The sequence below is a fragment of the Brevundimonas sp. AVps4 genome, from assembly GCF_058681525.1.
In genome coordinates this window covers 781,594-895,614 of the sequence record NZ_CM178741.1, presented here as the reverse complement: position 1 = coordinate 895,614, position 114,021 = coordinate 781,594, and the positions used below count along the sequence as shown (strand labels likewise).

The 114,021-nt window shown below is 67.7% G+C and carries 104 protein-coding genes, 1 tRNA gene and 1 pseudogene (2 of these 106 cut by a window edge); 53 read left to right on the top strand and 53 right to left on the bottom strand.

Annotated elements, in window-relative coordinates; translation table 11 throughout:
* The 5 genes from ACW178_RS04345 to ACW178_RS04325 form a co-directional block, all read right to left on the bottom strand.
* A protein-coding gene (locus tag ACW178_RS04345; RefSeq protein WP_081836174.1) for a toprim domain-containing protein crosses the window boundary here: on the bottom strand, window positions 1-637 show its 5' portion. Its footprint begins 323 nt before the window's first position; the window shows 637 of its 960 coding nt (coding positions 1-637); it begins with the start codon at window positions 635-637; its stop codon lies off the left edge, out of view.
* A gap of 7 nt (window positions 638-644) precedes the next feature.
* Window positions 645-1,250 carry a RadC family protein gene (radC, locus tag ACW178_RS04340; RefSeq protein WP_052004993.1) on the bottom strand — a complete coding sequence of 202 codons (606 nt, stop codon included), beginning with the start codon at window positions 1,248-1,250 and terminating at the stop codon, window positions 645-647.
* A gap of 807 nt (window positions 1,251-2,057) precedes the next feature.
* The gene (locus ACW178_RS04335) at window positions 2,058-2,225 is read right to left on the bottom strand and encodes a DUF1289 domain-containing protein (protein WP_081836171.1); all 168 of its coding nucleotides are present in this window, start codon (window positions 2,223-2,225) and stop codon (window positions 2,058-2,060) included.
* Window positions 2,226-2,234: 9 nt separating this feature from the next.
* Window positions 2,235-3,353, bottom strand: coding sequence for a nickel/cobalt efflux transporter (locus ACW178_RS04330; RefSeq protein ID WP_271145752.1), 1,119 nt, complete (start codon window positions 3,351-3,353; stop codon window positions 2,235-2,237).
* 7 nt (window positions 3,354-3,360) lie between these two features.
* Complete coding sequence (locus tag ACW178_RS04325) at window positions 3,361-3,636, bottom strand: metal-sensing transcriptional repressor (protein WP_287104118.1); 276 nt, start codon at window positions 3,634-3,636, stop codon at window positions 3,361-3,363.
* 70 nt (window positions 3,637-3,706) lie between these two features.
* Between ACW178_RS04325 and ACW178_RS04320 the strand changes: the two genes are divergently transcribed.
* Window positions 3,707-5,026, top strand: a complete 1,320-nt coding sequence (locus ACW178_RS04320; RefSeq protein WP_035308117.1) for an MFS transporter — start codon at window positions 3,707-3,709, stop codon at window positions 5,024-5,026.
* A 31-nt stretch (window positions 5,027-5,057) separates the two neighbouring features.
* On the opposite strand, the gene ACW178_RS04315 is transcribed toward ACW178_RS04320, so the two are convergent.
* From ACW178_RS04315 to ACW178_RS04280, 8 genes are all read right to left on the bottom strand, one after another.
* A complete protein-coding gene (locus ACW178_RS04315; protein WP_035308115.1) occupies window positions 5,058-5,774 on the bottom strand; it encodes a hypothetical protein in 717 nt (238 codons plus the stop codon).
* 13 nt (window positions 5,775-5,787) lie between these two features.
* Window positions 5,788-6,516 carry a HupE/UreJ family protein gene (locus ACW178_RS04310; RefSeq protein WP_035308114.1) on the bottom strand — a complete coding sequence of 243 codons (729 nt, stop codon included), beginning with the start codon at window positions 6,514-6,516 and terminating at the stop codon, window positions 5,788-5,790.
* On the bottom strand, window positions 6,513-9,701 hold the full coding sequence (locus ACW178_RS04305) for an efflux RND transporter permease subunit (protein WP_035308111.1): 3,189 nt from the start codon (window positions 9,699-9,701) through the stop codon (window positions 6,513-6,515). Before ACW178_RS04305 ends, ACW178_RS04310 begins: the two co-directional genes overlap by 4 nt.
* A gap of 14 nt (window positions 9,702-9,715) precedes the next feature.
* A complete protein-coding gene (locus ACW178_RS04300) occupies window positions 9,716-10,978 on the bottom strand; it encodes an efflux RND transporter periplasmic adaptor subunit (protein ID WP_492024898.1) in 1,263 nt (420 codons plus the stop codon).
* On the bottom strand, window positions 10,975-12,291 hold the full coding sequence (locus ACW178_RS04295; protein ID WP_052004992.1) for a TolC family protein: 1,317 nt from the start codon (window positions 12,289-12,291) through the stop codon (window positions 10,975-10,977). The genes ACW178_RS04300 and ACW178_RS04295 overlap by 4 nt, the downstream gene beginning before the upstream one ends.
* A 53-nt stretch (window positions 12,292-12,344) precedes the next feature.
* Window positions 12,345-12,791, bottom strand: coding sequence for a hypothetical protein (locus tag ACW178_RS04290; protein ID WP_088582500.1), 447 nt, complete (start codon window positions 12,789-12,791; stop codon window positions 12,345-12,347).
* A gap of 385 nt (window positions 12,792-13,176) precedes the next feature.
* Complete coding sequence (locus ACW178_RS04285; RefSeq protein WP_492024897.1) at window positions 13,177-14,232, bottom strand: acyltransferase family protein; 1,056 nt, start codon at window positions 14,230-14,232, stop codon at window positions 13,177-13,179.
* An 879-nt stretch (window positions 14,233-15,111) separates the two neighbouring features.
* The gene (locus tag ACW178_RS04280; RefSeq protein WP_088582502.1) at window positions 15,112-15,387 is read right to left on the bottom strand and encodes a metal-sensitive transcriptional regulator; all 276 of its coding nucleotides are present in this window, start codon (window positions 15,385-15,387) and stop codon (window positions 15,112-15,114) included.
* 107 nt (window positions 15,388-15,494) lie between these two features.
* Between ACW178_RS04280 and ACW178_RS04275 the strand changes: the two genes are divergently transcribed.
* From ACW178_RS04275 to ACW178_RS04255, 5 genes are all read left to right on the top strand, one after another.
* Window positions 15,495-17,843 carry a heavy metal translocating P-type ATPase gene (locus tag ACW178_RS04275; RefSeq protein WP_088582918.1) on the top strand — a complete coding sequence of 783 codons (2,349 nt, stop codon included), beginning with the start codon at window positions 15,495-15,497 and terminating at the stop codon, window positions 17,841-17,843.
* 282 nt (window positions 17,844-18,125) lie between these two features.
* A complete protein-coding gene (locus ACW178_RS04270) occupies window positions 18,126-18,806 on the top strand; it encodes a DUF305 domain-containing protein (protein WP_052004990.1) in 681 nt (226 codons plus the stop codon).
* A 55-nt stretch (window positions 18,807-18,861) separates the two neighbouring features.
* Window positions 18,862-19,332, top strand: a complete 471-nt coding sequence (locus ACW178_RS04265; protein WP_035308099.1) for a DUF305 domain-containing protein — start codon at window positions 18,862-18,864, stop codon at window positions 19,330-19,332.
* Between the two features lie 137 nt (window positions 19,333-19,469).
* Entirely contained in the window at window positions 19,470-21,332 is a 1,863-nt protein-coding gene (locus ACW178_RS04260; protein WP_035308097.1) for a copper resistance system multicopper oxidase, read from the top strand.
* 377 nt (window positions 21,333-21,709) lie between these two features.
* Window positions 21,710-22,948 (top strand): copper resistance protein B, encoded by a 1,239-nt coding sequence (locus ACW178_RS04255; protein WP_492024896.1) that lies wholly within the window; start codon window positions 21,710-21,712, stop codon window positions 22,946-22,948.
* Between the two features lie 327 nt (window positions 22,949-23,275).
* Here ACW178_RS04255 and ACW178_RS04250 read toward each other — a convergent pair whose 3' ends face one another.
* The 5 genes from ACW178_RS04250 to ACW178_RS04230 all read right to left on the bottom strand — a co-directional run bounded on the left by ACW178_RS04250 (window position 23,276) and on the right by ACW178_RS04230 (window position 25,518).
* The gene (locus ACW178_RS04250) at window positions 23,276-23,683 is read right to left on the bottom strand and encodes a copper resistance CopC family protein (RefSeq protein WP_052004988.1); all 408 of its coding nucleotides are present in this window, start codon (window positions 23,681-23,683) and stop codon (window positions 23,276-23,278) included.
* 26 nt (window positions 23,684-23,709) lie between these two features.
* Entirely contained in the window at window positions 23,710-24,036 is a 327-nt protein-coding gene (locus ACW178_RS04245; protein WP_164952665.1) for a hypothetical protein, read from the bottom strand.
* Between the two features lie 176 nt (window positions 24,037-24,212).
* Window positions 24,213-24,791: an RNA polymerase sigma factor gene (locus tag ACW178_RS04240; protein ID WP_230307708.1), complete on the bottom strand. Its 579-nt coding sequence runs from the start codon at window positions 24,789-24,791 to the stop codon at window positions 24,213-24,215.
* 8 nt (window positions 24,792-24,799) lie between these two features.
* A complete protein-coding gene (locus tag ACW178_RS04235; protein WP_088582505.1) occupies window positions 24,800-25,240 on the bottom strand; it encodes a Spy/CpxP family protein refolding chaperone in 441 nt (146 codons plus the stop codon).
* On the bottom strand, window positions 25,237-25,518 hold the full coding sequence (locus ACW178_RS04230) for a hypothetical protein (protein WP_088582506.1): 282 nt from the start codon (window positions 25,516-25,518) through the stop codon (window positions 25,237-25,239). Before ACW178_RS04230 ends, ACW178_RS04235 begins: the two co-directional genes overlap by 4 nt.
* A 116-nt stretch (window positions 25,519-25,634) precedes the next feature.
* On the opposite strand from ACW178_RS04230, the gene ACW178_RS04225 reads away from it, so the two are divergent.
* From ACW178_RS04225 to ACW178_RS04200, 6 genes are all read left to right on the top strand, one after another.
* Entirely contained in the window at window positions 25,635-26,288 is a 654-nt protein-coding gene (locus ACW178_RS04225) for a DUF2231 domain-containing protein (RefSeq protein ID WP_088582507.1), read from the top strand.
* Window positions 26,289-26,384: 96 nt separating this feature from the next.
* Window positions 26,385-26,939: a YybH family protein gene (locus ACW178_RS04220; protein WP_088582508.1), complete on the top strand. Its 555-nt coding sequence runs from the start codon at window positions 26,385-26,387 to the stop codon at window positions 26,937-26,939.
* Window positions 26,940-26,993: 54 nt separating this feature from the next.
* Complete coding sequence (locus tag ACW178_RS04215) at window positions 26,994-27,464, top strand: DUF411 domain-containing protein (RefSeq protein WP_306418727.1); 471 nt, start codon at window positions 26,994-26,996, stop codon at window positions 27,462-27,464.
* 13 nt (window positions 27,465-27,477) lie between these two features.
* Window positions 27,478-28,200 carry a PepSY domain-containing protein gene (locus ACW178_RS04210; protein WP_088582510.1) on the top strand — a complete coding sequence of 241 codons (723 nt, stop codon included), beginning with the start codon at window positions 27,478-27,480 and terminating at the stop codon, window positions 28,198-28,200.
* Window positions 28,197-28,538 carry a hypothetical protein gene (locus ACW178_RS04205; protein WP_088582511.1) on the top strand — a complete coding sequence of 114 codons (342 nt, stop codon included), beginning with the start codon at window positions 28,197-28,199 and terminating at the stop codon, window positions 28,536-28,538. The genes ACW178_RS04210 and ACW178_RS04205 overlap by 4 nt, the downstream gene beginning before the upstream one ends.
* A 122-nt stretch (window positions 28,539-28,660) precedes the next feature.
* A complete protein-coding gene (locus ACW178_RS04200; protein WP_353738806.1) occupies window positions 28,661-28,858 on the top strand; it encodes a hypothetical protein in 198 nt (65 codons plus the stop codon).
* Here the strand turns inward: ACW178_RS04200 and ACW178_RS04195 are convergent.
* The 3 genes from ACW178_RS04195 to copC all read right to left on the bottom strand — a co-directional run bounded on the left by ACW178_RS04195 (window position 28,821) and on the right by copC (window position 31,523).
* On the bottom strand, window positions 28,821-30,092 hold the full coding sequence (locus tag ACW178_RS04195) for a type II restriction enzyme NmeDI-related protein (RefSeq protein ID WP_287106110.1): 1,272 nt from the start codon (window positions 30,090-30,092) through the stop codon (window positions 28,821-28,823). The two genes, ACW178_RS04200 and ACW178_RS04195, sit on opposite strands and share 38 nt — an antisense overlap.
* Before the next feature lie 126 nt (window positions 30,093-30,218).
* Window positions 30,219-31,154 carry a copper homeostasis membrane protein CopD gene (gene copD / locus ACW178_RS04190; protein WP_287106111.1) on the bottom strand — a complete coding sequence of 312 codons (936 nt, stop codon included), beginning with the start codon at window positions 31,152-31,154 and terminating at the stop codon, window positions 30,219-30,221.
* A gap of 6 nt (window positions 31,155-31,160) precedes the next feature.
* Window positions 31,161-31,523, bottom strand: a complete 363-nt coding sequence (gene copC / locus ACW178_RS04185; protein WP_088582513.1) for a copper homeostasis periplasmic binding protein CopC — start codon at window positions 31,521-31,523, stop codon at window positions 31,161-31,163.
* Between the two features lie 172 nt (window positions 31,524-31,695).
* Here copC and ACW178_RS04180 point away from each other — a divergent pair, with 172 nt between their 5' ends.
* From ACW178_RS04180 to ACW178_RS04150, 7 genes and pseudogenes are all read left to right on the top strand, one after another.
* The gene (locus ACW178_RS04180) at window positions 31,696-32,058 is read left to right on the top strand and encodes a hypothetical protein (protein WP_088582514.1); all 363 of its coding nucleotides are present in this window, start codon (window positions 31,696-31,698) and stop codon (window positions 32,056-32,058) included.
* A gap of 115 nt (window positions 32,059-32,173) precedes the next feature.
* Window positions 32,174-33,532 (top strand): TolC family protein, encoded by a 1,359-nt coding sequence (locus ACW178_RS04175; RefSeq protein WP_135194144.1) that lies wholly within the window; start codon window positions 32,174-32,176, stop codon window positions 33,530-33,532.
* Window positions 33,529-34,830, top strand: coding sequence for an efflux RND transporter periplasmic adaptor subunit (locus ACW178_RS04170; protein WP_112863185.1), 1,302 nt, complete (start codon window positions 33,529-33,531; stop codon window positions 34,828-34,830). Before ACW178_RS04175 ends, ACW178_RS04170 begins: the two co-directional genes overlap by 4 nt.
* Window positions 34,827-37,979 carry an efflux RND transporter permease subunit gene (locus ACW178_RS04165; RefSeq protein ID WP_112863184.1) on the top strand — a complete coding sequence of 1,051 codons (3,153 nt, stop codon included), beginning with the start codon at window positions 34,827-34,829 and terminating at the stop codon, window positions 37,977-37,979. The genes ACW178_RS04170 and ACW178_RS04165 overlap by 4 nt, the downstream gene beginning before the upstream one ends.
* A complete protein-coding gene (locus ACW178_RS04160; RefSeq protein WP_035307582.1) occupies window positions 37,976-38,386 on the top strand; it encodes a copper-binding protein in 411 nt (136 codons plus the stop codon). The genes ACW178_RS04165 and ACW178_RS04160 overlap by 4 nt, the downstream gene beginning before the upstream one ends.
* Window positions 38,387-38,562: 176 nt before the next feature.
* Window positions 38,563-38,838 (top strand): annotated as a pseudogene (gene nadE, locus ACW178_RS04155) (NAD(+) synthase); the annotation flags it as partial.
* A gap of 153 nt (window positions 38,839-38,991) precedes the next feature.
* The gene (locus tag ACW178_RS04150) at window positions 38,992-39,459 is read left to right on the top strand and encodes a DUF411 domain-containing protein (protein WP_035307575.1); all 468 of its coding nucleotides are present in this window, start codon (window positions 38,992-38,994) and stop codon (window positions 39,457-39,459) included.
* 446 nt (window positions 39,460-39,905) lie between these two features.
* On the opposite strand, the gene ACW178_RS04145 is transcribed toward ACW178_RS04150, so the two are convergent.
* Window positions 39,906-42,062, bottom strand: a complete 2,157-nt coding sequence (locus ACW178_RS04145; protein WP_287106114.1) for a heavy metal translocating P-type ATPase — start codon at window positions 42,060-42,062, stop codon at window positions 39,906-39,908.
* 66 nt (window positions 42,063-42,128) lie between these two features.
* Between ACW178_RS04145 and ACW178_RS04140 the strand changes: the two genes are divergently transcribed.
* On the top strand, window positions 42,129-42,767 hold the full coding sequence (locus ACW178_RS04140) for a Fur family transcriptional regulator (RefSeq protein WP_231492484.1): 639 nt from the start codon (window positions 42,129-42,131) through the stop codon (window positions 42,765-42,767).
* On the opposite strand, the gene ACW178_RS04135 is transcribed toward ACW178_RS04140, so the two are convergent.
* From ACW178_RS04135 to ACW178_RS04085, 11 genes are all read right to left on the bottom strand, one after another.
* Window positions 42,768-43,949: an acyltransferase family protein gene (locus ACW178_RS04135; protein ID WP_492024895.1), complete on the bottom strand. Its 1,182-nt coding sequence runs from the start codon at window positions 43,947-43,949 to the stop codon at window positions 42,768-42,770.
* Window positions 43,950-44,008: 59 nt separating this feature from the next.
* Complete coding sequence (locus tag ACW178_RS04130) at window positions 44,009-44,377, bottom strand: hypothetical protein (protein ID WP_035307568.1); 369 nt, start codon at window positions 44,375-44,377, stop codon at window positions 44,009-44,011.
* A gap of 30 nt (window positions 44,378-44,407) precedes the next feature.
* Window positions 44,408-45,319 carry a cation diffusion facilitator family transporter gene (locus ACW178_RS04125; protein WP_035307566.1) on the bottom strand — a complete coding sequence of 304 codons (912 nt, stop codon included), beginning with the start codon at window positions 45,317-45,319 and terminating at the stop codon, window positions 44,408-44,410.
* Entirely contained in the window at window positions 45,319-45,912 is a 594-nt protein-coding gene (locus tag ACW178_RS04120) for a cation efflux transmembrane domain-containing protein (protein ID WP_035307564.1), read from the bottom strand. The genes ACW178_RS04125 and ACW178_RS04120 overlap by 1 nt, the downstream gene beginning before the upstream one ends.
* 33 nt (window positions 45,913-45,945) lie before the next feature.
* Complete coding sequence (locus tag ACW178_RS04115; RefSeq protein WP_035307562.1) at window positions 45,946-46,281, bottom strand: DUF190 domain-containing protein; 336 nt, start codon at window positions 46,279-46,281, stop codon at window positions 45,946-45,948.
* A gap of 49 nt (window positions 46,282-46,330) precedes the next feature.
* On the bottom strand, window positions 46,331-49,576 hold the full coding sequence (locus ACW178_RS04110) for an efflux RND transporter permease subunit (protein ID WP_155988116.1): 3,246 nt from the start codon (window positions 49,574-49,576) through the stop codon (window positions 46,331-46,333).
* Window positions 49,577-49,579: 3 nt separating this feature from the next.
* The gene (locus ACW178_RS04105; RefSeq protein WP_035307560.1) at window positions 49,580-50,743 is read right to left on the bottom strand and encodes an efflux RND transporter periplasmic adaptor subunit; all 1,164 of its coding nucleotides are present in this window, start codon (window positions 50,741-50,743) and stop codon (window positions 49,580-49,582) included.
* The gene (locus ACW178_RS04100) at window positions 50,740-51,999 is read right to left on the bottom strand and encodes a TolC family protein (protein ID WP_035307558.1); all 1,260 of its coding nucleotides are present in this window, start codon (window positions 51,997-51,999) and stop codon (window positions 50,740-50,742) included. Before ACW178_RS04100 ends, ACW178_RS04105 begins: the two co-directional genes overlap by 4 nt.
* A gap of 54 nt (window positions 52,000-52,053) precedes the next feature.
* Entirely contained in the window at window positions 52,054-52,437 is a 384-nt protein-coding gene (locus ACW178_RS04095) for a hypothetical protein (RefSeq protein ID WP_287105359.1), read from the bottom strand.
* Between the two features lie 8 nt (window positions 52,438-52,445).
* The gene (locus ACW178_RS04090) at window positions 52,446-52,955 is read right to left on the bottom strand and encodes a class I SAM-dependent methyltransferase (protein ID WP_492024894.1); all 510 of its coding nucleotides are present in this window, start codon (window positions 52,953-52,955) and stop codon (window positions 52,446-52,448) included.
* 170 nt (window positions 52,956-53,125) lie between these two features.
* Window positions 53,126-53,776 carry a cation efflux transmembrane domain-containing protein gene (locus tag ACW178_RS04085; protein ID WP_035307553.1) on the bottom strand — a complete coding sequence of 217 codons (651 nt, stop codon included), beginning with the start codon at window positions 53,774-53,776 and terminating at the stop codon, window positions 53,126-53,128.
* Window positions 53,777-53,929: 153 nt separating this feature from the next.
* Between ACW178_RS04085 and lspA the strand changes: the two genes are divergently transcribed.
* The 7 genes from lspA to ACW178_RS04050 all read left to right on the top strand — a co-directional run bounded on the left by lspA (window position 53,930) and on the right by ACW178_RS04050 (window position 61,806).
* A complete protein-coding gene (lspA, locus tag ACW178_RS04080; protein WP_081836145.1) occupies window positions 53,930-54,454 on the top strand; it encodes a signal peptidase II in 525 nt (174 codons plus the stop codon).
* The gene (locus ACW178_RS04075) at window positions 54,451-54,993 is read left to right on the top strand and encodes an MAPEG family protein (protein WP_035307551.1); all 543 of its coding nucleotides are present in this window, start codon (window positions 54,451-54,453) and stop codon (window positions 54,991-54,993) included. Before lspA ends, ACW178_RS04075 begins: the two co-directional genes overlap by 4 nt.
* 52 nt (window positions 54,994-55,045) lie before the next feature.
* A complete protein-coding gene (locus ACW178_RS04070; protein WP_052004910.1) occupies window positions 55,046-55,480 on the top strand; it encodes a MerR family transcriptional regulator in 435 nt (144 codons plus the stop codon).
* Between the two features lie 165 nt (window positions 55,481-55,645).
* Window positions 55,646-56,962 (top strand): cytochrome P450, encoded by a 1,317-nt coding sequence (locus ACW178_RS04065; RefSeq protein WP_081836144.1) that lies wholly within the window; start codon window positions 55,646-55,648, stop codon window positions 56,960-56,962.
* 4 nt (window positions 56,963-56,966) lie between these two features.
* Entirely contained in the window at window positions 56,967-58,379 is a 1,413-nt protein-coding gene (gene lpdA / locus ACW178_RS04060) for a dihydrolipoyl dehydrogenase (protein WP_164952649.1), read from the top strand.
* A gap of 161 nt (window positions 58,380-58,540) precedes the next feature.
* Window positions 58,541-60,472, top strand: a complete 1,932-nt coding sequence (locus tag ACW178_RS04055) for an FTR1 family protein (protein ID WP_492024893.1) — start codon at window positions 58,541-58,543, stop codon at window positions 60,470-60,472.
* Window positions 60,473-60,696: 224 nt separating this feature from the next.
* On the top strand, window positions 60,697-61,806 hold the full coding sequence (locus tag ACW178_RS04050) for a Fic family protein (protein ID WP_035307547.1): 1,110 nt from the start codon (window positions 60,697-60,699) through the stop codon (window positions 61,804-61,806).
* 116 nt (window positions 61,807-61,922) lie between these two features.
* Here the strand turns inward: ACW178_RS04050 and arsH are convergent, their stop codons facing one another.
* The 3 genes from arsH to ACW178_RS04035 form a co-directional block, all read right to left on the bottom strand.
* Window positions 61,923-62,678, bottom strand: a complete 756-nt coding sequence (arsH, locus tag ACW178_RS04045; RefSeq protein ID WP_035307546.1) for an arsenical resistance protein ArsH — start codon at window positions 62,676-62,678, stop codon at window positions 61,923-61,925.
* Between the two features lie 471 nt (window positions 62,679-63,149).
* A tRNA-Gly gene (locus ACW178_RS04040) sits at window positions 63,150-63,224 on the bottom strand.
* A gap of 128 nt (window positions 63,225-63,352) precedes the next feature.
* Complete coding sequence (locus tag ACW178_RS04035; RefSeq protein ID WP_054764620.1) at window positions 63,353-64,135, bottom strand: SDR family NAD(P)-dependent oxidoreductase; 783 nt, start codon at window positions 64,133-64,135, stop codon at window positions 63,353-63,355.
* A gap of 55 nt (window positions 64,136-64,190) precedes the next feature.
* Here ACW178_RS04035 and ACW178_RS04030 point away from each other — a divergent pair, with 55 nt between their 5' ends.
* Window positions 64,191-64,589, top strand: coding sequence for a YkvA family protein (locus ACW178_RS04030; RefSeq protein WP_287103753.1), 399 nt, complete (start codon window positions 64,191-64,193; stop codon window positions 64,587-64,589).
* Between the two features lie 153 nt (window positions 64,590-64,742).
* Here the strand turns inward: ACW178_RS04030 and ACW178_RS04025 are convergent, their stop codons facing one another.
* Complete coding sequence (locus ACW178_RS04025) at window positions 64,743-65,744, bottom strand: NADPH:quinone oxidoreductase family protein (protein WP_287103769.1); 1,002 nt, start codon at window positions 65,742-65,744, stop codon at window positions 64,743-64,745.
* A 182-nt stretch (window positions 65,745-65,926) separates the two neighbouring features.
* Between ACW178_RS04025 and ACW178_RS04020 the strand changes: the two genes are divergently transcribed.
* Window positions 65,927-66,799, top strand: a complete 873-nt coding sequence (locus ACW178_RS04020) for an isoaspartyl peptidase/L-asparaginase family protein (RefSeq protein ID WP_287103754.1) — start codon at window positions 65,927-65,929, stop codon at window positions 66,797-66,799.
* A gap of 77 nt (window positions 66,800-66,876) precedes the next feature.
* Window positions 66,877-69,744: a M16 family metallopeptidase gene (locus tag ACW178_RS04015; protein WP_287103756.1), complete on the top strand. Its 2,868-nt coding sequence runs from the start codon at window positions 66,877-66,879 to the stop codon at window positions 69,742-69,744.
* A 104-nt stretch (window positions 69,745-69,848) separates the two neighbouring features.
* On the opposite strand, the gene ACW178_RS04010 is transcribed toward ACW178_RS04015, so the two are convergent.
* From ACW178_RS04010 to ACW178_RS03995, 4 genes are all read right to left on the bottom strand, one after another.
* Complete coding sequence (locus tag ACW178_RS04010; protein ID WP_492024892.1) at window positions 69,849-70,679, bottom strand: S1 family peptidase; 831 nt, start codon at window positions 70,677-70,679, stop codon at window positions 69,849-69,851.
* Window positions 70,680-70,698: 19 nt separating this feature from the next.
* Entirely contained in the window at window positions 70,699-71,139 is a 441-nt protein-coding gene (locus ACW178_RS04005) for a DUF350 domain-containing protein (RefSeq protein WP_054764615.1), read from the bottom strand.
* Window positions 71,140-71,394: 255 nt separating this feature from the next.
* Window positions 71,395-72,555, bottom strand: coding sequence for a dual-specificity RNA methyltransferase RlmN (gene rlmN, locus ACW178_RS04000; RefSeq protein ID WP_492024891.1), 1,161 nt, complete (start codon window positions 72,553-72,555; stop codon window positions 71,395-71,397).
* An 80-nt stretch (window positions 72,556-72,635) separates the two neighbouring features.
* Window positions 72,636-72,935, bottom strand: a complete 300-nt coding sequence (locus ACW178_RS03995; RefSeq protein WP_191554920.1) for a DUF6356 family protein — start codon at window positions 72,933-72,935, stop codon at window positions 72,636-72,638.
* A 159-nt stretch (window positions 72,936-73,094) separates the two neighbouring features.
* Here ACW178_RS03995 and ACW178_RS03990 point away from each other — a divergent pair, with 159 nt between their 5' ends.
* Both ACW178_RS03990 and ACW178_RS03985 read left to right on the top strand, forming a co-directional pair.
* Window positions 73,095-74,465, top strand: a complete 1,371-nt coding sequence (locus ACW178_RS03990) for a trypsin-like peptidase domain-containing protein (RefSeq protein WP_492024890.1) — start codon at window positions 73,095-73,097, stop codon at window positions 74,463-74,465.
* A gap of 295 nt (window positions 74,466-74,760) precedes the next feature.
* Entirely contained in the window at window positions 74,761-75,105 is a 345-nt protein-coding gene (locus tag ACW178_RS03985; protein ID WP_191557902.1) for a DUF2794 domain-containing protein, read from the top strand.
* Between the two features lie 55 nt (window positions 75,106-75,160).
* On the opposite strand, the gene ACW178_RS03980 is transcribed toward ACW178_RS03985, so the two are convergent.
* A complete protein-coding gene (locus tag ACW178_RS03980) occupies window positions 75,161-75,910 on the bottom strand; it encodes a Bax inhibitor-1/YccA family protein (protein WP_152949408.1) in 750 nt (249 codons plus the stop codon).
* Window positions 75,911-76,040: 130 nt separating this feature from the next.
* Here ACW178_RS03980 and thpR point away from each other — a divergent pair, with 130 nt between their 5' ends.
* The gene (gene thpR, locus ACW178_RS03975) at window positions 76,041-76,580 is read left to right on the top strand and encodes an RNA 2',3'-cyclic phosphodiesterase (protein ID WP_287103770.1); all 540 of its coding nucleotides are present in this window, start codon (window positions 76,041-76,043) and stop codon (window positions 76,578-76,580) included.
* Between the two features lie 47 nt (window positions 76,581-76,627).
* Window positions 76,628-77,125 (top strand): GNAT family N-acetyltransferase, encoded by a 498-nt coding sequence (locus tag ACW178_RS03970; protein WP_492025046.1) that lies wholly within the window; start codon window positions 76,628-76,630, stop codon window positions 77,123-77,125.
* Between the two features lie 261 nt (window positions 77,126-77,386).
* On the opposite strand, the gene ACW178_RS03965 is transcribed toward ACW178_RS03970, so the two are convergent.
* Window positions 77,387-78,940 carry a methyl-accepting chemotaxis protein gene (locus ACW178_RS03965; protein WP_287103767.1) on the bottom strand — a complete coding sequence of 518 codons (1,554 nt, stop codon included), beginning with the start codon at window positions 78,938-78,940 and terminating at the stop codon, window positions 77,387-77,389.
* Between the two features lie 303 nt (window positions 78,941-79,243).
* Between ACW178_RS03965 and ACW178_RS03960 the strand changes: the two genes are divergently transcribed.
* The 3 genes from ACW178_RS03960 to mmcB all read left to right on the top strand — a co-directional run bounded on the left by ACW178_RS03960 (window position 79,244) and on the right by mmcB (window position 80,992).
* Window positions 79,244-79,762 carry a lipocalin family protein gene (locus ACW178_RS03960; protein WP_409615981.1) on the top strand — a complete coding sequence of 173 codons (519 nt, stop codon included), beginning with the start codon at window positions 79,244-79,246 and terminating at the stop codon, window positions 79,760-79,762.
* Between the two features lie 135 nt (window positions 79,763-79,897).
* Complete coding sequence (locus ACW178_RS03955; protein WP_152949403.1) at window positions 79,898-80,431, top strand: carbonic anhydrase; 534 nt, start codon at window positions 79,898-79,900, stop codon at window positions 80,429-80,431.
* Window positions 80,432-80,536: 105 nt separating this feature from the next.
* Window positions 80,537-80,992 carry a DNA repair putative endonuclease MmcB gene (gene mmcB / locus ACW178_RS03950; protein WP_191557900.1) on the top strand — a complete coding sequence of 152 codons (456 nt, stop codon included), beginning with the start codon at window positions 80,537-80,539 and terminating at the stop codon, window positions 80,990-80,992.
* Between the two features lie 333 nt (window positions 80,993-81,325).
* On the opposite strand, the gene ACW178_RS03945 is transcribed toward mmcB, so the two are convergent.
* A complete protein-coding gene (locus ACW178_RS03945; RefSeq protein WP_182713380.1) occupies window positions 81,326-82,111 on the bottom strand; it encodes a C40 family peptidase in 786 nt (261 codons plus the stop codon).
* Between the two features lie 175 nt (window positions 82,112-82,286).
* On the opposite strand from ACW178_RS03945, the gene ACW178_RS03940 reads away from it, so the two are divergent.
* Complete coding sequence (locus ACW178_RS03940) at window positions 82,287-82,772, top strand: hypothetical protein (protein WP_287105168.1); 486 nt, start codon at window positions 82,287-82,289, stop codon at window positions 82,770-82,772.
* A 2-nt stretch (window positions 82,773-82,774) separates the two neighbouring features.
* Here the strand turns inward: ACW178_RS03940 and ACW178_RS03935 are convergent, their stop codons facing one another.
* Window positions 82,775-84,160, bottom strand: coding sequence for a leucyl aminopeptidase family protein (locus ACW178_RS03935; RefSeq protein WP_492024889.1), 1,386 nt, complete (start codon window positions 84,158-84,160; stop codon window positions 82,775-82,777).
* Between the two features lie 76 nt (window positions 84,161-84,236).
* Between ACW178_RS03935 and ACW178_RS03930 the strand changes: the two genes are divergently transcribed.
* The 6 genes from ACW178_RS03930 to ACW178_RS03905 all read left to right on the top strand — a co-directional run bounded on the left by ACW178_RS03930 (window position 84,237) and on the right by ACW178_RS03905 (window position 89,173).
* A complete protein-coding gene (locus tag ACW178_RS03930; protein ID WP_287105164.1) occupies window positions 84,237-85,100 on the top strand; it encodes a tetratricopeptide repeat protein in 864 nt (287 codons plus the stop codon).
* A 51-nt stretch (window positions 85,101-85,151) separates the two neighbouring features.
* Window positions 85,152-85,817, top strand: a complete 666-nt coding sequence (locus tag ACW178_RS03925; RefSeq protein ID WP_152949397.1) for an HAD-IA family hydrolase — start codon at window positions 85,152-85,154, stop codon at window positions 85,815-85,817.
* Between the two features lie 50 nt (window positions 85,818-85,867).
* Window positions 85,868-86,323: an iron-sulfur cluster assembly scaffold protein gene (locus ACW178_RS03920; RefSeq protein WP_152949396.1), complete on the top strand. Its 456-nt coding sequence runs from the start codon at window positions 85,868-85,870 to the stop codon at window positions 86,321-86,323.
* A gap of 79 nt (window positions 86,324-86,402) precedes the next feature.
* On the top strand, window positions 86,403-86,651 hold the full coding sequence (yidD, locus tag ACW178_RS03915) for a membrane protein insertion efficiency factor YidD (RefSeq protein WP_054764596.1): 249 nt from the start codon (window positions 86,403-86,405) through the stop codon (window positions 86,649-86,651).
* Window positions 86,648-88,582 (top strand): threonine--tRNA ligase, encoded by a 1,935-nt coding sequence (thrS, locus tag ACW178_RS03910; RefSeq protein WP_287105160.1) that lies wholly within the window; start codon window positions 86,648-86,650, stop codon window positions 88,580-88,582. The genes yidD and thrS overlap by 4 nt, the downstream gene beginning before the upstream one ends.
* A gap of 90 nt (window positions 88,583-88,672) precedes the next feature.
* Window positions 88,673-89,173 (top strand): YciE/YciF ferroxidase family protein, encoded by a 501-nt coding sequence (locus ACW178_RS03905; RefSeq protein WP_152949394.1) that lies wholly within the window; start codon window positions 88,673-88,675, stop codon window positions 89,171-89,173.
* Here the strand turns inward: ACW178_RS03905 and ACW178_RS03900 are convergent.
* From ACW178_RS03900 to ACW178_RS03875, 6 genes are all read right to left on the bottom strand, one after another.
* A complete protein-coding gene (locus tag ACW178_RS03900; RefSeq protein WP_492024888.1) occupies window positions 89,142-90,365 on the bottom strand; it encodes an AGE family epimerase/isomerase in 1,224 nt (407 codons plus the stop codon). The two genes, ACW178_RS03905 and ACW178_RS03900, sit on opposite strands and share 32 nt — an antisense overlap.
* A 2-nt stretch (window positions 90,366-90,367) precedes the next feature.
* Window positions 90,368-91,840 (bottom strand): D-glycero-beta-D-manno-heptose-7-phosphate kinase, encoded by a 1,473-nt coding sequence (rfaE1, locus tag ACW178_RS03895; RefSeq protein ID WP_492024887.1) that lies wholly within the window; start codon window positions 91,838-91,840, stop codon window positions 90,368-90,370.
* A gap of 97 nt (window positions 91,841-91,937) precedes the next feature.
* The gene (gene dapD / locus ACW178_RS03890) at window positions 91,938-92,807 is read right to left on the bottom strand and encodes a 2,3,4,5-tetrahydropyridine-2,6-dicarboxylate N-succinyltransferase (RefSeq protein WP_183217473.1); all 870 of its coding nucleotides are present in this window, start codon (window positions 92,805-92,807) and stop codon (window positions 91,938-91,940) included.
* A complete protein-coding gene (locus ACW178_RS03885) occupies window positions 92,804-93,463 on the bottom strand; it encodes a pyrimidine 5'-nucleotidase (protein WP_152949390.1) in 660 nt (219 codons plus the stop codon). Before ACW178_RS03885 ends, dapD begins: the two co-directional genes overlap by 4 nt.
* Window positions 93,460-94,389 carry an acetylglutamate kinase gene (argB, locus tag ACW178_RS03880; RefSeq protein ID WP_333896744.1) on the bottom strand — a complete coding sequence of 310 codons (930 nt, stop codon included), beginning with the start codon at window positions 94,387-94,389 and terminating at the stop codon, window positions 93,460-93,462. Before argB ends, ACW178_RS03885 begins: the two co-directional genes overlap by 4 nt.
* Before the next feature lie 51 nt (window positions 94,390-94,440).
* Window positions 94,441-95,253: a sulfotransferase family protein gene (locus tag ACW178_RS03875; protein WP_287104564.1), complete on the bottom strand. Its 813-nt coding sequence runs from the start codon at window positions 95,251-95,253 to the stop codon at window positions 94,441-94,443.
* A 125-nt stretch (window positions 95,254-95,378) separates the two neighbouring features.
* On the opposite strand from ACW178_RS03875, the gene ACW178_RS03870 reads away from it, so the two are divergent.
* The 5 genes from ACW178_RS03870 to ACW178_RS03850 all read left to right on the top strand — a co-directional run bounded on the left by ACW178_RS03870 (window position 95,379) and on the right by ACW178_RS03850 (window position 106,389).
* On the top strand, window positions 95,379-97,886 hold the full coding sequence (locus ACW178_RS03870; protein ID WP_492024886.1) for a glycosyltransferase: 2,508 nt from the start codon (window positions 95,379-95,381) through the stop codon (window positions 97,884-97,886).
* A gap of 162 nt (window positions 97,887-98,048) precedes the next feature.
* Complete coding sequence (locus ACW178_RS03865; protein WP_492024885.1) at window positions 98,049-99,056, top strand: hypothetical protein; 1,008 nt, start codon at window positions 98,049-98,051, stop codon at window positions 99,054-99,056.
* Entirely contained in the window at window positions 99,053-104,242 is a 5,190-nt protein-coding gene (locus ACW178_RS03860; protein ID WP_492024884.1) for a glycosyltransferase, read from the top strand. The genes ACW178_RS03865 and ACW178_RS03860 overlap by 4 nt, the downstream gene beginning before the upstream one ends.
* 312 nt (window positions 104,243-104,554) lie before the next feature.
* The gene (locus ACW178_RS03855; protein ID WP_492024883.1) at window positions 104,555-105,349 is read left to right on the top strand and encodes a WcbI family polysaccharide biosynthesis putative acetyltransferase; all 795 of its coding nucleotides are present in this window, start codon (window positions 104,555-104,557) and stop codon (window positions 105,347-105,349) included.
* On the top strand, window positions 105,346-106,389 hold the full coding sequence (locus tag ACW178_RS03850; protein ID WP_287104941.1) for a GSCFA domain-containing protein: 1,044 nt from the start codon (window positions 105,346-105,348) through the stop codon (window positions 106,387-106,389). The genes ACW178_RS03855 and ACW178_RS03850 overlap by 4 nt, the downstream gene beginning before the upstream one ends.
* Before the next feature lie 4 nt (window positions 106,390-106,393).
* On the opposite strand, the gene ACW178_RS03845 is transcribed toward ACW178_RS03850, so the two are convergent.
* The gene (locus ACW178_RS03845) at window positions 106,394-107,080 is read right to left on the bottom strand and encodes a sulfotransferase family protein (RefSeq protein ID WP_492024882.1); all 687 of its coding nucleotides are present in this window, start codon (window positions 107,078-107,080) and stop codon (window positions 106,394-106,396) included.
* Between the two features lie 370 nt (window positions 107,081-107,450).
* Here ACW178_RS03845 and ACW178_RS03840 point away from each other — a divergent pair, with 370 nt between their 5' ends.
* From ACW178_RS03840 to ACW178_RS03825, 4 genes are all read left to right on the top strand, one after another.
* Window positions 107,451-108,965 carry a hypothetical protein gene (locus ACW178_RS03840; RefSeq protein WP_492024881.1) on the top strand — a complete coding sequence of 505 codons (1,515 nt, stop codon included), beginning with the start codon at window positions 107,451-107,453 and terminating at the stop codon, window positions 108,963-108,965.
* 146 nt (window positions 108,966-109,111) lie between these two features.
* Window positions 109,112-110,869, top strand: coding sequence for a GspE/PulE family protein (locus ACW178_RS03835; RefSeq protein WP_492024880.1), 1,758 nt, complete (start codon window positions 109,112-109,114; stop codon window positions 110,867-110,869).
* Between the two features lie 50 nt (window positions 110,870-110,919).
* On the top strand, window positions 110,920-112,077 hold the full coding sequence (locus tag ACW178_RS03830) for a type II secretion system F family protein (RefSeq protein WP_492024879.1): 1,158 nt from the start codon (window positions 110,920-110,922) through the stop codon (window positions 112,075-112,077).
* Window positions 112,077-112,496: a PulJ/GspJ family protein gene (locus ACW178_RS03825; RefSeq protein ID WP_287104271.1), complete on the top strand. Its 420-nt coding sequence runs from the start codon at window positions 112,077-112,079 to the stop codon at window positions 112,494-112,496. Before ACW178_RS03830 ends, ACW178_RS03825 begins: the two co-directional genes overlap by 1 nt.
* Here ACW178_RS03825 and ACW178_RS03820 read toward each other — a convergent pair.
* Window positions 112,493-114,021: the 3' portion of a secretin GspD/PilQ domain-containing protein gene (locus ACW178_RS03820; protein ID WP_492024878.1), read on the bottom strand. 745 nt of this gene lie beyond the right edge of the window; only the last 1,529 of its 2,274 coding nucleotides appear in the window; its start codon lies off the right edge, out of view — the gene reads right to left on this strand; it ends in the stop codon at window positions 112,493-112,495. The genes ACW178_RS03825 and ACW178_RS03820 overlap by 4 nt on opposite strands.

Sequence of the window (114,021 nt, the reverse complement as noted above, 5' to 3'; positions counted from 1 at the left end):
TCGTGACCACCCCTTCGCCCACCAACATCTCTTCGGCCGCAGGCGAGAGGCGAACGGCCGCGCCGGGCGGGACCTGACCCACAGTCTTTCGGGCCAGGCGCAGACCGCCGGCGGGCAGACCATTGGTCTCGAGATAGGTCAGCTCGACCGCCGTCAGACGATCCTCGGCGTCGCTGACCCGGGCGATCAGAGCGGGACGCACGCGCCTACCACTCTGATAGACCGACAGTGGCGCGGAGGGGTGCAGGCGAAGATTGTAAGCGGCGGCTCCGGTCATGACTGCGCGCCGTCGCAGATAGAGACTGGCCGGACCGTGGGGCGGTCGCTCCGTCGTCGCGGTCCACAGACGCGATGCGGTCTCGACGCGAAGGCGCCGGTCCGGTCTCGGCGATGAGGACCGTCCGCGCCCGCCGCCGGTGAGCCGACCGGCGTCATCGATAAAGCCGCGAAGGCGAAGATCATCCCGTGCGGTGCGCCAATCGGCGCCGCCGAATCCGTGGATGATGACCCGATCATCGGCCAGCATCAACGAAACCGAACGGTCCGCCGTGCTGTGGCCGGGTGCGGGGATGCTGGCGCGCGAACCTCCGGCATAGAGGTCGCCGCCCAGGGCGGCGACAATCGCGTGAAGGGTCATGGCCGCCTCAGATCAGGCCGAGCTGTTTGAAGCTCGCCGTACCCTGACGGCCGATGACGAGATGGTCGTGCACTTGCAGGCCGAAAACGCCGGCGGCGTCCACGATCCTGCGGGTCATCTCGATATCGGCCCGTGACGGGGCCGGGTCGCCGGACGGATGATTGTGGACAAGGATGAGCGCCGAAGCCGAGAGTTCCAGCGCCCGCCGGACGACTTCACGGGGGTAGACCGGGGCGTGATCGACCGTGCCTTCGGCCCGGAATTCGTCCCGAAGCAGGATGTTCTTCTTGTCGAGATACAGGGCGCGGAACTGCTCTCTCGGTTCGTGGGCCAGGGCCGAGCGAACATAGGCGACCAGGGCGGACCATGATGACAGGACGGGGCGGCGGCAGGCCTCCGATCGGGCCAACCTGATACTCAGCCGGCGCAACATCTTGAGATCCGTGATCGTGGTCGCGTCGAGCGTGGCGGCCCGCGCCAGCTCGTGCGGATCCGCCGCGACGACGGCGGCGACCGTGCCGAACACCGCCAGCAAGGTCGCTGCAGCCTGCGCGATGTCACGCTCCGGCATGGTGCGTGTCATCAGCAGGGAAAGAAGGGTGGCGTCGTCCATCTCCTGCTCAAGGCCCGGCGACGCCGCGAACAGGTCTCCCGAACGCAGGCCGGAAGGCCTGAATGTTGATGAGGACAAGGGTCGCATCGCGGGGCTCCAGGGGCTGCTGGCCCCGGATCGGGGCGACCACCCCCCGCCCTTCCTTTTTCTCCAATGCCCGTTGGCTAAGAGGGGCGATGGCTTCAGGCTGCGCCCATGAAATGGCTCCTGATCCTCACTGGTCTTCTCCTCGCTCCCGCCGTCGCCCACGCGGATCCGTGCGAGGGCCGTTTGCCTGACCGCGCGGGCGCGTCCTTCTCCGGTCTGGTGCGCTACATCGGTGACGGTGACAGCCTGTGTGCGGGCCCCAACAGTGACCCCTCGACCTGGATTGAGGTCCGGCTGTCGGATTTTAACGCCCCCGAGCTCCACAGTCCGACCGGACGCGCTGACCGGGACCGATTGTCGGGCTTGGTTCGCGGACGTGTCCTGACGTGCGTGGCGGTTCGCGGTCGTAACGGTCGCGTCATCGTCTATGATCGGGTGATTGCCTCATGCCGCCTTAATGGTCGAAGGGTCGGCGACCTGCTGCGTGCCGCCGGTGGACGCGAAGGGGGAGATTAGGACGCGAGCCTGCTGGACCCCGCAAGCCCTGCCGAAATCCAACTTGGAGTGGCAGTCCCCTCGTCCATCCGCGCGCATGTCGGACCCCTTGGCCACTTCCCTTCCGAGTTCCCTGCGAGCCATCAGCTAGGAGGAAGTCGTCGGCTCGCGGGGGCCCAAGGTCATAGGCGGATCGCTGCGGCAAGTATGTGGATGCGAGGCGCCCTACGAGCGTCCCGTCAGGCGACGTCGCAAGTCGCGTTCGATGGTTTTCCTCTGATGCGGAGTGAGTTTGCGCCACCCCGCGACTTCCAACCGCGTGCGTCCACAGCCTGCGCAAAAACCGGAGCGGGCGTCGAAAGTGCAGACATCGATACAGGGTGTCTTGGCCATCCCACCTGTCTACCGGGCCAGGGAGACGACGGCCTGCCAGGTCAAGACCAGGCCGACGACAGCGATCAGAACCCCTGAAAAATAGGGCGCCTTTCGTGCAAAAGCCGCGAAACCTCCCGACCAGCGCTTCTCCGCATGCCGCATCCCGATCGCCGCTGCGACACCGACGGTGACCATGGTCGCCGCCAATCCGATCGAAAAGCACAGGACGAGGGTCGCACCCAAGGCCACCTGCTTCAGCTGCAGGCAGAGCAGCAGGACGGTGATCGAGGCCGGGCACGGGATCAGGCCGCCTGTCAGGCCGAAGAGCATGATCTGCCAAGTGGTCACCTTGCGGTTGGCGAACCGCTTCTTGATGTCGTTGGCGTGGGCGCGTTCGTGGGCGTCCTGATAGCCGGGGTCCGAGACATCAAGCCCGCCGTGGTCATGAGCGTGTTCGTGATCGTGTTCGGCGAACTCGACATCGAACTCGTGGGTGTGATTGCCGTGGCCCAGGACCAGCCTTGCGGTGAACGCATGGGGTTCAGGAATGACGTCTGCCGATTCGAGATAACCGTCGCGTGTCTCGAAGTGGAATGTCTGGACGGAGCCGTCCGCCCGGGTGGTTGCGACGATGACGTCGTCGGCCCTCGGAACCGGCCCTTTCTCCGGAGCGAACCGGAACCGTGGGGGCACGCCGTCCTCGAAGATACTCAGGCTGACGACGCCATGGCCGGTGTCGATCCAGCGCGTCTCGTCGTGGTCATGGTCGTGGTCACGATCATGCTCGTTGTGGACGGCGTTCTGCTCGCGCCATGTGGCGAAGAGCATCCATGCGGCGACACCGAGGATGATCACGGCCGAGGCCAGCTGGAACCAGCCCTCCGAGGCTTCGATGTCGAAAAACTGGCCGAAGTAGAGCCCGGTCAGGGCGATGGCCCAGACGATGGCCGTATGGGACAGCGTCGCCGACAAACCCAGCAGGATCGCCTGCCAGACCGTACCGCGCACCGCGACGATGAAGGCCGCCATCATCGTCTTGGAGTGGCCGGGCTCCAGCCCGTGCAAGGCTCCCAGCAGCAGGGCGGAAGGAATGAACAGCCAGGCATGGGCCGAGCCCTGCGCGAGCAGGTCTGCAAACGGGGTCATCGGCGTCTCACAGGTATTTGGTGATGTCTTTGAACTCGGCCATGGCCCGACGGGCCTCGGCCGGGTCGCCCTCGGCCGCATGGGCGAGGCAATGGTCGATGTGATCGTGGATCAGGGTCTTCTTGGCCGCCGCCACGGCCTTCTCGATCGCATGAAGCTGCTGGGCGAGATCCAGACACGTTCGCCCACCCTCGATCATGGCGATGGTCTTGCGCAGATGACCCTCGGCGCGCTTCAGCCGATTGATGATCTCGGGGTGGGATTCGTGGACGATGTGAGCCATGAGGCTATGCTATCCCCCTGGAGGGGATAAGACCAGCCTCTCTTGGTTACCCGCCGCAGGACGACGTTCGATGTTTTCACCGCTTCGCCATGCCGGTTACCGGCATCTGTTCATCGCCCAGGTCGCGGCCCTGCTCGGCACGGGCATGGCGACGGTGGCGCTGGGTCTGCTGGCGCATGATCTGGCCGGGGCCAATGCCGGCGAAGTCTTGGGGATGGCCCTGGCCATCAAGATGATCGCCTATATCGGCGTCGCGCCCTTCGCGAGCGCCCTGGCGGCCAGGCTTCCCCGCAAGGCCCTGCTGGTCTCGCTGGATGTCGTCCGGGCCTGTGTCGCCGGCGCCTTGCCGTTCGTTGGCGAGGCCTGGGAGGTCTATGCCCTGATGACGGTGCTGTACGTCGCCTCGGCGGCCTTCACCCCGGCGTTCCAGGCGATGATCCCCGACCTGCTGCCTGACGAGGCGGAATACACCAAGGCCCTGTCGCTCTCGCGCCTCGCGGCCGATCTCGAGAGCGTGGCCAGTCCCGTGCTGGCGGCCGTGCTCCTCGCCTTCATGAGCTACAACAATCTGTTCGCCGGGACGTCCCTCGGCTTCGTTATCTCGGCCCTTTTCGTCGTCACGGCTGCACTGCCGGTACTGACGCAGACGGCTCAGAAACCCTTCATCCAGCGGCTCACGGGCGGGGTTCGCCTGTTCGCTTTGACGCCACGTCTGCGCGGTCTGATCGCCATCAGCATCGCCGAGGCCGCCGGCGGGGCCATGGTGTTCGTCAACACGGTCGTCCTGGTGCAGTCCCGCTTCGCCATGTCCGGCCAAGCCGCCGCCTGGGCGCTAGCGGCTTTCGGGGCGGGGTCGATGGCGGCGGCGATCGCCCTGCCTCGCCTGCTGGACCGGGTCGCAGACCGGACCGCCATGTTGTGGGGCGCCGCGATCATGACCCTGGTGCTGCTTGGGGGATCGGTGCTGGCGACCACCTATGTCGCCCTGCTCATCCTCTGGGCCGTCATGGGCGTCGGCTATTCGCTGACCCTCACACCGGCGGGTCGCGCCTTGCGTCGGTCTTCCAACGCACAGGATCGTCCGGCCCTGTTCGCGGCGCAGTTCGCCCTGTCCCACGCCGCCTGGCTGATCGCCTATCCGGTCGCCGGTCTGGTCAGCGCGGCTGCGGACCCCAGCGCGGCCTTTCTGGTGCTGGCCGCCCTGTGCGCGTTCGGAACGGTCCTAGGATTTGTAGTCTGGCCTGCGAACGACCCGACGGACCTGCCGCATCGGCATGACGCACCGGCCGAAGACGATCCGCATCTGGACGGTCAATCCGGAGAGGCGTTGCACAGCCATCCCTTCGTCATCGACGAGCGCCACCCGCGATGGCCGACGACGAAGGAGTGAGCCCAAGGCGGGAGACATCCGACCGTAAGCCTCAGTCGACGAAATCGACGCTCTCGTAGTCGCCCGAGGTTTGAAGCGTGATGGTGACACGCTCGCCGCTGCGGTTACGCCAGAACCAGCCGTGATGACCCGCGAAAGCGGCCGTTAGCACCCCCGTCTCGCGGGCGGAGGTTCCCTTGCTATAGCCGTGATAGGTGATCCCTTGGCCGTCACCATGGGTGTCATAGTTCACCGCCGGGCCACTGGTGGACCAGGTGAAGTTCGCCTTCGCGCCGTCCCCCATGGCCATTTTGATCTCGGCCCCCTCGTCAGGCTCAAGGGTCAGGGACGTGCGATGGCTGCGACCCGCCGATGCGCCATTGGTTGTCGTAGCTGCGGCTGCCGTCTGGGTCGTGACCGCTGGCGGGACGGCTTCGGTCTTGGCAGACCTGGCCGGCTCCTGAGTTGCGGTGTCTGGTGAGCCCACTGGTGCGGCTGCCGGCAAGGCAGGCGCGGTCCTCGTGGATGTAATGACCGCCGCCGTTGAGGCCGCTTCAGCCGCAGCTTCAACGGCGAGTTGGCGCTTGATCCGGCCCATCTCGGTCAGCCCGAAGACCGAGCCGATGCGGGTAGGATCGACGCCGTACTCGGCTGGAAGGACCACGGTGACCAGCAGGGCCGAGGCGATGACGACGGCGACGCCGGTAGACTTGAGCAGCTTGGCCGTCGACGGCAGTTCGGCGGGATCGGGTTGATTGAGATTTTGCATGGAAGGTCTCCCGTCAGGCGACGAAGAAGCCGACGAGCTGATAGCCCGTCAGGATGAAACCGAGGATCATGAGGATGACGTTGGCCAGATAGGCGTGGCGCCCGAAGCTGGCGGTCCGGCGCCAGAATCCCATGGCGATCAGGATGGCTCCGAGCGCCAGAAGCTGGCCGATCTCCACGCCGATGTTGAAGGCGATCAGGTTGACCAAGAGGCCGTCTGAAGACAGCTGGAAGTCCTGCAGTTTGGTCGCCAGACCCAGGCCGTGGAACAGACCGAACGCCAGGGTCGCGGCCCTGGCGTCCGGCTGGACACCGAACCAGCGTCGGTAGGCCCCCATGTTGTCGAGCGCCTTGTAGACGACGGACAGGCCGATGATGGCGTCGATCAGATAACTGGAGACGTTGACGTTCAGCATCACGCCCAGCAGCAGGGTCGTCGAATGCCCGACGGCGAACATGGTGACGTAGAGGCTGATATCCTTGAGGCGGTAGAGGTAGAAGATCACCCCGAACAGGAACAGCAGATGGTCGTAACCGGTGACCATGTGCTTGGCCCCCAGATAGACGAAGGGCCAGAAGACGATGCCGGACGTCTCCTGGATGTAGCCCTTGTCCCCTGCCGCCACCCCGTGCGCCAGGGTGGCGGTGAACAGGCCGTTGAGGAAGAGCACCAACAGGCCTGCGCTCAGCAGGCCGATGGGCGTTCGCAACCAGGCGGTCGCGCGCTGGAGACGCGGGTTCATGAAGTCCTCCGGGAGTATGCGAAGGGAAGCCGCTCACGCCACGACCGTCTGACGCCGTTCGGCGAAGACGGGCGGCCGTGGACGAGGCTGTAGAGGGCGGGGAGCACGAGCAGGGTCAGCAGGGTCGAGGAGATGATCCCGCCGATGACGACCGTGGCCAGCGGGCGCTGGACCTCGGCGCCGGCTCCGACGTTCAAGGCCATGGGCACGAAGCCGAGGCTGGCGACGAGCGCCGTCATCAGCACCGGGCGAAGACGGGTCAGCGCCCCCTCCCGGATTGCCTCGCCAAGAGGCTTCCCTTCGGCGATCAAGCTGCGGATGAAGGTGACCATGACGACACCGTTGAGCACGGCGACCCCGGACAGGGCGATGAATCCGACCCCCGCCGAGATCGACAGAGGCAGCCCACGCAGCATCAGGGCGGCCACCCCTCCGGTCAGGGCCAGAGGCACGCCGGAGAAAACGATGGCCGAGTCCTTGACCGAGCGGAACAAGGCGAACAGCAGGCCGAAGATCAGCAGCAACACCGCGGGAACCACGAGTTGCAATCGTTTGGCGGCCGAGATCAACTGCTCGAACGTTCCGCCATAGGTGACCCAATAGCCGGCCGGTATGGCGACCTCAGCATCGACCCGGTCCTGAACCTCGCGGATGAACGAACCCAGGTCGCGGTCGCGGACATTGGCCGTGGTCACGATGCGGCGTTTGCCGTTCTCTCGGCTGATCTGGTTCGGACCCTTTGTGAGTTCGATCGTGGCGACCTCATTCAGGGGCACGAACTGACGCGGCTGTCCTTCGCCCGCCGGGAGCGGGACCTGGAGACGACCGATGGCGTTGGTGTCGGCGCGCAGACGCTCGGGCAGGCGGACAACGACGTCGAAACGACGGTCACCCTCGAAGATTTGCCCGGCGGTCGTGCCGCCCATCGAGGTGGAGATAACCGACTGGACGTCTTCGATGCTCAGGCCAAGGCGCGCCATGGCGGGTCGGTTGGGTGTGATCTGGAGCACCGGCAGGCCGGTGATCTGTTCGGTCTGGGGATCGGCGGCCCCGTCCACCGAGGCCACGATGGCTTCGATCTCGGCGCCGAGGCGCAGCAGTTCGTCGAGATCGTCGCCATAGACCTTGATGGCGACGTCGGCCCGCACCCCGCTCAGCAGTTCGTTGAACCGCATCTGGATCGGCTGGGTGAACTCGTATTTGCTGCCGGGAATCTCATTCACGGCCTCTTCCATCTCGGCGACGAGGTCGCCGCGAGACTTGCGAGGGTTCGGCCAATCCTTCCTGTCCTTCAGCATGATGAAGGTGTCGGCGACCGAGGGCGGCACCGGATCGGTGGCGACCTCGGCGGTGCCGATCTTGGCCACGACCCGCTCCACCTCGGGGAAGCGGGCGATGCGGGCTTCCAACGCAGTCTGCATCTGCACGGCCTGGGTCAGGCTGGTGCCCGGGATGCGCAGGGCGTGCATGGCGATGTCGCCTTCGTCGAGATTGGGCACGAACTCCGAGCCCATCCGCGACGCCCCGAACCCGGCGAGCAGCACCAGCACGACCGCAATGCCGATCATCAGGCTGCGGGTCCTGAGCGCGAAGTCGAGCGCCGGCTGATAACCCACCCGGGCCCAGCGCATCAGGAAGCTGTCCTTCTCCTCGACCTTGCCGGTGACGAACATGGCGACGGCGGCGGGTACGAAGGTCAGGGACAGCAGGAGCGCTGCCGTCAGGGCGATGACGACGGTGATCGCCATCGGGTGGAAGGTCTTCCCCTCCACCCCGGTCAGGGCGAAGATGGGGACATAGACCAGGGTGATGATCATGACCCCGAATAGCGAGGGCCGGATTACCTCGCTGGAGGCGGTCGCCGCCAGATCGAACCGTTCCTCGCGGGTCAGGATACGACCCAGGCGATGCTGGGCCTCGCCGTAGCGCCTGAGGCAGTTCTCGACGATGATGACGGCGCCGTCCACGATCAGGCCGAAGTCGAGCGCGCCGAGGCTCATCAGATTGCCGGAGGTTCCGGTCCGCACCATGCCGGTGATGGTCATCAGCATGGTGACGGGAATGACCGCCGCCGTGATCAGGGCCGCGCGGATGTTGCCGAGCAGCAGGAACAGCACGACGATGACCAGCAGGGCGCCCTCGACGAGGTTCTTTTCGACGGTGTGGATGGCGCGTTCCACCAGTTCGGTGCGGTCGTAGACCGGCGTGGCGACGACACCGGGCGGCAGGGCCTTGGCGGCTTCCTGCAGGCTGGCGGCGGCGGCCTGGGCGACGATACGGCTGTTCTCGCCAGCCAGCATGAGAACCGTCGCAAGGACCGTCTCCTTGCCGTTCTCGGTCGCGGCGCCGGTGCGAAGTTCCTGGCCCATTCCGATGTCGGCGACGTCCAGGATGCGGATCGGAACGCCCCCACGCGTGGCGATCACGATGTTGCCCAGGTCTTCACTCGTCGAAGCCTGCCCCGGCACCCGGATCAGATACTGTTCGCCGAAGCGCTCGACATAGCCCGCGCCGACGTTGGCGTTGTTGTTGTCCAGCGCTTCGACCACCTCGGCCATGGTCACCCCGTAGGCCGCCAGCCGCTGCGGATCGGGTGTGACGTGATACTGACGCTCGTAGCCGCCGACGGTGTTGACCTCGGTGACACCGCGCGTGTTGCGAAGCTGGGGCCGGATGACCCAGTCCTGAAGCGTGCGCAGGTCTTCGGTCGTATAGGGCTGGCCGTCGGGACGTCGTGCACCCGGCTCGGCCTCGACCGTATACATGAAGATCTCCCCGAGGCCGGTGGCGATAGGGCCAAGTTCAGGGGTGACGCCGGGGGGAAGCTGACCGAGGGCGCTTTGGAGGCGCTCATTCACCAGTTGGCGTGCGAAATAGATGTCGGTGCCGTCGTCGAAGATGACGGTCACCTGGCTCAACCCGTATCGCGAAACCGAGCGGGTGTATTGAAGGCCCGGAACGCCTGCGACGGCGGTCTCGACGGGGAAGGTGATGCGCTGTTCGGCCTCCAGCGGCGAATAGCCGGGGGCTTCGGTGTTGATCTGAATCTGGACGTTGGTGATGTCCGGAGTGGCGTCGATCGGCAGGCGCTGGAAGCTCCAGACGCCGATGGCGCAGGCCAGGAGGACGAGCCCCATGACCGCCCATCGGAAGCGGATCGACAGGGCGATGATGCGTGCAAGCATGGTTCTCGCGCCCCCTAGTGATCATGGCTCGCGCCGGACTTTTCGATGTCCGCGCGAATGAGGAAGGCGCCGTTCACGACGTATTCGGTTCGGGGTTCGAGCCCGCCAAGCACCTCGGTCCACTCGTCGGTCCTTCGGCCCAGTTCGAGCATCCGCACCTCATAGGTGTTGCCGACCTTGGCGTAGACGACCTGGAAATCGCGGAACGGCTGGATGGCCTTGGTCTGGACGGCGAGAGGCACTGCACCCTCACCGACCTGAACGGTGCCCTGTACTCCCAGGCCCGGCCGCCAGACGCCGCCCTGATAGGCCAGTTCGACATGGGCGATCAGGGTCTGGCTCATCGGATCAGAGCCGGGCAGGATGGTTTCGATGACGCCATTGAAACGGTGGTCACCTGCCAGACTGGTGACCTCGACCCGCTGGCCCCGGCGGACACGTTCTGCATCGCGCGGATAGAGGGCGAACTCGGCATGGAGGCGGGTTGGGTCGCCGATCACCAGCATCGGCTCGCCGCCCGCGCCGGTGATGGCCCCGGCGTTGACGTTCTTGGCCATGATGACGCCGGAGATCGGCGCGGTGACGGAATAGGTCTGGAGACTCTCGCTGGACTCGACCCGCGCCACAACCTGGCCTCGCGATACGCGCTGGCCCAGTTCGACGTTCAACGCCATCACCCGACCCGGATAGCGGGCGAAGACATCGCTCTGGCCCTCAGGCGTGATCTCGACCCGACCGCTCAACGGCAGAGACTCGCCCAGGACTGCGGAACCGGCGCGCTGCGTGGTGACGCCACCGGCGCGGGCGGCGTCGGCTGAGATGACGGTGCGACCCTCATAGGACTGGTAGGCCCAGGTCGATCGCTTGCCGTTCTGGGTCGCCGCGACCGCCACGTCGAAGGAGTGCGGCTCGGAGACGACACCGGGGCTGGCGAGATAGTCCTCGGTCGGGATGAAGGTGAACCGATCGACCTTCGGCCCGAGACGGGTCAGGGCCATGGTCGCCTGGACCTGACGTGGATCGAGCGGCTTGTCCTTCAGATAGGGATAGAGCCGGAACAGGGGCTCTGGTCCTTCCTCGAAGATGGTGATCTCAAGGGCGAAGTCTCCGTCGCGGAGCATCCGGCCTCGGTGAGGGCCACGCTCATAGTCGGCGGCGGCAGCCTCGCCGTTTTCGCCTGCCTTTTCGGCGGGCTTGTCTCCGCAAGCGGCGGCGGCGAAGGCGAGGACGATCGCGGACGCAACGAGCCAGCGCCGCGAAGGTGTCAGGCGGATCATGGTTGAGTCTCCAGGGCGAGGATCAGGGCGCCGTGCGCGCCGGTCAGTCTGTCGAGGCGGGCGCGATCGATATGGAATTGCTTGAGCACCGCGACGCGGCGGGCGCGGGTCTGCAGCAGGGCGGTCTGGGCGGAGATGACGTCGTTGTAGGTGAAGCCGCCCCTGTTGAAGCCGTCGCGCACCAGAACGACGGCGCGCTCGGCCTGGGGAAGGGTTTCCTGCCCGATCCTGCGAGCTTCGCTGGCTCGGGCCATGACCTGAACCTGCAGGCGCGCGATCTCACGTTCACGGTCGATGCGGGCGGCGGCGAGATCACCCTCGGCGGCCAGCCCCTCCGCTCGGGCGCGGTCGATGGCCCCGAGGTTCTGGTCGTAGCGACCAAGGGGAATCGACGCGCCGACGACAAAGCCGAGGTCGTTGCCGTCCCCGAAGTGACGGACGCCGGCGCTGACCGTGGCGTCCGACCGGGCGCGGGCCGTCTCCACCGCCACCCGGGCGACGGCGATGTCGCGCTGTGCGACGAAGATGTCCAGGTCCGCCTGGGCGACCCCATCCGTGACGTCGAGCGCCGACCGGGTGTCGGCGAAGGTCTCGGCGCCAAGGGTGAAGTCCGATGACCCATCCCAGAACCGGGCCAGCGAAATGTTGGCGACCCGGACGGTAATCCCGGCCTGATCGAAGTCGATCTGGGCCTGAGCCAGTTCGGCCTCGGCGCGCGCCCCGGCGAACAGAGGATCGCGCGCCATGTCCACGCGGCGACCGACCTCGGTCTGGAACCGTTCGGCGAGGTCAAGGCGCTCGCGGGCGATCTCCAACTCGGCCTGAGCCGCCAGAGCTTCCGCCCAGGCGCGCTGCACCTGTTCGAGCCGGTCCAACTGGCGAATGCGCGCGGTGGCGTCGACCAGCAGCCCTTCGGCTTCGGCGAGAGAGACACGGGCGGACCTGTCACCGCCCCGCTCGAACCGTTGCTCGACTGTGAGCGTGGTCTCGGTCCGACGGAACAGGTCGCCTCCGCCGATGGTCGGAAAGTTCTCGACCATCACCCCAAGCGTGGGGTTGGGACGAACGTCCGCCTGACGCACGGCTGCCCGCGACGCCTGTCGCCGGGCCTGGGTCGGTGCCAGTGAGGGATCGACCAGGGCGGCTCGACGCAGCGCCTCGTCCAGCGACAGTACAGGCGCGGTGGACGTGGCCGCCGCATCCTGTGCGACAGCAAGGGTCGGCGGCAGCGAGGCCGCCAGAATGAGCGCGAGGGCCGACACGGCCGTCAGTCGCGCCCACGGCCCGGCAATGCCGGACGATGGGGTCTTCAAGGGATTCTCTCCGGGAAACGGGGGTGCACGCGCGACCGATTGGCCGCGTCGGATCAGATGATCGTGCGCGTCCGTCTGGGAGGGTATTCAGGCCCGTCGCCGTCGTGGGCCGGACGTGCGCCATCGCCCGCCGGCTGGATCAGCACGGCGTTCATGGCGACGAGGGGGCTCAGATCGCGGTTGAGGATCGGGATGGCGGTGTGGCTGTCGCCGCTCGTATGGTGGTGATGGCTTGCTGGACGCCCGGCCTCGCCCTCGTCTTCGCCGTCTTCGGCTTGATCCAGTGGATCCTCGGCTGGCGCGTCGGGGGCGATATGGACGTGCAGCGAGCCATGATCGACGTCCGCGATCTCTGCGTGATCACCGTGGCCGATCGCGACTGCCGGCCAATCCGACGCATGGGCAATCTGGTGCCGCCCTTCCTGAACCCCATGCAGGCTCAACGTCGCCACGAGGGCGGCGCACAGGCTGACGCAAATGGTGCGAAACAGGCGAGACAAGATTGAACGGCTCCTTCATCCGCCATAGTGCGACCCGATCCCAATGGCAACGGTCGAGGTTGCCGCATCACGATATGGCTAGGATTCGTCCTTCAGGTGGATACGTGATGGCGGAGGTCGGGAGCTCCGTTGACGGCTGCGACGATGCGAACATTGATCGATCCGCCAGTCGTGGTAAGGGGCGGCATGGGAGTGACTCACTATCATTCTCAAAATGTTTTCTTGGTGGGCTGCGGGTCGCTGCGGCGCCAGTGCGGCGCCGACCGGTCGGGATTGACCGACGCCGAGGCAGTACCCACGTCTCGTGGCCCGGGGTCAGGCCGGCGCTGCGGGCCGGGCTCGCCGGCTTTCGAACCGGCGTCGGATCCAGGTTCGCCCAGGTTTCTCAACGAGCAGATGCAAGGGCCGCCGCGATCAGCGCCGTGACGACGAACAACCCTGCCAGTTCGACTGGCGTGATGCGGAAGGCGCTGTCGATGCCGCGCAGTTCGGCGACCACGCCCTTGAAGGCGACGAGGACGGGCATGTGCACGAGATAGAGGGCGAAGGAGGCTTCACCGGCGAAAACCAGCGCAGGGGCGGCGAGAGGCCCCTCGCAGTCCGCGCGTGCGAGCAGGGACCAGGTCAGGATAACGGGGGCTGAGAGGGCGACGATGATCCGGTCGTCCAACGACAGCTGCATAGCGCCGAGCAACACGAGGGTAGCAGCCAGGGCGGCGGCGATGGCGACGGGCCGGCTCCAGCGCCAGCGATGGCCCAAGCCGTAGAGCGCCATGCCGATCAGAAAGGCCGGCGCTATGCGCAAGATGCCCATGTCGTCCTCGGCCCGAGGCAGAACCTTGCCGAAGGTTGAGACGTAGGCCGCGTCGATGACAACATAGCTGACGATGCCCAAGCCGAGCAGGAACCAAGGACGATGTCTCATCCGGATCGAGAGAAGGGCGTAGGCCGGGAACAGCAGATAGGCGAACCATTCCGCCGAGAGCGACCAGGACGGGCCGCTCCAATTGTATCCGATTTCGCTTGGAAACCACGCCTGTACCAGGAACAGGGTCTTGAAGAAGCCCTCTGTCGTGTAGGTCGAGAGATCGAACGGAACGCCAGAGATTGAAGCTCCGAGCACCATGATCAGAACACCGCCTAAAATCGCCAGATGGAGGGGATAGAGCCGAGCCAAGCGGGCCACGAGGAAGCGCCTGTAGCTGAACGTTCCTGCGGCGAAAGCGGGGCCGTAGACGTGGGCCAGAATGAAGCCCGACAGCATGAAGAAGGCGTCGACCCCCAGCCGGCTTCGCTCGATGATCGGGCTGTAGCCCAGGGCCGGATCCCACTGAAGCTGGTAGTGGAACAGCACCACGCCCATGGCCAGGAAGGCCCGCAGGCTGGTCAGGGCCCTCAGATCAGCCGGGTAGCCTTCGTGAGTCGGAGAAACGGACGTCATGAACGATGGCCCCCACGGCGGGCGGCACAGGACGGACCGCTTAATTGGTATACGCATCGGTCGCCGCCATCCCTCATCCTCTCGCATCCGGGGGTCAGGCCTGCCGCGCTGGAGAAAAGGCCATGATCTGATCCTGCGCCGCTCGCGGGCTCATGGCGGTCGGCTTGCAGGTTTCATCGGAAGGCGGGATGACGCGTGCCACCGGCTCAGCCCACAGTTCAGCGCGGGCCGTGGTGTACGATGGCCTGGATCTCATCGAGCGCGGTTTTCTCCATGGGCGATGGATGGGCCGTCTATGCGGGCGCGCACGAAGACCACGTCGCCCACCCATGTCGCAATCCAGCTGACCGTGGCTCGCGCGGGCTCGGTCCGCGTGGTTCTGGACGACCGTCCGCCCTGAGCCGTCAGGCGATCGTCATCGGGCCTTCTGGCGCTGATCGGCCGGCCCTCGCCTCGTCATTCCGCCCTCTCCGACGGCCCTGTCGAGCCCTGAGGCCCAGCCGGACCGCATCGTGGCGGGCTTCAAAGAACAGCTCGGCGTCAAGGTATGTAAGCTGGATGCACGCCTTGAAGGGGCGCTCCTCAAGCCGTCTGAGGACCCGGCGCCCGGAGCCGTCGCCCGGGAGCCTGGGCGGTCGGCGCCTCAAGGTCCTGGCCTAGGCGCAGATGCAGGCTCCACGTCTTTGCTACGCTCCCGTGATTTTCCGTGGGTTTTTCGGCCTGTTCACCAGCCTGTGGGATCATCTCTTGGGCAAGTTTCCGGTCCGGGGTCCACACGCCCCGGGCAGGCCAGATCGGCGGTCGGCCCGACTACCCGAGAGGATATTTTAAGACGCTCGCCGAACCAATCCGACGGGATGTCTAGGGAAATGTCCTGCGCTACCGCGAGGCGCGTCCGAGAAGGTCGATCAGTTCTGTGGCCTTGGCCTTGCGATCGGAGAGATCGTCGCCGGTCATCGCCCCCATGACGCAGTGGTCAAGGTGGTCTCTGAGCACCTCGCTCTCGACGCGCAGCAGGGCCGCCCGTACGGCCTGGAGCTGGGTGAGGACCTCCACGCAGTAGCGGTCCTCCTCGACCATCCGGGCGATGCCGCGCACCTGGCCCTCGATCCGGTTCAGGCGGTTCAACACCTTGGGTTTTGTTTCCGTCTGCATCCAATTCCTCGCTCTGACCGTTCGACCATACCCCAGGACAGCGCCTTGCGCGATACCCCCTTAGGGTATATATGGCGTCCAGCTGTTTCAAGGAGCCCGCCATGTCCATGCCCTCCCCTTCGCATCCGCCCGACCACAGCTGCTGTTCGGCCAAATCGGCGGACAGCGGCGCGAAGGCGGTCGATCCGGTCTGCGGCATGACCGTCGATCCGGCGACCACAGCGCATCGGGCGGCCCACGACGATAAGGACTATTTCTTCTGTTCGGCGGGCTGCCGGACCAAATTCATCGCCGATCCGGACCGCTATCTCGGCGAGGCCCGGCAACCGGCGCCTGTCATCCCGGGCGCCATCTACACCTGCCCGATGCATCCGGAGGTGCGCCAGGAGGGCCCGGGCTCCTGCCCGATCTGCGGCATGGCGCTGGAGCCGGAGACCGTCACCGCCGAGGCGCCGGTCAATCACGAACTGATCGACTTCACCCGCCGCCTCTGGGTTGCCGCGGTCCTGACCCTGCCCGTCTTCGCGCTCGAGATGGGCGGCCATCTGACCGGACTGGCGATGCGGATTTCGGGCCAAACCTCCAACTGGATCCAGTTCGCGCTGGCGACGCCCGTGGTGCTGTGGGCCGGCTGGCCGTTCTTCCAGCGGGGCTGGGCTTCCCTCCGCAACCGCAGCCTCAACATGTTCACCCTGATCGCCATCGGCGTCGGCGCGGCCTGGATCTACAGCGTGGTCGCGGTGCTGGCGCCGGCTCTGTTCCCGGCGGCGGTCCGCCGGATGGACGGCAGCGCGCCGGTCTATTTCGAGGCAGCGGCCATCATCACCGTCCTGGTTCTGGTGGGCCAGATTCTTGAGCTGCGCGCCCGCGAACAGACGTCCGGCGCCATCCGGGCGCTGCTTGATTTGGCGCCCAAGACCGCGCGGCGGCTCCGTGACGACGGCGGCGACGAGGACGTCACGCTCGACATGGTCGCCGTCGGAGACCGGCTGCGCGTCCGCCCCGGCGAGAAGGTGGCGGTCGATGGCGAGATTCTGGACGGTCGCGTAACCATCGACGAGTCCCTGGTCACGGGTGAATCCATGCCGGTGACCAAGGGCGTCGGGGACAAGGTCGTCGCCGGTTCGCTCAACAAGACCGGCTCGTTCGTGATGCGGGCTGACAAGGTCGGCGCCGACACCCTGCTGGCGCAGATCGTCCAGATGGTGGCCCAGGCCCAGCGCAGCCGCGCGCCGATCCAGCGGCTGGCCGACAAGGTGTCCGGCTGGTTCGTGCCGGCAGTGATCGGCATCGCGGTTCTCGCCGCCCTCGTCTGGGGCCTGGTCGGTCCCGAACCGCGCCTGTCCTACGCGCTGGTCGCCGCGGTCTCGGTGCTGATCATCGCCTGTCCCTGCGCGCTGGGCCTGGCAACGCCGATCTCCATCATGGTCGGGGTGGGGCGCGGCGCCCACGCCGGGGTCTTGATCAAGAACGCCGAGGCGCTGGAGCGTTTCGAAAAGGTCGACACCCTGGTGCTCGACAAGACCGGCACCCTGACCGAGGGGCGCCCGTCGGTCACGGCGATCCGGCCCGCGCCCGGGTTCGACGAGACCGAGCTTCTGAGACTCTCCGCCAGTCTGGAGCGGGCCAGCGAACATCCGCTGGCCGACGCCGTCGTCCGCGCCGCGACGGATCGCAAGCTCGCGCTGTCGGAGGCCTCGGAGTTCGACAGCCCGGTCGGGCGTGGCGTCACCGGGGTGGTCGACGGCCGCCGCGTGGCGCTCGGCAACGGCCGCTACCTCGGCGAGATCGGCGTCGATGTCGCCGCCCTCGAGGCCGAGGCCGAGGCGCTACGCCAGGACGGCGCCACCGCGATCTTCGTGGCCGTGGACGGGGCCGCGGCCGGCGTCCTCGGCATCGCCGACCCGGTCAAGGCGACGACCGCCGGGGCCATTCGCGATCTGAAGGCCGCGGGCCTGCGCCTGGTGATGATGACCGGGGATAACCGGACCACGGCCGAGGCGGTGGCGCGCCGGCTCGGCATAGACGACGTCCAGGCCGAGGTCCTGCCGCAGGACAAGGCGGCGGTCGTCGAGCGGCTGCGCGCCGAGGGCCGGATCGTCGCCATGGCTGGCGACGGGGTCAACGATGCCCCGGCCCTGGCCGCCGCCGATGTTGGTGTGGCCATGGGCGCAGGTTCCGACGTGGCGATCGAGAGCGCCGGCGTCACCCTGCTGGGGGGCGACCTCCAGGGCATCGTCCGGGCCCGCAAGCTGTCGAAGGCGGTGATGAGCAACATTCGCCAGAATCTCGTCTTCGCCTTCGGGTACAACGCCCTGGGCATCCCGGTCGCGGCGGGGCTGCTGTACCCGATCTTTGGCCTCCTGCTGTCGCCGGCTCTGGCGGCGTTGGCGATGGCCCTGTCCTCCGTGAGCGTCATCGGCAATGCGCTGCGGCTTCGTGCGGTCAGACTTTAACGGGGGCGGCATGGGGGACCGGGGCCAGGAGAAGGCGACGACCGGCGTTTGCGCCATTACGCACTCCGGCAGCCGATCCCTCGCCTGATCCAACAGCGTTCGGGTATATTTGATCAAGGCGGAACCGTGTCGGAGGACCCGGATTTAACTGGCGTTCATGTCCGGTTGCGCAACGGCGCCGAGATCCCGGTTCAAGTCCGCGTCCCGCCGCCGCCTCGCCGGCGCCCTCTTCAACTAGCCGCCGGCCGATTCGCCGGCGCCGCCCCACGCCGGAGACACCCGATGTTCAACCTGACCTTCACACGCTCGTCCGTTCTGCTCGCCGGCTGTTCCGCTCTCCTCGTGGCGGCGTGCAGCCCGGCCGCCGAGCCGCCGGCGGCCTCCAAGGCCGACGAGTCGGCGCAGACTCCGGAGCCCATGGCGATGGCGCAGACGCCCTTCTCCGCCGCCGAGGCGAGGATGCACGAGGCCATGAGGTCGGCGACGGGAGCCAGCGCCGGAGAGGCATGGGCCCGCAAGATGATCCCCCATCACCAAGGCGCCCTCGATATGTCCCAGATCGTGCTGCGCGACACGCGGGATGCCGACATTCGCCGGATGGCGCAGAAGACCGTCGAGATGCAGACCGGGGACATCGCCGAGCTCCAGCGTTGGCTCGAAACAAACGTGGGGGCCGCAGCCGGTGCGGCAGCGCCGGGCGGAGGCGGTGAGCCGCCGTTCGCGCCGGCCGAAGCGAAAATGATGGAGGCCATGATGGCCGCGACCGGGGTCGACACGGACCAGACCTGGGCTCGCAAGATGATCGCGCATCACCAGGGCGCCCTCGACATGGCCCAGGTGGTGCTGCGCGAAAGCCAGGACGCCGACATCCGGCGCATGGCGCAGAAGACGATCGAGATGCAGACCGCGGACATCGCGGAGCTGCGCGCCTGGCTGGAGGCTCATCCCGCCAGCGCAGGATGATCCGGCGTCGGCGAGAAGTCCCGTTGCAGATTTGCGAGTAGAGGAAGAACAATCGATGGAAAACATGAAGACCATGCACGCCATGAAGGGGAGCTATCGGTCGTTCGCGATCGAGCTCGTCCTGGATTTCATCATCATGTACCTCGTGATGTACACGATGATCGCGTCCCTCAATCATTTCTACTTCAACCTCAACAACGTCTACATGACCCTCATGATGGTCTCGCCTATGGCGATCCTCATGCTGGTGTTCATGCGGTCGATGTATCCGTCGAAACGGACGAATCTGCTGATCGGCGGGGCTGCCGCCCTGGTGTTTGCGGTCAGCTTCTGGGGTATGCGGACCCAGGCGGCGGTGGGAGACACGGAGTTCCTGCGTTCGATGATCCCGCACCACTCCGGCGCCATCCTGATGTGCCAGCAAGCCTCGCTGACGGATCCGGAAGTGCTCGGTCTGTGCGAGGAAATCGTGCGCTCCCAGGAACAGGAGATCGCCCAGATGAAGGCTCTTCTGGCGCGGCGGTAATTCGGCGGGCGGCCGCGAGGGCCGCCGGCGCGGTCGGCTCTGCGGCAGCGTGTCGCGAGGGCCGACCGCGTCGCCTGCGTAAATCCCTATAGATCGTCGCCGTACGGAGGCGCGGTCATGACTTTCAGGAGTATCCCATGAAGCTGGATCGTCGACTACTGCTGCGCGGCGCTGTCGCCGGAGGCGGTCTCGCGGCCCTGCAGGGCTTGATGCCCGCCTGGGCCCAGACAGGTTCGCCGGGGTTGCGGGCGGACCTGCCGACCCTCACCGGCCCGAACATCGACCTGACGATCGGTCAGTCGCCGTTCACCGTGAACGGGCGCACCGCCACGGCCACAACGATCAACGGCGTGCTTCCCGCGCCGGTGCTCCGTTTGCGCGAAGGCCAGAACGTCCGCCTCGCGGTGACGAACCAGCTTGATGAGGACACATCCATCCACTGGCACGGCATCCTGCTGCCGTTCCAGATGGACGGTGTGCCGGGCGTCAGCTTCCCCGGCATCCGCCCGCGCGAGACCTTCGTTTACGAATTCCCGGTCCGGCAGTCCGGCACCTTCTGGTACCACAGCCACTCAGGACTGCAGGAGGCGCTCGGCCATTACGGGCCCATCGTCATCGACCCGGCGGGCGCCGACCCGGTCGCCTACGACCGCGAACATGTGCTGGTCCTGTCGGACTGGAGCTTCATGCACCCGCACGAAATCTTCGACAAGCTCAAGAAGAGCCCCGGTTACTTCAACCGCCAGCGCACCACCCTGGCCGGCCTGCTGGACGGCAGCGACCGGATGAGCCTGGAAGAGCGCCGGATGTGGGGCGAGATGCGCATGGATCCGCGCGACATCCTCGACGTCAACGGCTCGACCTACACCTATCTGATCAACGGCCACGGGCCGCGGGAGAACTGGACCGGTCTGTTCCGGCCCGGCGAGCGGGTGCGGTTGCGCATCATCAACGCCTCGGCCATGTCGATCTTCAACGTGCGAATTCCCGGACTGCCGATGACCGTGGTTCAGGCCGACGGCGAGAATGTGCGCCCGATCGAGACCGACGAGTTCCAGATTTCTGTGGCCGAGACCTATGACGTCATCGTCCAGCCGACCGAGGACCGCGCCTACACCATCGTCTCCGAAGCCATCGACCGATCGGGCATGGGGCGGGCGACCCTGGCGCCGCGTCTTGGAATGACCGCCGAGGTTCCGCCGCTGCGGGAGGTTCCCAACCTGACCATGAAGGACATGGGCATGGGGGACATGGGCGGCATGGGCGGAATGGATCACGGGTCCATGGGAGCCCAGCCGGGCGGAGCCATGGCCGGGATGGACCACGGGGCCATGACCGGAGCCTCCGGCGGAGCCATGGCGGGCATGGATCACGGCGCCGTGCCTGCCCAGCCTGCCGGGGCGATGCCTGGAATGGATCACGGCTCCATGGCCGGAATGAACATGCGCGATCCCGAGAATGCGCCGCCCGACATGGCGGTCGGTGTGGGCGTCGATGCCATCGCGATGGCGCCGGCCAACCGCATGGGCGAGCGTCCGATCGGGCTTCAGGATGTTCCGCATCGCGTCCTCGTCTACACCGACCTCGTCTCGCTCCAGCCCAACAAGGATCAGCGTCCCCCGTCCCGGACGATGGAAATCCATCTGACCGGCAATATGGAGCGGTTCATGTGGGGCTTTGACGGCCGAAAATTCAGCGAGCTGGTCGAGCCGATCCGGTTCGAGCGGGACGAGCGGGTGCGCGTGACCCTGGTCAACGATTCCATGATGGCGCACCCGATCCATCTGCACGGCCATTTCTTCGAACTGGTCACCGGGGGCCCTGCCGGGCACCAGCCGCTCAAACACACTGTCAACGTTCCGCCGGGCGGCAAGGTCAGTTTCGACCTGACCGCCGACAACCCCGGCGACTGGGCCTTCCACTGTCACCTATTGCTGCACATGCATGCCGGGATGTTCAATGTGGTCACGGTCCGTCCGATGGAAGGAGCTGCATCGTGAAGACGTCGGTCGCCGTCCTTCCCCTGATCCTCGCCGCGGCCTCCGCGGCGGCGGGAACGCCTGCGCTGGCGCAGAGCCACGCCGGGCATGCAACGCCCGCGCCTGTTCGCCAGACGCTTCCGGAGGGTTGCGTCGCGCGCGGCTCCTCCACCGCCGATGCATCCCGGATAGGGACGGCCGGAGCGCCGACGTGCCCGACGGGCGCGGTGCCCGTCCGTCTGCAGGCTGGGGCGATGCCGGCGGGGCACGACATGTCGACCATGGGCCAGACCCGGCCTGCGCCGGCCATGCCTGCGGGACACGACATGTCTACGATGCCCCAGACGCAGCCCGCTCCAGCCGCCGCGTCTAGACATGCCGGTCATGACATGTCGACCATGGGTCAGACCCAGCCCGCGCCGGCCATGCCGGCGGGGCACGACATGTCGGCTATGGGCCAGACCCAGCCGGCTCCGGCCGCCGCGTCCCCGCATGCCGGCCATGACATGTCGGCCATGGGTCAGACCCAGCCTGCGCCAGCCATGCCCGCGGGGCACGACATGTCGACGATGGGCCAGACTCAGCCGGCTCCGGCCGCCACGTCCCCGCATGCCGGTCATGATATGTCGACCATGGGTCAGACCCAGCCCGCGCCAGCCATGCCGGCGGGACACAACATGTCGACGATGGGCCAGACCCAGCCGGCTCCGGCCGCCGCGTCCCCGCATGCCGGCCATGACATGTCGACCATGGGTCAGACCCCGCCCGCGCCGGCCATGCCGGCGGGGCACGACATGTCGACGATGGGTCAGATGCCGGCCGGACACGACATGTCCGGAATGGCCATGCCGCCCGACGTCCCGACCAGCGCGAACAATCCCGGACGTCCACCGGAAGCCCCCGCTCCGGCGGGCGCGGCAAGCGGGCCGGCCAATGCCGCCGACCTGCTGTTCGACCCCGCCGAAATGGCGGCGGCCCGCGCCCAACTGCGGGTCGAGCATGGAAATGTGCGCACGACGGCGGTCATCATCGACCAGCTCGAAGCGACCTTCGCCGACGGCGAAGAAGCCTACGCCTGGGACGCCCAGGGCTGGACCGGCGGCGACATCAATCGCTTCTGGTGGAAGTCCGAAGGGGAGGGAGCCTTCGACGGCGAGGTCGAGGAGGCCGAGATCCAGGCCCTCTATAGCCGGGCGTTCCGACCCTTCTTCGACTTCCAGACCGGCCTGAGGCAGACCTACCGGCCCGAAGGCGACCGGACCGACCTGGTCGTCGGCATCCAGGGTCTGGCGCCCTACTGGTTCGAGGTCGACGCGGCGGCCTTCCTGTCCAACAAGGGCGAACTCACGGCGAGGGCCGAGGCCGAATACGATCAGCGCATCACCAATCGCTGGATCGTCCAGCCCCGGGCCGAGGTGGTGCTGTCGGCGGAGGACATCCCAGAACTCCGGATCGGGTCCGGCCTGTCGTCGCTCCAGATCGGGGCCCGGCTGCGGTACGAGTTCCGCAAGGAGTTCGCGCCCTATGTCGGCGTGGAATGGACCAAGAGCTTCGGCAATACTGCGGACTTCCTGGAAGCCGACGGACGAAGCTCGGAAGACACCCGGCTGGTCGTCGGCATTCGAGCCTGGTTCTAGCGACGGGCAGCGGCGGCGGCGCGGGTCTCCGCCGTTTGTCGCAGCTTAAGGCATTGGGCGGTTCACAGTACGAACCGTCCGGCGACGGTGTCTGACAGCGTCAGGCGGGGCCGACATTGTTGCCGGATTCCGGCGACCTTGGCGACCCGCCTGCCCGGAGCGCGGGTCCATCTCGCAGACGGCTCGTCGCGCTGATGGCAAGTGATCGACCGTGTTCAAGGCGAACGCGTCGGCCGAAATCGACAACGACGAAAAACGCCGCGCAGCTTGCTGCGCGGCGTTTCCTCACGTCGATTTCGGCCGCTCAGGAGGCGGGAGACCGTCTTCTCAGTGAACCATGAAACGGACGAGGCCGTTCATCTGGTGGCCGTCGGCGCCCTTCGCGGCCCAGGCGGCGGAATAGGATCCGGGGGCCAGGATGGGGAGGGGCGCGCTGACCGTGGTGACCGGCGCCGCGTCGTCGACCACAGCCACGTCGATGGACCGGGCGTCAGGGCCCGTCAGCCTGAGAGAGGTCAGGGTCATGGCGTGCGGGAACGTCGCCGAGAAGGTCGTCGGCGCGACCGCTAGCATGGCGTTGTCCGCAGGCGCGGTGACGACGCCGTTGGCGGGGGCCTGCATGGCGGCGTGATCCTGCGCCGACATGCCCGCGTGCGAATGGCTCTGGGCCTGGGCGAGGGAGACGGGAGCCAGCGCCGCCAGAGCGGCCAGGCTGGTGAGGATTGAACGGTTCATGAGAGACTTCCTGATGCTTACGTGGACTACTGGTTGGGCGGCATGGTCATGCCGTCCATCTTCGACATGTCATGGCCGGCCATCGGATCGGCCGGCGGCGGCGTCGGGGCGGGTGCTGGCGCCGGCGCGGGGCGGGTCGGTCGGGGCGTCGAGGCCCGGGGGGACAGCGCCGGGGCTGGTGCGGCGGCCTGCGGCTGCGGGGTCGGCTCGGGCGTGGCGACCGGCGCGGCCTCCATCGGGGTCGTCGCCGAGGCGCCCGGCGCCGTCTGGGCCTCGACCGGTTGAGGGTCGGCGGCCGGCTGGCAGGCGCCCAGGGTGATCGCCGCTGCGGCGGCGAGGATCGGGACTCTCATGTGACAAGCTCCTGAAAGAAAAGGGCGACAGTCGGGTCGATTTCCCGCGACGCCCTCATACTAGAATACGCGGACGGGCGCCGCATCCCTCGCCGCCTGGAGGTCGATCGACGGAGCGCCGCTGCGGCCCGAGCGGGGCTAAGGCGCGACGAAGGTTCCGAGGACCCTCGAGCTGATCACTCAAGAGCGGCCCGGACAGCGGGCGTGTCGTCCAGCGCCTCGGACAGCTTGCGACGAGCCCGCGCCACGCGGGTCTCCACGGTCTTGATGGAGACACCCAGCATCCCGGCCGTTTCCGCCTGACTGCGCCCTTCGATTGCCGTCAGCATAAGCGGAGCCTTGAGGTGCGGCGGCAGACGGCTCATGGCCTCGTTCAACCGCGCCAGCCTTGCGCTGGCATCCATCCGGTCATCCACCGCCTCGGCCCCGTCCGGCACGGACATGGCTTCCGGCGACGACAGGTCGACGTCGCCCCGGATGAGCCGCCGAACGAAGCGGCGACGGCTCCAGTCCCGGCATTTATTGAGTGCGATGGTCCGGATCCAGGCCTCGAAGGGTCGGACCGGGTCGTAGCGGCGAATGTTGATCCAGGCCGCCGCATAGGTGTCCTGCAACAGGTCCCAGGCGTCCTGTTCATCGCCGACATAGCGCCGGACGAAACGGAACAGAGAAGTCTTGGTCTGCCGCATCAACTCGCTGAAGGCCGCCCGGTCCCCGCCGGCGGCGCGGGCTGACAGGTCGTTGGGGCTGTCCACGCGGAACGCTAGCCTTCGTCGGGCGCGAGGGCCTCGACGATACGGTCGTCGAATACCTCGGCCTGGGCCGGCGTCAGAACGGACCGCATCTCGAAGACGTGGGCGATCGTCTCCTTCTGCAAGGCGCCCATGGCGACGTGGAAATGGTCCACCGCCGCCTGGACCTGGGGACCGTCGCCGTCGCTCCGTGCGATCGCGCGCGCCAGTTCCTGATTGGCCGCGCGGACGTCCGCTTCGAGCGCGGGCCGGCGCGCGGCGAACCGGGCTTCGACTGCGTCGATGCGGGTCAGCTGGTCGGGCGAGAGCTTCAGGTCGTGGTGCACGATGTCGTGCAGGGATGGCGGTTCGCGCCGGCTCAGCACCCAGCTGGCGCTGATCCAAGTGCCCGCGCCGCTGGCGACCGCCGCCAGGACGGCCGTCAGGGCGATGGCCTGCCAGCCGCGCTTCATCGGCCGGTTTCCAGTCTCACCAGAGGCGACAGGCCCGCGTCGACCGTGAAAATGGCCATCTCCCCGGCCGGTCTGGGGGCGGCGACCGCGCCGACGCCGCCTGCCGTCAGGCCGGTGACCAGGGCCATGGCGACGGCCCCCAAACGCAGTTGCGACGCGAGCCTTTCGCCGCGAAGCGCGTCGACCCGGCTCCAGACGAGCGGTTCGAGCCCGTCGAGCGACCGGCCCAAGGGCGTCGCCGCCGATCCGGCCAAAAGATCATCCAAATTACGCGCCATCGAACACTCTCCTTGCGCCCCTAATCCCTACTACGCCGAAACAAGCCAAATCCCTCAAACGAGGGGACGGCCTCCCCGGTGCGTAGTTAGCAGAAGGGACGGGATGGGAGAGAACAATGTCGATACGCAAACTTCTGTCGGGGATCGCCCTGGTGGTGGCGCTGTCTGTCAGCGCGCCCGCGTTCGCGCACGAGGATCATGACAAGCAGGCCGCGGCCCGTGCCCAGGCCGCCGCGCCGGCGGGCGCCGTGCCAGAAGGCGGCGTGATGGCCATGCCGGGGATGGCTATGGACATGGACCACGGGGCCATGACGGCGGACGAGGGTCCCAAGCCAATGCCCCAGCGCCTGTATCGCTGGCTCGGCGCCATGCATCCCGCCGCCGTCCATTTCCCGATCGCGCTGTTCCTCGTCGCCGCGCTCCTCGAGATCGCCGCCCTGACGCTGCGTCGGCCGGTCCTGACCCAGGGCACGCGGGTGATCATCGCCCTGGCGGCGATCTCCGCGGTCGCCGCGGTGGCGCTGGGATGGTTCGCTATGGGGCTGCCCGGGAAGGACGATGTGACTCACCTCTACCATCGGTGGCTCGGCACCTCGATCGCCGCGCTCGGCCTGCTGAGCTGGTGGGCGAAGGAACAATGGGTCCGCCGGCCGGGGCGCGGGCGCGAGCTGATCTACATCGGTCTTTTGACCGTGACCGCCGCCGCCGTGGTGGTCAACGGCCTGCTGGGCGGGATGCTGACCCATGGCATGAGGCATCTGATGTTCTGACGGCCTTGGGGTCCGTCGTCGCCCGAACGCCTCGTTCTTCATCTACTTCGCCGGACCGGGTTCTACTGCGGCCGCGGCAAACCAGGAGACTGCACCATGATGTTCCGTTCAGCACTCGCCGGATCGGCGGTCGCCGCCCTCCTCGCGACCTCCGGCCAAGCGCAAGCTCAATCACAGGCGCCGGCCCGCTCCCACGCCCCCGGCTCGGCCCATACGCCAGGCTCGGCGCACGCCCCCGGCGATGCGCAATCCGCTGACGAGGCCCAGGTCCGAGCGGTCGTCACCGCCTACAAGGACGCCATCGAGCGGATGGACGTGTCGCAGACGCCGGCCCTGTTCTGGACCGACTCGGAGATCTTCGAGAACGGCGGCGTGGAGGGATCGTTCGCCTATTATCTGGAGCACCATCTCGGGCCCGAATTCGCCGATCTGGCCGGCTTCGACTTCCGCAACCACGAAATGAAAGTCGAGGTTGACGGCGACACCGCCTTCGTGAGCGAGACCTACACCTTCCACATCACCTTCAAGTACGGAGCCCGGGCCCCCATAGAGCGCCGCGGCGCCGCCACGAGCGTCCTGCGCAAGCGGGGTGACGAGTGGAGGTTCGACGTCTATCACTCCTCGGCCCGGCCCTTCCGCCCCGCCGCCTGATCGCGGCGGCGACCGTCATCGGCGGCCTCCAGATATCGCTCGCCAGAGGGACCCATGAGATCGATGCCCACCCTTTCACGCCGTGCGTTTCTGGCCGCGGGGGCCGGCTCCGTCGCCGTCGCGGCCTGCGCTCCGGGCGCCCGTTCATCGACCGAGCTCGCGGTCTACAAGACCCCGACCTGCGCCTGTTGCACGGCCTGGGTGGATCACATGCGCGCCGCCGGCTTCAAGGCGCGGGTCAACGAACTCCCGAGCCTTCGCTCTATACGCAGCACCCAAGGCGTGCCCGAGGCGCTCGCCTCCTGCCACACGGCCATGATCGGCGGCTATGTCCTCGAGGGCCATGTGCCGGCCGAGGATGTCCGCAAGCTTCTGGCCGAACGTCCCGAGGCCGTGGGCCTCGCAGTGCCGGCGATGCCGCTGGGGTCTCCCGGCATGGAGACGCCAGACGGCCAACGTGAGCCCTATGAGACCCTGCTGATCCTCAAGGGCGGCGGTACGCGCGTCTTCGCGCGTCACGGCTAGGCGAGGCCCAGGGATGAAGGTTCTCAAGCTCTCCACCCAGCTGCACAAATGGATTGCGCTCGTCGTCGGCCTTCAGGTGCTGTTCTGGGTCGGCGGCGGTCTGGTGATGACGGCCATTCCGATCGAGACGGTGCGCGGCGAACATCGGGCGGTTGACCTCAAGCCGAGCCCGCTGGAGCTCGGCGCGCTTCCGGCACTGAGCGAGATCGCGCGCCGAGCGGGCGTCGCGCCTGTCCAGGCGGAGCTTCACACGACGCCGCGGGGGGCGGCCTGGACCTTGAAGCCGGCGTCGGGCGAGCCAGTCGTCGTGTCCGCCGCGACCGGCCGGCCGTTCGGACCGATGTCGGCCGCCGACGCCTCGGCCTTCGCCAAGGGCGCGTACAAGGGCGAGGCGCGGGTTTCCGGCGCGGTTCTTCTGGCGACGGCGCCCGAGGAGACGGGACGCACCGGACCGCTGTGGCGGGTAGACTTCGCCGACCGCGAAAAGACGGCCTTCTACCTGTCGCCAGCGACAGGCGAAGTGGTGACGCGCCGCTCGGGCGTGTGGCGGATCTTCGACTTCTTCTGGCGACTGCACGTCATGGACTGGAACGACGGCGAGGACTTCAATCACCCCCTGATCATCATCACTACCGCCTTGACCCTGAGCATTGTGATTTCGGGCTTCATCCTGCTGTGGATACGGATCTCCCGCGACCTGAAAATGGCGCGTGCGGTTCGCAAGCGGGAGCCATGAGGCAGGCGACGGCTCGATCACAGGAAGCTCTGCCAAGAGACAACGACCGGACTTCACCACCGCGTCTCGCCGCCCTGACCACCGCCTGGCCGCCGCACATCCTGCGGCAAGAGGACGTCGCGGCCAACGGGGCCGAAATGTTCGCCACGACCCACGGCGGTTTCGAGCGGCTGGCGCCTATCTATCGAAACGCCTTGATCGACACACGGCATTCGTGCGTCCCAATGGACTGGTATCTGCAGCCGCACAGCTTCGCGGAGCGGAACGACCTGTTCCTGGAACACGCAGTCGCCCTGATGGCCGAGAGCACGACGAGCGCGCTGGAGCAAGCGGGGTGATCGCGACCTTGGCCGGTTTTGGACCACTCGGATCATCACCTGCCCGGCGCGCCGCTAGTCCGATCCGGCCCTTCCGGGTCATTCGTCATCCCAACTACTGGATCGCATCTCTTGAGATCGCCATGTTGCCGCTGGTTTTCGGCCAGGTCTGGATAGCAGTGGTGTTCACCGCGCTTAATGCCATGCTGATCACCTGGCGGGTGCGGCTGGAGGATCGCGCTCTTGCCTATCAGGCCTGTGAGCCAGAACGACCTGGATGCGAGGCGGGCCAGTCACCGACGATCAGGTCACGCGGTGCGAAATCTCGGTCAGAGCCCTGAGACCGGTTCCGAAGCGGGCGATTGATGCCCGGTGCCGTTCCAGTTCTCCGTAGGGCAGATAGCGCACATTGAGATCGGCGATCCGGCTGAAGGCCGGACGTTGCAACTGCGCCCGCACATCGTTTTCGCGGCTGTCGGGAGCGACCAGGAAAAGGCCGGCGGAGATGTTTAGTTCGCCTGACAGGGCGAGGTCCAGCATTCGCACGACACCGGAGTAGATCGTGGTGGAATGCTCGACCTCGAAGGCGGCCGCCACGCGGTCCGCGTCTCCCTCCAGCCAGAGTACGTCGATCAGCCGGATGGACTCGGCGCCTGGACCGTTCGCCAGCGACGGCGGTAGTTGTTCTAGGCAGCCCTCGCTCAGGCGTGCGCCCTCGTGCTGGCGCCCGCGGTCATTGGACGCGATCCAGACCCTGTAGCCCAGCGCGCGACCCAGATCACGGACCCAGGCCTGGATCTCTGTGTGGGTCCGGTCCGTCTCGCCCTGCTGGAGCGCGGTCTTCTCGAACTTGACCGCTTCGGCGCGCGCTTCGGCCAGCCGCGCGTCCCAGCCGCTGGCGGACAGACTCTCGTCGTCCAGGGGCGGCGCGGGATAACGGCCGGAGCCCACGTCGAACAGGAAGCCCGCGATCGCCCCGAGATCGTTGGACAGAAGATCGCTGTAGCGAGCGTTGAGGGCCAAAATTCCTTGCCGCATCGCAAGGTAGTGCTCCCAGCTCCCGAGCTTGACCTTTGATCCGGTGATCGCGTTGTAGCCGTTGACGATCGCGGTATTGAACGGCGAAACGTGGATGGGATGGAGAAAATAGATCAGGTTGGCCACTGCAGGCCCGAGTCCCTTGATTCGGAGTTGGTCGATCGTGCGGATGCCCGCGAGAATTTCCGTTGCTGTCGAACAACAGCTGCAGTGATGCAGGAGCCGGCCGAAAGCGCGTTGATTGGCCGGGTTTTCGTAGATGTCCGGGATGCGAAGTTTGGGCTTCCAGAGGAAGGCATGGTCCGCGCCCTTGAAGATCTGCCGTTGTTCGGCCACCGAATGAACGATCGTCTCCAGCGACGACCCGCGATAGGCCACGCCGAACCGGCCTGCTTCGATCTCCTTGACGACCTGGCCGATGCCGCGACGGATGGAGCGGAAATTCTTCAGACGCTCGTCCCACAAGAACCAGGTCTGGTAGGTCGCAGCCGGGTCGCGCCGCCACTGTTCAATAAGATCACGAACTCGATCTGACACGGCGCGCCCCCTCAATTCTTGAGCAGTCTAGGCGGGTCCAGGTCGCTGGGCCAACGGCCATTCGCAGCCGGTCCCAAGAGCGCGTGCGACGCACCTGGCTCCAGCGCGTTCGGCGCGCGCCAACGGCTACATCGCCATTTCCATGGCCGAGACCGGAGCCAGGGTTCCCATGATGGACACCAGGGCCAGCAGCCCCAGGGCGAGGAGGGTCTCCATCACCAAGCTGCGTTTCAGCCGTGAAATGGCGGGGCCAAGATACTCGGGATCGTCCAGGGCGCTGCCGAGGTGGGGCGTCAGATAAAAGCGGTTCGCGGCCGCCAGAACCAGCATGAGCGCGAAGAGCACGAGCTTGCCCGTCAACAGCAGACCGTAGGGCGTGCTCAAGAGGCCAGCGATACGATCGGGTCCGACCATGAACCAGCTGTTCACCAGTCCGCTCAGAACCAGGACGGCGACCGATGCGGATCCGACGCCGGCGAATCCGTGAAGGGCTCGATAGAGGATCCTATCGCCATCGACCGTTTCTGACGGCCGCCGCAACGTCAGGATCAGCAAGGCCGCGAGCGCGCCGAGCCACACCGCCGCCGCCCAGCTGTGCAGGATCGCGGCCGTCAGATGAACATAGCGCCCCGCGCCTTCGGTGGCCGCGCCGTGTCCCGTCCAGGCGAAGCTGGCGCCGACGATAAGACCGGCGACAGCGACGAATTTCCACAGGCCGCGGGACGGCTTGTCTTGAATGAGCGCAAGAAGCGCGAGCAACGCGGCCAGCGTCCGGACGAGAAAGGCGGGTCCGAGGCTCGTGCCCGTGAGCATGAAGCCGAGCGTCGCCGGCTTGAGACCTTCAGTCAGCGAGCCCGCCATCACAGCGGTCTGGGCCGCGAAGGCGGCGGCGGAGCCTATGGCGACCACGGCCGCCGCGCTGACCAGCAAGGATCTCGTCCAGCCGAGGGCCACCGCGTCCGACCCGCGCAACCCGTAGAGGAGGAACAGCGGCGTCCCGAGCAGGACGACCGCGCCGCCGTACTGCGCGAGCCGGAGCAGGATGACCAGAACGTCGAGCACGATGGGTCAGCGTACCGTGAAGGCGATGGCGCCGGTCATACGGTGGCCGTCGGCGGAGGCGGCATGCCAGTTGAGGCTGTAGGCGCCGGCCGCGAGCGGTCGCGCCGTCCGTCCCGAAACGGTCATGCCGTCATCGGAGACGGTGGTCGCGACCGGGAATTTGGCACCGGCGGCGTTCACGACCTCGAGGCCCGAGAAAGCGGGAACGACGCGTTCGCTGAAGGTGACCGTCAGCGAACGCGGCGAGGCGATGCTCGCGCTCGCCGCCGGGTTGGAGGCGACGACGCGCGCGTGGGCGGCAGCCTGCGTCGCCCCCAACAGCAGGGCGCCGACGGCGCCGACGACGGAAAGGATTTTGCGAGTGGTCATAGGGAGGCTCCGAAACCAGAGGGGTTCAATGAGTTATACGGGCGCCGGGGTTGAATCCCTCGTTCGAACTGCGGGCGGGCGCGCGCTGATCCGGAGCATTGCGTTGCGCGCGCCCGACGCCAGCCCGTCGGTCGCTTGACACGGCCGGCCGACGGGCGTGGGATGACCGCGCATGTGGAACCTCGTCCGCACCCTTCTGTTCGCCCTGGCGGTGGCCGGCTTCGTCGGCCAGTCGTCCGCGCACGCCACGCCGTTCCAGGTATTCGAAGCGACGGGCGGCATGGCGGACATGGATTGCGCCGAGATGATGGTGATGGCGGACGGGCCTTCCGGCGGCGCTACTAGCCCTTGCGACGAGATGACGCCCGACTGCATCGCCAAGATGGGCTGCGCCGCCGTCGCGGCGCCCATGCCGCCGGCGCCGACCGTTCAACGGCCTTCGGCTCCGCGGGGACTCCGGTTCGCAGCCGTCGATGTCGTGCGAGAGGGCGCAGGCCCGCTTCCACTGAAGAATCCGCCGAAACGGCTGGCTTAGAACGCTTTCGCTGAACGGTAGGCCGTGCGCGACGTTACGCCGCGGTAACCGATCGATCTGAGCCCTTCGCCGGTGTCCTGCCCTCACGGCGGGTCCGATGGTTTCGAGGAATTTCATGACCATTCGTTTGAGGACGGCGACACGCGCGTCTGCTTGTCAGCCGCCCCGTGTCCGCCTGCCGCGCGTCACGACGCGGCGAGCCGAGGCTTCGGCGCCCACCCGGTGCCGTGAGCTAACCGCAAGCTGGGCGATCCTTCCCGCTTCCGTTCTGCTCCTGAGCGTCTGGACCGCGCCGGCCCAGGCTGACCCCCAGACGTTCGACGAGGCCCTGGCCCGCGCGGCGTTCAGCGCACCCAGTCTGCGCGCCAGCGCATTGGGTGTCGACGCCGCTCGTGCGGCCGTTCCGGCAGCGGGGCTTCTGCCGGACCCCCGGCTCTCCGTCGGTCTCGACGGATATCCGGTGACCGGGCCGTTCGCGGGGCAATTCGATGAAGACTTCACCATGCTCAGGATCGGCGTCGAGCAGGAGGTGCCCAGCCGCGCGCGTCGTCGCGCCGAGCGAGACATCGCCGAGGCGGCGATCGGCGTCGCCGGCGCTGAGGAGTCCGTCGCGCGACGAGAGGTCCGGGTCGCCGTGGGCCTTGCGTGGATCGACCTGTTCTATGCCGAACGCCGCTTTGCGGCGTTGGAAGAGCTGCTGGCGACGTTGCAACCCCTGTGGGACGCCGCCCCGGCCGGAGTCGCGTCCGGCGCCTATCGGCCCGCCAACGCTCTCGGGCCCGTTCAGCTCAAAGCCGATCTTGACGATCGCCGCAGCAGTCTCGCCGCCGACATCGAGAAGGCGCGAGCCGAACTCGCCCGGTGGACGGGCGACGCCGATCCCGAGACGGTTGGCCCGCCGCCGCAGGACGATCTCGACCTGACCGCCTTGCGGAACGGCATCGCCCAGCTGCCGACCGTGCGGGCCTATGGAGCCGCCGCGCGCCGCGCCGAAGCCGAGGTCGACCTGGCCCGCGCCGGACGTCGCCCGGACTGGTCGTTCCAAGCCAGCTACGCCCGCCGCGATGAGCGGTTCGGCGATCTGTTCTCCGTCGGAGCGAGCGTGCGGCTGCCGATCTTTCCCGGTCGAAGGCAGGATCCCGTCATCGCCGCGCGCGCCGCTGATGCGCTGCGGGTCACCGCCGAGCGTGAGGACGCTGAGCGCGTGTTGACCGCGTCGCTGCGAAGCGCCCTGGCCGAATACGCGACCGCTCACGATCAATGGGTCCGGTCGCGCGACGTCGTTCTGCCCAGTGTCCTTCAGCGTTCCGATCTCGAAACCGCGAGCTATGCGGCGGGTCGGGCGGGCATCGTTGAAGTTCTCGAAGCCTTCACCGCCGTGGCCAACGCCCGGCTCGACACGCTCGATCGCGAGGCCGCCGTGATGCGTCAAGTGGTCGAGATCACTCTCACCTATGGGAACGACGACCGATGAACGCCCTTCGCAACAAACGCCTGGGCATCGCCATGGGCGCGCTTCTTTTGGTCGGGGTCGGCGTCGGGGCCGGCATCGTCGTCGCTCCGCGGCTGGATGGGGCCGGCGGTGAGACCGCCGAGGGGGGAGGGGAGCGCGAGATCCTCTATTGGTACGATCCCATGGTTCCAAACGAACGCTACCCGGGGCCGGGGAAGTCGTCCATGAACATGGAGACCATCCCCAAATATGCCGATGAGGGGGGAACGACCGCCACCCCCGGCGTTCGAATCGATCCGGCGCTGGCCCAGAATTTGGGGGTCCGGTATGCCACGGCTCGCCGTGGCGACCTTGAGGGCGATCTGAGCGCCACGGCGGTGGTCGATTACAATGAACGCGACATCGCCGTGGTCCAGTCGCGGGCCGACGGCTTCGTGCAGCGAGTCTACAACCGCGCGCCGGGCGATGTCATCGCTGCGGGCGCGCCTCTGGTCGATTTGCTCATCCCGACCTGGGGCGGCGCCCAGACGGAATATCTCGCCGTACGGCGCACCGGCAACACGCCCCTGATCCAGGCGGCGCGGCAGCGACTGGTGCTGATGGGCATGTCCGAGAGCCTGATCGCCTCGGTGGAGCGCAGCGGGCGGGCGCGAAACACGATCACGATCTCAACGCCCACTGGCGGCGTGATCAAGACCCTGGGCGTGCGCGCCGGCATGAGCGTGACCCAAGGCATGACCTTGGCCGAGATCAACGGCCTGGCCACCGTCTGGGTCAATGCCGCCATCCCGGAGGCGCTGGGGAGCCGGCTAAGGGTCGGACAGTCCGTCGAGGTGGCTTTGACCGCGTTCCCGGGAGAGCGGTTCACGGGTCGTCTGACCGCCCTGTTGCCGGAACTCGTCGGCGACAGCCGCACGGTCACGGGACGGATCGAAATGGCCAATCGCGGGGGCCGTTTGCGCCCCGGCATGTTCGGCCGGATCACCTTCGGCGGCGGTTCGACGACGGCGTTGCTCGTGCCGACCGAGGCGGTGATCCGAACGGGTGAACGGGACATTGTCATGCTCGCCCGGCCGGAAGGCCGGTATCAACCGGCCGAGGTCCGTGTCGGGCGAGAAGCCGGGGGGCAAACCGAGATCCTCGCCGGTCTCAGGGAAGGCGAACGGATCGTCGCGTCGGGGCAGTTCCTGATCGATTCCGAAGCCAGCCTGTCAGGCGTAACGGCGCGGCCGATCGGCCCGACGTCCCGGCCCGCCACCGCCGCCCCAACGGGCGCATCCATGGCCGCGCCCGCCTCGCGCGGGAGGTCGAGCCAATGATCGCCGCGGTCATTCGCGCCTCGGTCAAGGGGCGCTTCCTCGTCCTTATGGCCGCCGTCGCCCTGCTCGCCGCCGGCCTGTTCGCGGTTCGCAGCACGCCGGTCGACGCCTTGCCGGACCTGTCGGACGTGCAGGTCATCATTCGCACCAGCTACCCGGGGCAGGCGCCCCAGATCGTCGAGAACCAGGTCACCTATCCTCTGGCGACCACCATGCTGTCCGTACCCGGCGCGCGAACGGTTCGAGGCTATTCCTTCTTCGGCGACAGCTTCGTCTATGTGCTGTTCGAAGATGGGACGGACCTCTACTGGGCGCGTTCCCGGGTCCTCGAATACCTCAGCCAGGTGCAGGCGCGGCTTCCCGCGACCGCCCAACCGGCACTTGGTCCGGACGCCACCGGCGTAGGCTGGGTCTATGAATACGCCCTGGTCGATCGCACAGGCCGCAACGATCTGGCGCAATTGCGAAGCCTGCAGGATTGGTTCCTCCGCTACGAGCTGAAGACCGTGCCGGGGGTCGCCGAGGTCGCCAGCCTGGGCGGCATGGTGCGGCAATACCAGGTGGTGCTCGACCCCGTCAGGCTCGCGTCCTACGGCGTCACCCATCAGGCGGTGGTGGACGCTCTCCAGCGCGCCAACGGCGAGACGGGCGGCTCGGTGCTCCAGCTCGCCGAAGCCGAATACATGATCCGCGCCAACGGCTATCTGACCGAGCTCGACGACTTCCGGGCCGTGCCGCTCCGCACGGCGGCTGGAGGCGTGCCGATCAGCCTCGGGGATGTCGCGACCATCCAGATCGGCCCGGAGATGAGACGCGGCATAGCCGAGCTCAACGGCGAAGGCGAGGTCGCGGGCGGCGTCGTCATCCTTCGATCCGGCGCAAACGCCCGCGCCACGATCGCGGCCGTGACCGAGAAACTCGAGACGCTCAAAGCCGGACTGCCCCCGGGAGTCGAAGTGGTGACGACCTACGATCGCTCGCAGCTCATCGACCGGGCGATCGACAATCTGAGCGGCAAGCTGATCGAGGAGTTCATAGTCGTCGCCCTGGTCTGCGGCCTGTTCCTCTGGCACGCCCGGTCGGCGCTGGTCGCCATCCTGACCCTGCCGCTGGGCGTCCTGGCGGCCTTCCTGATCATGAATCTTCAGGGCGTGAACGCCAACATCATGTCGCTGGGCGGCATCGCCATCGCCATCGGCGCCATGGTGGATGCGGCGGTGGTCATGATCGAGAACGCCCACAAACACATCGAACGATGGGAACACGATCACCCGGATGAAAAGCTGGCGGGCGAAGATCGCTGGAAGGTCATCACCGAGGCGGCCGTGGAGGTCGGCCCCGCGCTGTTCCTGAGCCTGCTGATCATCACCCTGTCGTTCATCCCGGTGTTCAGCCTGCAGGCCCAGGAGGGCCGGCTGTTCGCGCCCCTAGCCTTTACCAAGAGCTATGCGATGGCGGCGGCGGCGATCCTGTCCATCACTCTCGTGCCGGTTCTGATGGGCTATCTGATCCGCGGACGGATCCCGGCCGAACAGAGCAATCCGATCAATCGCTGGCTCACGCGCATCTATCGCGGGCCATTGGACTGGGTGCTGCATCATCCCAGAAAGACCTTGGTGGCAGCCTTGCTGATCTTCGCCACCACCGCCTGGCCTCTTAGCCAGCTCGGCGGCGAATTCATGCCGGCGATGGACGAGGGCGACCTGCTGTATATGCCTTCGGCCCAGCCGGGTCTCTCCCCGGCCAAGGCCGCGGAACTGCTGCAACAGACGGACCGGATGATCCGCACCGTGCCCGAAGTGGCGACCGTGTTCGGCAAGGCGGGCCGGGCGGAAACCGCCACGGATCCGGCTCCGCTGGAGATGTTCGAGACCACCATCCAGTTCAAGCCGCGCGATGAATGGCGGCCGGGCATGACCCCGGAAAAACTGATCGAAGAACTCGATCGCGCGGTTCAGGTCCCCGGACTGTCCAACGTCTGGGTCCCTCCCATCCGAAATCGCATCGACATGCTGGCGACGGGCATCAAGAGCCCCGTCGGCGTCAAGGTGTCCGGCTCTGACCTGGCCGCGATGGACCGTATCGCGGCCCAGGTGGCCGATGTCGCCAGGACCGTACCGGGCGTGACCTCCGCCTTGGCCGAACGCCTGACCGGCGGGCGTTATGTCGACATCGACATCGACCGGCGCGCGGCGGCCCGCTACGGCCTGAACATCGCCGATGTCCAATCGATCGTATCGGGCGCCGTGGGCGGCGAGACGATCGGACAGACGGTGGAGGGGCTCGCCCGCTATCCGATCAGCGTCCGTTACCCGAGAGAATTGCGCGACAGTCTGGAGCAACTGCGCGCCCTGCCGATGCTGACGCCGTCGGGCCAGCAGATCACCCTTGGCACGGTCACCAATATCCAGATCGCGGACGGCCCGCCGATGCTCAAGTCCGAGAACGGCAGGCTGACCACCTGGGTCTATGTCGACACTCGGGGGCGCGACCTCGCGTCTGTCGTCGCCGATCTGCGTCAGGCGGTCGCCAGCGAGGTGGATCTCGCGCCGGGCGTCAGCATCGCCTACTCCGGCCAGTTCGAATATCTGGAACGGGCGGCCGAGCGGCTAAAGATCGTGGTTCCGGCCACGCTCGTGATCATCTTCATCCTGCTCTATCTGACCTTCGGGCGCTTCGACGAAGCCCTCCTCATCATGGGCACCCTGCCATTCGCCCTGACCGGCGGCTTCTGGTTGCTCTATCTGATGGGCTTCGATCAGTCGGTCGCGACCGGGGTTGGCTTCATCGCCCTCGCTGGCCTGTCGGCGGAGTTCGGCGTCGTGATGCTGATCTATCTCAAACATGCGCTGAAGGATCGAGGACCTGATCCCGACCGGGAGCAGGTCGAGGAGGCCGTTCGCGAGGGCGCCCTTCTGCGGGTCCGGCCCAAGGCGATGACGGTCGCCGTGATCTTGGGCGGTCTGTTCCCGATCCTGATCGGCCACGGCGCGGGGTCGGAGATCATGACCCGGATCGCGGCGCCAGTCATTGGCGGCATGATCACCGCGCCCCTCCTGTCGATGCTCGTCATCCCAGCCGGCTATCTCCTCCTGAGACGCCGGAAATCACGTCCCACCCAAACCCCCACCCAAGGAGCTACCCTATGAAAAACCTGTTCGTGAAGTCGGCCAGGCTCGCCCTCGGCCTGAGCCTGTCAGCCGGGGCGGTCATTGCCCTGGCGGCCTGCAGTCAGCAGCCGGCGACGGAGACGGAAACCCCAGCCGCCACCGGTTCCGCCGTTGCCCCCGCGGCGCCGGCGGAGATGGACGCCATGTCGTCGGCGGCCGGAGAGGAGTCCGCGACCGCGCGCGGGGTGATTTCGGCCATCGACGCGGAGGGCGGCAAGATCACGATCGAGCACGAGCCGATCGCCAGTCTGGAATGGCCCGCGATGACCATGGGCTTCGCGGCGTCACCCGCCCTGATTGACCAGGCGAAGGTCGGCGACCGGGTCGAGTTTGATCTGGTCGTTACAGGCAGCGCGGGCGAAGTGAAGGCGATTCGGCCGCAGTAATCCCCTGCTGCCGGACTGTCGTCGCACGGGGCGGCGGCGTCCGGGTTGACGACGCGGCGGGGAACCTTTGGCTTCTCCGCCGCGTCGAGCCTTTATGGGTTCAGCAGACGGCTTCAAAGCGGCGTGAAGATGGACAGTGCCGACTGTCCGAGTTGTTTCGGTCCGAACCCGAATGCCTGGCCTGGCACGCTTGGCGGGATCTCGAGGCGGGGGCGTGGCCGGCCCACTTCCCGGCCGCCTCGCGCGCCGCCTATGATCTGCCGACGATCAAGCAATGGCTGGAGGTGTTTGTCACCCGGTTTTTCGCCCTCAGCCAGTTCAAGCGCTCCGCCATGCCGAACGGCCCCAAGGTGATTTCGGGCGGCAACCTTTCGCCGCGCGGCGACTGGCGGGCGCCCTCGGACGCGAGCGCCCGGGTCTGGCTGGACGACCTGAAGCGCAATGTCCCATAGTTCGCCCCGCACGACGCCCCGCCGGTTTTCGGGCCAGGGCGGTCTGCTCGCGTCCTGGGGGCGCCAGGCCTGACGGCGGCCCGCGACATCGTCAGCGTCGTCAACGCCCGGCGATCCGGCTAGGATCGTCGCCTCGCTCGCCAGGATGCCGTCATGCCCGCCTCTTCGCCCTCCCCCTCCCGACGCGCCCTTCTGACGGCGCTGCCGGCCCTCGCCTTCGCCGGCCCGGCCCTCGCCGCGCCGCCGAAGCGGATGACCGCCTACAAGACGCCCTGGTGCGGCTGCTGCGGCGGCTGGATCGCGCACATGCGCCAGGCCGGCTGGACCGTCGAGGTCGTCGAGCGCGAGGATCTGGCTCCGATCCGGGCGCAGCACGGCGTTCCGGACCGGCTGGCCTCGTGTCACACGGCGGTGGTCGGCGCCTACGCCATCGAAGGCCACGTCCCCGCCGGCGATGTCGATCGGCTCCTCAGCGAACGCCCCGCCGCCAGGGCCTTGAGCGCGCCCGGCATGCCGGCGGGCTCGCCGGGCATGGAGGCCGCCGGCCGCGAACCCTATACGACGGTGCTGATCCTCAACGACGGCTCGACCCGCGTGTTCGGCCGACACAACGGCACCTGACCGCCGACCCGCGGCCGGAGGGCGTCAGGCGACCGGTTCACGGCCTGTCGGGTTGGCCCGCCCCAGCCGCTTCCGCCGGGTCGTCGCCGCCATCGGCGCCTCGCGAAAAGTCAGCCTGATGCGGGTGACCGCCGTGCTGGGCGCGATACTCGGCCGGGCTGAGACCCCTGCCCGTCATATGGAGCTTCGGCGGCGTCGCGGGAGCGTCCGGATCAGTCTCGCCGCGGGTCCTCGCGGTGTCGGGGCGCTCGCCATCGACATCCGGTTGATCGCCAGTCTGTTCGCCCATGACACCCTGCGCTCCGCTCCGGCGTCGCTTGCCGTGTCGGGATGCAATCCGCGAGCGGAGGCAGGGTTGCGCGGCGCCGGATAATCCCTGACCTTCGCTGGCCAGGGGCTGACCCGGATCCCTCCCGGCGCGGCCCTTCGAGCCCGGCTCTCTCCCGTCAGGCCTGTCGACGCGGCGTCCAGCGCAGCAGGCGCATGGCGTTGGCCGTGACCAGGACCGTGGCTCCGGTGTCGGCGAGGATGGCGGGCCACAGGCCCGTCACTCCGATCACGGTGGTGACCAGGAAGACGGCCTTCAATCCCAAGGCGATGGTTATGTTTTGCCGGATATTGCCCATCACCCCGCGGGACAGGGCGATCATGTCGGGAATGTCCCTGACCCGGCCGCGCAGGACGGCGGCGTCCGCGGTCTCCAGGGCCACGTCGGTGCCGCCGCCCATGGCGATGCCGACATCCGCCTGGGCCAGGGCCGGGGCGTCGTTGATGCCGTCCCCGACCTTGGCGACCACCAGACCTTCGGCCTGGAGCGCCTTGACGATCACCAGCTTGTCCTGCGGCAGCAGTTCGGCCCGGGGCTCGATGCCCAGCCCGGCGGCGACCGCCTCCGCCGTGCGGCGATTGTCGCCCGTCAGCATGACGGTGCGGATGCCCCGCGCCTTCAGGTCGGCCAGACCCTGGACCGCATCGGGCCGCGCCTCGTCACGCATGGCGAGGAACCCGGCCACCCCGCCTGCGGCGACAAGGACGGACACCGTCTTGCCCTCGGCGTTGAGGGCGGCGATGGCTGCGTCCTGGGCTGGCGAGATCGGCGCGCGCCGGGCCGCGGCCTGCGGCGAGCCGAGGAATATGCGTTCGCCGCCGACCTCGCCTTCGACGCCCTCCCCCGCAATGGCCTGGGTGGCCGACGCCGGCGGCGCCGTGATCTCATCCGCCTCGGCTCGGGCCAGGATGGCGAGGGCCAGCGGATGGCTTGATCCCGTCTCCAGCGCGGCCGCCAGGGTCAGCAGGGCGGAGGCGTCCCGCGTCCCGGCGACGACGTCGGTGACGACGGGCTTGCCGGCGGTCAAGGTCCCCGTCTTGTCGAAGGCGATCGCGGTGATCTTGCCGAGCGTTTCCAGCACGGCCCCGCCCTTCATTAGCAGGCCGCGCCGGGCGCCCGCCGACAGGCCGGCGGCGATGGCGGCCGGCGTGGATATGACCAGGGCGCAGGGGCAGCCGATCAGCAGCACGGCGAGGCCCTTGTAGATCCATTCGCTCCACGTTCCGCCGAACAGCAGCGGCGGCGTGACCGCGACGAGGGCGGCGAACACGAGCACGCCCGGCGTGTAGATTTTCGAGAAGCGGTCGATGAACCGTTCGGTCGGAGATTTCGATTCCTGCGCCTCCTCGACGAGACGCACCACCCGGGCGATGGTGTTGTCCGAGGCCGAGGCCGTCACGCGCACCCGCAGGACGCTGCCGCCGTTGATCGTGCCGGCGAACACAGGATCGCCCACGACCTTGCGTTTGGGCACGCTCTCGCCCGTCACCGGGGCCTCGTCGAGGTCTCCCGCGCCCTCGATGATCTCGCCATCCGCGGGAACGCGGTCTCCGGGCCGGACCAGGATGACCGCGCCCACCGCCACGGTCTCGGCGGCGACTTCCGTGGTCACGCCGTCCACCTCGACGAAGGCGGTCTTGGGCACGAGGGCGGCGAGCCCCTGGATGCTCTTGCGCGCGCGTCCGGCCGCCACCCCTTCCAGCATTTCGCCGACGAGGAACAGCAGGACGACGGCGGCGGCCTCTTCCGCGGCCCCGATGAAGACGGCGCCGACGGCGGCGATGGTCATCAGCATTTCGATGGAGAAGGGCGTGCCGTGGCGCGCCGCCGAAAAGGCGCGCGACGCGATCGGAATCAACCCCACGGCCAGGGCGGCGAGGAAGGCGTATCGTTCGAGGGAGGGGAACAGCGTGCCCAGTCCATAGGCGGACAGCAGCGCCAGGCCGCAGAGCGCGGTGAGGCGCGCCTTCCCGGTCCACCACCACGGGGCGCCCCCGGCCCCGGCGGCCGCCGGAGGCGGGCCGGCCGGCGCCGCAACGGATCCGGACGTCGGCGAGGCCGCTTCCCCGCTGTAGCCCAGGTTGCGCAGTTGCTGCAGGACCGCTTCGTCAGCGAGGTCTCCGCCATGCCTGATCTTCAGCACGCCGGTCTGCACCGCCACCGACACGTCCTCGACGCCCGGCAGCCTGCGGATCGCCGTGTCGATCTTGCGGCCGCAGCTGGCGCAATCCATCCCGGTCACCCGGTATCGGCTTTCGAGGGTTTGCGCCGTCATGTCTGTTCCTTGTGATCTCTACAGGGCAAGGCTACCTCCTCCAGCGACTGTAGATGCAAGCTAAAAATGAGCGCGCCGTTCGGTTGGAGTGAAGGGCGCCGTCCGCTGAACCTGGAGGCCGGGCCCAGCCCGTTGATGACCTCGCCTTGTCCGCACGACCGGGAGACCGCGCCGCCGACGGCGGCACAGGTGGAACGCGCTTTGGGCGCAGCCGCCGCCCGCGTGGCCGCCGCTGGGGACAGGCTGACGCGCCCCCGGCGCAGGGTGCTGGAGCTCCTGCTTATCGCGGGCTCTCCGGCCAAGGCCTATGATCTCGTGGCGACGTATCACCAGGATGCCCGCGTCGCGAAGCCTGCGACGGTCTATCGGGCGCTGCAGTTCCTCGAGACCCGAGGACTGGTTCATCGTCTTTCCACCCTCAAATCCTACGTGGCCTGCGATCCCGAGCGGCCCGGCGCGCCGGCCCTTTACCTGCTGTGCGACTGCTGCGGCTCCTGTCGCGAGGTTCCCGCGCCCGACCTGGCTGCGCTGAACGCGGCCGCGACAGCGGCGGGCTACGAGATCGAACGGATCACGCTCGAAGGCCAGGGTCTGTGTTCGGCTTGCCGCCCGCCGCGCCCCGGCGCCGCCCGGGATCCGGTCCTCCAGACGGAGCCGGAGGCGGCCGCGGGGTCCGGGCCCGCAAGCATTGAGCCGCGCCCCTGATCAAGCCCGCGGCGGGTCGATGACGGCCTGGCCCGGGCGCCCGGCCGCGGCGACGCCGGGGCCCGCGGCCAGTTCCATGGCCCGTTCGGTGGCGGCGGCCGACCTTCGGGTCGAGCCCGCCCGTCGGGACGGATTGAGCCAGGTCTGCACCGGCCGGTCGAAGGCGTATCGGAACACCGCCGCCGCCACGAAGGCGCCGATGAAGCCGATCGACCACAGCGCCCAGCGAACCCCGGCTGACAGGGCGTCCTGCCCCAGGGCGTCGAGCAGTCCGAACCAGACGATGCGGCTCACCTCATTGGTCAGGAACATCGCAAACGACATCAGGGCCAGGTGTTCGACCAGGCGCGACCGCCGGAGCACCGGCACGGCGCCGGCGGCCCAGATGATCACGGTCATCAGACCCAGGGACAGCAAGCTGAAGGCGCCGAAGGCCTGCAGCCCCACGAGCGCGACGGCGGCGCCGACGCCGATCGCTCGGGCCCGGCGCGGCGGGACATAGACCCGCGAACCGTAGAAGGCCGCCGCGACCCCGAGCAGGAAGAGCGGCAGGGCGCGCAGGACGCCGTAGCGCATCGGCAGCCGGTAGATCGGATCCCCGAGCCACAGCGTGGCGGCGACGTCGGCGCCGATTACCAGCAACGTCGCGCCGATCACAATGGCGACCGGCGGCCAGCGCCACAGGACGCGGCAGATCCAGGGCAGCAGGAGATAGCAGCCGATCAGGGCCGAGAGCGTCCAGGTCGGGGCGTTCCACCCCTGCCCGCCTGGCACGCCATAGGCCTGGACCAGCAGGACCTGGGCCGGCAGCTGCGACCAGTCGAACCAGCGCGGATTGCTGGGCGCGACCCCCGCCAGGGCGGCGCCGCCGACGATCGCCACGAGAATAAGGCTGACGACGAGGTGGGCCGGAATGACCCGCAACAGGCGCTGGCGCGCATAGGCGCGCAGCGACGCCTGGCCGGCCGCGAGCCGGTCGCCGTAGATGCGGGCCAGGACGTAGCCGGAGTCGATGATGAAGAAGTCGGTGAGCAGATAGCCGCGGTCAAACACCGGATGCAGTTGCGGCAGCGGAACCGGCGAGGCCTCGCGGAAATGGTAGAGGATGATCAGCGCGCCGACGATGAAGCGGAGCGCGTCCAGCCAGCCGCCGCGGGCGATGCGCGGCGGGCGGGGCTTCATCGATGCGTCGTCGCCAAGGACCATGCGCCCACCGTAGCCCGCGAGCGGGCAAGGAAAGGTTAGCGTCCGGCCCAGGGCGGCCCGCCGGGCCAGAGCAGGGCGGCGCCGACCGCCAGGGCGATCGCCAGTCCGGCGGCGGTGAGACGCCGCGGCCAGCCCGGCCGGGCGCTGACAAGACAGGCGGCGCCCAGCAGGCCCAACGTGGCGCCGTAGCCGACGACGAGCGGAAGCCTGAAGACGCTGTACAGCCTGAGCCCGATGAAGAGGGCGCCGCCGACGGCGAGCGTCAGGTTGACGCCGGCGGCGACGAGGTCGAGCACCGGCCGGGGCCGTTCCGGCGGACGGGGGCGCCCGGCGCGGCGTTTGCTGTAGGGCCGTTCGGACCAACCGGGGCTGCGACCGCGGACCGTGAATCTCTTGCCGCCCATGCTCCCCTCCTCAGGCGGACGCCGCCCGGCTCACCGGTGGCCGCCCTCGACGTCGCCGCAGGGCTCGGCCTCGATCTGGACGGTGCTGTGATGGATCGCGAACCGCTCTTCCAGGAGCGCCGCAACGGCGCGGCGCACCGGCTCTGGCGCCGCGCTGTCGTCCAGGACCAGGTGGACGGTGCAGCTCGGCTGGTCCGCGCCGGAGACCCAGACGTGAAGATCGTGAAGGCTGTCGACGCCGTCGATCGCCTCGATGGCGCCGCGCACCTCCGCCATGACCACGCCGCGCGGCGTGCCCTCCAGCAGGATGTGGGTGGTGTCGCGCAGCAGGATCCAGGTGCGCGGCAGGACCCACAGGCCGATGCCGATGGCGACGATCGGATCGACCCAGCGCCAGTCGGTCAGGGTGATGACGATGGCCGCGACGATGACGCCGAGCGAGCCGAGCATGTCGGCCCAGACCTCCAGATAGGCCCCCTTGATGTTCAGGCTCTTGTCCTTGCCCGCCGCCAGGACCCGCATGGCGATCAGGTTCACCACCAGGCCGACCGAGGCCACAGCCAGCATGCCGATCGAGCCGACCGGCTCCGGGTCGAAGATCCGCTTGATGCCCTCGTAGAGGACGTAGCCCGCCACGAGGAACAGCAGCACCGCGTTGAACGCGGCCGCCAGAATCTCGAAGCGCCGGTAGCCAAAGGTCCGCTTGTCGTCCGCCGCCCGCTGCCCGATCTTGATGGCCAGCAGGGCGATGGCGAGCGCGGCCGCGTCGGTGAACATGTGCGCGGCGTCGGACAGCAGGGCGAGGCTGTTGAAGTAGAGGCCGCCGGCGATCTCGGCGACGAGGAAGGTCCCGGTCAGGCCCAGGGCGATGGTCAGCTGACGCGAATTGGCGCCCGCCGTGTGGTCGTGTTTGTCGCCGTCCTTGTGATCGTGACCCGCCATCAGGGTGTCGCCTCTTCCCGGGTTTCTTTCGCGTCCTTCAGGATTTCCAGCCCGCCCTTGACGGCCATGAGCGCCACGAGAGCGCCGACCACCAGATCGGGCCAGGACCGTCCCAGCCACATCACCAGGCCGCCGGCGACCAGGATGCCGCCGTTGGAAATGAAGTCGTTGAAGCTGAAGGTCTCCGCCGCCCGCATGTTCACATCGTCGGTCCTGACCCGCTTCAGGAGCAGCAGGCACCACAGGTTCACCCCCGCGGCCACCACGGCCATGACCATCATGGTCGGTCCGAGCGGCTCGGCCCCGGTCAGCCATCGCCGGGCGACATCGGCGATCACCCCGGCGGCGAAGACCAGGAGCAGCACCCCCGACACCCGCGCGGCCCGCGTCTTCCAGGCGGGCGAGCGTCCGACCGCGAGAAAGCTGATCAGATAGACCGCGCTGTCCGAGGCGTTGTCCACGGCGTTGGCCAGAAGCGCGCTCGAATCGGCCAGCCAGCCCGCGACGCCGAGCCCCACGAACAGGGCCGCGTTCAATCCCAGAACGAGGAGCAGAATCTGTTTCTGGCGGCTTTCATCGGTCTTCACGCTCATGGCCTTCTCCTCTCTTCGTGCCTGTTCCAGCGTCTAGGCAGGGTCCGGCGTTGCATTTGGCCAGCGCAGGACTTCGACCGCCTCGAGCGTGATCGGCCCCAGATGTTCCAGATCGGTCAGGGTCTGGACGAAGGCGCGAAGCTTTGACTCCTCGTCCAGCATTTCGACGATCAGGGACTGGTCGTCGTCCAGCAGGTGCCGGCGATGGGTGTGCGGCGTGTGGCCGAACCCGACCAGAGCCCGCAGGACGGTCACGCCGGCGACGCCGGCTTCGCGCGCGCGGTCGGCCACGATCTCGAAGACCTTGCGGTCCCCGAAATAGGCGGCTTCGTCGGTGTAGATGCGCATCAGTTTGATGGGATCGGGCATGGTCGCCTCCTGAAAGGGCGTCCCCGCCGCCGGGCGGCGGGGACCGTGACTATTCCGCCGGGACCGGCTCCGCCGCCGGCGTGTCGAGTGGTTTGGGACGCCGACCCTCGGTCAGGCCGAGCACCAGCCGGCTCATCGCTGGCAGGACCAGCAGCGTCAGCAGGGTCGCCGTGATCAGGCCGCCGATGACGACCATGGCCAGGGGTTTCTGGACCTCGGCACCCGTCCCGTGGGCCAAAGCCATGGGCACAAAGCCGATGGCCGGGACCAGGCCGGTCATGATGACCGGGCGGACCCGTTCCATGCAGCCCTCGATGATGGAGCGGGAGAGCTCCATTCCTGCGTCGAGCCGCTGCCGGATGGACGACATGACCACCAGGCCGTTCAGCACGGCCACGCCGGCCAGGCAGATGAAGCCCACGGCAGCCGATACCGAGAAGGAGATGCCGGTCAGCGCGAGGGCGAAGACCCCGCCGGCGAGGCCCAGCGGCACGGTCAGGAAGACCGCCACCGCCCGTCCGAACGTCCCCACGGCGAGGAACAGCACCGCGAAAATGGCCAGGAAACAGATCGGCACCACCAGCGACAGCCGATCCGAAGCCGCCTTGAGGTTCTGGAACTGGCCGCCCCACTCAATCCACGAGCCCGCAGGCAAGGGAACAGCTTCCACCTTGGGCGTGGCTTCGGTGACGAACGAGCCGACGTCGCGGCCGCGGACGTTGGCCTGCACCACGACGCGGCGCTTGCCGTTCTCGCGGCTGATCTGATTCAGCCCTTCCGCGAAACGGAACGAGGCCACCTGGCGCAGCGGCACGGAGGCCCGGGTGCGGCCCTCCGCCTCGGGCAGCATCACGGGGATGGCGCCGATGGCGTCGAGGTCGGGGCGGCTGGCGTTGGGCAAGCGCACCACCACGTCGAAGCGGCGATCGCCCTCGAACAGCTGTCCCGCCTCGCGCCCGCCCATGGCGGCGGCGACCGTATCGGCCACCTCCTCCACGCTCAGGCCGAAGCGGGCGATGGCGGCCCGATCGAAGGTGACGTCCAGAGACGGCGCGCCATCCGTCTGTTCGACCTTTACGTCGGCCGCCCCCGGCGTGGCGTTGAGCTGGGCCGCGATCCGGTTGGCCGTGGCCGTCAGCTTGTCGAGGTCGTCGCCATAGATCTTGACGGCCACGTCGCCGCGCACGCCGGCGATCAGTTCGTTGAAGCGCAGCTCGATCGGCTGGCTGAGCTCATAGGCTTGACCGAGTTGGGCGTTGGCCGCGGCCTCGACCCGTTCGATCACGTCTTCCTTGGTGTCCACCCCGTCCGGCCACTGGTCCTGCGGCTTGAGGATGATGAAGCCGTCCGAGATGTTGGGCGGCATGGGGTCGGTAGCCACCTCGGCCGTGCCGGTCTTGGAGAACATCAGCGCGACTTCGGGCAGTCGAGTGACGGCCCTCTCAACCCCCACCTGCATGCGCAGGGATTGCTCTACCGCCGTCGACGGTACGCGCTGCGAAGCCAGCGCAAGGTTGCGCTCATCCAGGGTCGGGATGAACTCCTGGCCGAGCATGGTGAAGATCACCCCGGCCACGGCGAACAGGGCCAGACCGCCGCCCACGAAGGGCCACGGCCGGGCCACGGCCTGACGCAGCACCGGCTCGTATTTCGCCTTGATCCAGCGGATGACGAAGACGTCCTTCTCGGAGACCTTGTTGCGCATCACTAGGGCGACCATGGCCGGAATGAAGGTGATGGACAGGATGAAGGCCGCGACCAGGGCGAGCATCAGGGTGATGGCCATGGGCGAGAAGGTCTTGCCCTCGACGCCCTGGAAGGTCAGCAGCGGCGCGAAGACCAGCAGGATGATGGCCTGGCCGTAGACGGTCGGCTTGATCATCTCCTGGGTGGCGATGGTGGTCTCCTCGAGCCGCTCGCGCAGGGTCAGAAGACGCCCTTCATGGTGCTGGCGCTCGGAAAGACGTCTCAGGCAGTTTTCGATGATGATCACCGAGCCGTCGACGATCAGACCGAAATCGAGGGCGCCGAGGCTCATCAGGTTGCCGGACACTCCCATGAAATTCATGCCGATGGCGGTCATGAAGAAGGAAATCGGGATGATCGCCACCGCGATCAGGGCGGCGCGGACGTTGCCGAGCAGCAGGAACAGGGCGATGGCGACCAGGATGGCGCCCTCGATCAGGTTGCGTTGCACGGTCGAGATGGTGGCGTTGACGAGTTTGGACCGGTCGAGGACGGGTGTGACCTTGATCCCCGGCGGCAGAGACCGGACGGTCGTCTCAAGCTGTTCCCCCACTGCACGGGCGACCGTGCGGCTGTTCTCGCCGATCAGCATCAGGGTGGTGCCGATGACGACCTCGTGGCCGTTCATCGTCGCCGCGCCGGTGCGCAGATCACCGCCGAGACGGACGGTCGCGACATCGCGAACGGCGACGGGCACGCCGCCGCGCGTGGCGACGATGGCCTCCTCGATCTGGCTCAGGCTGCGGATGCGGGCGTCGGCCCGCACCAGATAGGCCTCGCCGCCGCGCTCGACGAAGTTGGCGCCGATCGACAGGTTCGCGGCCTCGAGGCCCTCGGCCAGTTCACTGAACGAGACGCCGTACTGAGCCAGACGGGTGGGATCCGGCTCGACGACGTACTGCTTCTCGAAGCCCCCGATGGTGTCCACGCCGGCGACGCCGTTCACGGTCCGCAGCTGCGGCGCGATGATCCAGTCCTGGACGGTCCGGAGATAGGCCGCCCGGGAGATGTCGTCGGTCAGACGATCGCCCTCGGGCGTAAGGAAGGACCCGTCGGACTGCCACCCCGGCTGGCCGTTGCGGACTGTCGCTCCGCGGCCGCCGGGATTGGCGTAGTCGATCGCGTACATGAAGACCTCGCCCAGGCCCGTGGTGACGGGCCCGATCTGGGGTTGGACGCCCTCGGGAAGGCTCTCCTGGGCCTGGACGAGGCGCTCGCTGACCTGCTGGCGCGCGAAATAGAGGTCGACGTTCTCCTCGAAGATCACCGTGACCTGCGAGAAGCCGTTGCGGGACAGCGACCGGGTCGAGTGCAGACCGGGAATGCCGGCCATGGCCGTCTCGACCGGGAAGGTGACGCGCTTCTCGATCTCCACCGGAGACAGTGAAGGGTCCTGGGTGTTGATCTGCACCTGGTTGTTGGTGATGTCGGGGACGGCGTCGATCGGCAGCTGCGTGAGCTGCCAGGCGCCGTAGGTGGAGACGATCAGCACCAGCGCGATGATCATCCATCGCGCCCGCACCGACAGGGCCATGAGGTTGGCGATCATGATCTATTCTTCCTCGCCCGAACCCTTGCCCAACTCCGCCTTCAGCAGGAAGGCGTTGCGGGTGGCGACGACCTGGCCCGCGGTCAGGCCGGCGGTGATCTGGGCCCGGCCGGCGCTGCGCTGGCCGACGCTGACCGACGTGGCGGCGAAGCCCTCTGCGGTTCTGACGAACACCACGTCGCGGCCCTCGACGGTCTGAATGGCTTCCTCGGGGACGGAGACGCCGCCGGTGGTTCCCGCATCCCGCGTGTAGATCCTCACCGCGATCGCCTGGCCGGGACGCAGGCCTCCGACCCCGGCGACGTTGAGCAGCACGGTGGCGGCGCGGCTTTCCGCGTTCACCCCCGGCGTGATCGATCGGACCGTCGCCTGCACCTCGCCCTCGGGCAGGGTGATGCTGGCCCGGTCGCCCGGCGCGATCCGGCCGGCGTCGTCGGCGGAGACCGAGGCCTGGATCTCGATCTGGCTGGCGTTGGCGACGTGGAACAGTTCGGTCCCGGCCGTCACGAAGGCGCCGAGCGTGGCGTTCGCTTCCGTAACCCGGCCATTGATCGGGCTGACGACGCCCGTGCTGCGTCCGTCGCCCGAGACCCGGGCGGCGGCGGCGGCGGACGACGTCCGGCGAGCTTCCGCCTCGGCCTCGGCCAGGACGGTCTGGGCCGCCTCGAGTTCCTGCCGCGCGGTGATCTGGGCGTCGAACAGCCGTTGCTCGCGGGCGAGCGCCTGCCGGGCGGCGGTCAGCCGGGCCTGGGCGGCCGAGCGCTCGGCCGCGATGGTCGAGGCCTCGCGGCTTTCGATCAGGGCCACGATCTGGCCGGCGCGAACGCTGTCGCCCAGCCTCAGGGAGACTCGAGTGATCACGCCGTCGGCGCGGGCCGCGAGCACCGCCTCGCCCTGGGGCGTGCCCACGACCGTGCCTTGGGCGACGATCTCGGCGCTCAGCGAGCCGCTGCCGACGGGCGCGAGGACGATGCCGGCCGCCTGGATGCGGGCGGCGTCCATCTCCAGGGCTTCCCCCGCGCCGTGCTCTTCTTCCGCTTCTGCGGCGGCTTCCGGCGCGGCGTCGGGACCGCGCGTCATGGTCCAGACGGCGAAACCGCCGCCGAGGACGATCACGGCCGCCGCCGCGCCGCCGAGCAGGCGTTGCTGGTTGGTGAGTCTCTTCATCGGGCGGATCCTTCGGTTTCGGTAGCGCGGGTCAGGGCGGCGACGGCTTGCGCCCGCTCCAGCTCGGCGGTGATCATGTCGGCCTGGACGGTGTTGAGCGCCTCTTCGGCGTCGAGCACGTCCAGCAGGGTGAAGCGGCCGGCCGAGAAGCCTTCGCGGGCGATGCGCACCGCTTCGATAGCCTCGGGTTCGGCCTGGTTCTCGAGGAAGGCGAGTTGGGACTCGGCGGTGCGAAGCGCGGCCTGGGCATCGCGCGTCCGCCGGATGGCGCCCGCCAGGGCCGCGTTACGGCGAGCCTCGGCTCCGGTCCGCTCCGCGTTGGCGGCGGCGATATTGCCCTGGTTGCGGTCGAACAGACCGATCGGCATGGAGGCGCCGAAGACCAGGGCGGTGTCGTCCGTGCCCCGGAATTGGCGTGCCCCGACGCTGACGGTCACGTCGGGGCGCGACAGGGTCCGTTCCCGCTCGACGACGGCGACAGAGGTGGCCACCTCCGCCTCGGCGAGACGCACGTCCAGCGCTGTGGCCGGGTCGATGATCGCAGCCGGCGCCGGGAAGGCGTCGGGAGCGGTCGGTTCGGGCAGGTCTTCGCCGCCGCCCCACAGGGCGGCGAGCGCGCGCTGGGCTTCGGCGTATTCGGCCTCGGCGGCCCGAACCCGGCCGACCGCCTCCAGGGCGGCCGTGCGCGCCCGCAGGGCCCGAAGCGGCGGCTCGCGGCCGGCGTCCACGAGCTCGGTGGCGATGGTCTGCAGGTTGTCGGCGCGGAGGAACTGGTCGCGGGCCAGTTCGACCCGGCGGCTGTCGGCCCAAGCCTCGGCGTAGGCGTCGCGCACCTCCTGTTCCAGATCGGCGCGGGCCACGGCCAGGCGCAGCCGGGCGGCGTCCACCTCGGCCTGGGCGGCGCGCTCGCGCGCGGACCGCTTGCCGCCGAGCTCGAACCGCTGTTCGACGCTCAGGGTGCTTTCCGCGTCATCGACGCCGGAGAAGCCGCCGGTGCCGGCGAAATTCTCGACCTCCAGGCCGAGCTCGGGATTGGGTCGGAAACCGGCCTGCTGCGCGCGGCCGACGGCGGCCGCGACATCCGCTTCGGCGGCCGCCAGGGCGGGCGAGGAGGTCGCGGCGCGAGCCAGCGCCTCGGCCAGGGTGACGGGTTCGGCGATGGCTGACCCTGGGGCCAGAATGGCCAGGATCGCCGCCAGGGCGATCGCGGCTCCGCCCGCCGCAGGATGCGGCAGCCGGCGTTCAAGGGATGGCATAGGTCCTGTTTCCCGGATGGTTGACGTGAAGGCGCGCGATCGCGCGCAGTCCCGTCAGCCTCTGGGCGGGCGTTCCGGTCCGGCGGGCATGCGGGACGGCAAGCCGTCCGCGATCGGAAGGGCGTTCAGATCCGCCCCGGCATGGCTCACGACCGGCTCAAGCGCCGTCTCGGCCACGGCGACGCCGCTTTGATGACAATGGCCGTGCGAACAGATGGCGTGGTTGTCCGGATTGCCGCCGCCGTCGCCCCGATCCACGGGACTGTCGACGAGCGCGCTGGAGGCGGGGGATGTCGTCGCTTCGGGGCCGCAGGTCGCAGCGTCGACGACGGAGACCAGGACGAACAGGGACAGGAACGCCGCGAGCAGCGCCGTCACCAGTCCATGCCTGACCGAGGAGAATCCCATGCCGTCCCATACCACGCGGCGCCGCGACATCAATCGTCTCATCGTCGCACCGCCGCCCAGGCGGCGACCGGAGGCGCACGCTCGGCGCGAAAGAAGGCGATCGAGCCGGTCATGGTGGCCAGCGCGGTGTTCTCGGCGACATTGATGAATCCGGCCTCGGAGATCAGATCGGGAAGGACGCCGTCGGCGTTCGGCTGGGTGTTCTCGTAGCCGTCCAGCGACTGGACGATGCGGAACAGCGTACGCATCACTCCCGTCTGATGCCCGTAGTCGGCGATGTGGAGTGCGCCTCCAGGCTTGAGGGCCCGAAGGTTGGCCGCCAGCCCGAGGCGCTTCTCCGCCATCGGCAGCTGATGGAAGACCAGGCTGGACACGACCTTGTCGGCGACGCCGTCGCCAAGCAGCGCGGCCGCGTCGCGCGCGAAGCCCTGCACGAAGCGGACCGGCTGGCCGGCGGCGGCGGCCTTGGCCTTCGCCCTTCCGAGGATGTCGCCGTCGGGATCCAGGCCGATGACGCGCGCGCCCGGCGCCCGCTGCGCCAAGCTCACGGCGAAGGAGCCGGTCCCGCAGCCGAGGTCGACGATCGTCTCGCCGGTCGCCGGGGCGACCTAGTCGAGCAGCCTCGCCCGCCACACCCGTTCGCGTGTCAGCAAGGCGATGGCGGGGTCGTAGAAGCCGCTCAGCCAGGCGTGGCCGAGCGCGGGGGTGAAGCTCTCCGTCACGCCGCGACCTTGCGCTCTTCACGGGACTGGCGAATGATCGACCAGCCGGATTGCAGAAACACGACGGCCAGGATGGCTCCGGCGATCAGGTCCGGCCAGCGTGACGCGGTGACCCAGACGGCGAGGCCCGTGCCGGCGACCACCAGGCTCTGGATCAGGTCGTTGCGCGTGCACAGCCAGACCGAACGGACATTGGCGTCACCCTCCCGGTGGCGGACCAGCAGAAGGGCGGCCAGGGCGTTGGCGAAGAAACCCAGAGCGCCTAGTCCGGTGATGATGAAGCCCTCCGGCGCCGCTCCGGTCGTGGCGCGCCAGATCGCATAGCCCAGGATGAACAAGGCCAGCGCCGCGAGGCTGGCGCCCTTGATCATGGCTGCGCCGGACCGCACGGCGACCGAACGGCCGATCACGGCCAGGCTGATGCCGTAGGTGGCGGCGTCGGCCAGGAAGTCGAGGGCGTTGGCGCCCAGGGAGGCCGAGCCCTGCAAGGCCGCGCCGCCGGCAATGGCCAGGAAGGCGGCGCCGTTGATGGCGATCACCGCCATCAGGATGCGCCGATAGGCCGGAATGGCGCCGTCAAACTTGACGGCCGCGCCGCAACCACAGCCGGACGAGGCCGGATCACAGGACGGGAGGGATTCAGTCATCGGGTCACCTTTCGATGGAAGCATGCATCCTCCAGTCGCTTGAGGATCAAGCCGAAAATGAATGCTTGGTCTGAAAGGCGCCTATTGGCCGAAACCGGCTTGATCCTCTAGTAGCTAGAGGAAGCATAATCGGTTGAATCCATTGGAGGCCTTATGATCACCGTGCACCCGACCCGACGTGCTCCCGGACGCCTGCAGGCGATCGCCTTTGCGCTCGTCGTGCTGATCGCAGCTCTGGATCAGGCCGCCAAGGCCGCAGCCCGCGCTCAGCTGGCCGCCCCGGTGGACCTCACGCCGTTCCTCGCACTGCGTTTGGGCTTCAATCCCGGCGTCACCTTCGGCCTGTTCGCCGGCTCGGGCGACGCGGGGCGATGGGCGCTGAGCGCCGTGGCGTTTGTGATCGTCGGCGCCTTGCTGGCCTGGATCTGGCGGACGCGAAGCGCCGTCACTGCGGTCGCGGCGAGCTTCATTGCCGGCGGAGCGATCGGGAACCTGCTCGACCGGCTGCGCTCCGGTGCGGTCACCGACTTTATCGACCTTCATTGGGGCGAGGCCCACTGGCCGACCTTCAACCTGGCCGACGCGGCCATTGTTTGCGGTGTCGCGCTGCTCCTCCTGACCGTTCGGAGCTCGGATAGCCGCCCGGCGGCCTCGACCCTGGGACGGGCGGCGCGATGACCCTGTCCGCCGACCAGAGGGGAATCGCCGTCCGCTCGGCGCTGGCGATCCTCATCACCGCCGGGGCGGTCGCATCGGCCTGGCTCTGGCTGCCGCCGCCGCTCCTTGGGGCCGCGCCGGACATGGCGACGGCCGATCGGCTGGCCTATGCCCTGAAGGCGGACCTCCCGGTCTTCCTGTGGCTCGCCGCCTGCGTGAGGGCCGTCGCCAGCATCCGGTTCCGCTCGGGGGCCGACCGGCCGGGCTCCGCCTTTGCGGCGCCCAGCGCCAGGCTCGCCGTACCCGCCGCCGTGCTCCAGAACTCGCTTGAGCAGACAGTCCTGGCGGTCGGCGCCCACCTCGTCCTCGCCACCGTTCTGCGCGGCGAGGAGATGATCCTCCTGCCCGTGCTGGTCGCCCTCTATCTCGTCGGTCGTGTGTGTTTCGCCATGGGCTATCCCCGCGGCGCGGCCGCCCGCGCCTTCGGCATGGCTCTCACCGGCGTCTCAACGATCGGCGCCTTCGGCATCGCCATCGTCCTCATGGGGCTGGGTCGATGACCCTCCCTCGACCCGCCGTCCGCCGTTCAGTCCGCCGCCCCGAGATGACGCGATGACCTTGCCCTCTTCCGCCTCGCCCGGCCTGCGCCCCATCGGCAAGCTGGCGGCCGCCACCGGCGTCAAGGTCCCGACCATCCGTTTCTATGAGGAGATCGGCCTGCTTCCTGCCCCGCTGCGCACCGCCAGCGACCGGCGCATGTATGACGACGCGGCGGAACGCCGCCTGTCGTTCATCCGGCATGCCCGCCAACTGGGCTTCGATCTGGATTCGATCCGCTCCCTGCTGGATCTGTCCGATCACCCGGATCGACCCTGCGCCGAGGCCAGCACTCTGGCCGAACGCCATCTGGCCGATGTGACCCAGAAGATCGCCCGGCTCCGGGCCCTCCAGCGCGAGTTGTCGCGCATGACCGCGGAATGCGCCGGCGGCCGGGTCTCCGCCTGCAAGGTGATCGAAGCGCTGCACGATCCGTCCGCTCCGCTGTGAATCCGGCCCTCGATCAGTTCGACCCACTCTTCGCGGATCCGCCGCGCCCGCCGACCGGTCGAATATCCGGTTGGCAAGATGACCCTGGAGCCATTGGGTCACGGCGACGTTTGCACGAGATCCGGAGCTCCCGTCGCGGACCGCTCTTCTATCTGGAGGACTTCGATGGCGCATAGGCGGACGTCGCGACTTGGCGACCAGACCCTGGCCCTGTTGGCGGACCCGTACCGGCGCCTCTCCCGCCTGTTCGAGCAGGCCGGCGCCGACGCCTTCGAGACCCGTCTGGCGCTGAAGGAGACAATCTGTTTGAGGGGCCGCGAGGCGGCTCGGGTCTTCTACGACGAGGCCCGAATCTCGCGGGCCGGCGCGATGCCGGCGCCCGTTCGTCGGACGCTCCTTGGAGAGGGCGGCGTCCAGGGCCTGGACGGCGAGGCGCACCGCGCTCGCAAGCGCGTCTTCATGTCCCTCATGTCGCCGGAACGGATCGCGCGGCTGGGCGAGCTGTTCGAGGCGGAGTGGCGGCGCGCGGCCGTCGAATGGGCCGGTGAGGAAGACATCGTGCTGTACGATGCCCTGCAGCCGGTTCTGACCCGCGCCGTCTGCGCCTGGGCCGGGGTGCCCCTTGCGCCGGAGGAAGAAGCGAGACGGGTCCGTCACCTGAGGGCGCTGTTCGACGCAGCCGGATCGCCAGGACCACGTCACCTGTGGTCAAGGCATGCGCGTCGGCGCGTCGACGCCTGGCTGGCGTCGATCATCGAAGACATTCGCGCCGGCCGTCTGTCTCCGGATCCGGAGACCGCCTCTCACGCCTGGGCCCGGGCCCGCGCCGGCGATGGCGAACCGTTGCCGCTCCAGACGGCGGCGGTTGAGCTGGCCAATGTGCTCCGGCCGACCGTGGCGACCTCGGTCTACATCGTGTTTGTAGCGCACGCGATGCAGGCGCACCCCGAGGCGGCCCGCCTGGCCGCCGCGGACCCCGGGCGCCGCCGCGCCTTCGTTCAGGAGGTGCGGCGCTTCTACCCGTTCTTCCCGGCGGTGATCGGGCGCGTGCGTACGCCGTTTCGCTGGCGCGATCTCGTCTTCCCGGAGGGCCGGCAGGTCGTCCTCGATCTCTTCGGTTCCAATCACGACCCCGCGGGCTGGAACGATCCCGAGGAGTTCCGGCCGGAGCGCTTCATCGACGGCGCCGGAGACCCGTTCGGTCTCATTCCCCAAGGCGGAGGGGATCCGGCGACTGGTCACCGTTGCCCGGGCGAAAGCATCGTCATCGACCTGATGGAGCGCGCCGTCGGCTTGCTCGCCGACCTGAGCTACCGGCTGCCGGATCAGGACCTGGACATCGACTTCCGCCGACTGCCGGCCCTCCCCAGGAGCGGGTTCCGAATGGCGACGCGTGACGCCGCCCTGGCTAGGTCGGCGCCTGATGCTGGCTCCATGGGCTGGCCGCGCCCTCTTCACCCATCCATCCACAGCAAGGCCTGACCCCATGGGCGCTTCCACGATGTCGTATGATCTGGTGATCATCGGGGGCGGGCCAGGCGGATACCCCTGCGCGATCCGGGCGAGCCAGCTCGGCATGTCGGTGGCCGTCATCGACGACCGCGAAGTGCTCGGGGGAACCTGCCTGAACATCGGCTGCATTCCGTCCAAGGCGCTGCTGCAGGCCACCGAGCGGCTGGAGATGGCGCGCAACCTGGAAGCGTTCGGCGTCCTGGTCGACAATGTGCGGGCCGACCTTGACGGCGTTATGCGGCACAAGGGCAAGGTGGTGACCGAGCTGGGGGAAGGGGTCGCCTACCTCCTGCGCAAGCACAAGGTCACACGCCTCCAGGGCCGCGGGCGGCTGCTGGCGCGCGACCGCGTGGAGGTGAGCGGCGCCGACGGCCCCTTCGAGGTGCAGGCCCGCAAGGCGGTGGTCATCGCCAGCGGATCGGAAGCGGCGACCTTGCCCGATCTGCCCATCGACGAGCAACGGATCGTCACCTCGGCCGGCGCGCTGAGCCTGACGGCGGCGCCGCGCCATCTGGCGGTGATCGGCGGCGGCTACGTCGGACTGGAGCTGGGGTCGGTCTGGCGCCGGCTCGGCAGCGAGGTCACGGTTATCGAGGTGCTCGACCGGATCGCGTCCGGCGTCGACTCGGAGATGTCGACGGCGCTGCACAAGGTGCTCGAGGCCCAGGGCTTCGAGTTCTGCCTCGGGCACAAGGTGGTCGGATCGCGGATGGACGGCGACGACGTCGTCCTTGACGTCGAGCCCATGGGCGAAGGCGCGCGGGGAACCATCAAGGCCGATGTCGTGCTGGTTTCGATTGGCCGACGCCCCGCCACCGCCGGGCTCGACCTTGAGACGGTCGGCATCAAGCCCGACCGCAAGGGCTTTATTCCGGTCGACGACGGCTTTCGAACCAGCGCCGAAGGGGTCTACGCCATCGGCGATGTCATCGGCGGCGCCATGCTGGCCCACAAGGCGGAAGAGGAAGGGATCGCCCTTGCCGAACGCCTTGCCGGCGGCGCAGGCCATGTCGACTACGGGACGATCCCCGCCGTCGTCTACACCTGGCCGGAACTGGCCTCAGTCGGGCGCACCGAGGACGACCTCAAGGCGGCCGGCGTGGCCTATCGCGTCGGGCGCTTTCCGTTCTCGGCAAACGCCATGGCCAAGGCGCGGTTGGAGAAGAACGGGTTGGTCAAGGTGTTGGCGGACGCCAGGACGGACAAGATTCTCGGCGTGCACATCCTGGGGCCGGACGCCGGCAGTCTGATCCATGAAGCGGTCGCCGTCATGCAATTCGGCGCGGCGGCCGAGGACGTGGCGCGGACGAGCCATGCGCATCCGACGCTTCCGGAAGCCTTGCGCGAGGCATGCCTGGCTGTGGCCGACCGCACGATCCACCTGTAACGAGCGCCGCGCCGCGTAGCTGCCCGGGCTGGCCACGCAGCGCCGTGGCGTCTCGGCGGACGGGGAGCCGTCGCCGCCTGCGAGCCCGGCCGCGTCGCGAATAAAGCGCGACAGTGCCGTCGCCTGAATGCTATTGCGAGCCGCTCACAACTAGGTCTCCCATGCGCCCTCTGCTCCGCCTTTTCGCCCTGATGCTTGCGATGGGGCTGTCCGCACCCGCCCTGGCCCAGGCGCCGTCCGCCTCCGAGGCCCAGGTCGCCTGGCGACTGCTCGACTATGTGGCGGTCGACTATGCCGGCGCGGTTGCCAATGGTCAGGTGACCAATCCGGCCGAATACGGCGAGATGATCGAGTTCGGCGGCCAGATCCGGACCCGCCTGGACGCCCTGCCGCCGAACCCGGCCAAGGCCGGCCTGATCCGTGACGCGGAGGCCCTGCAGGCGGCCATCCTCGACAAGGCCGACCCGGGGGTCGTCGGGGCCCGGGCCAAGGCGCTGGCCGGCGCGGTGCTGGCGGCCTATCCGAGCCCGCTCGCGCCTTCGTTCCCGCCTGATCTGGCCCGCGGCGCGACCCTCTATGCCGAGCAATGCTCGGTCTGCCATGGCGTGACCGGACGCGCCGACGGCCCGGGCGCCGAGGGGCTCGACCCGCCTGCGATCGCCTTCGCCGACCTGGAGCGCGCCCGCCAGCGCAGCGTGTTCGGCCTCTACCAGGTGATCGATCAGGGGCTCGAGGGCACGGCCATGGCCAGCTTCGCCCATCTGCCGGCCGAGGATCGCTGGGCCTTGGCCTTCTACGTGGGCCGGTTCGCCTTCACCGACGCCGAAGCCGCCGAAGGTCGACGCCTCTGGGAGAGCGACGCGGCGATCCGCGCCGCGTTCCCTGACCTGGCCGCCCTCACCCAGGCCACCCCGGCGGAGCTGGCGACAAGGATCGGCGAGACGAAGGCGCGGGCGGTCATCGCTCACCTGCGTCGCCATCCCGAGGCGACGGTTCGCGCCGAGGGATCGACCCTGACCCTGGCCCGGACGCGACTGGCCGAAAGCGAGGCCGCCTATCGCCGGGGCGACCGCAAGGCCGCGACCGACCTCGCCCTCTCGGCCTATCTCGACGGCGTCGAACCGGTGGAGCCGGCGCTCGGCGCTCGTGACGGCGCCTTGCTGCGGCGGGTCGAGACGGCCATGACCGACCTGCGCATCTCGATCAGCAGGCGCGCGCCGACCCAGGAGGTCGCGGACCGGGTCGCCCGCGCGAACGCCCTGCTGGACACGGCCGAACGCGCCCTCGCGCCCCAGGAGGCGGACAATCTCGCCAGCTTCCTCGGCGCTTTCACCATCCTGCTGCGCGAAGGGCTGGAAGCCATCCTCATCGTGGTGGCGATGATCGCCTTCCTGAGGAAGGCCGAACGGCCCGAGGTGCTGCGCTACGTCCACGGCGGCTGGGTGGCCGCGCTGGTCGCCGGCGGCGCCACCTGGGCGGCCGCGACCTTCTTCATCTCCATCAGCGGCGCCAGCCGGGAGCTCACCGAAGGATTCGGCTCGCTCCTGGCGGCCGTGGTGCTCGTCTCGGTCGGCATCTGGATGCATGGGAAGTCGCACGCCGACGCCTGGCAGACCTATATCCGCGACAAGCTCTCCCACGCGCTGTCGAAGCGGTCGGCCTGGTTCCTGTTCCTGCTGGCCTTCATCGTCGTCTATCGCGAGGTGTTCGAGACCATCCTCTTCTATGCGGCGATCTGGAGCCAGGGCGGCCATCTCGGCATGCTGGCCGGCGCCCTGACGGCGGTGGCCATCCTGGCCGTGGTGGCCTGGGCCTTGCTGGCCTACAGCATGCGCCTCCCGATCGGCCGGTTCTTCTCGCTGAGCTCGATCCTCATGGCCATCCTGTCGGTCGTCCTCGTCGGCAAGGGCGTGGCTGCGCTGCAGGAGGCGGGCTGGCTCGATGTCCATCCGCTGGAGTGGATCCCCCGCATCGAGATCCTCGGTCTTTATCCGACGGTCGAGGGCGTCGCCGTTCAGCTTCTGACGATTGCTATCCTCGTGGTCGGCTTCTCCCGGCATGCGGCGCCGAAGGGCGCGCGCCCAGCCTCTTGAGCGGGCGTCTCCGCCTGAGGCCCAACTGCGGCCCGCGGGTTTCGGAGCTCCTTGGGCGCCGATAGCCGCGCAGTCCGCGGATACCCAGGGTGCGGGGGCCGCCTATAGTGTGCGAGGCCTCCCTTGGTGCGGAGATTAGGCGTCCTATTCTCCGCACTTCACGCGGAGAACAGCCTTGCTCCTGCGGCGCATAACGCCCATATTCCCCGCAAGGAGTGCGGGGAATGGCGCAATACATCCATGAGATCGAAGGCTGGCCGCGTCTGGAATGGCGCGCTGACGCGCTTGCCGATCGCCTCCCAGCCGTCCGTCATCGCCAAGGCCTTCTGCTTGGCCGGATGCACACGCTCGGCTTCGACCTCCGCGCTGAAGCCGTCCTCGAGACCCTTACCGAAGATGTCCTGAAATCCAGCGAAATCGAAGGCGAGCTGCTCGACAAGGATCAGGTGCGATCCTCCATCGCCCGCCGCCTCGGCATGGATATCGGGGCCCTCGCCCCCGCGGATCGCAACGTCGAAGGCGTCGTCGAAATGATGCTCGACGCGACCCAGAACTTTGCGTCTCCGCTCACCGAGGAACGGCTGTTCGGCTGGCACGCCGCCCTGTTTCCGACCGGACGCAGCGGCATGACGAAGATCGTCGTCGGCGCCTGGCGCAACGAGAGCTCCGGCCCGATGCAGGTCGTCTCGGGCCCCTTCGGACGAGAGCGCGTGCACTATGAAGCGCCGCCCGCCGCCCGTCTACAGGACGAGATGCGCGCGTTCCTCGACTGGTTCACTGACGAGCCGCGGACGGATCCGGTCCTCAAGGCCGCGATCGCCCACCTGTGGTTCGTGACCATCCACCCGTTCGACGACGGGAACGGCCGGATCGCCCGGGCGATCGCCGACATGGCGCTCGCCCGTTCCGAGAAAAGCGCCCAGCGGTTCTACAGCATGTCCGCCCAGATCCGGCTGGAGCGCAAGGACTACTACGCGACCCTGGAGACGACCCAGAAAGGCGCGCTGGACGTGACCCTCTGGCTGGACTGGTTCCTCGGCTGCCTCGATCGCGCATTCGACGGCGCGGAAACCACCCTGACCCATGTGATGCGCAAGGCGCGCTTCTGGGAGGCGCTCGCAGGTCAGACGTTGAGCGAGCGCCAGAGCACGGTCATCAACCGGCTGCTCGACGGCTTCGAAGGCAAGCTCACCTCGACCAAATGGGCGGCGCTGACGAAGTCCTCGCCCGACACGGCCTTGCGCGACATCAAAGATCTGGTGGACCGGGGCATCCTCGTGAAGGATGACGGCGGGGGACGCAGCACAAGCTATTCTCTGGTCGATCGAGGATAAGCGCCTCCCCATGGCGCCGGCGAGGCTCTGCGCCGTGCGGCTCCACTGAAGACCCTGCCTCGACAGGGAGGATCGCAATTCGCCAGTTCTGGCGCGTTACCGCCAAAAACGCAGCCTCAGGCCTGGCGTGCGATAGCAATGGCCGAGAGGTCGGACGCGGCATCCACCAAAACTCCGGCCGCCTTGCGCTCCGAATAGCGGTCCACGAGCTGAACGGCGTGGGGCCGGACCAGGATGGTGAAGCGCACCAGTTCCTCCATCACATCGACAATCCGCTCATAGTAGGCCGAGGGTTTCATCCGGCCGGCCTCGTCGAATTCCTGGAAGGCCTTGGCCACGCTCGACTGGTTGGGGATGGTGACCATCCGCATCCAGCGGCCCAGAAGGCGCAGAGTGTTGACGGCGTTGAAGCTCTGGGACCCGCCCGACACCTGCATGACGGCGAGCGTCCGGCCCTGGGTCGGGCGCATGCCGCCCAGGCTCAACGGCAGGTGATCGATCTGCAGCTTCATCAGTCCGGAGACCTGGCCGTGCCGCTCCGGGCTGCACCAGACCATGCCCTCCGACCACAAGGCGTGTTCGCGCAACTCGCGCACCGCCGGGTGGTCGTCGTCGCCGGGCGCGCCCGGCAGGGGCAGGTCGGTGGGGTCGAAGATGCGGGTCTCGCATCCCATTTGCTGCAGCAGGCGGGCCGCTTCCTCGACGCAGAACCGCGAATACGACCGCTCGCGCAGCGATCCGTACAGGAGAAGGATACGCGGCGCCGGCTCGGTCGGGCCCAGTCCACGGGCGGGATCGGCGGACAGATAGGCCGCGTCCAGAGCCGGCAGATGATCCGGGTCCGGCAGCGAGCGCAGGCGGGTGAAGGTCATCACAGGTCCTTGGTCAGACAGGCGGCCGACGCCGGCCAGACGTCCGCGAAGTCCGACGTGCGGACGAGCGATAGACCGGGCCGGTCCTATTAAGGTCACTACAGGACGGTGAACAGCAATCGCTCGGGACCGCGCCGAGACCGCGACACCCTGACCGTCGCCAAACCCCGCGGGATCCTTCAGAGAGTCAAAGGCGGCGGTTGACGGATACGAGGCAAGAAGCTGCGGGCAACAACATTCCAAGGCACTATTTTCCCGTGACCTGCTCGCGGGTCGATCTCCGCAAAAATTAGTTCGGTCTTTTCAGCAGATTTCAGGGGCCTTCACCGCAATGCGCCATGCCAATGGACAGGCGAGCGCTCGCCAGCAAAAGATTTTTGGTAGCGGTGTGGTAGCGGCGTAAAAAATAGGGTGGGCGATCCCGTTGGGATCGCCCTGCCATAACCTATTGATTGCCTTGGCAATCTCGACTGGAGCGGGCGAGGCGATTCGAACGCCCGACCCCAACCTTGGCAAGGTTGTGCTCTACCACTGAGCTACGCCCGCAATCCGTAAGGCGCTAAGTGTGCGCCCCGTCGAGGAGGGGGCGTATAGCGGAGGGTTCCTCGGTCCTGCAAGAGCCAATTTCAGAAAAATCGCCCGAAGCGCAAAAACCCCCGCCTCGCCCCCGCGCCTTAGCGCGGCGCCAACCGGATAGCCCCGTCCAGGCGGATGCACTCGCCGTTGATATAGACGTTGCGCGCCAACTCCAGCACCAGGGAGGCGTAGTCGGCGGGCGTGCCCAGTCGGCTGGGGAAGGGGATGGCGGCGGCCAGGGCGTCCTGGATCTTCTGGTCCATCCCGGCCATCATCGGCGTCCACATGATGCCCGGCAGGATGGTGTTGCAGCGCACCCCTTCCTGGGCCAGGTCGCGCGCGATCGGCAGGGTCATGGCGTAGACCCCGCCCTTGGAGGCCGAATAGGCCGCCTGGCCGATCTGGCCGTCCTGGGCCGCCACCGAGGCGGTGTTGACGATCAGGCCGCGCTCGCCGTCCGCCATGGGCTCCAGGGTCACCATGCCCGCCGCCGACTGCGACAGGACGCGGAAGGTGCCGAACAGATTGACCCGCACGGTGCGTTCGAACTGGGCCATGTCGTGGGCCTTGATCTCGCCGGTGTCCTTCTTGCGCGAGACGGTCTTCATGCCGGTGGCGATGCCCGCGCAGTTGACGGTCAGCCGCTCCTGCCCGTGGGCGGCGCGCGCCTTTTCGAAGGCGGCGGCGACCGAGGCGTCGTCGGTCACGTCCACCTGGCAGAAGACGCCGCCGATCTCGGCGGCAATGGCCTCGCCCTTCTCGGCGTTCAGATCGAACAGGGCCACCTTGGCGCCCGTGGCGGCGATGGCGCGGGCCGTGCCTTCGCCGAGGCCGGACGCCCCGCCCGTGACCACGGCGGCGATGCTGCTGTCGAGTTTCATCCCGGTCTTTCCTATGTTGTAATGAACCTGAGTTTCGTTTGAGGATTTAGCGGCCATGACCGCCAAAGCCAAACCCGCCTCGCCGGAAGACGCCCTGGACCCGAAAAAAGCCCTGGTCCCGACCGTGGTGAAGGTCAATGAGGCGCGGGTGACGCGCGGCTTCTGGCCCAAGATCCAGCGCACGGCGGCACGCATCCCCTTCGCGGATCAGGCCCTGGCCGCCTGGTACGCCGCCCGCGATCCCCAGACTCCGCTTCCGGCCAAGGGGATGATCTTCGCCGCCCTGGCCTATTTCGTCATGCCGGTGGACGCCATTCCCGACCTGTTCGCCGGCATAGGCTACACCGACGACGCGGCGGTCATCGCCGCCCTGATCGCCACCCTGGGCGCCAACATCAAACGCCGCCACCGCGACCAGGCCGAGGAGGCGGTTGAGCGGCTGAGGGGCGGATGACCGACCTTCCCCCGCTCCAAGTGGCAGGCCGTGGCGCGAAGCGACACGCCTCACGATGGGGGAAGTCTTCCTTTCGGCGAAACTCCCCTCTCCGTCGCTGGTCCGCTACGCGGACGCCGCGACACCTCTCCCGCAAGCGGGAGAGGGTCTGATCTAATCCCCCACCGTCACCACGATCTTGCCCAGCGCCTGCCGGTCGCCCAGGGCCTTGATCGCCGCCGCCGCCTTCTCCAGCGGGAAGGTCTGCGACACGCGCGGCTTGATCTTGCCCTCGGCGTACATCTGCATCAGCTCGGCCATGTTGGCGGCGTGGCCCTTGGGATCGCGCGCCACGGCCGCGCCCCAGAAGACCCCGATCACCGACACCGACTTCAACAGGGTCAGGTTCAGCGGCAGGGCCGGGATTCCCGCCGGGAAGCCGACCACCAGATAGCGTCCGTTCCAGTCCATGGCCCTGAGCGCCGGCTCGGCGTAGTCGCCGCCGACCGCGTCATAGACCACGTCGGCCCCGTCGCGGCCGGTCGCCAGTTTGAACTCGCCGGACAGCTCCTTCTGCGCCGCCTTGTCCATCGGCCCGGTCGGATAGATCAGGCCGTTGTCGGCCCCCAGCGCCAGGGCGAACTCGACCTTGTCGTTGGTCGAGGCCGCAGCGACCACGCGGGCGCCCATGGCCTTGCCCAGCTCCACGGCGGCGGCGCCGACGCCCCCGGCCGCGCCCAGCACCAGCAGGGTCTCGCCGGCCTTCAGCTGCGCCCGGTCCTTCAGGGCGTAATAGCTGGTGCCGTAGGTCATGATCAGGGCCGCCGCCTCCTCGAAGCTCATGGCCTCAGGCATGGGAATGACCGTCTCGGCCCTGACCGCCAGCCGTTCGACCAGCCCGCCCCAGCCGGGCACGGCGATGACCCGGTCGCCCTTGGCCACGCCCTTGACGCCCTCGCCCACCGCCTCGACCACGCCCGCCACCTCTGCGCCGGGCGAGAAGGGCCGTTCGGGGCGGAACTGGTATCGGTCCTCGATGATCAATGTGTCGGGATAGTTGATCCCCACGGCCTTGACCTCGATCACCACCTCGCCCGCCTTGGGCGTCGGATCGAGCACCTCTTCCACCACCAGGGTTTCGGGACCGCCGGGGGTCTTGGACAGGACAGCGCGCATCATTCCTCCTTTGGGCCTACCGCGCTTCGCGCTGCTTGAGGCCCGTTTGTTGAGCCTACCGCGCTTCGCGCTGCTTGAGGCCGTTTGTCTTCGACCGACATGGCGCGGCCTTCATCGCGACGCTAAAGAGCGCCACGCCCGATTGAAAGAGGCGACGAAAAGCAGGTTCGGAAAGACAGACCATGACCGCCCTCATCCTCCACGGCGGCGCCGGCGCCCGGCGCGAACGCAACTATGACGCCGAAGTCGCCCACATGCGCCAGGTGGTCGAGGCCATGAAGCCGCGTCTGGACGCGGGCGAGAGCGCCCTGGACGTCGCCGTCGCCGCCGTCGTCATGCTGGAGGACTCCGGCCTCTATGTCGCCGGCAAGGGCGCCTCGCCCAATCTGGCCGGCGCCTATGAGCTGGACGCCAGCCTCATGGACGGATCGACGAAACGGGCCGGGTCCGTCGCCGCCCTCCAGGGCTTTCGCAACCCTGTCGTCGCCGCCCGCGCCGTGATGGAGCGCACCCCCCACGTCATGCTGGTGGGCGAGGGCGCGGCCCTGTTCGCCCAGGATCAGGGGCTGGAGCCGATCGCCGACGAGGCCGCCTGGTATACGGGCGCCGGTCAGGGCGAGGACAATCATCCGCCCGGAACCCTGAGCCACGGCACGGTCGGCGCTTGCGTGCTGGACAGCCAGGGCCGTCTCGCCGCCGCCACCTCGACCGCCGGGGTCTTCGGCAAGATGCCGGGCCGCGCCGGCGACACCCCCATCCCCGCCGCCGGGACCTGGGCCGACGGCCACGCCGCGACCTCCTGCACCGGCCAGGGCGAATATTTCATCCGCGTCGCCGCCGCCGCCCAGGTCGCCTGGCGTGTCGCCGCCGGTCAGTCGCTGGCCGATGCGACCCAGGCCGTCATCGACGAGATCGGCCAGATGGGCGGCGACGGCGGCCTGATCGCCCTTGACGCCGCCGGAAACATCGCCGCCCCTTTCAACAGCCAGGGAATGAAACACGCCTGGCTGACGCCGGACGGCGAGATCGGCGTCGAGGTGTTTGAACGACGATAATTACAGCTCGGTAAGGTGCATGTCAGCCGAGGGCTGATACGGTCCCATCGCCCGGCGTTCCGGGCCTGGAGATCTCGATGAAAGTCCGCCTCACCGTCACCGTCGCCGCCTCGGCCCTGCTGCTGGGCCTCGCCGCGCCCGCCTTCGCGGCGCCGGCCGCCGCACTCGCGCCTGCGCCTGTCACGGCCCAGGCCCAGCAGGCGGTGGTCGTCCCGCCGCTGGGCTTCACCAAGCGCGTCCTGCCGAACGGGCTGGAGGTCTACACCGCCCGCGACGCCGACACCTCGAACGTGACGGTCCAGGTCTGGTACAAGGTCGGGTCCAAGGACGATCCGGCCGGCCGCTCGGGCTTCGCCCACCTGTTCGAACATCTGATGTTCAAGGCGACCAGGAACCTGCCGCCTGAAACCTTCGACCGGCTGACCGAAGATGTGGGCGGTTCGAACAACGCCTTCACCGCAGACGACACCACCGCCTATTTCGAGACCGTCCCCGCCAACCACCTGCAGCGGATGCTGTTCGCCGAGGCCGAGCGGATGGGCTCCCTGGTCGTGGACGAGCCGACCTTTGTCGCCGAGCGCGACGTGGTGAAGGAAGAATATCGCCAGCGCATCCTGGCCAACCCCTATGGCCGTCTGTTCGGCCTGTTCGTGCCCGAGACCCTGTATCAGGAGAGCCCCTATCGCCGTCCCGGCATCGGCTCGATCGAAGAGCTGGAGGCCTCGTCCCTGGACGACGTCCTGCGTTTCCACGCCACCTACTACCGGCCCGACAACGCCTATCTGATCGTCGCCGGCAACTTCGACCAGGCCCAGCTGGACCGCTGGATCGATCAGTATTTCGTTCCGCTGAAGAACCCGACCACGCCGCTGCCGGCCAACAATGTGGCCGAGCCCGAGCCGACCGCTCCGCGCGACGTCACCTATTATGCGCCCAACGTCCCCCTGCCCGCCGTGGTGATCGGCTGGCCGACGGTCAAATACGCCGACGCCGACCGCGCCGCCCTGACCGTGCTGGACGGCATACTGTCCACCGGTGAATCGAGCCGCCTGTATCGTTCCCTGGTCTATGATCAGCAGATCGCCGCCCAGATCGGCTCGACCCCCGACTTCGCCCAGCAGGCCGGCAATCTGACCGCCCTGGCCATCATGGCCCAGGGTCATACGGCGGACGAAGGGATCGCCGCCCTGAACGCCGAGATCGCCAAGCTGCGCGACGCCCCCGTCACCGCCGCCGAACTGACCGAGGCCAAGAACGAGATCGTCGCCGACGCCCTGCGCAATCGCGAGACGGTGGACGACCGCGCCTCGGCGCTGGGCTTCGCCCTTATCAACACCGGCGACGCCGCCGCCGCCGACCGCGAGATCGCCCAGATCCAGGCCGTCACCGTCGCCGACGTCCAGCGCGTCGCCCGCAAATATCTGACGCCCCAGCGCCAGTCGACGATCCGCTATCTGCCCGCCGACGAACAGAACCCGCCTTCGGTGCAGAAGATGAACGTCGACGCCCCCGTCAAGGTCGCCGACCTGGCGCCGGCCGGCGCCCCGGCGGTCCTGCTGCCGGAAGCCCAGCGCACGCCCCTGCCGCAGCCCGGCGCGGAAGTGGCCCCGGCCACCCCCGCCGTCGCCGACTTCCGCCTGGACAACGGCCTGCGGGTCCTGGTGGCCCCGACCGACGGCGTGCCTCTGGTCTCGGCCCGCCTCAGCTTCGACGCCGGCTCGTCCGACGACCCGGCCGGCAAGGCCGGAATCGCCGCGATGACCGCCGCCCTTCTGACCCAGGGCACCAAGACCAAGTCGGCGCCCGAAATCGCGACCGAGATCGAACAGCTGGGCGCCTCCATCGGCGCCGGCGCGGGCGTGGACTTCACCAATGTCTACGCCAACGCCCCGGCCAACGCCTTCCCCGCGACGGTCGCCCTGATGGCCGATCTGGTGAAGAACCCGACCTTCGCCGCCGAGGAGCTTGAGCGCCAGCAGGCCCAGACCCTGGACAATCTTCGCGTCGCCCTCAGCCAGCCGGGCTCGATCGCCGGCCAGGCCGTGGGCCGGGTCGTCTATGGCGACGCCCCCTACGGGGCGCCGGGCTCGGGCACGGTCCAGTCGGTGCCCGCCATCACCCCGGCGGACGTCGCCGCCTTCCACGCCGCCCGCTATCGCCCCTCGGACGCCACCCTGGTCTTCTCGGGCGACATCACCCCCGCCGCCGCCCGCGCCTTGGCGCAGCAGGCGTTCGGCGACTGGCGTCCGGAGGGACAGGCGGCCGCGCCTGTCGCCAACCCGGCCGGTCAGGCCCTGGCCCCGCGCATCGTCGTGGTGAACCAACCGGGCGCGGGTCAGGCTGCGGTCGTCGCCGCCATTCGCGGCGTGTCGCGCACCGACGCCGACTATTTCCCGCTCACCCTGGGCAACACCCTGCTGGGCGGCGGCTTCTCGTCGCGGCTGAACCAGGAGATCCGCATCAAGCGCGGCCTGTCCTACGGGGCCGGCTCGTCCCTGGGCGCCCGCGCCGATGCGGGCCTGTTCACCGCCTCGACCCAGACCAAGAACGAGACCGCCGACGAGGTGGCCGATCTGATCCTGGCCGAGATCGCCAAACTGGGCGCGGAAACCCCGACCCAGGCCGACCTGGCGCCGCGCCGGGCCACCCTGATCGGCGGCTTCGGCCGCTCGCTGGAGACGGTCGACGGCCTGGGCGCCCTGGTCGCCAACCTGGCCCTCTACGACCTGCCGATGAGCGATCTGGCCGACTACGCCGGCCGCGTCCGCGCCGTCACCCCCGAACAGGTCCAGGCCGCCTTCGCCGAACACCTGCCGGTCAATCGCGCCAGCCTGGTGATCGTCGGCGACGGGTCGCTGTTCCTCGACGCCCTGCGTGCCAAACACCCGAACCTGGAGGTCATCGAGGCGAGCGAGCTGAATCTGAACAGCGGTTCGCTAAAGTAGGGGTGAAGTGAAAAGTGCTGGTGCTAGTGAGCAGAATGGAAGGCAGCCTCGGCTTCGCTCTCCCCTTGCTCACTAGCACCACTCACTAGCACGGATCGCCTCTCTCAAACCGACAGACACACCACCTGCGCCACCCGCAGATCGCGCCTCAGCGCATCCGCGACCCGGCCGTAGTTGTCGATGGTCACCGGCTCGCCCAGCGCCGCCTCGTCCGCCCGCTGTTCGCCGCGAATGGCGGGGGCGAAGGATTCAGGGGCCGTGGTGTAGATCCGGCCCCGGCGCGGCGCCTCGGCGATGGTCACGCCCAGGACGCGGCCCCGCCCGTCCATGACCGGCGCCCCGGACAGGCCCGCCAAGGTGCCGTTCAGCCCGTCCGTGCGACCGACCTCCGCCCAGGCCAGGACCGGCTCGTCATGGGCGCCGCGGCCGAACACCTTCAGCGTCTCGCGGCCCAGCAGGCGCGAGGTCACCTCCCCGGCCCGCCCCTGCGGAAAGCCGGGATGAAAGGCGCGCTGGCCCTTGCGCAGCGGGGCCTGGGCCGCGACCGGCAAGGCCGGCGGTCCCCCGTCGGTGATCAGCAGGGCCACATCGGCCCGGGGCGCCAGCCGAACGTCGGCGGCCACGGCGCGGTCGCCCCCCACCACCAGGGCCGGCCGACGACAGCCCTCGACCACATGGCGGGCGGTGACCCAGCGGCCGCGTCCGGCGATGGAGAAGGCGGTGCCGGACTGGGGCGTAAAGGGCGTGTCGGGCGCGTCCAGGGTGACGGCCGTGTCGAACGGGGTGACGGGCCCCAGCAGGGCGCCCTCGATCTCGTCGGGCGGCGGCGGGGCGGGCGGGGCGTCGGCGTTTTCGCGCCGGCCCAGCGACACCGCCAGCAGCACGCCCGCCACCGCTCCGTAGATGGCCCAGTCCGGCAGGCGGGGGAATTGCATGACGCGATCCGTTCGCCGCTCAGCCGGTCAGGGCGGCCGACAGGATCAGGGCGGTCGCCAGCTTGGCCCCGACCAGGACCACCGAGGCCGCAACCTCGCCGTCCTTGATCCGCTGCGGCAGGCCGTGCAGCATCAGGTCCACAACCCGGAAGGCCAGCAACTGCAGCACCAGGGTCGCCACGCCCCAGATGGCCACGTCCCGCACCGAGGTCGAGACCGACAGGGACACCGCCAAGGGAATGGCCAGACCCACCAGAATTCCCGCGAAGGCCACCGCCGCCGCCGGATTGCCCTCGCGGATCAGGGCGATCTCCTTCCACGGCGTCAGCAGGGCGTAGACCGTCGCCCCCGCCGCCAGCAGCAGCAGGGTCACGATCAGGTGCGTGACCATGACCGGAAAGCCCGAGGCGAAAGCCTGCACCTCGGCGCTCGACAGGACGTTCGTCAATGAGGGGTCCATGTCTCTACGCCTTGCCCGATTGCCGCCCCAATCCGCAAGCGCGACTGAGACACACTGGGTGACATTATGTGTCGGAGACGGTCCATAGACCCTCTCCCGCTTGCGGGAGAGGTGGCCCGGCGTCCGCGCAGCGGACCAGGGTCGGAGAGGGAAGTCTTGCTTAAAGCAAATAGACTTCCCCCATCGTCAGCCGTCTCGCTACGCTCGACGAACTGACACTTCCCCCGCACGCGGGGGAAGGTCCGAAGAGGCCGCTCACGCCGCCGCCTGCTCCGCCTTCCTGATTGCGCTCGCCCGCAGCTTCTCGCTTTCGGACTTCAGCTGGCCGCAGGCGGCCAGGATGTCGCGGCCGCGGGGGGTGCGGATGGGGCTGGCGTAGCCGGCGCGGTTCAGGATGGCGGCGAAGACCTCGATCGTCTTCCAGTCCGAGCACTGGTAGTCCGTGCCGGGCCAGGGGTTGAAAGGGATCAGGTTCACCTTGGCCGGTATGCCCTGGATCAGCTTGACCAGGGCGCGCGCCTCCTCGGGGCTGTCGTTGACGCCCTTCAGCATGACATATTCGAACGTCACCCGCTTGGCGTTGCCCAGGCCCGGATAGGCGCGGATGGCGGCCATCAGCTGGTCCAGCGGATATTTCTTGTTCAGCGGCACCAGGACGTCGCGCAGCGGGTCGTTGGTGGCGTGCAGGCTGATGGCCAGCATGGTCCCGGTCCGCTCGCCCAGCTCGGGGATCATCGGCACGACGCCCGAGGTCGAGACGGTGATCCGCCGCCGCGAAATGGCGATCCCCTCATTGTCCGAGATGATGTCGATCGCGTCCGAGACATTGTCCAAATTGTAGAGCGGCTCGCCCATGCCCATGAAGACGATGTTGGACAGGCGGCGGTCTTCCTTGGGCGACGGCCATTCCTCCAGGTCGTCGCGGGCCACCTGGACCTGGGCCACGATCTCGGCGGCGGTCAGGTTGCGGACCAGCTTCTGGGTGCCGGTGTGGCAGAAGGTGCAGTTCAGGGTGCAGCCGACCTGGGACGAGACGCAAAGCGCCCCGGCCCGGCCCACGTCGGGGATGTAGACGGTCTCGATCTCTATGCCCGGCGCCGTGCGGATCAGCCATTTGCGCGTGCCGTCCTTGGACACCTGGCGTTCCACGATCTCGGGACGGGCCAGGGTGAAATGCTCGGCCAGCCTGGCCTGCATGTCCTTGGCGACGTTCGACATGGCCGCGAAGTCGGTGACGCCGTAGTGGTGGATCCAGCTCCACACCTGGCTGGCGCGCATCTTGGCCTTTTCAGGCGGGCAGACGCCCGCATCGATCAGGGCCTGGCGCAGGCCGGCGCGCGTCAGACCGGACAGGTTGACGGGGGCCTTCACAGCGGGCGCGTTCGAGACACGGGAAAGATCGAGCGTAATGCTCAAGGCGGCGATCCTGGATGCGGTTTAGCCCGCCTCTATAGCACAAACCCCGGCAATTGCATGACCGGGCCGGTCGGAGCGCCCTAAAGCCCCACGTCCCAGACCCCGGCGTCGCGCATCCGGCTCTGTTTCGCCTCCTCCGCCCGGCCGCCCATCTCCTGGGCCATGCCCCGGATGGCGGTGGAGACGGTGGTCTTGTGCACGCCCGGAACCAGGGCGTGGGCGAAGGCGGCGCCCGCCAGCCGCAGCAGGCGGAAACCGAAACCGCCCGAGGCGGCCATGTGCTGGAAATAGGTCTCGCCCACCTCGCGCGGATGATCGCGGAACAGGCGGTCGAACGGCGTCGAACCCCGGCGGTCGCGGTCGATCGTCGTCTGGTTCATGCGGCGGCTCCCGGTGTTCGCCCGACGATGGTCACGCGGGAACGGTCGCCGCGCAAGCCCTGTTTCACGGATCCGACGCGGCGGCCTTCGATCGGGACGGCGCCCATCGTCAGGTCGATCAAGTCGGGCTAAGGTCGCCGCTCGATCAAGGGACATTCTATGACGCTTCGCTTTTCGGCCGCCGCCTCCCTGACTGTCGCGACCGCCCTTTTGGCCTCCGCCGGCCCCGTCCTGGCCCAGTCGGCGCCCACCGTCCTACCCTATGACGCGCGCCGCGGCGTCTTCAGCTTCGCCGCAGGTCTGGAAAGCTCGCTGCCGGCCGTGGTCAAGGTGACGACCCTGGGCCAGTCGCGCGGCCCCAGTTCCGATGCGGACGATCCCAAACCCTACGCCTCCGGCTCCGGCGTCGTCATCGACGCGGCCCAGGGCCTGGTGATCACCAACAACCATGTGGTCGAGAACGGGCGGAAATTCACCGTCGATCTGATCGACGGCCGGCTGTTCGACGCCGTCCTGGTCGGGGCGGACAAGGCCACCGACATCGCCGTGCTGCGGATCACGCCCGACGGGCGGCCGCTGAACCTGAAACAGGTGCAGACGGTGGATTCCGACACCCTGCGGACCGGCGACCTGGCCTTCGCCGTCGGCTACCCCCTGGGCCTGGACCAGACCCTGACCATGGGGGTGATCTCGGGTCTGAACCGATCGGGCCTGGGCGATGCGGTGGAGGACTATATCCAGACCGATGCGGCCGTGAACTCGGGCAATTCGGGCGGGCCGCTGCTGGACAGCCGGGGCCGGCTGATCGGCATCAACACCGCCATTCTGTCGGGCGGCATGGGCGGGGGCAATGACGGCATCGCCTTCGCCGTGCCCACCCGCATCATGCTCTATGTCGCCGACCAGCTGCGCACCCAGGGCGAGGTCAAGCGCGGCGAGACCGGCGCCATCTTCGCCTCCCTGACGCCCGAGCAGGCGCGCCGGATGCGGCTGGGCATCGTGCGCGGCGCCGTGGTGGCCGATGTGGCCCCCGGCTCGCCCGCCGAACGCGCGGGCCTGCGCGAGGATGACGTCATACTGCGCCTCCAGGGGCGACCGGTCGCCAACGCCGGCTCCGTCAACGCCACCGTCGGCGTCGCCGCGCCGGGCTCCAGCCTGAACGTCGTCTATCTGCGCGGAGGGCGCGAGGCCACGACCGCCCTCGCCGTCGAGCCGCCGGTCGAGGCCCCGGTCCAGGTCGGCGTGGACCGCGTCCTGGCCTATGGCGCCACCCTGCGGGACATGGAGGGCGAGGTTCAGGTTTCGGCCGTCGAGGCCGGCACGCCCGCCGCCCAGGGCGGACTGCTGGCCGGCGACCTTGTTCTCGCCGTCGACGGCGTTGCGACGGCGGACATCCGGGCGGCGGCTCGGGCGCTGGAGGCCGCAGCCGGCTCCGTCGCCCTGGAGGTGCGGCGCGGCGGCGACACCCAAACGATCACATTGGAGAAGACGCCCCGGGAGAAGACGGCTGAGGAGAAGACGCCCGCCTGAGCGGCTCCAGCCGGGCTCCAGACAGCGAAACGCCCGCCTTGCCTGGGAGGGGGAGGGGATCGGCAGGGCGGGCGCTCGCTTGGAGGAAGCATCGGCCGCCGGAGCCCTTGTTGGAAACATCCAGGGGGCTGGGGGGGCTGTTCAGGATCCGGACGCTTCCGAACTCCGACGAGCCGATGATCGTTATTTCGCCGCCCAAACGGGCGGGCGAAGGACCGAAACGGGGCCATTTGGTGTCTGAAGCGCTTTTTCCACCCCCTCTGGCGTCCCGCGCCGATGCGCCTAAGTTCAGATCATGAGCCTGACCCCGCACGAGCCGCCGCCCCCATCTCCACAGGCCGGCCCGGTCTTCTTCGAACGGCGCGAGTTGGACCTGATCCTGCGGGTCTACGGCCGGATGGTGGCCCTGGGCGACTGGCGCGACTACGCCATGGTCGGCCACAAGGACTTCGCCGAATTCGCCGTCTTCCGCCGCTCGGGCGACGCGCCCCTGTACCGCATCGAAAAACGCCCGGCCCTCCAGACCCGCCAGGGCCAGTGGGCGATCATCGGCGAGGGCGGCCAGATCCTGAAACGCGGCCGCGACCTGGCCCAGGCCCTCAAAGTGTTCGACGGGCGGAAGTTTCAGGTGGTGGACTGACCAAAAAGAAAGGGGCCCGCGAGGGGCCCTTTCCGCATCCGTCTTGCGACCGATCTCAGTTCCGGTTGCCGCCCATGAAGGCCAGCAAGAACTGGAACAGGTTCACGAAGTTGATGAACAGGCTGAGCGCGCCGAAGCCCGTGGCCACGCCCATGGCGTTCTGGTCACCGCCCAGGGCGTAATAGGTCATCTTCAGACGCTGGGTGTCATAGGCGATGAGGCCCGCGAAGATCAGCACGCCCAGGCCCGAGATGATCAGATAGAAGGTCCCGGATTGCAGGAACATGTTGACGATCATGGCGATGATCAGGCCGATCACGCCCATGATCAGGAAGGTGCCCATGCCCGACAGGTCTTTCTTGGTGGTGTAGCCCACCAGGCTCAGACCGCCGAAGGCCGCCGCCGTGACCAGGAAGGTCGAGGCCAGCGAGGCGCCCGTATAGCGCAGGAACAGAATGCCCAGGCCCGCGCCGATCGAGGCGACAACGGCCCAATAGAGCAGGTTCACCCCCTTGGCCGTCGGGTTCTTCATGAAGAACATCGAGCCGAACAGCAGAACCAGGGGCGAGAACTGGACCGCCATGCCCAGGACCGTCAGGCCGACGCGGCCGTCCGGCGTCACGCCGAACAGCAGTTGCTGCACCGCCGGCACATTGCCGGTGACATAGGCCAGGGCCGCCGCGACAACGAGGCCCAGAGCCAGCTTGTTGTAGACGCCCAGCATGAAGCTGCGCAGGCCGGCGTCGACCGACATGTCGGCCGTCTGCGGAAGCGGGCGGGCGTAGCCGTTGTTGAAATCGCTCATGGCGACGAACCTTCTCCGATAGGCCGGGGAGACTTCCCCGGTCACAGGCCTTGAATATCGGAAGCCGAGGCTCCCAGTGCAAGGAAAACCGGACTTGGAAACGGCGGTTCCGACCGCTACCAACAGTCGCATGTTGCGTCTGTTCACCGCCCTGACCCTGCCGCCGGACGTCGGCGAGACGCTTCAGCGGCGTCAGTCCGGCCTGCCGGGCGCCCGCTGGCGGCCGCTGGAGGCGCTTCACGTCACCCTGGCCTTCTACGGCGAGACCGACGAGCGCCGGGCCGACGACCTGGCCTCCGAACTGGCCCGCGTCGCCGGGGCCCCGTTCGAGATCGTGCTGAAGGGGGTGGGCGCCTTCGGCGACAACCATCGCAGCCACACGATTTGGGCCGGCGTCGAGACGCCCAATGACCCCCTGTCGGTCCTGGCCGGTCGCTGCAGGAAGGCGGGCGAGCGGGCGAACATCGTCCTGGAGAAGCGCGACTATCGTCCCCACGTCACCCTGGCCTATCTGAAGCCCCAGACCAATCCGGACCGGATCGGCGCCTGGATGGCGGGCCACAATCTGCTGCATTCGCCGCCGATCCGCATCGACCGTTTCGGCCTCTATTCCAGCCTCCTGACCGACGACGGCAGTCACTATGAGCTGGAGCGGGAGTATCTGCTGTGACCGAGATCCGCATCGAGACCGAACGGTTGATCCTGCGTCCACCGACGATGGAGGATTTTCCGCGCTGGGCCGAGTTCCAGGCCGATCCCGATGCGACGCGCTTCATCGGCGGCCCCAAGACGCCGGCCGAGACCTGGCGGATCATGGCGACCGTCGCCGGCGCCTGGAGCCTGACCGGCGAGAGCTTCTTCTCGGTGCTTGAGAAAGCCACCGGCCGGTGGCTCGGGCGGATCGGGCCGTGGCGACCCCACGGCTGGCCGGGGCCGGAGGTCGGTTGGTCCCTGCACCCTGACGCCACGGGACGGGGCTATGCGCTCGAAGCCGCCGCCGCAGCCATCGGCTACGCCTTCGACGTCCTGGGCTGGGACGAGGTGGTGCACACGATCGACCTGGACAATACGGCCTCGATCCGGCTGGCCGAACGGCTGGGCTCGACTTTGCGCGGCCCCACCCGCCTGCCCGAGCCCTTCGCCGACCTGCCTGTCCATCTGTGGGGCCAGACGCGCGCCGACTGGGCCAGAAACCGCCTCGCCCTGGCGGGCTAGGGCCAATCTTCCCGCGTCAGCGGAAGGGAAAACGTCTGGCGGCGGAACGCCGATTGAGGGTGGGTTCATCACAACGGGGCACGACGAGGTCACGGCGAACACGGCGCGTTCAGACGGCGTCGTGACCGCTGTGAATCCGCCGTGTTCGCTTTGATGAACCCGGTCGCCGCATCAAGGCCCTCCGACGCGGGACGAGCGGCCTGACCGCAGTCAGCTGAATGTCGATTGAACCTGGAGCCGATCAGGCGCCCGGGGGCGCCGTCAGAACTCTTCCCAGTCCTTGAGCGCGGCGTTGCCCTGGGTGGCTCCGACCGCAACGGCAAGCCGTCTTTGGGCCTTGGCGACCGGATTGTCGGCCGGGGCGTGGCGGCCGGCCTGGGCCGGCTGAGGCCGCTTCGCCGCCTGGGCGGGCCGGCCGGTCTGGAACTGCGCGACCAGCCGCTCCAGCTCGCCCGCCTCGTTGCGCAGATTGGCGGCGGCGGCGGTGGTCTCCTCCACCATGGCGGCGTTCTGCTGGGTGACCTGGTCCATCTGATTGACGGCGGAGTTGACCTCGTTAAGCCCCGTGGACTGTTCCTGCGACGACTGGGCGATTTCGGACACCAGCCCGTCGATATCGGCGATCCGCTTGACGATCCCCCCCAGGGCCTTGCCCGTCTCTCCGACCAATTTGACGCCGCGCTCGACCTGGGCCGTGCTGTTGGCGATCAGGGCCTTGATCTCGCGCGCCGCCTCGGCCGAGCGCTGGGCCAGGGCCCGGACCTCCTGGGCGACGACCGCAAAACCGCGCCCGGCGTCGCCGGCGCGCGCCGCCTCCACGCCCGCGTTCAGGGCCAGAAGATTGGTCTGGAAGGCGATTTCGTCGATCACCCCGATGATGTTGGTGATCTGTTTGGAGCTTTCCTCGATCTCGCCCATGGCGGCGACCGCCTCCTGCATCTCCTCGCCCGAGCGGGCGGCGCCGACGGTGGCGTCGGAGGCGGCGGCGGAGGCCTGTTTTGCGCCCTCGGCGCTGCGTTTCACGGTGGCGGTGATCTGGTCCAGGGCGGCGGCGGTCTGTTCCAGACTGGCCGCCTGCTGTTCGGTGCGGCGCGACAGGTCGTCCGAGGCCGAGGCGATCTCATCCGAGCCGGCCCGCAGCCCGCTGGTGGAGGTCGAAATCGCGCTCATGGCCTCGCGCAGACTGTCGATCGCCGCGTTGAAATCGTCCTTGATCTGCTGATAGCGCCCGTTGAACGGCGCGGTGATCACCGCCGTCAGATCGCCGCGCGCCAGCCGGTTCAGACTGTCGGCCAGGGCGGCGACCACCGCATCCTGCTCCTCGGCGACGCGCCGCCGCTCCGCCTCGACCAGGGCGCGCTCCTCGTCGGCCTTGGCGTTCAGGATCTGGAAATAGTTGAACATGACGACGCTGGCGTCAGAAAAGACCGACCGCATCAGGCTGAGCATCAGGGCATGGTCGGCCTTCTCGTTCCAGGGCTTTTCCTTCACCAGCCCCGAGGCCAGACCGGCGGCGTAGGCCGCATAGGTCTTGCTCAAATAGGTCGCGTAATCGAGGCTGCTCGAGATGTTCTCGGTAATCACCGCCTGCTGTTCGAAATATTCGGGCGGAAAGTCGCCGCGCGAAATGAAGGCGAACTTCCGCTTCTCGTTCTCCCACACGTCACGAGGCAGGGCGTCCAGCGTCGGGTCGATTACGCGATAGGCGTCCAGCAGGGCCTGTTCGAGATGTTTGCCTGCGCGCTTATAGACCACTTCACCCACTTCACGCTGCTGCGCGTTCCAGGTGACGATTTTCTCGCTGATGTCAGACATTTCGTCTCGCCTTTCTAAATACTTTTGGGCCTAAGCATATGCGATATTGGCATCTCTATTTCGATTTACTGAGGCAATCGGCGCTCTTAACGAGGCGTGAACTTCATCCCGCTCTACGGGCGACGGTTCGAGACTGCGAGGCGGACCTGTCTCAGATCTGCGACAGGTGTCAGGATTTTTCGATTTTCCCTTAGACCGACGCCTCGCCGCGCGGATTTCGCCCCGGCGACGACGCGCGTGTGTGGGGGCAACCGCGCCTCGCCGTCGGACGTACAAGACGAGATTCAACGAGGATCACCACGGATGTTCCGCGCCGCCCTGATCGCCGTCTCGCTCATCGTTGCGCCGTCCACCGCCCTGGCCCAGTCCCGCGCCGTCGATCTCGATCGGTTCGACGGCCGCTGGTTCGAGATCGAGCGCAGCCACAACGACGTCCAGAAGGACTGCAGCCGGGCCCAGATCGACTTCACCCTCCGGGACCGACCCGACCGGTACGGCCTGGTCGTCACCTGCACCCGTCTCGCCGACGGCCGCAACGAAACCCTGCGCGCCGACGCCAGGATCACCGACACGACCACCAACGCCAAGTTCCGCTTCACCCTGCCAGGCCTGCTCAGCTTCGGCGGCCTGGCGGGTCAGAACTACTGGGTCTGGGATCACGATCCGAACTACGACTGGGCCATCCTGGCCCTCCCGAACAAGTCGGACTGGTGGATCTGGCATCGTGACCAGAACGCCTCGGCGGCGGATCGCGCCCGCCTGCTGGCCCGCGCCCGGGCCCTGGGGCTGGACATGAGCCGGGTCGTCAGCACCGGCCGTTAGAGCCTGATCTGTTGAGGCGGACCCGATGCGCGATCGTTAACGACAGGTTGTCAACCGGCTCCGGAAGGGTACGAACTATGCGCACTGACCGAACGCCGATACCCGTGATCGCCTGATCAATCCGGAGCGATCGCCATGCCCGACTGCTGCGCCCACACCCCGTCCCTGTCCCGCCGCGGCGCCTTCGGCCTCTTGGCCATGGCCGGCGGGGTCAGCCTTCTGTCCACCCTGGCGCCGGGCGTAGCCCGGGCGCGGGGCCATACGGAAATCCTGCTGCTGACCTGCATGGACTACCGCCTCACCGACGACACCGTCGCCTATATGGAAGGCCACGGTCTGCACGACAAATACGACCACGTCGTTCTGGCCGGCGCCTCCCTGGGCGCCCTGACCGACAAATTCCCCAGCTGGGGCCAGACCTTCTGGAGCCATCTGGACGTCGCCATCGACCTGCATCACATCCACAAGGTCGTGGTGATCGACCACCGCGACTGCGGCGCCTACAAGGTCATCCTGGGCGCCGAGACGGTGGACACTCCCGAAAAGGAACTGGCGGTCCATACGCAGGAGCTTCACGCCCTGCGCGACGCCATCAAACAGCGCCACCCCCATCTGGAGGTCGAACTGGCCCTGATGGACCTGGACGGCCATGTTGAGGAGATCGCCTAGGCAGAGCGCCTTCCCCACGCCGCACACGGCCTGCACGTCTCGGCCTGCCGCCCGCCTGGTCGGCAGGCCGCTTGCATTCGGAACATAGCCGGAACATAAGTCGGCATGGCCGCCGCCGCCCTTCATCTCGAACTGGTCTTCAGCCGGCCGGAAACCACGCTTTCGGTCACGCGCGGGGCGGCGCGGCTGATGCTGGACCTGGGCTATGCGCCCTTGCTGGAGGTCGGCCTGCCCAATGGGCGACGGGCCGACGTCATGGCCTTGGGGCCGCGCGGCGACGTCGTCATCTGCGAGGTGAAGTCAGGCGTCGACGACTATCGCGTCGATCGCAAATGGCAGGAGTACGGCCCCTTCTGCGACGCCTTCTATTTCGCCGTGGCGCCCGAGTTTCCCCAGGAGATTCTGCCCCAGGCGCCGGGGCTGATCGTCGCCGACGGCTTCGGCGGGGCGGTGGTGCGCGAGGCGCCGGCCACCCCCCTGGCGCCGGCCCGACGCAAGGCCCTGACCCTGGCCTTCGCCCGTCTGGGCGCCCTGCGGACCTTCCGCGACGAACGCCCCTAGTTTCGCGAAAAATCCCTGGTCGGTTCAACGGGTTTTAGAGCAGGCCGGGGGTTCGACGCAACCGGGGCGCGGCCGGGGCTAGGCTGGCGATCCGGTCTTTGACATGGCGAACCGACTGAGAGGACGCCGACCGTCCTCCCCTCGCTAGATTCAATGCCGAATTTCAAAAATGAAACCGCCCGCCGCAGCCTGAACCGGACACATCGGACACATCGGACACATCGGACACATCGGACACATCGGACACATCGGACACATCGGACACATCGGACACATCGGACACATCGGACAGTCTTTTTAGGGGCGTCACAACCCCGACGGTCCCGCCCGGTCTCAGAGGCGGCGGAAGATCGCCGTCGCAAAGCCTTCGGCGGTCAGCCGGGCCTCGACCTCGGCGAGGGGTTCGATCAGAACCCCCTTGCCGCCCGTGGCGTGGATGATCCGTTCGGCGTCGATCATCAGGGCCGAATGGCCGGTCCAGTCGTGGTCGCCGCCGGGCGCCAGCCAGATCACCAGGTCGCCGCGCGCCGGGGCCTCGGCCGACACGGCCCGGCCCAGCTCCGCCTGGGCGTCGGACCGGCGCGGCCCCGGCAGGCCGCAGGCCAGCAGGGCCTGCTGCACCAGACCCGAACAGTCGGTCGAGACCGAGGACCGGGCGCCCAGTTCATGCGGCCGGCCCAGCAGGCGTTCGGCCACGGAGACAGGATCCCGCTCAAAGGTTCCGATCGGCGCCAGGTCGGCGTCCGCAACGCCCTCCGCCGTCTCGACCACCAGGGCGTTCAGCGGCAGCGCCGCATCGACCGCAGCCACCCTTCGCGTCGGCAAGGCCGCGCCGGCCGACAGACTGTCCAGAACCACCCAGCCGACCACGCCGTCGCGGCGCGCCCGACCCCAGGCCCGGCCGTCCGCCCGATCCAGGACGTCGAAGATCTCGCCATGCAGAAGCTGGTCGATCCGCTCGCCCCCGTCCGACCAGACGTCGGCGACGGCTACGCGACAGGACATGGCTTCGGTCGCCCGATAGGCGGCCGCCCGCACAAGGCCCTCCAGCGCCTGTTCGGCCAGGTCCGGGCGGGCGAGACGATCGCCGGGCGGAAGAAGATCGAGGCGGTCAGTCAAACCTGGGCTCGCATTGGCTGAAGCCGCAGTCTTATCCCCGGAAGCCGAATCGGCCGTTAATGGGCCCGGTCTTTCTGTGGAATTCTCATCCGCAGGCCGACCTTGCGTCTGGTCGATGGACGCCCATCTCGATGCGGAACGGCCAAGCCGCCGTGCGCCGTCCTGGGGATTTTCGATGCTCGCGCCCTTGTGTCTGCTGATCGTCCTGGGATTGACGCGGTTCGACCAGGGCCCCGTCGGAACCGTCCTGCGGCTCTGGCTGGTCGAGCGGCCTGCGTCGCTCCTGTCGCGCCTGACGCGCGGTCAGATCCTGGGCGTGATCCTCGTGATCGGTCTCGGTGCGGCGGCGGTCGCCCTGTTCGAAGCGGAAGGCGTGCGGCTGTTCGCCATGGCCGCGCCGGACCTGATCGCCTGGGTGCTGATGTTCGACGTGACGGTGCTGTTTGATCTCGCCGTCCTGGCCCTGAGCCTTCGCGCCGTCGCCGGCTGGCGCGGCCTGGTCAGGGCGGGCCAGGCCCTCCGGGCCCAGACCCGCCTTTGGGCGCAGCGACTGCGATCCCGCACCCGCGCCCGCCGCATCCGCCGCCCCCGACCGCCGCAGCCCGGCTCGCCCGACGATGCGCCTCAGGGGGCATGGACCTTCGGGCTGAGCCCGGCCTGACCTCAACCGCTGTAGCGCGCCTTCAGCACGGCGTAACAGGCCCTTATGGCCTGGGCCTCTCCCCCTTCGGGGAAGCCGGGTCGGGCGCGGGGATTCCAGGCGAAGATGTCCATATGGGCCCAGGCGCCGCTGGCGGGGGCGAACCTTTGCAGGAACAGGGCGGCCGTGACCGACCCGGCTTGCGCCCAGGCCGAGGCGTCGTTCTTGATGTCGGCGATCTCGGTGTCCAGGGCCGCCCGATAGCCGGGCCACAGGGGCATGCGCCACAGGGGGTCGCCCACCGCCCGCCCTGCGGCCAGCAGATCGGCGGCCAGGGCCTCGTCATCCGTGTAGAGAGGCGGCAGCTCCGGCCCCAGGGCGATCCGCGCCGCCCCCGTCAGGGTGGCGAAGTCCAGGGTTAGGTCGGGCGCGTGCTCCCCCGCCCGCGTCAGGGCGTCGGCCAGAATCAGCCGCCCCTCCGCGTCCGTATTGCCGATCTCGATCGTCAGCCCTTTTCGGCTGTTCAGTATGTCGCCCGGCCGGAAGGCGTCGCCCGAAACCGCATTCTCCACCGCCGCCACGATGACCGCCAGCCGCACCGGCAGATCGGCCTGCATGACCAGCCGCCCCAGGGCCAGGGCGTGGGCGGCCCCGCCCATGTCCTTCTTCATATTGCGCATGCCGGCGGCGGGCTTCAGGTCCAGCCCCCCGGTGTCGAACACCACCCCCTTGCCGACCAGGGCCACCAGAGGCAGGTCGGTCCGGTCCAGCTTCCAGCCGATCTCGATCATCAGCCGCGGAGCGCGGTGCGGAGCGGCCGCACGACCGACCGCGTGGACCGCCGGATAGTTCGCCTCCAGCAGGGCCTCGCCGGTGGTCACGGTCACGGCAGCCCCCGCGCTCTCGGCGATCTCGCGGGCGATGGTCTCGATCTGCAGCGGCCCCATGTCGGCGGCGGGGGTGTCGACCATCTCGCGGGCCAGGGCGCAGGCGGCGACGATCCGCGTCGTCTCATCCAGGTCCAGCCCCTCGGGCGCGACCAGCCGAACCGGCGCCCGCTCCGGCCGGGCCTTGTAGCGGTCAAAGACATAGGCCCCCAGGAGGAAGGCCAGGGCCGCCGCCCGCGCCGTCTCGGGCTCGGCCTCCAGCTGGTACAAGCCGCCGGGCAGCCGGGCCGACAGACCCCGCGCCAGGACCGGATCGAAGGCCGCGCCGCTCCCCAGCAGCACCTGACCGATCCCTTCGCCCTCCGGCACGATCAGCAGTTGCCCGGCCTTGCCGGCAAAGCCGTGCCGTTCGCCCCAGGACTTCGCCGCCCCGTCCAGAACCGCGCCCGGCGCCGACAGGCGGATCGGAACGGCCCGCTCTCCGGCGTTCGCGGCGACCAGCAGGGGATGGGAGGCGAGCATGGCGAACCTTCTTAACCAAGAGTTGACGCGAACCGGCGATTCTGAGGCGGACCGAGGAACCGTCAGGACTCCCCCCATGTCGCCCATGCCCGCCCTTCTCGCAACCGTCGCCCTTCTCAGCCTGTCGGCGGCCCCCGCCGTCGCGGCCGCCCCGGTCCAGAGCCAGGGCGCGCCCCAGAACGCCGTCCAGAGCGGCGGTCAGAGCGCGACCCGCGCGCCCGCCTCGGCCGAGGTCCGCGCCGCCTATGATCGGATGGACGCCCTGGCGCGTTCGGTCTTCTGGTCGGGCGAGCACGACCTGAACCCGGCCGATCCCGTGGCGGCGATCAAACTGGCCCAGGCCCTGCGCGAACTGGGCCGCTATGATCAGGCCGCCCAGACGGCCGAGGCCCTGCTGGCCCTCCAGCCCGCCAATCTGGACGCCCTGCTGGAGCTGGGCCGCGCCCACATCGGCCGGGGCCAGGCCTTCTACGGCATCGCCCCGCTGGAAAAGGCCCGTGACCTGGCGCCCCGCGACTGGCGGCCCTATTCCCTGCTGGGCGTGGCCTATGAGCAGGTGCGCCGGTTCGACGACGCGCGCGCGGCCTGGAACCAGGCTCTGGTCCTGTCGCCCGACAATCCCGACGTCCTGACCAACGCCGCCACGGCGGCCCTGACCCACGGCGACGCCCCCGGCGCCGAGGCCCTGCTGCGACGGGCTGCGGCCCAGCCGACGGCCTCCAGCAAGGTGCGCCAGACCCTGGCCATGACCCTGGGCCTGCAAGGCAAGATGGGCGAGGCTGAACAGATCCTGCGCCGCGAACTGCCCCCCGAGCTGGCCGATCAGAACCTGGCCTGGCTGGCGGCGCGCAATACGCCGGCCACGCCCCAGCCGGCGGTCGCCTCCGCCCCATCGCCCAGCGACACCGCCCGCACCTGGTCCTCCTTGAAAGGCGGCTGATCGGCAGGAACCTCGGCTTGCCGCCCGGCCGGCGCCGTGCTGGATAGGGACATGACCGTCTCCCCCGGGTCCGCCCCCCGCGCCTATCGCGCCTTCCTGTTCGACATGGACGGCACCCTGATCACCTCCACCGCTGCGGCCGAGCGTGTCTGGACCCGCTGGGCCGAACGGCACGGGATCGACCCGGTCGCCTTCATCCCCACCATCCACGGGGTGCGCACCGCCGACACCATCCGCCGCCAGAACCTGCCGGGCGTCGATCTGGCGGCCGAGGTCGCCTGGGTCGAACGGGGCGAGATCGAGGATGTCGAGGGCGTCGCCCCCATTCCCGGCGCGATCGACTTCGTCAAACGCCTGCCGCCCGACCGCTGGGCCGTCGTCACCTCGGCTACGGCGCCCCTGGCCCAGGCCCGGCTGAAGGCCGCAGGGGTCGAACCGCCCGCCGTCCTGATCACGGCCGAGGACGTGGAACGCGGCAAGCCCGATCCCGCCGGCTATCGGCTGGCGGCGCAGAGGCTGGGCGTGGACGTCGCCGACTGTCTGGTGTTCGAGGACGCCCCGGCCGGCATCGCGGCCGGCGAGGCGGCCGGGGCGGACCTTCTGGTGGTGACCGCCGCCTGGACCCACCCTCTGGCGACGGACCACCCGCAGCTGTCCGACTATGGAACCGCGACCCTGGTGGTCGAGGCGGACGGCGGTCTGACGCTGAGCGTCTAGCGGACGTTTCACGCCTTCCACTCGCCCCTTCAGCCCCCTATCTTCCGGCCATGATCGACGACCTCTACAGCGCGCGCATCCTGACCCTGGCGGCCAACCTGCCCCATGCCGGTCGGCTGGCGTCGCCGGAAGGGACCGGCGAGCGGGTCGCCAAATTGTGCGGCTCGCGGGCGATCGTCGATGTGAGCCTGGACCACCAGGGGCGGGTCATGGACTTCGCCCAGGACGTGAAAGCCTGCGCCCTGGGCCAGGCGGCCGCCGGCGTCCTGGGCCAGTCCGTCCTCGGCGCCTCGGCGGATGAGATCAGGGAGGCCCGCGACGCCATGACCGCCATGCTGAAGTCCGGCGGCGAAGGCCCCGACGGTCGTTTCGAAGGACTTCGTGTGCTGAAACAGGTCGCCGACTATCCCGCCCGTCACGCCTCGACCCTGGTGGCGATCGAGGCGACGCTTGAGGCGGTCGATCAGGCCCTGGCGGGGCGAACTCGTCTCGCCGGCGCGGCCTGACGGGCTCTGACCGGTTGATCCCCCTGCTGTGACAGGGGATAAGCGCGGCGAACCCATCCAGCCCCCGGCGAAGGGACAAATGTCTCTCTATGAACGCGGCGTCCGCGCGGCCCATCGAGGCTACAAGTTGACGCTGTCTCCCCTGATCGGCCAGCAGTGCCGGTTCCTGCCGACCTGTTCGGACTATGGGCGCGACGCCCTGATCCGGCACGGGCCGCTCAAGGGGGGATGGCTCACCGTGCGTCGCCTCTGTAAATGCCATCCCTTCGGCGGTTCGGGTTATGACCCGGTCCCGCCCCTGAAGACCGACGAAAAAGAACAGTCATGATCGATCTGAAATTCCCCGACGGCGCGGTGCGTCAGTATCCGGCCGGTTCGACGGCGCGGGACGTGGCGACTTCGATCTCGCCGTCCCTGGCCAAGAAGGCCGTGCTGGCCGAGCTGAACGGCGAGCAGCGCGACATGGGCCGGGTGCTGGAGACGGGCGGCGACTTCCGCCTGATCATGCGCGACGATCCCGAGGCCCTCTACACCATCCGCCACGACACGGCCCACGTCCTGGCCGAGGCGGTCCAGACCCTGTTCCCCGGCACCCAGGTCACCATCGGCCCGGCCATCGAGGACGGCTTCTATTATGACTTCTACCGCGAAGAGCCCTTCTCGACCGACGACTTCGCCGCCATCGAGAAGGAGATGGCCCGGATCGTCGATCGCGACGCCAAGTTCGAGCGCGAGGTCTGGGACCGCGACGAGGCCATCGTCTTCTTCGAGGCGCGGGGCGAGAAGTTCAAGGCCGAGCTGATCAAGGACCTGCCCGAGAACGAGACCATCACCCTGTACAAGCAGGGCGACTGGATCGACCTGTGCCGGGGCCCGCACTTTCCCTCGACGCGCCACGTCGGCAAGGCCTTCAAACTGACCAAGCTGGCCGGCGCCTACTGGCGCGGCGATTCCAAGCGCGAACAGCTTCAGCGCATTTACGGCACCGCCTGGGCGACCAAGGAGGACCTGGACGCCTATCTGCAACGGCTCGAAGAGGCCGAAAAGCGCGACCACCGCAAGGTCGGTAAGGCCATGGAGCTCTTCCACATGCAGGAAGAGGGCCGGGGCATGGTCTTCTGGCATCCCAAGGGCTGGATCCTGTGGCGGGTGCTCGAGGCCTATATGCGCCGCCGCCTGGACGCCGCCGGCTATGTCGAGGTCAAGACCCCTCAGGTTCTGGACCGCAAGTTCTGGGAGGCCTCAGGCCACTGGGACAAGTACCGGCCCAATATGTTCGTCTGCGAAACGGTCGAGGGCGAGACCCTCAGCCTGAAGCCGATGAACTGCCCTGGCCACGTCCAGATCTTCGACCAGGGCCAGCGCTCGTACCGCGAACTGCCGCTGCGCATGGCCGAGTTCGGCGCCTGCCACCGCTATGAGCCATCGGGCTCGCTGCACGGCCTGATGCGGGTGCGCGGCTTTACCCAGGACGACGCCCACATCTTCTGCCGCGAGGACCAGATCGTCGAGGAGACGGCCGAGTTCATCAAACTGTGCCGCAGCGTCCATGCGGATCTGGGCATGGAGACGGCCTACATCAGCCTGGGCACGCGGCCCGAGCAGCGCGCCGGCACCGACGAATTCTGGGACAAGGCCGAGGCCCAGATGCTGGAGGCCGCCCGCGCCGCCGGCTCCGAGCCGGTCGTCACCCCTGGCGACGGCGCCTTCTACGCGCCCAAGCTGGACTTCATCGTCAAGGACGCCATCGGCCGCGAATGGACCTGCGGCACGATCCAGCTGGACTATGTCCTGCCGGAACGCCTGGATGCGACCTATATCGCCGAGGACGGCCAGAAGCACCGGCCGGTCATGCTGCACCGGGCGATCCTGGGATCGTTCGAGCGGTTCATCGGCATCATGATCGAGAACTACGCCGGCGCCTTCCCCCTGTGGCTGGCGCCGGTCCAGGCTGTGGTCGCCACCATCACCTCGGACGCCGACGACTACGCCCGCGAGGTCATGGACCGCTTCAAGGCGGCGGGCCTGCGCACCGAGATCGACCTGCGCAACGAGAAGGTCGGCTACAAGGTCCGCGAACACTCGGTCGGCAAGGTGCCGGTCATCGCCGTCGTCGGCCGCAAGGAGGCCGAAGAAGGCAAGGTCGCCATCCGCCGCCTGGGCTCACAGGAGCAGACGGTAGTGACGGTGGAGGAGGCCATTCGCCTTCTGACAGAAGAGGCCACGCCGCCGGATCTGAAGCGGGCGACAGCCGCCTAAGCCCGGATTCCGACACAGGAACATAAGCCGGCCTGATCGCTTGTGATGGGGTGCGCCCCCGCGCCCCATCATCATTGCGAAAGACGACCCATGGCCGAGAAGACCCTCGACACCCTGTTCCACGACACGCTTCGCGACATCTATTACGCCGAGCGCAAAATCCTGAAGTCCCTGCCCAAGATGGCCCGCGCCGCCCAGTCGCCCGAGCTGAAGGCGGCCTTCGAAAAGCACAAGGACCAGACCGAAGGCCAGATCGAACGCCTGCAGCAGGTGTTCGAAATCATCGGCAAGGCCCCGCGCGGCAAGACCTGCGACGCCATCGAAGGCATACTGGCCGAGGGCGATGAGATCATGGAAGAATACAAGGACAACCCGGCCCTCGACGCCGGCCTCTTGGCCGCCGCCCAGGCGGTGGAACACTATGAGATCACCCGCTACGGCACACTGAAGCGCTGGGCCAACGTCCTGGGCCTGAAGGACGCCGTCGCCCTGCTGGACGAGACCCTGCAGGAGGAATCCCAGACCGACGAAGACCTGACCGGCATCGCCGACGCCGCCGTCAACAAGGACGCGATGAAGAGCGCCGCCTGAGACTCTTAAAGCGAGGCGGGAGGCGGGACTCCGCCCCCTCCCGCCCTTCCTCATAAGGGGCCCGCTCCAGCTCGGCCACGGCCGTGGCGATGTGATAGAGCGAACTGGCCGGGACCGGCGTGTCCAAAAAGCCGCCCGCCCCCGGATCCCATTGTTCGAACCAGAGACCGGGCGTCGGGGTGTTCAGGAACAGGCTCAGCGCGGCCCAGGCGCCAGGCCAGCTCGGCGCCAAGGCCGGGACGCGCAGAGCCGCCTTCAGCCATTCACCGTGCGGCCAAAGCCGGACGCCCGCGACGGCGATCGCGCCGTCCTCGAACACCTCGCCCCGCAACAGGCCCGACGCCGGGTCCAGGCCGTGCGCAAGGGCGAAACGCCCCAGCCGCTCGGCCTCGCCGTCGGCGCCTGCGCTCGTGTCCATGCCCAGCCGCTGCGCCTCCCGCAACAGCCAGGCCCATTCCATCTGATGACCCGGCTCGACCACGGCCCGCCCTTTCGGCCGCAGCGGGGCCGTCAGATCGTCCTGAAAATACTCAAACAGAAGCCCCCGCGCCCCGTCCATGAACCGTCGCCGACACAGGCCGACCAGTTCCGCCGCCAGGGCGGAGAAGGCAGGGTCCGGCATATGTTCGACACAGGCCAGGGCCGCCTCCAGCAGATGCATATGCGGATTCTGCCGACGCGGGGCGCGCGGCGGCAGGGCCTCGACATAGCCGCCTGCTGGATGGCGCATGGACGTTTGGATGAAGTCTAAGAGCGCCAGGGCCTCCGCCTTCAACCGACCGTCCCTCGTCAGCCTATAGGCATGGGCCAGGGCGAAGAGGACAAAGGCCAGGTCGTACAGATCGCGCGTCTGATCCAGGCCCTCCCCGTCCAAGTCCAGTCGACTGATGAAGCCGCCGTCCGGATGGCGGGCGCGGTTCAGCAAAAAATCCAGACCCTGCTCAACCGCCGCGCCGGCGTCCGAGACGCCGCGCTGCGCCCCCTGGGAAAAGACATAGATCTGGCGGCTCAACACCCGCAGCCGCTTATAGTCGTGGACCGGGCTGAGGTCGTGGTGAGACAGGGCCTCATAGAAGCCCCCGCGCCGACGATCGACGCCGTGTTCCAGCCACAGCGGCAGGGCCGTCTCATAAAGCCAGGCCGTCGCCTGGCGCGACGCGGCCTTCAGCTCGGTGCTGGGATCGGGGCTCATATCTAGGCCGAAGGCGTACGGCTGCGGTCCACCAGGCCGGTGGTGGAATGGCCGGCCCTCAGCTCGACCCGGATGATGATCCCGCCCTTGGCCCTGATCAGATCGGCGCCGACGATCTGATGCTCCTGATAGTCCGCGCCCTTGACCAGGACGTCGGGCTCCAGGGCGGCGATGAGTTCATAGGGGGTGTCCTCTTCGAACAGGACCACCGCGTCCACATGTCGGATGGCGGCCATCACCTCGGCGCGCGCCCCCTCGCTTTGGATCGGCCGAGTCTCGCCCTTCAACCGCCGCACCGAGGCGTCGCTGTTCAGCCCGACGATCAGCCGGTCGCAATGGCTCGCGGCCTCACGCAGCAGGGCCACATGGCCAGGATGCAGCAGGTCGAAACAGCCGTTGGTGAAGCCGACCGAAAGCCCCTGATCCCGCCAGGCGCCGCGGACGGCCCGGGCGTCTGCGCGCGACAGGATCAGTCCGTCGCGATGGTCGTCGCGCTGATCCTGGTGATTCAGCACGGTGCGCAGCTCCGCGGCGGACACCACCGCCGTCCCGGCCTTGGACACCACGATGCTGGCCGCCGTATTGGCCAGGCGCATCGCCCGCACGACCGGCAGGCCCGAAGCCACGCCCAGGGCGAAGGCGGCCATGACGGTGTCGCCGGCGCCCGAGACGTCGAACACCTCCGCCGCCTCCGTTTCCAGCAGGACCGCCTCCCCGTCCACGCCATAAAAAGCCATGCCCTGTTCGGAGCGGGTCACCAACAGATTGGCGCCCGTCTGGTCCACCACCTGTCGCGCCGCCGCGCCCACGGCCGCGTCGTCGTCGCAGCGCCGGCCGGTCGCGGCCGCCAGCTCCGACCGGTTCGGCTTGATGTAGGCCGCGCCGCGATAGGCGGAAAAATCGGGACGTTTGGGATCGACGAAGACGGGAACCCCGACCTCGCGCGCCCGATCGAACACCGCCGCCAGAACCGCATCGGTCAGACACCCCTTGGCGTAGTCGGACACGATCACCGCATCCGCCTGATCCAGCGCCTGTTCGAACAGGGCGATCAGGGCGGCCTCATCCTCGGCCGACAGGGCGTTTGAGCCTTCGCGGTCGATCCGGACCACCTGGTGGGCGCCCGCCAGGACCCGGGTCTTGGTCGTGGTCTCTCCGCCCTTCAGTCCCAGCAGCCGGCAGGAGACGCCCGCCTGTTCGGCGATCGCGCGCAGCTGATCGGCGGCCTGGTCATCGCCCACCACCCCGATCAAACGCGCCGAAGCGCCGAGCGCCACGGCGTTCAAGGCCACATTGGCCGCGCCGCCGGCCGTGAACCGGTCCCGCGCATGTTTCACCACCGGCACCGGCGCCTCGGGCGAGATGCGGCTGACGTGGCCCTGGAGATAGGCGTCGAGCATCACGTCGCCGATCACCACAACCGTCACGCCCTCGAAACTGGTGAAACGGTCCAGCGGCGAAGTCCGATCGGTCATTGCAGGTCTCAACGGAAGGCGGGGTCAGAACGGCGGGCGCGACGCAGTGTGCGCCCTCGGACGCCGCGGCGTCAAAGCCAGGGCGGGCGGCGGACGATCAGTCGCGCAGCAGCTCATTGACGCCGGTCTTGGCGCGGGTCTGGGCGTCCACCCGTTTGACGATGACGGCGCAATAGAGCGAAGGCCCGCCGTCGGCGTCCGGCAGGGCGCCGGGCACCACCACCGAATAGGCGGGCACCTCGCCCCGGAAGACCTGACCGGTCGCCCGATCGACGATCTTGGTCGAGGCGGACAGATAGACCCCCATGGCCAGCACCGCGCCTTCGCGCACGATCACGCCCTCGGCCACCTCGGCTCGGGCGCCGATGAAGCAGCCGTCCTCGATGATTGTCGGATTGGCCTGGAGCGGCTCCAGCACCCCGCCGATGCCGGCGCCGCCCGACAGGTGCACGTTCTTGCCGATCTGGGCGCAGGAGCCGACCGTGGCCCAGGCGTCGACCATCGACCCCTCGTCAACGAAGGCGCCGATGTTCACGAAGGACGGCATCAGGACGACGTTCCTGGCGATGTGCGCGCCCCGCCGGACGACGGCGCCGGGAACCGAGCGGAAGCCGGCCGCCTGATAGTCGCCCGCGCTCCAGTCGCCGAACTTGTTCGCAACCTTGTCCCAGAACGGGCCGAGGGCGGCCGGATGATCGGCCGACAGAGGGATGGTGGAGGCGTGGCCGGCCCGCATGATCTGGTTGTCGTTCAGGCGGAAGGACAGCAGCACCGCCTTCTTCAGCCACTGGTGCGTGGTCCAGGCGCCGTCCGCCCCCCGCGACGCCACACGGGCCTGGCCGGAATCGAGCAGGTTGAGCGCGGTCTCGACCGCGTCCCGGACCTCGCCTCCTGTGGCGGGCGACACCTCGGCCCGGTTGTCCCAGGCGGCCTCGACGACGGATTCGAGATGCGACAGGTCGGTCATGCGGCGTCCTTGAAGGTCAGGGCGTTGAGAAAGTCGAGAAGATCGGGGGCGATATGGTCGATATGATCGCCCAGGGGCTTTCCATGGCCGTCGCCGATCAGGACGGTCGCCATCCCCAGGGCCTTGGCCGGCTCCAAATTCCTAGGCGTGTCCTCGAAGAAGGCGGCGCAGCGCGGCTCGAAGTCGAACCGCTCGATCATGCGACGAAAGGCCGACGGGGCCGGCTTGGGCGTCAGATCGCCGTCCTCGATGGCGAAGACCCCGTCGAAACAGTCGGCGATCCCGATCCGGTCCAGAACGCGGTGGGCGTAGTCCCTGGCCCCATTGGTGAAGACGAACCGGCGCCCGGGCAGAATCTTCAGCCGCTCGGCCAGACGGGGATTTCGCTCCACCCCGTCCAGGGGCACCTCATGCACCACCCTCAGAAAGTCCTCGGGATCGATGGTGTAGTTGGCCATCAGCCCGGCCAGGGTGGTGCCGTGCTCGTCCAGGAACTGGCGCTGCAACAGCCGCGCCTCCTGGGGCGCCAGGCCGACGGCCTCGACCACATAGGCGTTGATCCGCGCCTGAACCAGGGACATCAGCCCCTGTTCGCGTGGATACAGGGTGTCGTCCATGTCGAACACCCAGGCGTTGACGTGCGACAGGTCGATCAAGACGCCTTCACCAGGGTGCCGGCGCCGAATTCGGTGAACAGCTCCACCAGCATCGCATGGGGCCGGCGGCCGTCCAGAATCACCACGGCTTCCACCCCGGCCCGCACGGCCGCCATGGCCGTCTCCAGCTTGGGGATCATGCCGCCCGAGGCCACGCCGGTGTCGATCAGGCCTTGCGCCTCCTCCAGGGTCATCTGGCGAATGATCTCGCCGTCCGCCCCCTTGACCCCCGGCACGTCGGTCAGCAGCAGCATCCGCTTGGCGTTCAGCGAACCGGCCACGGCGCCCGCCACCGTATCGGCGTTGACGTTGTAGGTCTGGCCGTCCTCGGCCACCCCGATGGGGGCGATGACCGGAACCCAGTCCTCGGTCTCCGAGGCGATCAGCCCCTTGATCAGCTTGGGGTCCACCTTGGTCGGTTCCCCGACGAAGCCCAGATCGACCTCATGCTCGATCATACTGTCGGGATCGCGCTTGGTCCGGCGGGTCTTCTCGACCGTCAGCAGGCCGGCGTCCTTGCCCGACAGGCCGACGCCGCGCACGTCCGCCTCCTTGCCCGCCATGGTGATCCAGTGGGCGATCTCCTTATTGACCGCCCCGGACAGGACCATTTCGGCGACCTCCATCGTCGCCGGATCGGTGACGCGAAGACCATCGACAAAGGCCGACTTGACGCCCGCCTTGTCCAGCATGGCGCTGATCTGCGGCCCGCCGCCGTGCACCACGACCGGGTTCACCCCCATCAGCTTCAGCAGCACCACGTCTGCCGCGAACTGACGCGCCACGGCGCTCTCGCCCATGGCGTGGCCGCCGTATTTGATGACCACGGTCTCGCGGTCATACACCTGAATATACGGCAGGGCCTCGGCGAGCGTCTTCGCCGTTTCCCAGCTGCGTTCCTCGGATTGGCGCTCGGTTTCGTTCATCACCGGCGCGAGATAGCGGGGGACGGGCGGGGAGTCACGCCAATCCTTGCCTTATCGACGCGGCTCCGTCGCACGGCAAGCGGCCTCGAACTCATCGCGCAGACCTTCTAACTTTCCCACCAACTGGGACGTTTCGCCTCGACGCGCGAGATCGCTCAGCACTTTGAACACCCGCCCGTCCAGGGAGTCCGATCCGACATCGTCGTGCCGATGATGATGAAGATCCTGTGACAGAAATTCGGAAATACGCCCCGCGATTTGGTCGTCATTCAGCAGCAAATCTAACGACCCAAAGCCGCTCATGCGGCCAAGTTCGGCACGCCAGTCGGTCAGGAAGTCTGACCAGAGCATGAAGAGCCGCGGCTGATCCCGGCTGAAGCGTTCGGCGTCCAGAACGTGGCGCAGCCAAAGCCTGACGCCGTCCTCCGACGCCATGCCATTACGGTAGGTTAGTGACGCCTGAACTTCGGCGGGATGTCGGATTGGACAGAGGACGGCGGGAGAATAGCCTGCCTCGCTGAGAACTTCCCGCCAAAAAGGATAAAGTCGGCACGCTCGCGGATCTTTCAGGACAATCACATCGGCGCCGTCGAACTCAGATCGCAGCAGCCGGACGCCGTCTCCCCTGAATGGGTCCGACAGTTCTTGCGGAAAGGCGCGCCAGTCGGCCCAGTTGGAGTCACCCGTCGCCAATATCCGATCGTTCAGCTCGCTGACCGCATAGCTTTCCCAAAACCCCTTCGGATTGTCCGCTGCGGGCCCCATGAGGCTTTTCGGCGCTGCAGCGCCCAGAAGCGCGAGCACCCCGGCCACCGAGGATGTGCCGCTGCGATGCATGCCGAGAACGACATAGGCCTTTTTCATGGTGCGAAGTCTCCTAGTCGCGGACTTCTGGCCAAGAAACATCCGTCGAGCAAGGGGGACGCGGGGTTGCGGGATTCAACGGCTTAGCCTAGCCCAAACCCTCGTGAGAACAACAGGATTCCGCCGTGAGCCAAGGGCAGCCCCTTTCAGAAGACATCGCAACCGAAAGCGACGTCATTCAGGCCTATCGGCTGCTTTTGCGCCGCGACCACGAGGATCTCGTCACATGGCGCTCTGATCCACCCCAAAAGGTGGTCGATCTGGTCAGCAATATCCTGAGAAGCCATGAGTTTCGTACCGCAAATATCGCGCCACTCAAGACCGGGCACGTACCGCTGACCAGTTTGGAGTCCCCTCCGCCGGAAGCGCTGGAATGGGCGGGGCGGCGACTCCAACTGGGCGTACGTGCGAGAAAGAAGCTGAATGCCGCCATCAGCTATCTGCAAGCTTACGCCGTCTTGCTTTCCGAGGCCGATTTCAAGCGGGAACTGGAGGCGCTGGATGAAGCCGGCGCCCGATCGAGCCACGACCTTTTAACTGCAGCCAGTCGACTTCAGGCGCTCTCGGACGTACCGACCAGCCACACCTTGACGGGGTGGGCCCGTTCGACAACGACCCCCAACGCGCCCCTCGATCTGGAGGTTTGGGCGGATGGACGCTTCCTCGGGCGCACGACGACGGGGCTTTACCGACATGATGCGTCGGCGCGGCTTAACTCCAGAGGATACGAAGGCTTTCAGTTCGAACTGCCGCGATCTTTGACGGGCCGAACTCGCATCATGGTCCGGGAGGCCAAGTCCAGGCTCATCTTGACCGACGTCATCGCCGATCTGACCTCGCCGGCTCCCGACGTGTTTGGAGCGCTGAGGCTGGAGATCGACGGTCTGAGAAAGGCGGTCGAGCACTTGGCGGAGCGGCTGCCCAACGCTTTGCAAAGTGCAAGTTTCGCGATCGAACGCTACAACGACTATTACGACGCCTGGATTAGGCCCGCCTCGCTCGCGCCGCAGGTCAGATGCGACGTGCCGATGCTGGTCCTGCTGAACACGGTCGGCAGTCCGCAGCCCGCGCTCGAAGACGCTGTCTGGAGCTTGGTGGAACAGACCCATGCCGACTTTTCGGTGGTGATCGGCGTCCTTCAACGCGATCTTGCGTTTCTCCAAGACCTCCTTGCGCGGGCCCGTTGGCTTAGGCCCATCAAGATCGACTATCGCGTCGTCGATACGGAACCATCCTGGCGAGGGGCGGTCGCGATCCCGGCGGACGTCAGGGTCATCCAGCTTATGGAAGCTTCAGGCACGGCGCACCCCGACGCCTTACGGTGCATGGCCGCGCGCTTCGAGGGCGAAACGCCGCCTGCGGCCGTTTACTGCGACGACGACATCTTTGTGCAAGACGACTTGCGAGACTGGCGAAACAGGGGCCACGACCAACCGCGGCTTAAACCCGCCTTCGACTACGACCTCCTGCTGCAGACGCCCTATCTCGGATCGTTCTTGGCGTTTTCGCGGGCGCATTGGCCGGCCGCATCGGTGGCTGAAACCGGCGGGGCGACCTCGGGACTTCTAGCGCAATCCGCCGTCCTGGACCTCGCCTGTGACGGCGCGGCGATCGATCACGCGGCCGAGGTTCTCTACACTCACGCCCTCCCCGCGTTCGACCAGGAGGCAGAGGTCTGGGGGCGGATCGTGGCTGACCGTCTCGGCGCCGCCGCCACGGTGGAACCCCATAGCGACGTATTGGGCGCCGTCGTCGACGGCGCCTGCAGAATCAGATGGCGCATGGCTTCCGACCCGAGCGCGCTGATCATCGTGCCCACTCGGGATCGGATCGATCTGCTTCGACCCTGCGTTGACAGCCTTCTCTCCGCCTTGCCGCACAACAGGACGCGGGGACGGATCCACATTATCGATCATGAAAGCACAGAAGCCGGTTGCCGGGCCTATCTGGAGGAGATCGCCAAGTATGAGGCGGTGGAGGTGGGCGGCTATTCCGGCCCCTTCAACTGGGCGCTGATGAACAACCTAGCCGCCCATGGGTCGCATGACGACGTCCTGATCTTTCTCAACAACGACACCCTGGTGATCAGTCCGGAGTGGCTGGACGAACTGACGTCCTTGGCCATGCGAGACGACGTCGGCGTGGTCGGATGCCGCCTGGTCTATGGTGACGGCGCCGTCCAACACGCAGGCTTCTTGGGGCTTGATGAACGCCACCGCTTTTTGGCCCATGACGGATTGGGCGACCTCGGGTCCGACCCCGGCTATCTGGGGCGAAATGCGCTCGTCCACAGGACCATAGCTGTCACAGGCGCCTGTATGGCGGTTCGACGAGATGTGTTCCGCCAGATCGGCGGATTCGACGCGGCGAGATTTCAAGTCGAGGCCAATGATGTCGATCTTTGCTTCAAGGCGTCGAATCTGGGCTTAAAAGTGCTGTATTCACCGTTCGCCACGCTTCACCATCTGGAATCGCGGACACGAACTCTGGACAAGGCGGAAGATGTCCGCATCGCGGGTGACGCAGCGGACCGAATCTGGACCCGATGGAGAGACAAGGCGTGTCCCGACCCTTGGTACAATCCTCGTTTCGATAGAAGGGCGCGCCATTTCGCTCGATTGAGACCGATATGAACCGCCAGCGCGCCTCTTCTCAAGGTTGAGCAACGCCACACTATCGATGGAACGGCTAAGCCCATACAGCTTTACCGCTCTAAGGCTTGCTGGACTTCGAAACAGCCCCTCCCTAAAAGGAAATGCGAGATTTATGAGGTCGCGCAAACTATGCGCTTTGATATGAACGACCCTTTGCGAGCCTATATCCTGAGGCAGTTCGCCAAGAGAGCCGTCAAGGCGCATCGCTGGGATGTGGCGTCCAAGTTCCACGCTTCTTTACGCCGGACCGGGGCCGCACGACCATCAGACGGCGTACGCCACGCCAAGGCCGTGGAGACGATGGGCCGCAAAGAAGAGGCCGAGCAGCTTCATCGCGAGAACGCCGTCAACTTCCCACTGGACCCCAATATTCATCGCCAAAACGGTCTTTTTCTCCTGAGGCATCAGAAGGAAACTCAAGCGATCCAGGCCTTCGCCCGGGCGCTGGCCCTGGCGCCTGACAATGAAGTCCTGAAAACGGATCTGAAACGGCTTGGGGTCGATGAGGATGTTTTCGTCCCCCTCGCTGTCTCCGCCTTTTATGGATCACCCCCGCCGCGTCCCGCCCGCCCCGGGCCTGTGGCGAAACTACTGGCGCGAAGAGCGGCCAGGCGGGCGAAAGTCCTGCGCCAATCAGGTGATTGGCCCGCAGCCCTCGCCGCCCAGGCCGTGCTGCTTAAGCACAATCCCCATAGCGCCTCGGCCCAGATCCGGCTCGGCCATATCCTGAAAGCACTTGGGCGGCCGCGAGAGGCGGAAACGGCCTATTGGAGAGGCGTCGCCTTGGCTCCGAGGGACGCAGAAAGCTACCTTCAACTCGCTCACGGCCTAAAACTCGCGCGCAGTCTCAACGACGCTGCGCCCGCTTTTCTGCTGACCCAAAAGCTTCATCCGGGTCATCAGGAAGCCGGCGTAGCCGTGCAGGAGTGCGGCCTGTCTGAGAGCGAGGGCGCAGACTGGACCGAGCGGCTCGCGAGCGGGGACATTTCGGCGATCTTGAAGGTTGGCCGGGGCGCTGAAACGAACGCCTGTCGAGACAGATCGAATGAGCACCACACTCGGCCTAAGCGCCCGGATTCGAAAGCCGTCGATGTTCTAGCCGTCGCCATCGCCGGCGACATCGCTCGCGCCGTGGGAGCGTCTCTGTGAGAATTGCGATCGATCTCCAGGCTTGCCAGAACGGCAGCCATGGCCGAGGTATTGGGCGCTACGCCCTGTCCATGGCGCGAGCCTTGGTTCGTAACGGCCGCGACCGACATAGCTTCCGTATACTCCTGTCGGACAGATTTCCCGACCGAGTGACGCCGGTCCGGCAAGCCTTCGCGGGGTTGTTGAACCCCGAGGACATCGTGGTGGGCAGCATCCCCGAGCGGGTGGCAAGCGCCAAGATGGACCTTTCGTGGCGCTCTAGAGCGGCCGAAATCGTCTGGGCCGACTTCATCGCTGAATTCAGGCCCGACGCCTATTTCACCCCGAGCCTGTTTGAGGGCTTCTGGGATGACGCGGTCACCTCAATCGAGCCCGCCCCTTATCTTCGCGCGGCGACCGTTCATGATCTGATTCCTCTGACCGATCCGGAATCATACCTGGGAGGCGAGGGAAACAAGCGCGCCTACGCGCGCAAAATCAACGCCTTGCGACGTTGCGACTTCCTGTTTTCCGTATCCGAGTTTTCCAAACAGGACGTGATCGACCGTTTGGGCGTCTCGCCCGACAAAATTTTCGTCATGCCTCTGGGAGTGGAGGATGAGTTTTGCCCTGGCGCAGTGTCAGAAGATCGTAAACAGGCTTTGCGCCGCAAGTTCCGTCTGAGCGGTCGATTCATCATCAATACGAGCCCGTTTGAGGCGCGAAAGAACATAGCTGGCCTCATCGCCGGCTTCGCCAGCGTTCCGCGCGACCTTCGCGGGGATGTGCAACTGGTCATCGCGGGCAAGATGAGCGAGCATGATCGCGGAGAAATCGCCGCGATCGCCGCAGCGGAAGGCCTGGCGAAGACCGATGTGGTCCTGCCGGGCTTTGTCTCTGACGAAGACCTGATCGATCTCTATCGCTTCTGCGAAATCATGGTCTTTCCGCCCTTCAGCGAAGGCTTCGGTCTGCCTCCGCTAGAGGCCATGGCCTGCGGCGCCGCCGTCTTAGCGTCCTCGGCCACGAGCGTGCCGGAAGTCATGGGCCGCGACGACGTTCTGTTTGACCCTACTGATCCAGGCGACATCGCTCGGGCGATCGCCCGCGTGCTCCGCGATCCCGCCTTGAGAGAAGAGCTACGCGCCTATGGTCCGCTTCGGGCCGCAACCTTTTCCTGGGATCAGTCCGCCAAAGCGATCTTGCAAGTGTTCGAAGGTGCGGCGACACGGTCCGAACCCGCAGTTTCAGCGCCGCCGTCGCGCCCGCCGGTCAAGCTCGCGGTCGTGACCACAAGCGGCATACCGCACAGTCGGGAAAGCCAAGTGGCCAGAGACTATGTCCGCCGTCTCAGCAGCGCCTACGACGTCACCCTCTTTCAGATCGATGGGGATCTGGGACTGGACGTGACAATACCGCTCGAGCGCCGCTCGCTCCACGACTTCATCATCCATGGCGGCGGTTTCGATCGCGCGCTCTACATTCTCGACAGCAGTCGCGTGGATCTGGCCCTGCCCGCGATGGCCGCGCGGCCCGGCGCTCTGATTCTCTATGAGCCCATAACGCCGACTGATAGCCGGACGATGTCAGAAAGCCGAATCGCCGACCTGCGTGCGGCGGGTGGTTTCCGCGCCGTCCTGGAGGCCCAGACCAACGGAGCCACAAATTGGAAGAGAGGCGCCGCCGCCGCCGCCCTGTCCCACGGCTTGGCGGTTGAAGCGGATTCCGCCCTGGCCGGAGCCGCAGGAGTCGCGACCGTCACCCCTCGCGTCGCACGGCTCGGGCCCGAAACGGAAGCGAACTTCCGCCGGGCGCGAGGCATTCCGACCGAGGCAGACCTCTGGCTGGCGTTCTGCGCAGGAGACGAAGAGGCTGAGCGCGTTCTTCAAGCCTTCCGCCACAATCGTCAGGCCGCGACGGACGGCGTCTGGCTGCTTCTGGTTCCCGCTCACAGCCGGTTGCAGGAAGGGGCGCTTCCGGGGCGGGTCTACAGAATGCCGAACGGCTTCTTCGGCCCCTACCTCGAAGCGCTTGGCGCCGCGACAGCTCTGCTGGTGGATGAAGGGCTTCCCGCCTCTATCCGACGCCGCCTTCTGGATGATGCGCGAGCCTTCCAATTGGCCGTTATAGCCGAGGACGGCACCCTCGCAGACTTCGCGTTGACGGGCCAGGGACAGCCGCGCCCGCCTCAATTCGGCGCGGGCTGGCCGCCTAGCGAGGACGCAGGGTTCCTGGCGGACATCGGCGCGATGTTGGAGAATGGGCCGCGCCCGATTGCGGCGTCCGCCGGAGTGCTCGACCGGATTCCGGCTCTTGCGGGGGACCGCCGCCCCGAAACCCAGCATATGCTGGACATAGGGTTGGCCTTGGCCCGAAACGCAGAATGGAGCAAGCCGGGCCGCTTGCTCCTCGACGTCACCGCCGCGCTTCGCGAAACCACTTCCGGAATGTCAGGCGGGACCCGCCGCTTCCTGCGGGCAATCTTGTCGTCTGATCGTGAAGTCCAATTCGTCGCGACTGACGGCGAGTCCTATTATGCAGCAGGCGGCTTCATGGGCGCCGTCCTGGGCCTATCTGCGTTTCACGACGAGGCCCTGGCCTTCCGCTCAGAAGATATCCTGCTGACCATCGATTTACTGGACGGCGTCGCGCCGCTCCCCGCGCTTGTCACAGCGGGCGTTCGCCGCGTCCATGTCCAGGTCGCAGATCTAGTCTTTGACCGGCCGGATCTCGCTCTCAAGATCGCAGGCGCCGCACTGGAACTCGCCGCCTGGGAAGCCCCGTCCACCCCTCGAGCCCCACGCGCCGCATCGGCGGAAATGATAGGCGAGATCGTCTGCATTCGACTTGAGTCTTCATCTCTCCTGGCGGGCGTCGGCTCTTCGGGACGGCCGGCCGTCGCGGCCCTGGCCGAGGCGCTGGCCAAGCCCACCCCAAAGGCGGACAGCCGTCTCGACACGTCCTTTACCGTACAAGGCCATGTCTGGGGCTCCTACAGCTTGGCGATGGTCAACCGCCGCATCGCGAGAGTCCTGGACCAGGCATATCCGGGGCGGGTTGACTTCAAGCCCTTTGAGACCGTCCCAGTGAGCGACCTGACGCAGGTTCCCGACGAGGATCGTACGCTGATTCAGACCCTGCTCGCGCCGGCCCGGCGATCCAGAGTCCACGCAACGATCAGCCAACATTACCCCATCCTGCCGCCGCAGGATCGAGGGGAATTGGGCCTGGCCCTGGTGGCTTGGGAGGAAAGTCATTTGCCGCTGGCGATGACCGCCGTCTTGAACCGGGATTTCGATGGCGCGCTGGCGCAAGTCCGCACGGTTCAGAAAGCTCTGGTGGATTCAGGGGTATGGATACCCTCCGTCCTGACCGGCCTGCCCGCAGATGTTTCGGCCTATGAAGGCGTCTGCACGCGCAAGGGAGCCGCCAGGACATTTCTTCATGTCTCGTCGTGTTTCCCTCGGAAAGGCGTCGACGTGCTTTTGAAGGCTTGGGCCCAGGCTTTCACTGCGCGGGACGAGGTCAAGCTGATCATCAAGACCTTCCCAAACCCGCACAACACCGTGCATGAGCAGGTCTGGAACCTTTCGCGCCTCTATCCGAACATGGCGCCGATCGAGATCGTCAATCGCGACATGGAGCGCGATGAACTTGTCAATCTTTTCCGCGATGCGGACGTCATGGTGCTGCCGACCCGGGGCGAAGGCTACAATCTGCCGGCCTTGGAGGCCATGGCGGCGGGCCTGCCGCTGATCGTCACAGGTCATGGCGGCCATCGCGACTTCTGCGGCCCGGCTGAAGCCCGCCTGCTTGACTATGAGTTCGCCCTGTCGGCCAGCCATGTTCGAGACACCGTTTCCTACTGGGCCGACCCCTCCGTGAGCGATCTCGTAGAGGCGTTGGTCGAGCAGACCCAGCCCCAGCAGCAGTCTTTGATCGAAGCTCGCCGCCAGCGCGCCATGGCCAGCGCGCGACGGGCCGCAGATCCCAAACGCTGGAGCCAGACCGTCTCTGACTTCGCCCTTTCTCTCACCGGGCCGATTGAGCGCACGCCGGTGCGCACCAGTTGGGTGTCGACATGGGCAATTCGCTGCGGCATTGCAGAATACTCCCGGTTCCTGATCGAGCAGGCTTCGCCCGAGTGGCGCGAGGTCATCGAGGTTGTGGCGGACGACCGAACCAAGGCCGAACCCGATCTGGTCGCACACCGCCTCGGCTGGGGCATGGGCTGGGATTATTCATCGGAACGTCTGCTGGAGGATATTGACCGAGCAAACCCCGAAGCGGTGGTGATTCAACACCAGGACGGGTTGATCTTCTGGGACGGCCTCGCCCGACTGGCCAATGACGCACGGATGATGACTCGCGTCTCGGTCGTGACTCTGCACACGGTGCGCAGCCTTGAAGCTTTAGACGACGCCGATCGCGCGCAGATCATAGAGGCGCTCGGCCGTTTCGACCGTGTTCTGGTTCATACGGTCGGCGATCTAAACGACCTGAAGCGGCTGGGGCTGATCGAAAACGTGGCCCTGTTCCCGCACGGCGCCCTTCGACCCAGCGGTCCGGCCCCCATGGTGCGAACCCTTGCTGAGGACGCCGCGCCGGTGATCGGATGCCACGGCTTCTTCTTCGACCACAAGCGGATCGACAACCTTGTCCGAGCTGCGGCCAAGCTCAAGTCGCGCTGGCCTGGGCTGAGACTGCGGCTTGTAAACGCCGAGTTCCCCAATCCCATCTCAAGCAACGCTATCTCCGCAGCCAAGGCGGTCGCGCAGGAAACCGGGATGAGCGGGTCGATCGATTGGGATACTGCGTTTCTACCGGTCGAGGAGATTCAGAGGCTTTTGGCAGAATGCGATCTGCTGGTCCTGCCCTATGATGAAACTGGCGATTCCGTCAGCGGAGCCGTGCGTGTCGCGATGAGCAGCCAGGTTCCGACCTTGACCACTCCGGTGAAGATATTTTCGGATCTGGGCGACGCCGTCGCCTCAGTTCCGACCAATGCGCCCGATAAGCTTGCTGAGGCGATCGCCGACTTGCTTAGCTCGACCGATCGCCGGATCCAACTACAGCAAAGAATGCTGAACTGGCTGAAGATCCACGACTGGGGTCGAATGGCGGCGAATCTCGAGGGCATGATCAAAGCCTTGGCTTACGGCAGACGGCGGGAAGCACGCCAGAATGCGCGAGACCGAACGGTCTAGGCGAACGTCTGCCCCGCCTTATGCGCGATAGGTTTCGAAGCTGCGGAGTTCGGACGTTTCGCGCACAACCTAAAGAAGAGAACAGTGTATGGGATTGTCGATCCGCGTTCTAAACGCGAAACCGCTCAGATGACCGCCGCCCTCAGGCCCTTCAGGGTCATAGCAAAACGGGTGAAGGCCTTTCGCGGAAGGCGCGGCGGCTCGACGAAGTCGGCCACTTCGGCGGAGGCCGGCCCAAAGCTCGTCGATCTGCCTGCCAAGAATCGGTGGCTCCTGATTTCCAACTGTCAGGCCATCGGCCTCGCCAGAGCCATGCAGATGGTGAACCCGGATTTCCGGATCACGCCCATGGGCCATTGGGCGGCGGTGCGCGATCCTCAGCGCACCTGCCAGGAAGCCCTGACCGGCGGCTACTCTCGCGTGTTTGTGTCGCCCGACATCGAGCAGGCCGGAATCGACCTTTCCGGAGCGCCCAACCTCACCCGCATCCCGCGCGTGGTCTTCACCGCCTTCCATCCAGATTGCATCTATGCGCTCAGCCGCGGCAAGCCAGTCAAAGGACCGCTGGACGCCTATCATTCCATGATCGTGATGGCCGCCCACAAGGCGGGCATGGGCGTGGACGACGCTCGTCGCCTTTTCACCGGGGCGATGTTTGAGAAGATGGGCTATATGGATCAATGGGCGCCTCAACGCGACCGTCTGGTGGCCGACTACGCCGCCTATGGTCTGGACATCAGCGCGGGCGTGCGACGGTGGGGCCGAACTTCAGCCTTCATGCATACGATCGACCACCCCAAGATGATCTGCCTTCAGGACATCGCCCGCGTCATTCTTCGGTCCGTCGGCGAGGAGGATCGGGGTGGCTCGGATCTGGCGCCGCCCGACAATCTGGCGAACGGCGTCGGATTTGCGGTCTATCCAGAGATCGGCGAGGCGCTGGGGGTGCCGGGCGGCTATAGGTTCAAGAGGTTCGACGACTATCGTCACATCGGCCTGGAGCAGATGATCGCCGAGAGCTACCACGTCTATGATCAGCATCCCGATATCCAGCCGGACCCCGGTTCGCTTGCCGCCTTCCGCCGAGTCCTCGAGGCCGTTGCATGACCAATCCCTACAAGGGCCTGCCGGATCATCAGTTCTGGCGGCGCGGCGTCTCGGGAGTCGAACACCATCGCCTGGACCCGGTCGTGGCGCCCAAGTTTCGCATCGCCCCGACCGACCGGGTCGCCACGGCGGGCAGTTGTTTCGCCCAGCACATCGCCAAGCGTCTGGTTCAGGCCGGCTTCCATTATTTCATCACGGAAGACGGAACCGATCTGCCCCTCGAAGAGCGGACGCGGCGCAACTTCGGCGTCTTCTCCGCCCGCTACGGCAATCTCTATACCACGGCCCAGCTGCGCCAGCTGTTCGACGAGGCCTTCGGCCGGCGCCGCCCCCATGACCTCGCCTTTCCGCGCCCGGACGGCCGTTTCGTCGACGCCTTCCGCCCCCAGATCGAGCCGGAGGGCCACGCCACGCCCGAGGCGGTCGCCGCCGCCCGCCGCGAACATCTGGACGCCGTGCGCCGGATGTTCGTCGACTGCGACGTGTTCATCTTCACCCTGGGCCTGACGGAAGCCTGGCGCTCGACCGTGGACCAGTCGGTCTTCCCGCTCGCGCCGGGCGTGGTCGGCGGCGCCTTCGACCCGGCCGAACACGCCTTCGTCAACTTCGACCTGGCGGCGGTGGAGGGCGATCTGGAAGCCTTCCTGGCCGATCTGAAGTCGGTCAATCCCGGCGTGCGGGTGCTGCTGACGGTCTCTCCGGTGCCGCTGATCGCCACCTACGAGAAACGCCACGTCCTGGTCTCGACCACCTACAGCAAGTCCGTGCTGCGCGTCGCCGCCGAACAGGTCATGCGCCGCCACGACTGGGTCGACTATTTCCCCTCCTATGAGATCATCACCGGCAGCTACGCCGGCGGCCTGTATTACGAGGACGACTTCCGCGAGGTGAACAATCTCGGCGTCGCCCACGCCATGCGCTGCTTCCTGCGCAACTACACCGAGGGCGGCGTCCGCCAGGACGCCGACGCCCTGGCGGACGGCGTCGCCCGCACCACCGACGTGGTCTGCGACGAGGAGGCGATCGCGGCGACGGCCTAGGGGGTCAGGCGCGCCGGGCGCGCTGGGCGTCGTAGAACCGCACGTCGTCGATCAGCAGGTCAGCCAGCGTGGCCATCCGGCGCGCGTCGGCGCGAACGGCCGCCCGCTCCTCATTGCCGGCCTGCGTCACATTGTCACGCCGTTCCGGCTCCAGTTCCAAGCCCGCCAGCACATTCAGCCGCAGCATGTCTTCAGCGCGCGTTTCATGAAACCCGATGAAGTCGAAACGGCCCATGTCGTAGCCGCCGAAAAACGTGTCCGAACTTAACCGTCGAATGGGGTCCCATGTCGCGAAGGCCTCCAGCGTCGGCTGTTCGTCGAGAAAACGCCGGTGCAACGCCTGTCCTTCGTAGGGCAGGGTTCGCCAGAAAAAATAGAAGGACAGAAGCAGATCGACCGGCTCACGCAGAAAGGTGAACCGGAACGCCGGCTGGACCGCTTCGTACCGCCCTGGGCGGAAATGGCCGTGAACCAGGTCGATCCCCTCAGGCAGCCCCGGCTCCACCGCATCCCGATGCGGTCCCAACGGCCCTCGCCCATAATCGAACAGGGCGCGCGACCCGAATTGCCGTTCCAAACTGCCCCGTATCGAGGTGCCGCCTGACTTCGGCAAATGGACGGAGATGAGGGGAGATTGTTTCATGGGGCCATATGACCGCCCACCCGCCGGGGATGCAATCTCCAACAGCAAAGCCGCCCGCAGAGCAAAGGATCGGCAACTCTGAAGCTTCGCTCAACCCGCCTTATTCCGGCCCAATAATGGCGTGATCTTGAACAAGCTCTACCTTAAACTTTGCTTTATAGTCGCCTTATAGGGCTTGGGGACGCTTGCCTTCGCGAGGCTGACCCGCTTCTCCTAGGGCGCGAAAATACAACAGTTTTATGTCTGTCAGCGACCCGTGATTCTAACAATGATTTGCGGTTGACGCGATTTCCTAGGCTGCGCTACAAGCGTTTTGCCGTGGACGCAGCCATGCCACATTTGCGCGTGAACTGTGACCGACAGGCGTTCAACGTTGGCTCCGTCCACACAACCGGTTTTCCTTGGGGACCATATTCTGATGACTAAGAAGCTTCTTCTCGCCGCCGGCGCCGTTGCGGCCCTGGCCTTCGCCGGCGCCGCTAACGCTGGCACCATCTCTAAAGCCTCGACGATCTCGGGCGTCGCGCTGGACACCACGGGCACGGCTTCGGCCTTCGCGCCGTTCACTATCGCGACCGAAGTGACCGGCCCTGCCAGCGATGCGGCCGTCACGACGGGCACGACGGGCGCGTCGATCGTTAATCAGCTCGCGACGGCTGCTTCGGTGGACGCGGGCGTTGCTAACACCTATGAGGTGGTTTTCACCCCGACCGGTGGCAAGTTCATCAACTACAACTCTGTGGCTCCGTCGATCTCGGTTCAGGGCACGGGTATTTCGACCACGGGTAGTTCGACCAACGTTTCGTACACCCAGTTGGGTCTGCGTAGCGACGGCACCGTCGCCGCTCTGGTCACGGTAACGGGTGCCGCTTCGACCGGCAGCACCATTTCGAGCTTCACGCTCAACACCGGCCTGTCGGTCACCAGCGAAGCAGACTTCAAGGTTGCTGCGAGTGTGAACCTCGTCTCGAACGGCGTCCGTATCCTTGTTGACTCCACCGATGCGAAGACGATCGTGCAGTTCAAGCCGCTGCTCGCCGCTTCGCCGCTGTCGGCTACTGCCGGTGCGGCTGCCAACACCACGGCAGGGCTGCCGGACTACAAGGGCTTCAAGCCGGCCTCGGGCACGACCCTGGCGTCGTCTGCTGATCTGGCCACGAATATCGTGATCAAGCCTGCTGACACCGCCGGCTATGCTCAGGGCGCAATCTATTCCAGCTTGGGCAATACGCCTGCTGTGGCATCCGTTGGCAACATGATCACCGGCGGCACCCTGACCGTTACCGGTACTGCTGGCGCTCAACTGGACAAGCTCACTCCTTCGCTTCGTGACAGCTCCGGCTCGGTTGGCACTTTGGTCGCCGGCACGCGTTCGGATACCAAGGCTGAGTTCACGCTCGGTGACGCAACCGCGATCGAGTCCGGCGGCCTGACTCTGCGCCTTGCTCAGCCCACCGACGCAATCGCGCTGAACTCTGCATCGTACACGGTCAGCTTCGCTCCGACTGTTGCTTCGAACTACGTTGCTCCGGCTTCCGCTTTCGGCCCGATCAACGCTGGCTCGGTGTCGCTGGAAGGCACCAACTTCACGGCTCCGTGGTTTACGCTGAACAACGCGAACAACTCGGCCACGCTCCGCCTCGCCAACAACGGCACGGCTGCGACTGGACCGGTCTTCGCGACGTTGCGCGCTAACAACGGTTCGCTGGCCCCGACCACCGCCCGTATCACGCTGGCTCAAAGCCTGGCCGCCGGCCAAGTGCTGGAAGTCACCGGTGCGACGATGGCTGCTGCCTTCGGCACCAACGCTCAGAACGGCGACCTGCAGATCACCATCCAAGGCGACGGCACCGTCATCTCGGGCAAGGTCCGCGTTCGCAACGTCTCGGGCGCTACCTTCGAGCAGTCGCTGGGCACGCTCGGCACCAAGTAAGTCCAGGTTCACACCTGAACTGGGAAGGGAGGGCTTCGGCCCTCCCTTTTCTTTTGCGCGATAGGTCGTGATCGCGCGCGGAAAACCGGCTATCACGGCCGCTGACGCCGCTGTGCGTCGCCGTCTCGCCCGCCCGGGAACCGCCCTTGCCCGCCGACACCCTCGCCGAACCCGTCGCCATCCGCTTTCCCGCCCCGCCCGCGCCCCACCGGCGACTGGGCGAGGAGCTGATCGCGCGCGGCATGATCCGCGAGGCGGACCTGACCAACGCCCTGGCCCTGCAACAGCAGAACGGCGGCCTTTTGGGCCTGAACCTGGTGCGGCTGGGCGCCGTGTCCGAGGCGCAGTTGCTGGAGGTGCTGTCCGAACAGCTGGACCTGCCGATCCTGCTGCCCGAGGACGGGCCGCGTCCCGACCAGGTCGCCGGCTTCCTGGCCGAGATCCGCTCTCCCCTGAACTGGTGGGCCGAGCACGAGGCCGTCGCCTGGCGCGAGGACGGGACCGAAGCCGCGCCCGGCCGCATCCTCTGCGCCGCCGTCCAGCCGCTGCAGCCCAGCCTGAGCGAACGCATCGGCCAGGGCGCGGCCGATCCTGTCGTCTTCATGCTGGCCCAGCGCTCGCTGATCGAGGCCCTGACGCAGGACCTGCACGCCGACGCCGCGCCCCTTCTGGACGGCGCCCTGGGCGGCGGGGCCGACGCCGCGCGCCTGCGCGAACTGGCGCAGGAGGCGCCGACCATCGACTTCGTCAACGCCGTCTTCGCCGAGGCCCTGACGCGCCGCGCCTCCGACGTGCACGTCGAGCCCTATGAGGACCGCTTCCTGGTGCGTATGCGCATCGACGGCGTCCTGACCACCGCCCGCGCCGCGCCGCGCGCCAATTTCGAGGCCGTGGCCTCGCGCATCAAGCTGCTCAGCGGCATGGACATCGGCGAGCGCCGCCTGCCCCAGGACGGCCGCCAGTCGGTGCGCGTCTCGGGCCAGGAGGTCGACCTGCGCGTCTCCACCCTGCCCTGCTCCTGGGGCGAATCGATCGTGCTGCGTCTGCTGGGCAAGACCAGCCGCCTGCCCGAACTGTCCGAACTGGGCGTCGGCGCCCAGCAGGAGAAGACCCTGCTGGAGCTGTCCGAACATCCCAACGGCGTCTTCCTGATCACCGGCCCCACCGGCTCGGGCAAGACCACGACCATCTACCGCCTGCTCAGCCACCTGAACGACGGCGAACGCAAGATCATCACGGTCGAAGACCCGGTCGAACTGGATCTGCCGGGCGTGATCCAGGTGCGGGTGCGGTCCGAGATCGGCCTGACCTTCGCCGCCGGCCTGCGCTCGATCCTGCGCCAGGACCCGGACGTGATCATGGTCGGGGAAATTCGCGATCCGGAAACGGCGCGGATCGCCGTCCAGGCGGCCCTGACCGGCCACCTGGTCATCTCGACCGTCCACACCAATACGGCATTAGCCGCCGTACCCCGGCTGCTGGACCTGGGGATCGAGGACTATCTGCTGGCCGACGTGCTGCGCGGCGTAGCGGGCCAGCGGCTGGTGCGACGGCTGTGCGACTGCGCGCGCCCCTCCACACCCGAAGAGGCGGCCGAGCACGAACAGTCCATCCCCGCCCACCTGCGCACGCTCGCCGACGCCGAGCCTGCGGGCTGGCGCGAGCCGGTCGGCTGCGCCCGATGCGGCCAGTCGGGCTATCGCGGCCGCGTCGGCGCCTATGAGATCGCCCCCGCCTCGCCGGCCCTGATCCAGGCCCTGCGGGCCTCGGCCGACGAGGATCAGCTGACCGCCATAGCGCGGCAAGACGGCTTTCTCAGCTTCGGCGACGACGCCCTGCTGAAGGCCAGACGCGGCCAGACGACCTTGTCGGAGGTCCACCGCATCGTCGGCGGCGGCGACTGAAGGTGACGTCCCAAGCCTTTCAATATCAGGCTGTCGACCGCCAGGGGGCGATGTCCCGCGGCGTCGCGACCGCGCCTGACGAAGCCAGCCTGGTCCGGCGCCTTTCCGCCGAGGGCCTGACGGTCCTGAAGGTGGCGCCGGCCGCCGCCCCGCGTGGCGAGGGCCAGAACCGGCCGCTGCGATCGGGCGAACGGGTCCTTGTGCTGCGACAGTTGGGCCTGATGCTGGAGGCTGGCGTGTCTCTGCTCGAATCGCTGGAGACGGTCGCCCAGGGGATGCAGTCCCGCAAGGGCAAGGACCAGTTCCAGGCCGCCATCGCCGCCCTGCGCCGCGGCGATTCCCTGGGGCAGGCGCTTGAGGCCAACGTCCCCGGCTTTCCCGACTATCTCTACGCCATGGCGCGCGTGGGCGAGGCGTCGGGCCGAGTCGCCGAAGTGCTGAAACAGGCCGCCGAACAGATGGCCTATGAGGACCGGCTGCGGAAGGATTTCGGCAACGCCATGACCTATCCGGCCTTTCTGCTGCTGGCCGGCCTGGGTGCGGTGGCCTTCATCTTCACCCAGGTGGTGCCCCGATTCGGCGCCATGATCGGCGAGGATCGCAGCCGTGTCCCGGCTGTGTCGCGCTGGGTGCTTTCCGCCGGTGAATACGCCAACGCCCATATCGGCCTGATCGGCCTGGCCCTGGGGGCTCTGGTCGCCCTAGCCGTCGTCATTGCGACCAATCCTGCGGTCAAGGCCCGGGCCTATACACTGGCGCATGGTCTGCCGGTCGTGGGCGGCGTGATCCAGGCGCGGGAAATCGCCGCCTGGGCCCGCTTGACCGCCTTCGGCCTGACGAACGGGGTGCCGATCCTGTCCGCCGTCGCCTTGGCCCGCGCCGCCGTGCCGATCGGCCCCTTTCGCCAAGGGCTGAACCGGTTGGAAAGCGATCTGAAGGCGGGCCTGACCCTGGATGCGTCCCTGGCCGCCCACACCAAGCTCGAAGCCATGGATCTGAGCCTACTCCGCGCCGGCCAGCGGTCCGGCGCCGTGGGCGCCATGTTCGGCTTCATGGCCGACAACTATGAGAACCGGCTGCGCGACAGCATGAAGCGGATGACCTCGCTGCTGGAGCCGGCGGCGATCGGCGCCATTTCCCTGATCGTCGGCTTTGTGGCCCTCTCCTTGGTCCTGGCCCTGTCCAGCGTCTATGAGGGCGTGGTGTGATGCAGCGCGCCCGTCAGGGCTTCAGCCTGATCGAAGCCCTGGTCGCCCTGGCCATCGCCGCCATGGTGCTGACCGCCATCTTCGAACTGCAACAACAGATGGCGCGGGGCCAGCGGCGCGCCGCCGACGCTCTGGAACAGGTGGCGGCCCAGGAGAACGCCCTGGCCCTGATCCGGGACGTCAACCCCATGGAGCAGCCTGAGGGCGCCATTGAACTGCCGGGCGGGGACGTCGTTCGTTGGACGTCGACCCCCAAGACGGAGCCGCGCACCAACGCCGGCTTTCCGACCGGCGACGGCGCCTTTCAGGTGCAGCTGTTCACCCTGACCGTCCAAGTGGAGCGTCGCAACGGCCGCTCGCCGGCCCCCCTGGTCTTCGACCGAATGGGATGGCGGCGGATGACAGAGATCGCCGGTTAGGGCTTTTCGTCGGGAACAGCGGCAGGCGCGACTTCGTCGCCGCCGCCCTCGGTCGTCTTGGGCGCTAGGGCAGACGGAACGGACCGCCCTCGGCGAGGCAAGAGGGAGGGCGTCTCAGACGCGGGCAGCGGGCTCGGCAGGTCCGCTCCGATCCCGCGGAAACGCGAGCCGATCGACCACGGCGTCAGCGTATAGGACCAGCCGCGTCCGGTGCGGAAGGCTGCATTCATATTCGCCGAATATTCGTCCGCAAAATCGGCCATGTCGTCATCCCCGCGGACGATGTAGGGGGTGATCAACAGCAGAAGTTCGGTCCGCTCCCCGCTGATCGAATTGCTCTGGAGGGCAGAGCCGATGACGGGAATGTCCTTGAAGAAGGGAATGCCGGTGTTGGCCTTGGTGTAGTTGTTTCCGATCAGCCCGCCGAGAACGCCCGTCCACCCGTCCTTGATGGCGATCTGGGTCGTTAGGCTCCGATTGAGAATGGTCGGACTCGAAATACTGGTGCCGGCCGGGGGCGCTCCCGCCGAGGACAATTCTTGGCTGATGCTGATATCGACTCGGTCTCCGTAAACGACGGGCGTGATTTCGAGAATTGTTCCGGTCTGGCGATATTGGACGCTTTGCAGAACGTCCGTGCTGCCATTGGAATTGCTGTTTGAAGCGCGTTGGGAGGAGATGATCGGCACGTCCGTGCCGACCTGGAACCGGGCCGTGCCGCCGCTTCGCGTGACCAGTTGCGGCCGCTGCAGAATGCTCACACGGTTGTTGGACGCGCTGGCGACGATGCGGGCGCGGTAATCGGGCCCGATGAAGTTGAAAACCCCGGCCGCCCCCTTCAGAGTCAACCCTTCGGTTGAGCCCGTCAGAACGCCGTCACCCCGAGTTTCCGTGCCGAACAGGTTCACACCGATGTCGGTGCCGTCGGTGAGGGTGACTTCGGCGATCATCACCTCGATCACCACCTGGGGGGCGGGCGTGTCCAGGGTCGTCAGCAGTGTGCGGAGCTGTGCGTAGTCGCCGGCAGTGCCCGTGAAGATGATGCGGTTGCCGATCGGATCGGTCAGCAATCTCCCGCCCAGGAAGGTTCCTGAAGCGCCCGGCTGCGCGCCGTTGGCGCCGGTGGACGACTGAGCGCCTTGATTCGCCCCAGACGCCGACATACTGACCGCCGGCGTGCCGGGCACGCCGACCGGCGGTTCAGGCCGATTAGTCGTCGGCGCCTGGCCCATCGCCAATTGACCCAGGGACTGCGCGTCTGTGTTGCGCACATTATAAACGAAGGTGGTCGCCTTGTCGCCGAGCGCGGCAGGGCGATCCAACATGCCGATCCAGTAGTTCACCCGGTCCAACAACTCCGGATCCTTGGCGAATATCAGGATCTGATTGGCCTGGGGGAAGGACAGGATCACGATCGATCGACCCGCGAGCGCCTGACGGCTGACGATGTAGCCTTCGGTCGTGAGCGTCTGTTCAAGCGAAGTCGCCAAGGCGTCGGTGGACCAATAGATCGGCTCCACCCGCA

Coding starts and splice junctions, on each gene's coding strand:
- radC (WP_052004993.1), bottom strand. CDS start 1,250: ATGGACGACGCCACCCTTCTTTCCCTGCTGATGACACGCACCATGCCG.
- ACW178_RS04335 (WP_081836171.1), bottom strand. CDS start 2,225: ATGGCCAAGACACCCTGTATCGATGTCTGCACTTTCGACGCCCGCTCC.
- ACW178_RS04330 (WP_271145752.1), bottom strand. CDS start 3,353: ATGACCCCGTTTGCAGACCTGCTCGCGCAGGGCTCGGCCCATGCCTGG.
- ACW178_RS04325 (WP_287104118.1), bottom strand. CDS start 3,636: ATGGCTCACATCGTCCACGAATCCCACCCCGAGATCATCAATCGGCTG.
- ACW178_RS04320 (WP_035308117.1), top strand. CDS start 3,707: ATGTTTTCACCGCTTCGCCATGCCGGTTACCGGCATCTGTTCATCGCC.
- ACW178_RS04315 (WP_035308115.1), bottom strand. CDS start 5,774: ATGCAAAATCTCAATCAACCCGATCCCGCCGAACTGCCGTCGACGGCC.
- ACW178_RS04310 (WP_035308114.1), bottom strand. CDS start 6,516: ATGAACCCGCGTCTCCAGCGCGCGACCGCCTGGTTGCGAACGCCCATC.
- ACW178_RS04305 (WP_035308111.1), bottom strand. CDS start 9,701: ATGCTTGCACGCATCATCGCCCTGTCGATCCGCTTCCGATGGGCGGTC.
- ACW178_RS04300 (WP_492024898.1), bottom strand. CDS start 10,978: ATGATCCGCCTGACACCTTCGCGGCGCTGGCTCGTTGCGTCCGCGATC.
- ACW178_RS04285 (WP_492024897.1), bottom strand. CDS start 14,232: ATGACGTCCGTTTCTCCGACTCACGAAGGCTACCCGGCTGATCTGAGG.
- ACW178_RS04280 (WP_088582502.1), bottom strand. CDS start 15,387: ATGCAGACGGAAACAAAACCCAAGGTGTTGAACCGCCTGAACCGGATC.
- ACW178_RS04275 (WP_088582918.1), top strand. CDS start 15,495: ATGCCCTCCCCTTCGCATCCGCCCGACCACAGCTGCTGTTCGGCCAAA.
- ACW178_RS04270 (WP_052004990.1), top strand. CDS start 18,126: ATGTTCAACCTGACCTTCACACGCTCGTCCGTTCTGCTCGCCGGCTGT.
- ACW178_RS04265 (WP_035308099.1), top strand. CDS start 18,862: ATGGAAAACATGAAGACCATGCACGCCATGAAGGGGAGCTATCGGTCG.
- ACW178_RS04260 (WP_035308097.1), top strand. CDS start 19,470: ATGAAGCTGGATCGTCGACTACTGCTGCGCGGCGCTGTCGCCGGAGGC.
- ACW178_RS04255 (WP_492024896.1), top strand. CDS start 21,710: ATGGGTCAGACCCAGCCCGCGCCGGCCATGCCGGCGGGGCACGACATG.
- ACW178_RS04250 (WP_052004988.1), bottom strand. CDS start 23,683: ATGAACCGTTCAATCCTCACCAGCCTGGCCGCTCTGGCGGCGCTGGCT.
- ACW178_RS04245 (WP_164952665.1), bottom strand. CDS start 24,036: ATGAGAGTCCCGATCCTCGCCGCCGCAGCGGCGATCACCCTGGGCGCC.
- ACW178_RS04235 (WP_088582505.1), bottom strand. CDS start 25,240: ATGAAGCGCGGCTGGCAGGCCATCGCCCTGACGGCCGTCCTGGCGGCG.
- ACW178_RS04230 (WP_088582506.1), bottom strand. CDS start 25,518: ATGGCGCGTAATTTGGATGATCTTTTGGCCGGATCGGCGGCGACGCCC.
- ACW178_RS04225 (WP_088582507.1), top strand. CDS start 25,635: ATGTCGATACGCAAACTTCTGTCGGGGATCGCCCTGGTGGTGGCGCTG.
- ACW178_RS04220 (WP_088582508.1), top strand. CDS start 26,385: ATGATGTTCCGTTCAGCACTCGCCGGATCGGCGGTCGCCGCCCTCCTC.
- ACW178_RS04215 (WP_306418727.1), top strand. CDS start 26,994: ATGAGATCGATGCCCACCCTTTCACGCCGTGCGTTTCTGGCCGCGGGG.
- ACW178_RS04210 (WP_088582510.1), top strand. CDS start 27,478: ATGAAGGTTCTCAAGCTCTCCACCCAGCTGCACAAATGGATTGCGCTC.
- ACW178_RS04205 (WP_088582511.1), top strand. CDS start 28,197: ATGAGGCAGGCGACGGCTCGATCACAGGAAGCTCTGCCAAGAGACAAC.
- ACW178_RS04200 (WP_353738806.1), top strand. CDS start 28,661: ATGTTGCCGCTGGTTTTCGGCCAGGTCTGGATAGCAGTGGTGTTCACC.
- copC (WP_088582513.1), bottom strand. CDS start 31,523: ATGACCACTCGCAAAATCCTTTCCGTCGTCGGCGCCGTCGGCGCCCTG.
- ACW178_RS04180 (WP_088582514.1), top strand. CDS start 31,696: ATGTGGAACCTCGTCCGCACCCTTCTGTTCGCCCTGGCGGTGGCCGGC.
- ACW178_RS04175 (WP_135194144.1), top strand. CDS start 32,174: ATGACCATTCGTTTGAGGACGGCGACACGCGCGTCTGCTTGTCAGCCG.
- ACW178_RS04170 (WP_112863185.1), top strand. CDS start 33,529: ATGAACGCCCTTCGCAACAAACGCCTGGGCATCGCCATGGGCGCGCTT.
- ACW178_RS04165 (WP_112863184.1), top strand. CDS start 34,827: ATGATCGCCGCGGTCATTCGCGCCTCGGTCAAGGGGCGCTTCCTCGTC.
- ACW178_RS04160 (WP_035307582.1), top strand. CDS start 37,976: ATGAAAAACCTGTTCGTGAAGTCGGCCAGGCTCGCCCTCGGCCTGAGC.
- ACW178_RS04150 (WP_035307575.1), top strand. CDS start 38,992: ATGCCCGCCTCTTCGCCCTCCCCCTCCCGACGCGCCCTTCTGACGGCG.
- ACW178_RS04145 (WP_287106114.1), bottom strand. CDS start 42,062: ATGACGGCGCAAACCCTCGAAAGCCGATACCGGGTGACCGGGATGGAT.
- ACW178_RS04140 (WP_231492484.1), top strand. CDS start 42,129: ATGAGCGCGCCGTTCGGTTGGAGTGAAGGGCGCCGTCCGCTGAACCTG.
- ACW178_RS04135 (WP_492024895.1), bottom strand. CDS start 43,949: ATGAAGCCCCGCCCGCCGCGCATCGCCCGCGGCGGCTGGCTGGACGCG.
- ACW178_RS04130 (WP_035307568.1), bottom strand. CDS start 44,377: ATGGGCGGCAAGAGATTCACGGTCCGCGGTCGCAGCCCCGGTTGGTCC.
- ACW178_RS04125 (WP_035307566.1), bottom strand. CDS start 45,319: ATGGCGGGTCACGATCACAAGGACGGCGACAAACACGACCACACGGCG.
- ACW178_RS04120 (WP_035307564.1), bottom strand. CDS start 45,912: ATGAGCGTGAAGACCGATGAAAGCCGCCAGAAACAGATTCTGCTCCTC.
- ACW178_RS04115 (WP_035307562.1), bottom strand. CDS start 46,281: ATGCCCGATCCCATCAAACTGATGCGCATCTACACCGACGAAGCCGCC.
- ACW178_RS04110 (WP_155988116.1), bottom strand. CDS start 49,576: ATGATCGCCAACCTCATGGCCCTGTCGGTGCGGGCGCGATGGATGATC.
- ACW178_RS04105 (WP_035307560.1), bottom strand. CDS start 50,743: ATGAAGAGACTCACCAACCAGCAACGCCTGCTCGGCGGCGCGGCGGCG.
- ACW178_RS04100 (WP_035307558.1), bottom strand. CDS start 51,999: ATGCCATCCCTTGAACGCCGGCTGCCGCATCCTGCGGCGGGCGGAGCC.
- ACW178_RS04095 (WP_287105359.1), bottom strand. CDS start 52,437: ATGTCGCGGCGCCGCGTGGTATGGGACGGCATGGGATTCTCCTCGGTC.
- ACW178_RS04085 (WP_035307553.1), bottom strand. CDS start 53,776: ATGACTGAATCCCTCCCGTCCTGTGATCCGGCCTCGTCCGGCTGTGGT.
- lspA (WP_081836145.1), top strand. CDS start 53,930: ATGATCACCGTGCACCCGACCCGACGTGCTCCCGGACGCCTGCAGGCG.
- ACW178_RS04075 (WP_035307551.1), top strand. CDS start 54,451: ATGACCCTGTCCGCCGACCAGAGGGGAATCGCCGTCCGCTCGGCGCTG.
- ACW178_RS04070 (WP_052004910.1), top strand. CDS start 55,046: ATGACCTTGCCCTCTTCCGCCTCGCCCGGCCTGCGCCCCATCGGCAAG.
- ACW178_RS04065 (WP_081836144.1), top strand. CDS start 55,646: ATGGCGCATAGGCGGACGTCGCGACTTGGCGACCAGACCCTGGCCCTG.
- lpdA (WP_164952649.1), top strand. CDS start 56,967: ATGGGCGCTTCCACGATGTCGTATGATCTGGTGATCATCGGGGGCGGG.
- ACW178_RS04055 (WP_492024893.1), top strand. CDS start 58,541: ATGCGCCCTCTGCTCCGCCTTTTCGCCCTGATGCTTGCGATGGGGCTG.
- ACW178_RS04050 (WP_035307547.1), top strand. CDS start 60,697: ATGGCGCAATACATCCATGAGATCGAAGGCTGGCCGCGTCTGGAATGG.
- arsH (WP_035307546.1), bottom strand. CDS start 62,678: ATGACCTTCACCCGCCTGCGCTCGCTGCCGGACCCGGATCATCTGCCG.
- ACW178_RS04035 (WP_054764620.1), bottom strand. CDS start 64,135: ATGAAACTCGACAGCAGCATCGCCGCCGTGGTCACGGGCGGGGCGTCC.
- ACW178_RS04030 (WP_287103753.1), top strand. CDS start 64,191: ATGACCGCCAAAGCCAAACCCGCCTCGCCGGAAGACGCCCTGGACCCG.
- ACW178_RS04025 (WP_287103769.1), bottom strand. CDS start 65,744: ATGCGCGCTGTCCTGTCCAAGACCCCCGGCGGTCCCGAAACCCTGGTG.
- ACW178_RS04020 (WP_287103754.1), top strand. CDS start 65,927: ATGACCGCCCTCATCCTCCACGGCGGCGCCGGCGCCCGGCGCGAACGC.
- ACW178_RS04015 (WP_287103756.1), top strand. CDS start 66,877: ATGAAAGTCCGCCTCACCGTCACCGTCGCCGCCTCGGCCCTGCTGCTG.
- ACW178_RS04010 (WP_492024892.1), bottom strand. CDS start 70,679: ATGCAATTCCCCCGCCTGCCGGACTGGGCCATCTACGGAGCGGTGGCG.
- ACW178_RS04005 (WP_054764615.1), bottom strand. CDS start 71,139: ATGGACCCCTCATTGACGAACGTCCTGTCGAGCGCCGAGGTGCAGGCT.
- ACW178_RS03995 (WP_191554920.1), bottom strand. CDS start 72,935: ATGAACCAGACGACGATCGACCGCGACCGCCGGGGTTCGACGCCGTTC.
- ACW178_RS03990 (WP_492024890.1), top strand. CDS start 73,095: ATGACGCTTCGCTTTTCGGCCGCCGCCTCCCTGACTGTCGCGACCGCC.
- ACW178_RS03985 (WP_191557902.1), top strand. CDS start 74,761: ATGAGCCTGACCCCGCACGAGCCGCCGCCCCCATCTCCACAGGCCGGC.
- ACW178_RS03980 (WP_152949408.1), bottom strand. CDS start 75,910: ATGAGCGATTTCAACAACGGCTACGCCCGCCCGCTTCCGCAGACGGCC.
- thpR (WP_287103770.1), top strand. CDS start 76,041: ATGTTGCGTCTGTTCACCGCCCTGACCCTGCCGCCGGACGTCGGCGAG.
- ACW178_RS03970 (WP_492025046.1), top strand. CDS start 76,628: ATGGAGGATTTTCCGCGCTGGGCCGAGTTCCAGGCCGATCCCGATGCG.
- ACW178_RS03965 (WP_287103767.1), bottom strand. CDS start 78,940: ATGTCTGACATCAGCGAGAAAATCGTCACCTGGAACGCGCAGCAGCGT.
- ACW178_RS03960 (WP_409615981.1), top strand. CDS start 79,244: ATGTTCCGCGCCGCCCTGATCGCCGTCTCGCTCATCGTTGCGCCGTCC.
- ACW178_RS03955 (WP_152949403.1), top strand. CDS start 79,898: ATGCCCGACTGCTGCGCCCACACCCCGTCCCTGTCCCGCCGCGGCGCC.
- mmcB (WP_191557900.1), top strand. CDS start 80,537: ATGGCCGCCGCCGCCCTTCATCTCGAACTGGTCTTCAGCCGGCCGGAA.
- ACW178_RS03940 (WP_287105168.1), top strand. CDS start 82,287: ATGCTCGCGCCCTTGTGTCTGCTGATCGTCCTGGGATTGACGCGGTTC.
- ACW178_RS03935 (WP_492024889.1), bottom strand. CDS start 84,160: ATGCTCGCCTCCCATCCCCTGCTGGTCGCCGCGAACGCCGGAGAGCGG.
- ACW178_RS03930 (WP_287105164.1), top strand. CDS start 84,237: ATGTCGCCCATGCCCGCCCTTCTCGCAACCGTCGCCCTTCTCAGCCTG.
- ACW178_RS03925 (WP_152949397.1), top strand. CDS start 85,152: ATGACCGTCTCCCCCGGGTCCGCCCCCCGCGCCTATCGCGCCTTCCTG.
- ACW178_RS03920 (WP_152949396.1), top strand. CDS start 85,868: ATGATCGACGACCTCTACAGCGCGCGCATCCTGACCCTGGCGGCCAAC.
- yidD (WP_054764596.1), top strand. CDS start 86,403: ATGTCTCTCTATGAACGCGGCGTCCGCGCGGCCCATCGAGGCTACAAG.
- thrS (WP_287105160.1), top strand. CDS start 86,648: ATGATCGATCTGAAATTCCCCGACGGCGCGGTGCGTCAGTATCCGGCC.
- ACW178_RS03905 (WP_152949394.1), top strand. CDS start 88,673: ATGGCCGAGAAGACCCTCGACACCCTGTTCCACGACACGCTTCGCGAC.
- ACW178_RS03900 (WP_492024888.1), bottom strand. CDS start 90,365: ATGAGCCCCGATCCCAGCACCGAGCTGAAGGCCGCGTCGCGCCAGGCG.
- rfaE1 (WP_492024887.1), bottom strand. CDS start 91,840: ATGACCGATCGGACTTCGCCGCTGGACCGTTTCACCAGTTTCGAGGGC.
- dapD (WP_183217473.1), bottom strand. CDS start 92,807: ATGACCGACCTGTCGCATCTCGAATCCGTCGTCGAGGCCGCCTGGGAC.
- argB (WP_333896744.1), bottom strand. CDS start 94,389: ATGAACGAAACCGAGCGCCAATCCGAGGAACGCAGCTGGGAAACGGCG.
- ACW178_RS03875 (WP_287104564.1), bottom strand. CDS start 95,253: ATGAAAAAGGCCTATGTCGTTCTCGGCATGCATCGCAGCGGCACATCC.
- ACW178_RS03865 (WP_492024885.1), top strand. CDS start 98,049: ATGAACGACCCTTTGCGAGCCTATATCCTGAGGCAGTTCGCCAAGAGA.
- ACW178_RS03855 (WP_492024883.1), top strand. CDS start 104,555: ATGCAGATGGTGAACCCGGATTTCCGGATCACGCCCATGGGCCATTGG.
- ACW178_RS03850 (WP_287104941.1), top strand. CDS start 105,346: ATGACCAATCCCTACAAGGGCCTGCCGGATCATCAGTTCTGGCGGCGC.
- ACW178_RS03840 (WP_492024881.1), top strand. CDS start 107,451: ATGACTAAGAAGCTTCTTCTCGCCGCCGGCGCCGTTGCGGCCCTGGCC.
- ACW178_RS03830 (WP_492024879.1), top strand. CDS start 110,920: ATGTCCCGCGGCGTCGCGACCGCGCCTGACGAAGCCAGCCTGGTCCGG.
- ACW178_RS03825 (WP_287104271.1), top strand. CDS start 112,077: ATGCAGCGCGCCCGTCAGGGCTTCAGCCTGATCGAAGCCCTGGTCGCC.